This is a genomic window from Salipaludibacillus daqingensis (genome assembly GCF_029891575.1).
Classification (GTDB): Bacteria; Bacillota; Bacilli; order Bacillales; family Salisediminibacteriaceae; genus Salipaludibacillus; species Salipaludibacillus daqingensis.
In genome coordinates, this window is the sequence record NZ_JARZHF010000002.1 from 230,687 (window position 1) to 346,029 (window position 115,343).

The window sequence follows — 115,343 nt, forward strand, 5'->3', positions numbered from 1 at the left end:
TATACTCCTTGCTGGGGAATCCCAATGAATCAATTCTTGTTCTTTTTTAATATTCGGAGCAAATGTAACGAGATCTTGGTCTTGAGGAACGGCTTGCACCTTTTCTTCTTGAATCGTTGGAATCGTTTCTTGAAGAAGGTCCGCCCCTAGTCGACTTAATTTATCATGCATTGTCCCCGTTGTATCCTCATCTAATATTGGGATCGCCTTTTGAGATATGATATCTCCTGCATCTAATTTTTCGACCATATACATGATCGTTATGCCTGTCTCTTTCTCTCCATCAATGACGGACTGGTGAATTGGCGCTCCTCCACGGTATTTTGGTAACAGGGATGCATGGACATTGATACAACCTTTAGGTGGAATATCTAACAGTTCTTTTGGTAAGATTTGACCAAAAGCTGCAGTAACGATTAAATCTGGTGCTACTTCTTTTACCGTTTTCCACTCTTCTTCGTGCTTGATCTTTTCTGGTTGAAACACAGGAATGTTCAACTCTTCAGCAGCAACTTTCACTGGTGGTGGACTTAACAATTGCTTTCTTCCTTTTGGTCGATCTGGTTGCGTCACAACGAGTGCAATGTCATACCCATTCTCCACAAGCATATGTAATACAGGTACAGCGAAATCTGGTGTCCCCATAAATACTATTTTCATAAAACTTTATCCCCCTCTTTACTAACTCCACTAGTATCTTTTAGTCTCTGATAAATGCCAGTGTTGAAGTTGAAATCCGCGAGCGGTAATTTTCAACTTCAACATCCTACGAATATAGATCCTTTATTTAAAGCATCATATATGGATTTGTATCAATTGTAATCGCCAAACCCGTTCGAACCATCTCACCTTGATACGTTTTTATAATTTCTTGCAACGTCTCCGTTAGTTTCGGCTCAACTTTATATTTTACCATGCATTGGTAGCGATATCTATCCTTGATCCGCGGGATAGCAGAGGCAACAGGTCCGTATATCATCGTTTCTTCTGAAAGTTCTCTTCGCAAAAATGACGTGATTTTTTCTGTAACGGAAACGACACGATCCAATTCTTCATCGCTGACATGGATCAATACTAAAAAATAATATGGCGGATAACCACCATGTTTCCTTATTGCCATTTCTTTTTCAAAAAAAGATAGAAAATCATGTGACTTTACATCTAAAATACTATAATGATCCGGCGTATACGTCTGGACCATTACTTCACCAGTTTTCTCGTGTCTTCCTGCTCTCCCACTCACTTGTGTTAACAGTTGAAATGTTCTCTCAGCCGAACGAAAGTCTGGAAGATGCAACATGGAATCTGCCGCTAAAACACCTACGAGCGTAATATTCGGAAAATCTAGTCCTTTCGCAATCATCTGTGTCCCAAGCAAGATATCCCCTTTACCTTCACCGAACTGGTTAAGCAGTTTTTCATGAGATCCTTTTCGTCGAGTCGTATCCACATCCATTCTAATTACACGGATGTCAGGGAATATTTTTAATAATTCTTCTTCGACTTTTTGTGTACCGGTTCCAAAAAAACGAATGGAATCACTGCTACATTCTGGGCAAATGCTAGGAATCGTTTCGATATGCCCACAATAATGACATTGGAGTGATTGATTAGAACGATGATATGTTAAAGAAATATCACAATGCGGACATTGGGCTACATAACCACAGTCTCGACACATAATAAACGTTGAATACCCTCTTCGATTTAAAAACAACACGGTTTGTTCTTGTTTGTCTTTTCGAACTTGTATTGCTTCAAGAAGAGCATTGGAGAACATCGAACGATTTCCATTTCTTAACTCTTCTCTCATATCGATGAGAGACACTTCCGGCATTTGTACATGGTTCACTCGACTTTGCATCGTTAACAAATGATAGACGCCTTTTTTTGCTCTGGCATAACTTTCTAACGAAGGAGTTGCACTACCTAAAATGACTGGACACTGATAATTTTGCCCACGCTTGATCGCAACTTGTCTTGCATGATATCTCGGCAGTTCTTCTTGTTTATAGCTTGTTTCATGTTCTTCATCAATAATAAGAATACCTAAATTTTCAAATGGGGCAAAAATTGCAGACCTTGCCCCAACAGCAACATCCACTTTCCTTTCACGAATTTTCAACCACTCGTCATACTTTTCTCCTTTAGATAAGGCACTATGAAGAACAGCTACTCGAGAACCAAATCGTTCTTTAAATCGAGTAACCATTTGCGGAGTAAGTGATATTTCTGGAACAAGAACGATCGCTTCTCTCCCTTTTTGCAACGCCTTATCGATCGCTTGAAGGTAAACCTCTGTTTTTCCACTGCCGGTCACTCCTCGTAACAAAAACGTTTCATGACGGTCTTCTTGGATAGAAGAAACAATCGGATCTAACGCTTGTTGCTGCTCCTCCATTAACGGTAACGGTTCCGTAGATTGAAACTTGCGACCTTCGTATGGATCTCGTCCAACGACTACTTCCTCTTTCGTTAGCCATTTCTTTTTTACTAATTCTTGTAAGGTTGCCCTCGACACGTTCGCTTGTTCCATTAGTTGGATAAGCGGGATTTTTTCATCTTTCTTTACGTTTTCAATCATATAAAGAATCAGTTGTTTCTGCTTATCAGCTCTTGCCAGTTGTTCTAATGATTTTTTCAGTTCTTCTTTTGTAAATGGAGTAGAAATTACCATTTGTGTCTTCTGTTTATCATTTGTTTTCACGATTGGTGTGACGAGTAAAAGTTTATCCTTCACAGCTCTCATCATTTGTTTCTTTTCTTCCTCTGATGCTGTTTTACGCCATTCATCCCAATTTTCAATTTCCTTTTTATCTTTAAATAGATACTGCAATGTTATTGGGAGCTGATCAAACTCATCCACTGTTTTTAACGAGAGTTTTTTCTGATACTTTGCTCGCATTGCCGCAGGTAGCATAGATTTCAACACCGAAATATGAAACGACAATGTATCATCTTTTAACCACTTTGATAAATCAATCAGTTCCTTTGTTAAAGGTGGATATAAGTCTATTAATTCATCAAGTGGTTTTAATTTTTTTACGTCGTAGTCAGATTTTTCCTCTGTATTTAACACGAATCCTTGTACTTTACGTGGTCCAAACGAGACATTCACGCGAATTCCAGGAACAATCGTTTCTTCATATTCTGGTGGAACAAGGTAATCAAATACGCGGTCCGTTTGATTAACAGCCACATCCACGATTACTTTTGCGATCATTTATTTCCCCTCCAACAATGGGACTATCGCATCTAGGAGTTGGCTTGCCGCTAATTTTTTTGTCGTAAGTGAGATCTCTATTTCTTTTCCATCAGCAAAAAATAACGTTAACTCATTTGTGTCACCTTGAAATCCAGAACCTTCGTTATTGATAGAATTCGCAGCGATCATATCCAAATTTTTTGATTTGATTTTCTTTTTTGCATTCTCCTCAATGTTTTCTGATTCAGCGGCAAACCCGACTAAAACTTGGTTTTTCTTTTTCTCACCTAATGTTTTAAGAATGTCATCTGTCCGTTCCATTTCTACAGAAAGATCCCCCTCTGTTTTTTTCATCTTATTCGTGTGAAACGATTTCGGACGATAATCAGCTACGGCTGCTGCCTTGATGATGACATCCATCTGGTCAAAGTGAGAATGGACAGTCTTGTACATTTCTTCTGCTGATCTTACGGAAACGAGATTGACTCCATGAGGTGCTGATAAGGAACTTGGTCCACTAACAAGTGTCACATGAGCTCCTCTTGCCGCTGCCATTTCTGCAATCGCATATCCCATTTTTCCAGAAGAACGATTAGAAAAAAAACGGACCGGATCTATCTCTTCTTGGGTTGGGCCAGCAGTCACCAATACATTTTTGCCGTGCCAACGTTTGTTTTCTTTTCGTATAAAGTGATGATCAATCATCGCTAATATATCTTCCGGTTCTGCCATTCTGCCTTTTCCTTCGTATCCACATGCTAAATAGCCTTCATTTGGTTCAATATAATGATAGCCAAAGGTACGCAGTGTTTCCATATTTCTCTTCACTGCAGGATGGTCATACATATGAACGTTCATCGCTGGTGCGATCATAACAGGGGCTGTCGTTGCTAAGAGTGTCGTTGTAACCATGTCATCAGCAATGCCATTCGCTAGTTTGCCAATAATGTTTGCCGTGGCAGGCGCGATAACAACAAGATCTGCCCAGTCGGCAATGTCAATATGGGCTATTTTTTCTGGATTTGGTTCAATAAAAGTATCCATATACACATGATCTCTTGATAACGCTTGAAAAGTAAGTGGTGTCACGAATTCTCTTGCTGAATCAGTCATGACTACTTTCACTTTATATCCTTGTTGAATAAGTTTACTCGTTAAAGCTGCCGCTTTGAAAACAGCAATTCCACCTGTGACACATAATAAAATATGTTTTTCTTTGTTCATTTTCATCCGCCTCCGATTGCAATAATTCCTATTTTAAAATGAATTAAAAAAAATATGTCTATTACCGATGTTTATCCTGTTAAATGTTGCATCGCTCCATTTCACTGTTGTTTCTCTAAAGATGTTTCCCATCATCACCTAGAGACTTGGTAATTTTTATGATTCATCGTTTTGTTTGAGGTGGTGATGCTTTTCTATCTATACGATACCGAAAAAACGGCAGAAAAACAAAAGAAAAAACAACCTTTTGATCAGGTTGTTTCATCTTCGTCGCGAATTTCATATGTTAATTTTTCAGATTCAATTTCTTCAAGAGCCATACCGACGTAATTCACTGATTTAGATTTACTAGTTTTTTCAAATAAACTAGGGTTTTCTCGGAGTTGACGTGCTCTGTGGGCCGACACCGTTACTAATGTGTACTTAGAATTAATTTTAGTCATTAACGAATCAATAGATGGATCTAACATGCTATCACTCCTCCACAAGTTCTTTGTATAGATGAATTAATCTTTCCTTTTTGCAATTCTCGGCAGTAACAATGGATTTTATCCGTTCCACTGCATATTCCACTTGATCATTCTCTACGACGTAGTCGTATTTATCCATGAGATCAATTTCATCTTTAGCAATCGTCATTCTGCTATCGATTAAATCTTGAGATTCTGTTCCTCTTCCCTCAATTCGATTTCTAAGCTCTTTGATACTTGGAGGCATGAGAAATATAAATACGCCTTCCGGGAAGGATTCTTTCACTTGAAGAGCTCCTTGGACTTCAATTTCCAATATGACGTCATGGCCTTTTGCCAAGGTATCCTCTACATAATTTCTTGGTGTTCCATAATAGTTATCCACATATTTTGCATATTCTAACAGTTCATTTTCGCGAATCATTCGTTCAAACTCTTCTTTAGACTTAAAAAAATAACTTACTCCGTCTTCTTCCCCTTGACGTGGTTTGCGTGTCGTTGCAGAAACAGAGTACTGAATATGAGTATCATGTTTTCTTAATGCTCCACAAACTGTTCCTTTTCCTACTCCAGAAGGACCTGAGAGAACAATTAGTAGACCTTTTTCTCTTCTCATATAAACCTCCAGCATTCATTGATCAATATAGTTTATCACGTTTTTTATTCGTATGGTAGGTCTAGTCCACTCACTTTAATGTTTTATTATGTAGACCAAAATACTTTTTAAAAAAAAGTAGCTTTTGTTAGTGCCTTCATATCATAATGGTTTATAACAAAAAATACAACTTAGAAACAAATATAAATGCAAGCGGAAAGCCATCGGAAACCCGATGGCAAGAGGTTGGTGTTATTCTTCCGTTGCGTCTTCTTTGCTAGTAATTACTCTTTGGGCGACCGTTTCAGGCTGCACCGCCGACAAAATTACATGATCACTGTCAGCTATAATCACTGCACGTGTACGACGACCATATGTCGCATCTACCAACATGTTTCTTTCTCTTGCATCAGAAATAATTCGTTTTATAGGAGCAGACTCTGGACTTACGATCGAGATGATACGATTTGCTGATACAATGTTACCAAATCCAATGTTAATTAGCTTAATATCCAAGTTTCATTCTCCTATCTGTTTTTACGAGTTTTTGTTTAAAATATGTTTTTGTTGCTATGGTGCTTCACAGGGTCAATAAAATAAATTCTTTACATCATAGTGTACGATATAACGAAATGATCACTCTAGATAACTAGTGGATAAAATCGTTATTCAACATTTTGTATTTGCTCGCGGATTTTTTCTAACTCCGCTTTGATGTTCACAACTATTTGGCTGACCTCTAAATGATTGGCTTTGGAGCCAATCGTATTTGTTTCTCTATTTAATTCTTGGACGAGAAAATCTAATTTTCGCCCGACCACATTTGCCTCATGTAAAACTTCTAAAAATTGCTTGATATGACTGTCAATCCTAGTTAACTCTTCATCGATATTTGACTTATCTGCAAATACAGCTACTTCGGTTAGAACACGTGATTCATCTAATTCTGTATTCTCTTTCGTAAAAGCTTCTACTTTTTTTAACAAACGATCTTGATATTCCTCTTGTACATTAGGAGCTATCTCTCGAAGTTTTTCTACCGATTCACTTACATTGTTAAGTTTTTGCTTCATATCGTTATGAAGTTCTTTCCCTTCACGGTCTCTCATTTCCATTAGTTGAACCGTTGCATCTTCCACAGCAGCTTGTACCATTATTTCTAGATCCTTTGAAATCTCATCTGATTCTTTTATCGTTGCGATTTCATCATGCAAAAGCAATTGATCTATTGGTAAAGTTGTCGAAGAGTTTGTTGATTCTGCCATTTTTTCATAGATTTGTTGATATTGATCAAAGAGGTCCCAATCGATAGATAGTGACCTTTTTACAATGCCTTCCCCGTGTAAATTCAAGAATACATCGATTTTTCCACGTTTGACATAACGTGAAATGACTTTCTTCATACGGTCTTCCAAAAAGAATAATTGTCTAGGCATTCGAATATTAATTTCGCAAAAACGGTGATTTACCGCCTTCATTTCTACTGTCACCTGACAATTGTCATTTTCCTTAGCGGATCGCCCGTATCCTGTCATACTCATTATCATTTCTATCACATCCACAATCTATATTCTAAACAATTTTTGTCCAGACAACAAGGGGTGAGCTTGATTTATCGTCTATTTGTTCAATAAATCACTTGTTTGTAGGCTAAGATACGTGTTTTTATTTGTTCCTATGATAGTTTTTGCTATAATAACAAGGGCAAGCTTAAGAAATTTAAAAGGAGGTGTCCCGATGTCTTTTGATGGCATTGTTACACGAGCGGTCACCGATGATTTAAAAAAGACAATCGTTAGCGGCAGAATCGCAAAAATTCACCAACCATTTCCGACGGATTTAATGTTAACAGTTCGAGCGAACGGGAAAAATCATTCATTATTTCTTTCCGTTAATCCTTCTTTTTCACGTTTCCATTTAACAAATATAAAATTCGATAACCCACAAGAACCTCCAATGTTTTGTATGGTACTAAGAAAACATTTAGAAGGTAGTATTCTTGAAAGTATTAAACAAGATGGACTTGAAAGAGTTATCACTTTCTCATTCAAAGGTCGAAATGAATTAGGTGACGTATCTTACAAAAAATTAATTGTTGAATTGATGGGAAGGCACAGTAATATTATTTTTATGGATAAAGAAAATGATGTCATTTTAGATAGCATCAAACACATCTCACCATCTTTATCTCAATACCGAACAGTGTTACCTGGACAACAGTATAAAGAACCACCTCATATGGATAAATTAAATCCGTTAGATATGGATGAAGACTCTTTATTAAAAAAATTAGACTTTAATAAAGGGAAAATGGATCAGCAACTAAGGGATACGTTTAGTGGACTCTCTCCACAAGTGATTAAAGAAATTCTTCATAGAGCTAAATTCACGAACCGTGACACGTTACCACCAGCATTTATCAATGTTCTAAAACCAGTTCAGAATAACGATTACTCACCTTTTGTCATTACTGATGCTGCAAAGGATGCCTTTTCCGTTATTCCACTTGACCATTTAGACGGTGAACGAACATATTTCGATAATGTTCATGACATGTTGGACCGCTATTTTGTCGACAAAGCAGAACGAGATCGCGTAAAACAGCGGGCACATGATTTAGAACGATTTTTAAGAAATGAATACCAAAAGAATAAGAAGAAAATCACAAAATTAGAAAAAACATTAAAGGATGCAGACAAGGCACAAAAACAGCAAAAGTATGGAGAATTACTTACTGCGCATATGCATCTCGTTTCAACTGGTCAAAAAGAGCTGGTTGTTGTTGACTACTATGATCCGGAACAAAATGAGTTGACGATTCCTTTAAACCCTCATAAATCAGCTTCGGATAACGCTCAACAATTTTTTAAAAAATATCATAAACTCAAAAATTCTATTGCCTTCGTTAAAGAACAGCTAGCATCTGCAGAAAGCGAAATGTTTTATCTCGATACATTGATCCAACAAGTTGAAATTGCAACTACTAGAGACCTTGATGATATTCGTGAAGAGTTAGAAAACGGCGGCTATTTAAAAAAGAAAGTCCAGAAAAAAAAGAAAAAGAAACCAGGTAAACCATCTGTGGAACGTTATGTATCCTCTGAAGGCATTGACCTTTACGTCGGAAAAAACAACAAACAAAATGAGTATTTAACTACTCGTTTAGCGAGACAAGATGATACGTGGCTTCATACGAAAGACATCCCTGGCTCTCATGTCATTATTCGTCATCAAGATTTCAGTGAACAAACATTATTGGAAGCTGCAAACTTAGCTGCTTACTTTAGTAAAAGTCGGATGTCAGGTCAAGTTCCTGTTGACTACACGTTGATTCGACACGTGAAAAAACCGAATGGTGCGAAACCAGGATATGTGACATATGATAATCAAACGACACTATTTGTTAATCCAGACCAAGACCTTGTTCGCCAATTGGCTAATAATGCTCAACAATAATCTTACGTAGTGAAAAGGCAGCACCTTGTTTAAAGGTGCTGCCTTTGTTTTAACTCGTTTTCAAAACTTTGAATTGTGATTTGACGAGATTAAAGTATTCTCCTTTTTGATCCATTAATTCTTGATGATCACCTTGTTCTAAAATATTTCCTTGCTCTAATACAATAATATTATCTGCTTCACGTATCGTAGAAAGACGGTGAGCAATCATAATTGCAGTTCTACCATGAAGTAGCTTTTTCAGCGCACGTTGGATTAATTGTTCTGTTTCTGTATCAATAGATGCTGTAGCTTCATCTAAAATTAATATTTTAGGATCTGCTAATAAAGCTCTAGCAAAGGAAATAAGCTGTCTTTCCCCAACAGATAAAACATTTCCTCGCTCTTCTACTTCCGTCTCGTACCCATTGTTTAGCTGTGAAATAAACTTATCCGCGCCAACCGTTTTCGCTGCTTCAATAATTTCTTCCTCACTAGCATCTGGTCGACCAAATCGAATATTATCCATGATTGTACCTGAAAAAATAAATGTATCTTGAAGAACAATGCTTACTTTTTCTCTTAAGCTGTCTAAACGAATGTCTCTTAAATCGTTCCCATCAAGAAGTACCCTGCCTTTTGTTGGATCGTAAAAGCGACTAATCAAATTGACAATCGTCGTTTTACCACTTCCTGTGTGCCCAACGAGGGCTACAGTTTGACCTGCTTTCATTTCCAAATCAATTTGATTTAAGGCTTTTCTGTCACTATCGTACGCAAATTCGACATTTTCAAATTGAATATGGCCATATACCTCGTCAAGTTTCTTAGCTCCTTGTTTTTCAGGTACCGATGGTTGTTCGTCAAGAAATTCAAAAATTCGTTCCGACGAAGCCATCCCTACTAATAGTTGGTTATAAACTTGACCTAAACGAGAAATTGGTTCCCAAAACATTCCAATATATAATGAGAATGCGAAGAAATTACCTATGGAAAGCGCATCTACTTGAATTAAATAAACACCATACCAAAGAAGAATCGCTGTTCCAATAGCACCACTCATTTCAACTAGAGGTCGGAACATTGCGCTTTTCTGCGTTGCATTTCTCCAAGATTCAAAATTCATTTCATTCATTTGATTAAAAAACCCAATATTCTCTTTTTCTTGCGTATAAGACTGCGTAACACGAATTCCTTGAATGCTTTCGTTTAAATGAGAGTTTATCATTGATTGTTTAATACGAACATCTTGCCATGAGCGACGAATGTTTCTTCGAAGTTTTGTTGAGATAAAAAACATCAACGGAAGTACAATCATAATTGCCAACGTCAGTTCAGGGCTGATGAAAAACAACAGCACAATGATTCCGACAAGCATGATGACGTCCATTAATAAATTGATGACACCATTTGTAAACAAATCTTGTAAACTATTAACGTCATTAGTGATTCTGACGAGGATCGAACCAGCTGATCGTTGATCAAAAAATCGATGGGAAAGACGTTGGATATGATTAAACAACCCTTTCCGTAAATCGAAAATAACGAGCTGACCTAGTTTATTCATAAACCTTATTCGGAGCGTGTTTCCTATCCAAGAAACGACGTAAAGTCCTGTAATAATAAGAACCATCATCATTAGAAAACTGAATTCCCCTGTTTCAATAATATGATCTAATGCATAACTACCAATTAAAATAGGTACGAGTAACCTTACTGCCGTTGATAATAACATTCCGAGAATAGCAATCGGCAAAATATTTTTTGCGTATGGTTTCATATATCTAAATAATCGAGTCATCTGCATCCAATTAAATGGCTTCTCAATTGCTTGATCCATAGAATAGTGGAACCGTTTTAATGTTCTCGATTTTGTTTGCTCTTCTTCATTCATTCCTTGTTTTTCCATCGGTTCCACCTCCTATTTCGCTTCTTCTAGAAATTGGTTTCGATCTTTAAATTGAAGTTCATAGATTCTGCGATATTGCCCCTCATTGTTTTGAAGAAGTTCGTCATGTGTTCCTTGCTCCACAATTTCTCCTTCACTCATAACGATAATCTCATCAGCATGCATTAACGACGAAATACGATGAGCAATAATAAATGTCGTACGACCTTTCATCACTTCTCTAAAAGCGGCTTGTATTTTCGCTTCCGTTTCCATATCAACCGCACTTGTAGCATCATCAAGAATGAGAATACTCGGGTCGATACAAATCGCTCTCGCAATCGCAATCCTTTGTTTTTGTCCACCAGAAAGACCACCACCACGCTCCCCTAAAACTGTATCGTACCCATTCGGTAAATCCATAATAAATGAATGTGCATCGGCGCGCTTAGCAGCGTCAATGATTTGCTCCATCGTTGCTTCAGGAGCACCGTAAGAAATATTATCTTTTACCGAAGAGGAGAAAAGAAATGATTCTTGCAAAACGACGCCCGTATTTTTTCGAATTGTTTTCAACGTATAATCCGTGATAGATTTTCCGTCAATGGTTATTCTCCCTCGCTCTGGTTCATAAAAACGAGAAATCAACTGAGTAATGGACGTTTTTCCAGATCCAGTAGCGCCAATTAATCCTATTGTTTTCCCTGGTTTTGCTTCAAACGAAATATTTTTAAGTGCTAAATCTTCCTCTTCATCGTAACTATGGCTGACATTTTCAAACACGACGTGTCCTTCTAAATGATCTTTCTCTAGAGATCCTGGTTCGTCAAAAATATCTTCACGTTCATCGAGTACTTGCAAAATTCTTTCCCCTGATGCTTTCGACTGTGAAAAAGTATTAACGATAAAACCAAGGTTCATTAATGGATTAATAATAAACCAAATCAAACTGAAAAAAGCTACTAATACCCCCGGTTGAATGGAGTCATTGATCACTAACCAACCACCGTATCCTAAAAGGACAACGACACAAATATGGCCTATCAATTCCATAAATGGAAAATATCGTGACCAGATGTTAGAAGTGTGAATGAACTTATCTTTGTAATCGGTGTTTTTAGCATCGAATCGGCCCATTTCAAAGCCTTCTTTTGATAACGATTTTACGGTTGTCATACCACTAATATTCTCTTGCACTTTTGTCGTCATCCCTGCAAACGACTTTCGAATACTTGTAAAAGCTGGGTGTACCTTTTTATCAAATTGATAAACAGTAACAATTAAAAAGGGCATTGCTGCAAGAGTAACAACGGCTAAAGAAGGACTGTAATAAAACATAATTCCCATGCTTAATCCAATTAACATCGTCAAGTTAATTAATTGCGCGAAACCGAACGATAAGAAAAAGCGGAATCCTTCTACATCAGCTGTAAGTCTCGACATAAGATCTCCAGTTCTTGCATTATCATAATATCGAAATGGCAAAAATTGCAGTTTCTGGTACAATGCATTTCGAAGCTCATAGACCGATTGGATTCCAAATAAATCCCCTAAATATTGATGGAAATAGACAGCTACAGCTTTAAATAACGTAATGAGTAAAAAACCAATCGCTACGTATGGGACAAGATTGAAATTCTCTCCCAACACAACATGGTCAATCGTTATTTGTAAAATTACTGGATAAGCTACTGTAAACCCTGTTACAGCTAATAAAAATATAATGGACAAAAAGAAATACCTTTTATAAGGCCAATAAAACATTTTTAGACGTTTAAAAGTGTCCACATTTCCACCTCCTCTAATTCATGCAGTGAATGAAAAAACAAACTTTCTGACAATTCATCCTCATTTTTCAAAGCAATAGATCTAATATATCGGTTTCCGAAATAAATTTCTATTTCTTCTCGTAGTCAAATATGTGCAAATTTGCTGAATATTCATGTTTTCCGAAACCTTACTTGAAGTTTAGTTACAATTACATGATTTTGCGTCTGATTCCTCGAAATACAAGAAATATGTAAAATAAAGTAATTTAAATTCAAATGATTTTTTGGAAGGTGTATAAACACTAACGAGGAAAGAACAATTAGATTCCTAATGAAACGGTTCTCAAAAAAGGGGATGAAGAAAAGAAAAACTCCAGCCACATTTCACGTAGGTCGCTGGAGTGAGAAGTCGATACGTACATTCTAATCTAACTCCATTCAATAGTAAATCAACAAGGTTTTTCATTTACATAATTGATTTTTTATTCTTTAGTAAAATTAATCGTACTTCTAACGGTATCAATTGGTCGCACCATTTCTTCAATCTGTTCTCTTTTAGGTTCTAAAAATGGAGGCAATGAAAGCTTTTCCCCTAGCGTTTCATAAGGTTCATCCCCCATAAAACCTGGACCATCAGTTGCAAATTCAAATAAAATTTGAGGGGCAACTCTCGCATACAACGATTTAAAGAAAAAACGATCTACGAAACCGGACGTTTGGAAACCAAACCCTCGTAAACGATCATCCCATGCGTCTAATTCAGCACGATCATTAATACGGAAGGCCACATGGTGCACTGTACCAAAACCTTGTTGTGAGGGGGGAAGAACCACATTATGCTCTACGACCACCTGTGCGCCGTTCCCACCTTCACCAGTTTCAAATAAATGATAAGATCCATCGTTATCGATTTCATTAAATAATAACACTTTTTCTAACACTTCTTTGAAATGTTTGAATTCAGAAATTCTTATAAATATTGGACCTAATCCAGTAATCGCATATTTTAGAGGGACAGGCCCATCTTGCCAAGGAACTCCAGACTCTACCCCTTCGTTATATTCATCAGAAATAAGTTGATATTGTTGATCATCAAAATCGACAAATGGGAGTGTATTTTTCCCAAACTGTTCGTTTATTCCATCATGTTTAATATTTAGTCGGTCAAACCTTCTTACCCAATAATCTAACGCTTCATCATTTGGGACACGAAACGATGTTTTGGAAATTTCATTCGTTCCATGGTTCCCTTTAGGAATACCAGGAAAGTCAAAAAAAGTCATGTCTGTCCCTGCATTTCCTTTGTCATCTGCAAAAAATAAGTGGTACGTTTGAATGTCATCTTGGTTCACTGTTTTTTTGACTAAACGCATACCTAGAACGTATGTGAAAAATTCATAGTTTTTTTCTGCACTACTTGTAATCGCTGTTACGTGGTGAATCCCTTTTAATTCATTCATTGTTTATTCCTCCATATGAGCATCGACATGCTCGTTTATTTTATTTATTATCTTGAAGTCGTTTATTATTAATTCGAGATATTAATTATAATTTTACAATTCTTGAGCATAATATCCTAGTTTTTTTAATTGATGGATCATAAAATCTTTTTCACTGGCATCTAATCCTGCAAAAATTTCATTAATTGCTTGTTTATGTTCAGGGAAAATATCTGCCATTAATTCCGATCCTTTCGTTGTAATATAAGCATGAGTAATCCGACGATCTTTTGGACAAGGTTTTCTCTTTAATAATTCTTTCTTTTCTAACTTGTCAACCACATACGTAATGCTGCTACTTGCAATCAACACTTGATCTCCTATTTTTTGTATCGGTTGCTCTCCTTTGCTATAAATTAATTCAAGCACCGCAAATTCTGTAGGGTTTAGGCCATACCTTTTTATATCTTCCTCTACACGTTTTTTTATTGATTGCAAAGCGCGAGACATAACAACAAATAATTTTAACGAAAGTTCTTCATTTTCCTTGCTATTTTCTTCATTAGCCATTTTTATCATTCCTTTAGAAAATATATCTCGAATTCGAGATAATTGTATACTAAGTTGTTTTGCATTGTCAACCCCAGATACTTTCAATTATTACCTTTTTCTGAAAACACCTCCTTTGTGTGATCACTAGCTCATTCATACTAAACGATACATTTTGTTTTACAAGCATATTGCTTTGCGTTAATTTCTCTTCGTATTCGCGTTCCAACTTCACGGATACCAGAAGGGAATTTACCAAACTTCCATGATTACTAGGCGAGATTCCCTTTCAACAAAAAAGGTTAAAGGAGACAATGTAACCACGTCTTCTCTAACCTTTTGTCTATCGTAATAAATTCTAAACGTGAGCTATTTTTCTCTTTAATTAGCAGCACCTTATATTTAAGAAAGCCATCCTGCTGGATTCATACGCCATTTTTGTAAAAGAGACAAGTCACTATGTTCAATCACCTTTTGCTCTACTGCACGGTCTAACAAGATAGAATACGTTGTTAAAGATTTTAATGGATAACCTACCGAACGCTCTGCTTCGTCTGCTAACGGTAATTCATAAGTAAAAATCGAACAAATTCCAATCACATTTCCTCCAGATGCCTCAACTGCTTTTCCGGCTTCGATCGAAGAACCTCCAGTAGAAATAAGATCTTCTATAACAAGTACCTTTTTTCCTTCTTCAAGCAAACCTTCTATTTTGTTTTGCTTGCCATGGTCTTTAGAAGAAGATCGAACATAAATCATCGGTAATTCCATATGGTCGGCAATCCATGCTGCATGGGGAATTCCAGCTGTTGCCGTCCCGGCTAAAACGTCAACATCTGGGAAATGTTCTTTTATGTACTGTACAAAATAATTGATAAATTTTCGACGTTGCTCTGGGAAAGACATGATCAAACGATTATCACAATAAATGGGTGATTTGATTCCTGAACTCCATGTAAACGGCTTATCGGGGCTTAATGTCACTGCCTCAATCGATAATAACAAATCTGCTACTTCTTTTTGCATCACGTATTCCTCCACTCTTTTACGTATTGTTCATAAGCGTATATCGGTTCAGTTGCTCTTGTGATTCCTCTTCCTACAACGATTGCTGTACTTCCTAATTCTTTTGCCTTTCCAGGGGTGACCACTCGTGATTGGTCATTTGCTGCATCTTCAAGACGCCGAATACCTGGCGTCACGGTTAAAAATGAAGATGAGAATGAGTCCTGAATTTTTGGAACTTCCAATGCAGAACAAACAACGCCTGCCAAGTCAGCTTTTTTAACTTGGTCACACAAGTGAATCACATGGTCATCCAACGAAGCTGGAATAGCTAATTCGTTTGCTAACATTTCAGAGCTCGTGCTTGTTAATTGGGTTACCGCAATGCATGATGGAGCTTTTTTCCCCATTGCCGTTCCTAAATCAAGCCCTTCCTTGGCCGCCTTCATCATGTCCACACCACCTAATGCATGGACATTAACCAAGTCGACTTCTAAGTTAGCTAACTGCTTCATTGCCCGCTTAACAGTCGTTGGGATGTCGTGAAGTTTTAAATCTAGAAAGATATCATGACCTTGTTCTTTCAGTTCATAAACAAAACGAGGTCCTTCTCGGTAAAATAATTCCATACCAACTTTTACAAATAACTTTTCGTTTCGGAATGCTGAAAGAAAAGTGATCACTTCTTGCTTTGTTGCAAAATCTAACGCGACGATGAGAGGACGTCGTTGCATTTCCCCCAGCTCCTTCCAACGATGTCATTGATGTCTTCGATTCCTAACTCATTCATTCTTACTTCCAGGTCGCTTATCAAATTAGGACAAGCAAAAGGATCAACAAAGTTTGCTGTTCCAACCGCAACTGCTGAGGCTCCTGCCATAAAAAATTCGAGAATATCGTCTGCTGTATGAATGCCACCCATACCGATAATTGGAATCTTCACCGCTTGGCTCACATCATGAATCATCCGGATTGCCACTGGTTTAATCGCAGGTCCTGATAAGCCTCCTGTTTTATTAGCAATGACTGGTTTCCCAGTTTTAACATCAATCTTCATGCCAACTAACGTGTTGATCATACTTAACCCGTCTGCTCCCGCTGATTCAACGGCTTTTGCCATATCAACAATGTTCGTGACATTTGGAGATAGTTTCACATAGACCGGGACAGTCGCGACTTCTTTGACTCTTCTAGTTAGTTCTGCCGCTACTTCTGGATCACTTCCAAACTGAATTCCACCAACTTTGACATTAGGGCAAGAAATATTTAATTCAATCGCTGACACATTCTTCACTTTCGACAGGTGTTTTGAAACGTGAATATAGTCTTCCATTACGAAACCTGCAACGTTAACCATCACAGGTATATCATATTTTTCTAACCAAGGAAGCTCATGCTGAGTGACATGTTCTAATCCTGGATTTTGTAGCCCAATTGCATTGAGCATACCTCCATCTACTTCTGCCACTCGTGGTGTGGGGTTTCCTGGACGCTCTTCTGTCGTTACCGCTTTGACGGTGATTCCTCCAAGTTGATTTAAATCATAAAACCGACCGTATTCCTGCCCGAATCCAAAACAACCTGAGGCAGGCATGACCGGATTTTTCATAGATAATCCTGGTAATTCTACTCGTAATTGACTCATATCAATACCTCCCCTGCACGAAACACCGGACCGTCGCTACATGCTTTTCGGTACTTTCTTCCGTCAGCGATATACTCTTCTGCCACGTCGCAAACACAAGCTAAACAAGCTCCAACGCCGCATCCCATCCGTTCTTCTAAAGAAACAAACCCGTCTGATTTTGCCGTTTGTTGCACCGCACGAAGCATCGGTGTCGGTCCACAAGTAAAATACGATTGATAAACTTCCTCTATTTGCATTATCGCATCGGTAACATAACCTTTTATGCCTTTTGAACCGTCTTCTGTTGTGACTGTCACGTCTGCTATTTCATTAAATTCTTCTTCTAAAAAAACGTCATTCGCTGTTCGAAAACCAAGTATCACTTTCAAACGGACACCTTTTTCAACAAGTTTTTTCGCTAAATAATAAAGTGGCGGAACGCCGACGCCTCCACCAACTAAAAGCGCTACGTCACCTTCATGTAAATGATCCGTTGGAAAGCCATTTCCTAAAGGCCCTAGAACATTGATAGTTTCTTTGTCGTTTCGTTCTGATAATATTTTTGTTCCTTTTCCTTCTACGCGATAAATAATCGTTAACTCTTTTGCATTTAAATCAACATCACAAATACTAATCGGACGGCGTAACAGAGGATCAATGCCATTGGAAACTTTCATATGAACAAACTGACCAGGATCGGTCATCTCAGCGACCGAATCTCCTGTTAGTTTCATTTTGAAAACGTTAGAAGTTAACTGCTCTTGAGCTGTCACAGTCAAATTTTCTACGATCATACGAACACTTCCTTTTTTGGTTTCCCTGCTTGTCCCATCGGTTCCGATGAAAATGTAAATAGTTCTAAGACTTTTAACAATGCTTCTGCTGTATCCATCGATGTCAAACAAACAATTCCATGTTCCACCGCTTCTCTTCGAATTCGGAATCCATCACGCGCTGGTTGCTTCCCTTTGGTTAATGTGTTCACAATAAACTGAGCTTTTCCTTCTTTGATCACATCCAGCATATCTGGAGAATCGCCACCAATTTTTGAGATGACTGTGACAGGGATGCCCTCTTCTCTTATTCTGTCTGCCGTTCCTTCTGTAGCTAATAAATGATACCCAATTCGATGGAAACGTCTCGCAAGCACCATCGCTTCTTCTTTATCTTTATCTGCTAGCGTAAATAAAACAGAGCCATGGGTTGGAATCTTCATGCCTGAAGCAATCAAACCTTTGTAAAGTGCTTTTTCCAACGAATAATCTCTTCCCATTACTTCGCCTGTTGATTTCATTTCGGGTCCTAACGTAATATCGACACTTCTTAGTTTTGCAAACGAGAACACAGGAACCTTTACGGAGACAAGGTCTGGTTCTGGCAAACAACCGGTTTTAAATCCTTGTGATTCAAGGGAAGTACCTAAAATTGCTTTCGTTGCAATATTGGCCATGTTTACTTCCGTAATTTTACTTAAAAATGGTACAGTTCTGCTTGAACGTGGGTTGACTTCAATGACGTATACTTCGTCTTTATGAATGACAAACTGAATATTCATTAAGCCTTTAATATGAAATCCTTTCGCCAAACGGACCGTAAAGTCAATGATTTGTTGCTTTAATTGTGCTGAAATATTTTGCGTAGGATAAACTGCAATCGAATCTCCTGAGTGAACTCCGGCTCGCTCGATATGCTCCATAATCCCTGGAATGACGACTGTTTCTCCATCAGAGATCGCATCTACTTCAATCTCTTTTCCAGTTAAATAACGGTCGATGAGTACTGGATGTTTTTCGTTCACTTTTACTGCTCGTTCCATATATCTTAGTAAATCTTCTTTATTATACGTAATTTCCATTGCTCGTCCACCTAACACATACGATGGTCTCACGAGTACTGGAAAACCTATTCTCTCTGCAATGACTAATGCTTCGTCAACGGACGTCGCTGTTTTTCCTAGTGGTTGACGGATATCTAAGGCCATCATTTTTTGTTCGAATTTATCGCGATTTTCCGCAGCATCCATTTCTTCTAAACTTGTACCAAGGATTTTCACTCCACGATTTGCTAAATCTCCTGCTAAGTTCAATGCTGTCTGTCCACCAAATTGCACGATAACTCCTTCTGGTTTTTCATGATCAACGACATGCATCACGTCTTCAACCGTTAAAGGTTCGAAATAAAGCTTATCGGATATTTCGTAATCGGTAGACACGGTTTCCGGATTGTTATTAATAATAATCGCTTCATACCCTGTTTCTTGGATCGCCTTGACTGTATGGACCGTCGCATAATCAAACTCAATCCCTTGACCGATTCGAATCGGTCCTGATCCTAAAACGAGAACCGACGGCTTCGGTGTGATAATGGACTCTTCCTCTTCTTCATAAGTTCCATAATAATAGGGTGTCTCAGACGCAAACTCGGCTGCACACGTATCAACCATTTTGAAAACTGGCGTGATCTTTTGTTCTTTTAAGAATACCTCTATATCCATCAAAGTAACGTTGCAAAGTTCGGCTAATGTCTCGTTGGAGAACCCCATTCGCTTCGCTTGGTACATTGTATCGTAATCGAGGCCACTTTCTTTTAAGACACTTTCAAACTGAATCACTTTTTCGATATGGTACAAGAAATACGCATCAATTTGGGTTAATGCATGAAGTTCTTCGATTGAAAAACCAAGTCGAAACGCTTCAGCGACATAAAGGATTCGCTCATCATCAGCATATTCCATATGTTTTTGTAATTCTTCCTTAGAGAAACCTGACTTGTTCGGATGCTGAAGATGGGATAAATCTACTTCTGTTGAACGAATCGCTTTCAACAATGATTCTGGGAACGTCCTTCCGATTGCCATGACTTCCCCTGTTGCTTTCATTTGTGTTCCTAATTTTCGATTGGCTGCATCAAATTTATCAAATGGCCAACGAGGAATCTTTGTCACAATATAATCTAACGCTGGTTCAAAACTAGCGTACGTTGTTTTTGTCACGGGATTGATACACTCATCTAAGTGGTATCCAACGGCAATTTTTGCTGATAGTTTTGCAATGGGATATCCTGTTGCTTTAGAAGCTAGCGCAGAAGAACGACTCACGCGTGGATTAACTTCGATAATGAAATACTGCTCACTATGAGGATCCAATGCACACTGTACGTTACAGCCACCTTCTATTTGCAACGCTCGAATAATTTTTAAAGAAGAGTTTCTTAGTATTTGATATTCCCGATCTGATAACGTTTGACTAGGCGCAACAACAATCGAGTCCCCCGTATGAATACCTACTGGGTCCACATTTTCCATGTTACAAACAACTATAGCTTGGTCGTTCCCATCACGCATGACTTCATATTCCACTTCTTTAAATCCAGCTATACTCTTTTCAATGAGGCACTGGTGAACAGGACTTGCCTCAAGTCCACCTGCGACGATCTCATGTAGTTCTTTGTCATTTTCTACAATCCCGCCTCCGGTCCCACCAAGTGTATATGCAGGTCGAACAATGACAGGGTAATCAATCCTTTTTACAAAAGCTTCCGCTTCTTCGATAGAATGAATGATATCACTTTCTGGAACTGGTTCATTTAATTGATTCATTAATGTACGGAACTTTTCTCTATCCTCTGCCTTTTGAATCGCTTCAAGACTCGTTCCTAACAACTCCACATTGTATTCTTCGAGAATACCACTCTCAGAAAGTTCAACTGCCATATTTAATCCTGTTTGGCCACCTAAGGTTGCTAAAATGCCGTCCGGACATTCTTGACGAATAATTCGACTAACAAACTCTAATGTCAGAGGTTCAATATATACGCGATCTGCTGTTGTTTCATCCGTCATGATCGTAGCAGGATTGGAGTTAACTAAAATAACTTCATACCCTTCTTCTCTTAAAGTTTGGCATGCTTGCGTTCCCGCGTAATCAAATTCTGCCGCTTGTCCAATGATAATTGGGCCTGATCCGATGACAAGAATTTTTTCGATATCATTTCGTTTAGGCATGTGTTTTCCCTCCTGTTGCTAGTTGGTTGTTCTCTACAATTGATTTGAATTCTTTAAATAATCCTTTTGCATCTTCAGGTCCTGGCGATGCTTCTGGATGGTACTGAACACTAAAAGCCGAATATTCCAAATGTTTCACGCCTTCTACAGACTGATCATTTACATTAATATGGGTCATTTTAAGCTTTGTACCTTGAAGCGACTCAGCGTCGACTGTGTATCCATGATTTTGTGATGTAATGGAAATTTGTCCTGTCTGTAAGTCTTTTACTGGATGGTTGCTTCCACGATGACCAAACGGCATCTTTCTTGTTGTTGCTCCGCAAGCGAGTGCTAGTAACTGATGTCCTAAACATATTCCAAAAATCGGTGTTTTTCCGAGCAAACCTTTTACTGTTTCAACAGAATGAGGAATAGACGTTGGATCACCTGGTCCGTTACTAAGCACCACACCATCTGGTTGCAACATAAGGATTTCTTCTGCCGTCATAGAGTAAGGAACGACAACAACCTCATAACCTTCTGTAACAAGGTCTTTGACGATACCTTTCTTTACTCCATAATCAACGAGGACGATTCGTTCTTTTACGCCTGGGTTCATATATCGATTTTTCGTTGAAACTCGGGAAACTTGATCGGTTGGAGAATTAGAAGCTTGTAATTCTTTCACAACCGCTTCCACATCCACGTCCATCGAACAAATTTTCCCTTTCATTGTTCCTGTTTCTCGGATAATCCTTGTAAGTTTTCGCGTATCAATTCCTTGTATACCAGGAATATTTTCTTTTTTTAACCATTCATTTATCGAAAGTTGAGAACGAAAATGAGATGGATAATCAGCTGCTTCTCTCACAATTAAACCATGAATGCTTGGATCAACACTTTCAAAATCGTCACGGTTGATCCCGTAGTTCCCGATGAGAGGGTATGTCATTGTAACAATTTGTCCGCAGTATGAAGGGTCGGAAAGAATTTCTTGATAACCTGTCATTCCTGTATTAAAAACGACTTCGCCTGCTTTTTCTTCTTCACTACCTATCGCTTGTCCAATAAGTCTATCCCCATTTTCTAGAATCAGTTGTCGTTTCATTTTGCTGCCCCCTCTGTTGATTCTTGCCATGCTACTTTTCCGTTATAAACTGTCATTGTCGGCCAAGCTTGAAGGGATACATCTGTAAATGGTGTATTTTTCCCTTTCGAGTAAAACGAAGCTGGATTAACCTTCGCTGTTTTTGAACGATCGATAATGGTAAATTCCGCCGCTCCCCCTTTTTTCAACTCGCCATAAGGTAAGTTAAATGCTTGTGCAGGTTTGACCGTAAGCCAATCGATTAATTGTTTTTCTGTCATAATATTTTCTTTTACTAATTTTGTATAAAGCAATGGATAAGCAATTTCCAATCCAACAATACCGTATGGTGCATTGATCATGGACTGCTGCTTTTCTTCTGCTGTATGTGGGGCATGATCCGTCGCAATAAAATCCAACGTTCCATCTAATAATCCTTCGATTAGTGCTTGACGATCATCTTCCCCTCTTAAAGGAGGATTCATTTTATAATTACTATCATCGGACGGAATATCGTCTTCTGATAAAATTAAATGATGCGGTGTCACTTCTGCGGTAACGTGGATACCTGCTTTTTTCGCATCTCGAATCACTCGAACGGATTCTTTCGTACTAACGTGACACACATGGTAGTGAGCTCCGGTAGCTTCAGCTAATAGCACGTCTCTTGCAATATGAACAGATTCACTTACTGATAAGATCCCAGGAATATTACTTTTCTCAGAAAAAACTCCTTTATGTACAGCTCCACCAAATAAAAGGGAGTTGTCTTCACAGTGAGCCACAACAGGTAGGCCTACTTCAGAAGCTAGTTTCATTGCTTCATACATTTTCCCAGCTTGTTGGACACCTACACCGTCATCCGTAAAGGCAAAAGCGCCATGCTTAGCCAAATCTGTCATGTCTGTGATCGTTTCGCCTAACTGTCTTATGGTAATGGATGCATAAGGTAAAACGCGAACGTGTCCTTTTTCAGTCATTTTCTCTTTTATCATCGTAAAGTTTTCTACTGTATCAGGTACGGGTCGAGTATTCGGCATCGCAGCAACGGTAGTAAAGCCGCCTCTTGCAGCAGCCATCGTTCCAGTTTCAATCGTTTCCTTTTTCTCCCCACCCGGTTCTCGAAGGTGAATGTGTAAATCTACCATTCCTGGAATGACAAGTTGGTTGTTCAGGTCAATCACTTCATCTGCACCTTTTTCATTTATATAACTAGGTGAAATGTCCAAAACCTTCCCCTTGTCTGAATCGATTAATAGGTTTCTCGTTTCTAACTGATCTCCGTCCACATACATACTCGCATTTTTATAAAACGTAATCATATTTTTTTTCCCCCTTGAAATTTAAGATGTGAGCTAGTACAGCTTTTCTTACATGCACACCATTTGTCATTTGCTTAAAAATTCGTGACCGTTCGCATTCAACTAAAGCATCTGCTAGTTCTACGTCTCTGTTCACAGGAGCAGGGTGCATAATAATGCTATGTTGTTTCATATTTTTTTCTCGTTCTATCGTCAATCCATATTGGTTGTGATACGTTTCTTTCGTATATCCTCCACCACCATCGTGTCGTTCCGTTTGAATTCTAAGAAGCATCAAAACGTCTGCTTGTTCCACTGCTTCATCCATCGTGACGTATTCATATTCTTTCAGATCAGGATCCATCCATTCCAAAGGCCCAGAATACGACACCTTTGCTCCTAATTTTTCTAAAATTTTTGCATTTGTGTGTGCGACACGACTGTGGCGAATATCCCCACAAATGACAACGTGTAAAGATTCAAATCGCTGAAACTCTTGTTTAATCGTTAGTAAATCTAATAATGATTGTGTTGGATGATCACCGTTTCCATCCCCTGCGTTGATGACAGGAATCGTTAATCCACTAAGTTCATCATAATATTTCGTATCAGGGTGACGGATTACCAATGCTTGACAGCCAATCGCCTCCAACGTTTTTGCTGTATCGTAGAGGCTTTCTCCTTTTTGAACACTCGAATGAGAAACATCAAAAGATATTGTTTCAATCCCCAACTGCTTTTCAGCCATTTCGAAACTACATTTTGTTCTAGTACTCGGTTCAAAAAACAAATTCGCTACGATCGGCTGACCTGGTAACTTCTCAAATGTTTCTTTGCTGTCTAATTCTGCCTCGTTAAGTAACATCTGAATCTCTTCCATGCTTAAATCATTCAACGTTCTTAGCTGTCTCATTACATCCACTCCTTCAAACGAATTAGTAAGGGTGATTTTTGTATTTACAAAAAATGGCACCCTTGAATAGTCAAGGGTGCCAGAAAAGAGAATGATCAAACCCCTCTTTTCATAAGCCACCCTTTGAAGTCTCACAGGACTTCGTTAAAGGATGTTACTATGCTGCATTTCCGTCATTCTTTTTCGAACTCATATCTTCAAACATTTCCTCACTCGTTTTTACATGGTCACGGCCAGGTAAAATCAAGTTTAATAAAATACCGATGATTGTCGCTAATGCCATGCCGGCGATTTCAATTACATCTGTTACTTGGATAAACGCTCCGCCTATCCCGACAACGAGGATGACTGAGGATATAATCAAGTTTCGCTTCTTACCAATATCAACTTGGTTATCAATTAACATGCGTAATCCATTGGAAGCAATGATACCGAAGAGTAGAATGGATACACCACCCATCACTGCTGTAGGAATTGTTGTAATCAAAGCTGATACTTTCCCTATAAATCCAAACATAACTGCTAAGGTGGCTGCTCCACCGATAACAAACACGCTGAAGACCCTAGTTAGTGCAACAACCCCGATGTTTTCACCGTAAGTTGTGTTAGGTGGACCACCTAACAGTGAGCTAAGAACCGTTGCCAAGCCATCTCCAAACAAAGAACGATGCAACCCTGGTTTTGTAATAAAATTCTTCTCTGCTACTTTACTAAGGACCATCTGATCGCCGATATGCTCAGAAAGCGTTACGAAAGCAATTGGTACGATGATAAAAAATATTTCCCATGAAAAACTTGGTGAATACGTCACATAAGGAATAAGAAATTCTGGCGCTTGAATCCAATTGGCTTCTCTCACTGCTGTGAAATCAACAAGTCCTTGGTATGCCGCAAAACTATATCCGCCTACGATTCCGATAAGAATAGGAATCAGACCGAAGAATCCTCGGAAAAAGATAGATGCAATAATTGTTAATATTAGTGTAAACATCGCTACAGAGAGATGGATTCCACTGTAAGCCTCTGTAGCTGGGTCATTCATCGCCATATCAATGGCTACTCCAGCTAAACCGAGACCAATAACCATAATAACCGGTCCAACAACGATCGGTGGTAATAACTTCATGAGCCATTGCACACCGGTAAACTTAATAATCATAGCAACAATTCCGTATAGTAACCCGGCAAAAAAGCTCCCTATCATTGCACCTTCAGGACCTCCGATTGTTATAGCTGCTATGATTGGCATAATAAAAGCGAAAGAAGAACCTAAGTATGCTGGAATTTGTCCTTTCGTTACAACGATGTATGCTAGTGTCCCTAGTCCGCTTGATACGAGTGCTACCGCTGGACTTAAACCAGTTAGTAAAGGGACTAAAATTGTTGCGCCAAACATAGCGAATAAATGCTGAATACTTAACACAAGCCATTTGTCTAATCTAGGTATTTCCTGAATGCCTACTGTTTCTTGTTTCATTTCATATTCCTCCTAAAGTAATTTACTCAAACAAAAAACCTCTTTCCAGGCGAAAGAGGTTATTCGTCTCTCTATAACTAGGCTTTTGCCGTTGTGTTATAAAGGAGGAATATACCCCTTTTCAGCCTCACGGGACTGGGTTAAAGGGAGGTTTTTTGTGTTATAATAACTTCTTCTACTCCGTCCACTTCTGCCAATTTAGCCTCAACGACTTCTGATTTGGAAGTGGGGACATTTTTACCGATAAAATCTGGCCGGATTGGTAACTCTCTGTGGCCTCTATCTATCAACACGGCAAGTTGAATTTGCGCTGGTCTTCCAAGATCAATGATTGCATCCAATGCAGCACGGACCGTTCTTCCTGTGTATAAAACATCATCAACTAAAATCACTTTCTTATCGGCAATGTCCACACTAATATTCGTCCCTTTTAACTCAGGTTGCTCATCCTCCGTTTTGTGAGTGAGGTCATCCCGGTAAAGAGTAATATCAACCTCTCCAGTCTTCACTCTTTCCCCTTCAATTTCTTCAATTCTCTCTGCAAGGCGTTGAGCAATATATACACCCCTCGTTTTAATTCCTACGAGAATACAATCTGAGATGCCTTTGTTCCGTTCAATAATCTCGTGTGCAATTCTCGTCAGTGCTCGACGAATCGCTTGTTCATCTAAAATTGTTTTTGACATCTCACTCACCAGCTTTCTATTCATTCAGATACTAATGTGAAACACAGAAAACCCTCACGCAGTTTTCCGTGAGGGAAGTGGTTTCATTTCATCATCATTAACAGACTCCGCATAGACGTCGCCTATCTCAATGTTTTAACCCTTCTCAGCCTCACGGGACTGCGTTTAAAGGTGCTTTATTCATCTCAAGTTAGTATGTCATGCAATCATGTCCATGTCAATAGCTATTTCTTTTTTGCTGTCTTCAAACATTCTTTTAAATCTTCTGGTAAAGGCGCTCTAAATACCAATTCTTTTTCTGTACTCGGGTGAACAAACCCCAAAAGCTCTGCATGCAATGCTTGACCCTCGATTGGAAAAGTGTGTTTTTTTCGTGGTCCGTACTTAGGGTCTCCAACAATTGGAAAACCAATATATTTCATATGTGCACGAATTTGATGTGTTCTACCTGTTTCAAGTTCACAAGCAACATGGGTATGATTATCAAATCGTTCAATAACTTGAAAATGTGTCACAGCATCTCTTGAGTGATGTTCTGTCACCGTCATTTTTTGGCGATCGTCTGCGTCTCGCCCTATCGGTGCATCAATCGTCCCTTTATCATGTGGGATAACACCTAATACAAGTGCTTCATAGCGACGCTTTGTCGTTTTGTTTCTTAACTGATCAACAAGCGACTCATGAGCTTTATCATTTTTAGCAACCATTAGTAATCCAGACGTATCTTTATCGATACGGTGGACAATTCCTGGACGGATGACACCATTAATACCTGATAAATCATCACAATGATACATTAATCCGTTAACCAGTGTGCCGGACGGATGACCAGGTGCCGGGTGAACGACCATTCCTCTTGGTTTATTCACAACAAGAACATCTGCATCTTCATATACAATATCTAAGTTTAAGTCTTCTGCTTCCACTTCGAGCTCTTGAGCTTCTGGTTCGTCTATGATTACTTCATCATCTACTTTGACTTTATAATTACTTTTAGTTACTTCGCCATTTACTGTTACATGGCCTCCTTGAATCCATTGTTGAACATGGCTTCTAGACCAATCTTTTTCTTGGTCAGCAATCCATTTATCAATACGTATTCCTTGTTCATCTGATACAAATTTGTGTATGTTCATTTTATGACTTCCCTTGTTTTTTATCTTCTTTAAATACATGAATCATTAGTATACCAACACCTACAACGAGAGCAGAATCTGCCACGTTAAAAATCGGGAAATTATAGGAAAATATATATACATCAACAAAGTCAACGACAGCACCTTCTAATAGTCGATCGATAAAATTTCCGATAGCACCACCCAATACTAACCCTAATGAAACACCAAACCAAGGCTGATCTTTTGTATACTTCTGAATATAATACGTAACAACACCTATCACAACAACAGTAGCAATAAAAAACAACCACAATTGTCCTTGTAATATTCCAAAAGCCGCACCAGCATTTCGATGGGATGTTAAGTATAGAAAGTTCTCAATGAGTGGAATACTTTCTCTAATTTCCATATGTTGAACGACCAACCATTTTGTCCATTGGTCCAAAATAATAACGGCAAGAGCTATCAAATAATATACCAAAGCAACCTTCCTCCATTCAACCTGTTTGCGTTTACGTACCCTTATGCATTTTAGCACAGCCACGGTCATCAAACAATTGAAAAATGATCTAATCATTTCCATACGGTTGCAATATTATTCTAAAATGGAGAAATACTAAGTTTTTTATTAGCTGAAATAATTGGTTTATTTTAAAAGTGATACTAATTATTCTGCGTTCAGAAGATGACTTTGATACTTAGTTGATTCGATGAGCGCTTTCTTTTGGAGTGTCTCCATTCGCTTTGATCGAGACACATGGTGTGACCTCTACCGAAAGGGAACTATACCTGCTTCCTAATCCCTTTTACTTCGTCTCGCTCGGCTGATAGCCGCTGAAAGGTACTATCTACCTCTTCTACGTCCTACCGCTTACGTAATGCTCTCCGGAAGCATCAATACCTCTTTCTTCCTTCCACCACAAAAGTAAAATCGGTACCTTTCCCATAATAGGAAAGGCACCGACAACCGACCATCGACAACAACTACATTTTAGTTTTAGTAATGATTTACAATTGTATCTGTGCAGTCTGGACACAAACCAGGATGATCTGCGTTTGTTCCTAGTTCTTTAGAAACTATCCAGCAACGCTCACACGTTTCGCCTTCTGCGCGACTAATCGCCACAGCTAGGGAATCATAAGTCTTTGCTTCACTAGATGCTTCCGCAAGACTTCCAGCAATCGTTGCACCAGAAGTAATGAATAACTTATTCAAGTCTTCAATGGACTCAAGCAACTTTCGATCTTCTCCATCTGCGTATACTGTTACATTTGCATGGAGAGTTTTCTTAATACCCTGATCATTTCGTGCATCCTCTAAACCTTTTAACACGTCATCACGCAACACCATGAATCGGTCCCACTTCTCACAAAGTTCCGATACATCCTCATAAACATGAGTTTTAGGCATATCTGTTAATTGCACACTGTCTTCTGTCACTGCTGGAATGTGCTTCCACACTTCATCAGCTGTATGAGAAAGAATTGGTGAAACAAGTTTCACTAGTGCCGATAACGTTTCATACATCACTGTTTGAATGCGGCGACGGCCAAGATGATCAGCATGTTTAATATAAAGCGTATCTTTAGCAATATCCATATAAAAGGAACTTAATTCTACCGTGCAGAAATTATGAACCTTGTTATAAACGGCTGCAAATTGATACTCTTCATACCCTTTTTTCACATCACGAACTAATTCGTTTAGTTTTACCATCATATACTGATCTACCTCTGAAAGGTTATCAAATGACACGGCATTCGCTTTCGGATCGAAATCGTGCAAATTTCCAAGCAGGAAACGGAACGTGTTACGAATCTTTCGGTACACTTCTGCTACTTGTTTTAAAATATCATCGGAAACACGCACATCTGCTTGATAATCCACAGAAGAAACCCAAAGGCGTAATATATCTGCTCCAAGTTGCTTCATCACTTTATTCGGAATAACGACATTTCCTACCGACTTACTCATTTTTTTACCTTTCCCATCAAGAGTAAACCCGTGACTAATCACTGATTTGAAAGGAGCTTTTCCTGTCACAGCGACAGATGTAGATAATGATGAGTTAAACCAACCACGATACTGGTCAGAACCTTCTAGATAAACGTCAGCTGGTCGAACGAGATCATCCCGCTCTTCTAGAACAGCTTGGTGAGACGAACCAGAATCGAACCAAACGTCCATGATGTCTGTTTCTTTTGTAAACGTTCCATTTGGACTTTGCTCAGAAGTGAATCCTTCAGGAAGCAAATCTTTCGCATCCCATTCGAACCAGATGTTTGAGCCATGTTCACGGAACAAGTTCGACACGTGAGTGATCGTTTCATCGGTGATGATCGGTTGCTCATCCTCTCCATAAAAAACTGGAATTGGAACTCCCCAAGCTCGCTGACGGGATATACACCAGTCACCACGATCACGAACCATATTAAACAATCTCGTTTCGCCCCACTTTGGTAACCATTCCACTTCTTGAACTTCTTTCAATAAATCTTCCCGGAAATCTTTGATCGACGCAAACCATTGTGCTGTTGCTCGGAAAATAACTGGTTTTTTTGTGCGCCAATCATGTGGGTACGAGTGAGTGAAGAAGTTTAGTTTTAACAATGATCCAACTTCTTCTAACTTTTCCGTGATTGGCTTATTAGCAGCATCATAGAAAAGACCTTCAAACATCGGTGCTTCTTCTGTGAAAACACCTTTATCATTTACTGGACATAATACATCTAAACCGTACTTTTGACCGACGATGTAGTCGTCTTCCCCGTGTCCTGGTGCCGTATGAACACAACCTGTACCTGCTTCTGTTGTCACATGGTCTCCAAGAATAACTAGCGATTCTCTATCGTACAGAGGATGTTTTGCTTTCGTTTTTTCTAACTCTGACCCTTTAAATGTTTTTTCGATTTCATAACTTTCCCATTCCAATTCTTTCTCTAACTCTTCAACGAGATCTTTTGCGACAATTAGTTTACTGCCATTCACATTAACTACCACATATGTTAACTCTGGGTGCAATGCAATCGCTAGGTTAGCTGGAATCGTCCAAGGAGTTGTTGTCCAAATGACATATTTTTCATCGCCTGCTAATACACCATTGCCATCTGTTACATCAAACGCTACATAAATTGATGCAGAACGTTTATCATGATATTCGATTTCTGCTTCTGCCAAGGCAGACTCAGAAGAAGGTGACCAATATACTGGTTTTTTCCCTTTGTAGATGTAACCCTTTTTAGCCATATCTCCAAAAACTTTAATTTGCTGCGCTTCATATCCGTGAGTTAATGTCACATAAGGATTATCCCAGTCCCCACGAACGCCAAGTCGTTTAAACTGTTCACGTTGGCTGTCGATTTGTTCTAATGCATACTCTTCACACTTTTGACGGAATTCTGCGATCGATAACTTCTTCCGATCCACTTTTCCTTTTTTCGTAAGAGCTGTCTCGATTGGAAGCCCGTGTGTATCCCAACCTGGAACGTAAGGAGCATGGAAACCGCTCATTGATTTATATCGAACAATAAAATCCTTCAACACTTTGTTTAACGCGTGTCCCATATGAATGTCACCATTAGCATAAGGAGGGCCGTCGTGTAAAACAAACATCGGTCTACCTTTTGTTCGCTCTTGTACTTTTTCATAAATTCCAATATCATTCCACTGCGACTGCATGTCTGGTTCTCGATTGGGAAGATTCCCGCGCATCGGAAAATCTGTTTTTGGCATTAACAATGTTTCTTTATAATCCATGTTGATTCCTCCTGATTTTTGTAAAATAAAGTTAAATTAAATCTATATAATAAAACCCATATAACCACGTTAAAAACAAAAAAACCTCCTCATCCACATAGGGACGAGAAGGAATACCCGCGTTACCACCCTTATAAGTATCGTTTTCTAATGAAAACAACCACTCACTCAGCATGATTTATCGGTCATGAACCGGCATAGTTTACTAAAAAGAACCTCTTTTTTTCAATATGCAGCTCCAGGGGGATATTCAAAATAGTTGGACATCGATCTCTCACCATCATCGATTCGCTTTGGTCACCATTCTATTTTTACTGACCCTTTCAACGCCTTTATATAGATTATCGTCCATATGATCGGAAATTAGTCCTATCATTTTGTTTTTTAAGTATATGATAAGTTCAATTTCTACGTCAAGAACCTGTTAAATATTTTCGTAGGATTCCTCTTCTTCTCGCTCTTCAGCTGTTTGACTTAAGTCATCCCAATCATCGTTATTTAACATTTCCAACTGGGCTTCAAGAAGCATGCGGAAACGCGTACGATAAACGGAAGCTTGTTTTTTCAGCTCTTCAATTTCAAGTGAAACTTTTCTCGATTTAGCAAGAGCTTCATTGATAATTCGATCGGCATTTTTTTCAGACTCTTTAATAATAAGTTTTGCTTCTTTGTCTGCATTTCGTTTAACATCCTCAGCCGTTTCTTGCGCGACTAAAATGGATTTGTTTAATGTCGTTTCAATATTAGAGAAGTGAGTTAGCTTATCTTCTAATTCTTGCACACGGTCATAAAGTTCTTTCTTTTCACGAATAACCATTTCATAGTCTTTAATAATTTGATCTAAAAATTCATTTACTTCATCTTCATCATAGCCGCGAAAACCTCTAGTAAACTCCTTGTTATGAATATCTAATGGAGTTAATGGCATATGGAAAAACACCTCCGAATGTTTAATGGTATGTACATGGTTTCGACATATTTAGGGAATATCCCTTCATACGACACAAAATTATTTTGGAAAACCTAATACAAGTCTCTGTTTATCTTTTTTCGTCTTGCCTTCCATTTCGATGATTTCACATCTGCCGTGACCTCTCATAGAAAGGACATCGCCTTGTGTTAGTGAGAAGGAAGGGTCATCAACAAGTTTCCAATTCACTTTCACACTTCCATTAACAATGGCAGGTTTAACTTTAGATCTGGATAAATGAAAAGCTTCTGAAATAACAGTGTCCAATCGCATAGATGACACTGTAACAAACGTTTCTTCTAAATTTTTTACTTGTTTGATTACATTTTCTTCAGATAAAGCCTTTAGTTCTACTTTTGCTTTTCCGACGGATTGAAAATTGACGAGCACGTAATCAGCCACTTCTTGTGACAACACCATTTGAAATCGGTCATCACTTGATAGGATGTCTCCAAACTTATCACGCTTCATTCCGATACTCATTAATGAACCTAAAATTTGAGGGTGATCAATCGATACAAACTTGCTAGGGTAACGTAATTCAAATGCCGCAACTTGAAAATCTTCTTTTTCAGGACTCATATAGTCAGGATATAGCAGTGCTCTTTTTCTTTCTACTCCATCCTGACCACCCCAAAACTGAACGTTAACGTCATCATGATTGCCAATTAATTGTTGAACAATTTTTTGCTGCCTAGGATCTAAAAAGTCGGTTAACTTCCAACGATACTCTTCTTCAACAATGGACTTCCAGTCCAACACTTGATCAACAAAAGAGTGTTCCTCTTTACGAAAATGTTCATAGATAGACATAAACAACACTTCCTATTTATAAGAAAAGACTAAATAAATACCTTACCCCATCCATTGCAAAACGAAGAGCAAACAACGCTACAATTGGTGAAATATCAATCATTCCTAATGGAGGAATGATTTGCCTAAACGGAGCAAAAAACGGTTCTACGATTTTACTAATTGTTTGTCCGAATGATGACTCTCTAGCATTTGGAATCCATGACATAAAGATGTATATAATACATACAAACCAATAAATTTGCATAGCTTGTAAAATAACATTTGCAACTACTCCCACTATTTTTCACCTTCCTTTATTGCTGTGATTCTTGAAACATTTCTGAAATCGATCCTGTCACGTCCACGTTATCCGGCGTGCAAAGAAAGATATTGTTACCAAGCTTTTGAATATCCCCTCCAATAGCGTATACTGTTCCGCTAAGAAAATCCACAATTCTTTTTGCTTGGTCCCTTGAAATTCTTTGAACATTAATAACAACGGCTTTGCGATTTTTTAACTGATCCGCAATTTCTTGCACTTCATCATAACTATGAGGTTCTAGCAGGATCACTTTCGCCTGACTTTGAACACTACTTAAACTCACAATATTTCCTTTATCTTTTCTTTGTGAATTCTCTGAAGGAGAGATTTCTCTATCTTGCAACTCATGCTCTACTTCTTGTTCATCTTCATTATACTCATCATCCAGTTCAAAAAAACGTTTAAATTTTCTTTTCAAGGTCATGACATCACCCCGCTTTTTATTTGTCCTTACCTACTAGCAATGAACCAATTCGAATAAATGTTGCTCCTTCTTCTACTGCTATTTCATAATCATTCGACATACCCATCGATAACTCATGACAAGGAGCGTGTAGCCATTGTTTTTGTTCTACCGTTTCTTTTAACTCTCGCAAGTGTCTAAAAGCCGGTCGAAGACTTTCGGTATTTTCTACATAAGGGGCCATTGTCATCAAACCAACAACCTCAACAGCAGGGTATTTTTTAAGCTCCTCAATAAAAGAAACGACTTCTTGAGGTTCAATTCCTGATTTTGATTCTTCGCCAGTAACATTCACTTGAACAAAGCACTTTATTTTTCTCTCTTCATCTAATCGTTTATTCAACTCTTTTGCTAATGAAAGACGATCTAATGAATGTATATAATCAAATGCATGAATCATATTTTTAACTTTCCTAGATTGAAGATTTCCGATGAAATGCCAGGAAACATCATCACCTATCGCTTCCCACTTTTCCAATCCTTCTTCCGTTCGATTTTCTCCAAGGTGAACGATCCCTGCTTGCACTGCTTCTTTCGCTTTATCAATCGTCACATATTTTGTCACTGCTACGATATGTATATCTTCAGGCCTTCTATTGGCACGATTACATGCTGCTTCAATCGATGCTTGTACTTCTTGAAAATTATGTTTAACTGACAATCGACAAACTCCTTTCGAAAAAATGATCGAGATCCTTTTGTTTGATTTTGTAAATTCTTTATTCTAAAGCTATCGAGCACGTTTGAATGCACGTTAGACTCTCTTAAAGTATAAAGAAAGTTTCTCCATCAAGCAATGATTTCCATGAAGGATCTCGATTATGTTTGAAATCTTGTAGAGTTTGTCCTACTCTATCTCTATATTATGCCATTATTTTTGGAAATCGCCAATATTTGGGTCTGATACGACACCTTTTTTATCTAAGCGCACAAGAATAACATCAGACCCAATTTTCACAATATTTTTCCAAGGTACAATTGTCTCTTCATCTTTATGGAATAAGCTTTTCATACGTCCCCCACCTATAACAATCGCATCTACTCGCCCATACTCTAGGTTAATATCAATATCTGTTAAATGACCTAATAGCGTTCCATCAGCTAAATTTACAATATCTTTAGACTGAAGTTCTGACATGTTTAACATTATTTTATCCCCTTTCATCACGTTCGTTCTACCTTCATCTTATGCTTCGTAAAGGTCAGATATAATCATAAAGTTAGTCAATCTATCAAGTGAAATTCATTTAAAATATGACCCTTCTTTTTACCATCAAGAAAACGATCTTCCTATGAGTACAAGACGCACGCTTTTTTAACCCCCCTCAGCTTGGCCTCTCACAAGATTTATGACCCTCCCATTAACAAATTTGTATGCTAAGCTAACTAGATCATCATCTACTCTCTCATCAAACCTACGATCTATACAAAAAAATAACCTGTGATATCACAGGTTATTCTCCAGCATATTTATTCATTTGTGAAATCGCTGCTTTTTCTAGACGAGACACTTGGGCTTGTGAAATACCAATTTCATCAGCCACTTCCATCTGTGTTTTCCCTTGAAAAAAGCGCATATCTAATATCGTTTTTTCTCGACTATTAAGCCGAACCATTGCTTCTTTTAAAGCAATCTCTTCAATCCAATTTACATCTTTTAGTTTATCATCACTTATTTGATCCATCACATAAATAGGATCTCCACCATCATTATAGATTGGTTCAAATAATGATACTGGGTCTTGAATGGCATCTAAAGCAAACACTACTTCTTCTTTTGGTACCCCTAACACTTTCGCAATTTCTTGTACCGTTGGCTCTCCTTCTCTCTTCTTTTCACTCATCAAATTATCTCTTACTTGCAAAGCTTTGTAAGCAATGTCGCGTAACGACCTAGAGACTCGAATCGGATTATTATCCCTTAAGTAGCGTCTAATTTCACCAATAATCATCGGTACTGCATAAGTTGAAAATTTGACATTTTGTCCAAGATCAAAATTATCAATTGATTTCATTAACCCAATACAACCAACTTGGAAAAGGTCATCAACATACTCACCCCTGTTATTAAATCGTTGGATCACACTTAGTACAAGGCGTAAGTTTCCATTGACTAATACCTCTCTTGCCTCTGGATCACCTTCTTGCATTTGCTTAAAAAGGATACGCATTTCTTTGTTTTTTAAGACAGGTAGCTTGGACGTGTCAACACCGCAAATTTCTACTTTATTTCGTGACAATGGTTTCCCTCCCATCAGGAGATAAGTTACAAATTCAGTATCTCCTCAGGAGGGAAATTTATGCAGGTTCACTTGGATGAACTTAGTCGAAAAAGTGTGCTAAGCTATGTGGGAGAATGGCTCACTCAAGCTAAATCATTTTATTAAATTCTTTTTGAAGACGTCTAATAATTCTTTTTTCTAATCTGGAAATATAAGACTGTGATATACCTAACATATCAGCGACATCTTTTTGAGTTTTTTCTTCTTCACCAGCAAGACCAAATCGGAGTTCCATAATTTGTTTTTCACGATCATTTAATGACAGCAAAGCTTTAACTAATAATCTTCTGTCTACTTTTTCTTCCATGCCTCTCGTAATAATATCTTCTTCTGTACCTAATACGTCTGATAAAAGAAGCTCATTGCCATCCCAATCAATATTCAATGGTTCATCAAAAGAAACTTCTGAACGTAACTTATTATTCCTCCTTAAATACATCAAAATTTCATTTTCAATACACCTTGATGCGTAAGTAGCTAGCTTAATTTTTTTCTCAGGATTAAATGTGTTTACTGCTTTGATCAGTCCTATGGTTCCTATACTAATAAGATCTTCGATATTAATACCTGTGTTTTCAAATTTTCTTGCAATATACACTACAAGCCGTAAATTGCGTTCAATCAAAACTGCACGGACTGATTCATCTCCATCAGGCAATTTACCTAATAAATAAGCTTCCTCGTCTTTTGATAAAGGCGGAGGAAGTGCTTCACTTCCTCCTATGTAAAATACTTCTTTTGGTTTTAAACCCAATTTGATTTTTATTTGGTACCACCAAAGTTTTATACGAATCGTATATTTTTTCATTACTTCTCCTCCTTAAGCATGTTTTCGTTTTTGCATCATCTTTGGATGAAGGAGACATTCATGTTCTCCGTCTTCACCAAGAGAAATCGTACTTAATCCAACGAGAGTTTTTGAGCAATCAAACCCTTCTCCACTGTCATATACAATTATTTTATCGGGTCTGATTGTCCACAAAAACTGTTGCTCTTTTCCGATCGTTCGATATGGAACGAGTGAAATTCGACCAGCATAGTGATCCGGAATATCTGTTAAATTTTCAGGTTTTCGCTTTGAAAGTTGAACGAAATCTTCTGGTAAACGGGTCGATAATTTTGTCATATCAAGAATCATGATCGGTTTTTGTGAGAACGGGTCTGTTAGTTGATTTCCACTATCAATAAACCCTTTAAATTCATAGATTTCCTCATCAATTTCTAAATGAACATCCATTGTTTCATCGTAGCGAATTTTCACTGACTCTAAAGCATCAAATCTATTTTTAGCATAGAAAATCATTAGAGGAAAACCTACTACAACAAACAACCAGCTAATTGGGCTCCCAAATTGATTACCTCTGGTCGCAAAAGTTCCTTGAATGAATGACTGATCAACTTGAAGAAAAAAATGAAGTCCAATAAGGCCTCCTCCAACAGCAAAATTCACAAAATAAAACATCAATAACGCTTGGACAAATGATTGAATGTGTTGAAAACGAAACGCAATTAAAATAATAAAAATCGAGTATATTCCTTTCATTATCGGATGAGTCATGAATTCTCCACCGGGATAAAATAAAAAGAAAATATACATTGAGGCAAACAAAGCACCTAGGACCAACCTTTTTTTCGTCGTTCTCTTTTTTAAAACGAAAGAGGTTAACATGAGCAGAAGCAAATCGATTAAAAAATTTAGTAACCAAATGATATCTAAATAAATTGTCATCATTGCCACCGTCCACCTCTGAATTTACAGATAAGTATAGCTCACAAAAACAACTAAGTCTGTCACTTTTTGACATGATAAACAAACTTATTTTCTGTTTTTTTAGATGTTTTTGTCACTCTTTTTAGTCTCTTCAAATCTAACAACTAAAAGCATAAAATATCCATTTTTCCCCATTGAAAATAATAGACGATTAACTTATAACTAATGTTTATCTATTAGATTCAAATCTGTCTTACCACAACTTTCCTATAGCAACTCGAATGTAGACATAAAAAAATAAGGTGTATGACCTTGTTGCTTGGTCATACACCTTATAAGTGATACAAATAGATAGTTAACGATTTCTTCTATTTCTCAAGAACGTAGGAATATCTAACGTATCCATTTCTTCTTCTGAGGAAGGAGAGTGATTAGCAGAAGACTTCTGTGGCTCTTGAGTGGAAGCCGCTTCATTTCTCGAGGGAGAATTTGGCTGACTCGGCTTCGGTTGTTGAGATAAAGAAGGTCGAGATGAAGCAACTGGCTTTTCTTGTTGCTGCATTTCAAAACCTGTAGCTATTACCGTTACGACAATCTCATCTTTTAAATTTTCATTGATAACGGAACCAAAAATCATGTTTACTTCACTATCTGAAGCGGAAGAGACGATTTCAGCTGCCTCATGAACTTCAAATAAGCTTAAGTTGGTTCCTCCCGTAATATTCATTAGAACACCTTGAGCGCCATCTACACTCGTTTCTAATAACGGTGAGGATATGGCCTTTTTCGCAGCTTCTGCCGCTCGACTTTCTCCTGTTGCTACACCAATCCCCATGAGAGCAGATCCTTTTTCACTCATAATCGTTTTCACATCTGCAAAGTCTAAGTTAATTAGACCAGGCACTGCAATCAAGTCTGAGATACCTTGAACACCTTGGCGTAAAACATTATCCGCTTCCCTAAAAGCTTCAAGCATCGGCGTGTTTTTATCAACAATTTCTAACAATCGATCGTTAGGAATAACAATCAACGTATCTACTTTTTCTTTTAAAGCAGCAATTCCATTTGCAGCTTGTTGCATACGTTTTCTACCTTCAAACGTAAACGGCCGAGTAACAACACCTACAGTTAGTGCTCCTGCTTCTTTTGCAATTTCTGCAATAACAGGTGCAGCACCTGTTCCTGTGCCTCCACCCATTCCTGCTGTGATAAATACCATGTCTGCGCCAGTTAGCTGTTCTTCCAACTGATCTCGACTTTCCTCTGCTGCTTTCTTACCAATGTCTGGATTCGCACCTGCTCCTAAACCACGAGTAAGTTTTCCACCTAATTGGAGCTTATGATCCGCTTTTGATAGATGAAGAGCTTGAGCATCAGTGTTAACTGCTATAAAGTCTACACCTTGTAATCCATTTTCGATCATGCGATTTACGGCATTGCTACCGCCACCACCTACACCGATTACTTTAATTGTAGCTAATTGTTCCATATCCATTTCAAATTCTAACATTTTCGATCCCCCAATCCGAGTTCGTTCCACATCTCAATGATGCTGATTTTACTCAAAAAACATTTTAAACATATTCGATACTTTCTTTTTTACTCCAGGACTGTTTTTAGACTCTTTTTGCTGTTTTGGTTTTTCTTTACGACGTGGTTCGGCTTTTGCCTTACCTTCTTGGATTGGTTCCAACCCTGTTTTAATTTCTTTTCCTTGAATGCGAACATTTCGATGCGCAAACGTAATCAGACCAACCCCATTTGTAAATTGAGGTTCTCTTACACCAATATAATCAGGAATGGCTACCCGAACATTTTTCTGAGCAACATCTCTTGCAAGTTCAAGAACACCTGGCATTTTTGCCGTTCCACCTGTCAAGACTAAGCCTCCAGATAAATCTTGATATCCTAAACGATGAATCTCTTTTAAAACAAGCTGGAACATTTCATCTAAACGAGGTTCTATAATGTTCGCTAGCTGCCATTGTGAAAATTCCTGCTTTTGATCACTACCTATCTCCGAAACTTCAAACGTTTCATCATCGGAGGCATCACTTATAAAAGCATGTCCAAAAGAAGTTTTAACTTCTTCTGCTTCCTCTGTAGATGTGCGAAAACCAACAGATATATCATTCGTTATGTGATCGCCACCAACAGTTATTTGGCTCGTACCTTGTAGGACTCCACCTTCAAAAACCGATATAGTAGTAGATCCACCACCTAAATCGACTAGCGCGACTCCTAAACTTCTCTCATCCTTAGATAAGGCAACAGAACCTGCTGCTAATGGTTGCAATACAATGTCGGCAACTTGCAGACCTGCTTTTTCCACACATCGAAGTAAATTATGTAGCATCGTCTTTGAACCGGTAATAATCGTACCTTCCATTTCAAGACGAACACCGATCATCCCTCTTGGATCGTTAATTTCATCCAACCCATCCACAATAAATTGCCGAGGAATAACATCAATGATCTCACGCTCTGGAGGAATGGAAATGACCTGAGCAGCATCTATTACTCTCGTAATATCTTCATCTCCTATTTCCCTATCTTCACTTGAAACAGCTACTACACCGTGACAGCGTTGAAGCTGAATATGATTGCCATTCACACCAACAATCACGTGCTTTATACTCATACCAATCATTCTTTCCGCTTTTTCTACAGCTTTGCGGATCGACTGAACTGTTTCATCAATATCAACGATTGATCCCTTTTTAATTCCTTCAGAACTTGATTCGCCTACCCCAATAATATTTAATGAGCCATTGGTCATTTCTCCAATGATGACTCTTACGGAAGATGTTCCGATATCTAATGTTACATATGTATCATGATTGTTCATTGGCTGGCACCTCCTTCAAAACATACGATTGAATTGTTAAAAATAATTACTTATTTACTTCATTAAGAAATGTATTCAACAAATATTGTTCATTTCCTCTTTTTTCTTCATTTTAAATGAAGAAATCATTTGATTTCCCGCTCATAACTCATTCATTTTCTTTCTTATTCGACCAATTTTTCAACAACATTCGTCGAATGAGCGCGATATTGTGAAAAATTCTAACTCCAAATGCAAAAACTGCCGCTAAATACAAGTCTACACCAAGATGAACACCGAGAAAAGCTAAAGTAATCGCAAGGATGAGATTTGTGAAAAAACCAGTGATAAATATCTTCTCATCAAATTCATTATCAAACTGTGCTCGTGCTCCCCCTAAAAGCGTAGAGAAAGCAGCCAAAAAGCCCATTCCCAAGTAAATCGAGTACTGTTCAGGAATATTTACATTTGTAAAAAAGCCTAGTAAAAGTCCAAGCAATAGTCCTATTAAAGGTAACCACATACTAGGAATCCTCCTGAACAGGTTCCATAAACCGAACTCGATAATTTTTATCAAATGAAGGTAACGTCAAATTATCAATTGGGGTAGACGAAAATCGAAAATTATCATAATTAAAAAGATCACTAGCTTGAGAAGACATCATCGCATGATGGATAGACTCAGGATCATCTGCAATGACTTTAATCTCAATTGGAAATTGGCTTAACCAATTACCATTCACTAATGTACGTCCATTAGCTTCACGAATAGCTGTTGTTGAAACAATTCGTTGATTTCCAATTGCAATATGTTGTGCACCTTGTATATTTAATTCATTTATGAGTAAGCGAAGTAAATAAGGGGGCACTGACTTAATTCCTCCACCTGTGTAGTTCTCATCAAAAACAATGTCTATTTCAATAAGTAATCCAGATCCTGTTACTTCTGTCAACCCTGCTTGTTCTTGCAAATCTTCCATCACATCCCCCATGACCAACTCAACGTCCTCTGTTTGTTCCAATTGATACAAAATTTCCATCTGACGATTTAACTCTTCATTTAACGTTTGTTGGGTTTCTCTTTCTGAAATTAACGCTTGGCGGAGTTCTCCAATATTTCTCGTATCACGAGAATCTGGCTCACTGTTCGATTGAAACAGAACCGCTATTAATAACCCAATCATTGTCGTAAGAAACGTATATAATATCATTCGAATCTTCATGACTCTTCGCCGCTTTCAGAAAAACGAGGACTTAATACGATTTCATTTTGTTTCTGGATCCGCACTTGAACATTTTCATTCACAAGTTGGTCTTTTACTCCACCCATAAGGTTTAACGATTCGTCTAATGTATCCTTTTCACCAATAGCAGTAATTTCAAACGGGGCAAAAGAAATTTCTCCATCTATTTCAATGACAGGTCCAATGCATTGAATATAAGATTGATGGTTAATTCGCTGTCCATTTATTGCTACAGCTTCTGCACCAGCAACTAGCAATTCATCCACAACAAGCTGAATATGCTGTTCATGGACTATATAATTATTTGGGTTCTCTTCGCCATGGACGTAGTCAGCATCTGCTAGCGTGACATTAATCCCTTCTCCTTTAACCCCCACTTGTCCAGTAACCATTCTTAAACGGTCAATATCTTCCACGATATTAAAGAATATTCGTTCTTGATTAGAAATCTCATCTTCAATCAATTTAATTTGACCTTGTACTTCTCTTAAATTTTCTGTAAGTTCACGATTCAACTGCTGTTCCTCAAGAATTTCTTCTCTCAGTTCTTCTTCTGCAGCCCATTGAGAATCAGATAAGTGAACACTATTTCCTGTTTCATTTACAAACTGAAAACTTAATATGATCAAAAATCCTAAAACGAAAAGAACAAAAGAGAAAATAGCGTAACTACCCTTCACTCTCAAAACCTTCTTCCTCCTCTTCCTCTTCCTCTTCTGTCTCAAAACGTTCAAAATAAGGGTTTATACGCATATGAACAATTCCTGCTACGTCAGGATCCAACTGCTCTACAACAGATGGATAAGATACTATTCGTTCAGCAAAGTTGTTAGCTGTAGAGCTTACAACAAAGCCATCATTCATGAAAATTGTCAATCGATAAGGGTCATTTTCTACGGGCGCCAAAAAAATATCAGATATTCGATTCCGCATTCCTGTCGATGTTTCCGTTAACTGACTCACCATTGTTTTTCTTGCTTCTTCATTTTCAAAATCATGAAGAATTGGTGCATCATGCGGTGTTACCTTCGACTCTTGATTACTATCAAATATTTCTCCTGATTCTAGCACTGGTAAATAGGATTGATCGTCCCGAATGTAGGCAATGCTTTCAAACTCGTTTACCCTTAATACGACTGTATTTAACCACTCTCTAGAAATCGACACCTCATTTATTGCATCGTGCTCTGAAATTCGCTTCGAGATGTCACTCTCATTTATATTCCACATACTTACTTCTTCAAGTAATTGTGATTGTGTCTCAATCCATTCATCAGAAGCAAAAACGTTCCCCTCAATTTTCAGGTGCTGAATTTGACTAAATGAACTTTGAAAATAGACAATCATCAACATTAAGAAGAAAAAAATCGACACATAAAAAATCAATCGTCTGTTTGTTCTCTGTTTTCTTCGTTCTTTAAGCTTAGGTATTCTTTCTTCAATTTCAACTACTTTTTTTTCTTTCATAAGTCTTTCCTCCATTGTATAGCAAGCAATCAAACGAGAAAACAGACATTGTCCCTATAACTAAAGGGAATTCTTTTCACAAGTTCTATCTATTAAGAACGAACCGCTAAGTTTTAACTTACGTTTACATAATTTGCTCCACTTCTGTCTCCATTTGAACACCATAATGCTTCCATGCTAGTTGTTTTATTTCTTCAATCAGGTTTATTACATCTTTAGCAGTTGCTTCTCCAGTGTTTACAATGAAGTTCCCATGCAACTCAGACACTTTCGCCCCTCCAATGGAATACCCTTTCAACCCTAATTCTTCAATTATTTTACCAGCATGCATAGGTAATGGATTTCTGAATACACTTCCACAACACGGATCTTTCCATGGTTGTGTATTTTTGCGATACGCTTTGTTCTTCTGTAACCTTTCGCGAATCTCCTGCAAATCTCCTTTAATCAATTGCAATTGAGCTGCGATACAAATCCCTCCATTTTCTTGAAGGATAGACGTTCGATACTCAAACCCTAATTCATCTCGAGACATCCACTTGAATTCACCATTCGGCATTAATATCAAAGCTTTTGTGAGAATATCTGACATCTCTGTTTGATGAGCCCCTGCATTCATAAACACAGCACCACCTACAGAGCCTGGAATACCTCCGGCAAACTCTAATCCTGAATAACCTTTTTTACTCATGATCGTCGCCAATTTAATCAAAGAATGCCCTGCTTCTACTGTCACTATTGACTCTTCTTGATGTAGGTTAGCAAGATTATCTCCTAATTTAATAACAACCGCATCAATTCCTTTATCTGAAATGAGAATATTTGAGCCTCTTCCTAAAGCAAACCAACGTAAGGAGTAAGCTGAAATTAATTTCAATCCTTCTTGAAGTCCTTCTAATGAATCAGGTTCAAAAAAAACTCTTGCTGGCCCACCTATTTTCCAAGTTGTATGATGTTTTAATGGTTCATTTAGTTTAATGGAACCTAATTTCTGTTGTTCCAACTTCTTACTAAGCTCATTTATTTTTCTTTCATTCATTTCTTTCCACCCTTTATCGCGTCATAAATAAGTCTTTCCAAATTTTCAGATGCATCTGGTTTTCCTAAACGAAGGGCGCCTTTTTTCATAGAGAGCCACGTTTGCTCGTTATTTAATATAAGATCTATTTCTTCCATTAACTTTTCTGGTGAAGATTCTTTTTCTAGTATAACCTTTGCTGCAGACTCTTTTTCTAATGAGCGCGCGTTTTTTTCTTGGTGATTATTTGTAACATAAGGACTCGGAATTAATATGGATGGTAAACCTAATGCCGTAATTTCCGCCAACGTTGTCGCACCTGCTCTGGCAACAATTAAATCAACTTCATTTAATACAGCGGGCATATCGTGAATATAGGGCACATAAACAAGGTTTTTAACGTCATTTTCTTGAAGATCGAACTGCTCTTTCACTTTTTCATAATGAGCGTCTCCAGTTACGTAGAGACACTGGTAATCCTTATCCTTCCACTGATCATGCGTACTCATGATTGCATCATTGATCGGCTTTGCCCCACGACTACCACCAACGACTAAAACTGTTTTCTTAGTTGGGTCTAATCCAAGTTCAATAAGTCTATTTTTATTTTTTGAATAGTCACCTTTCACTACTTCACTTGCCCTCGGATTACCAGTCATTACAACCTTCTCTTTCGGGAAAAATGAGGCAGCGTCAGGAAAAGAAATAGCAACCTTTGTCACATACTTTGCTAAAAATTTATTGGTAAGCCCTGGCACACTATTTTGTTCATGAATAATCGTTGGAATATTTTGCTTAGCTGCTGCGTAAACAACTGGTCCACATACATAACCGCCTGTTCCAATAACAACATCTGGTTGAAACTCTTTAATATACTTCTTTGATTTACTGACGGCATTGAAAAAACGAAATACCGTTTTTACGTTTTCTATTGATACCTTTCGTTTAAACCCTGATATTTTGACCGTTTTCAACGGGATTCCTTCTTTTGGAACAATATCCGACTCGAGGCCGTTCTCTGTTCCAATATACAAACACTCTACTGATTCATCTTGATTTATTAGATGGCGAATGAGCGCGATGGCTGGATAAATATGGCCACCTGTGCCTCCACCAGATACTAGTATTTTCATATGATCCTCCTACATAATCCATTAATATTTCATTTCAGTTATTATTTTCATTTGGTGAACAATCATACGGTTCTCACAACTTTCAAAGAAGCCCGTATCTTTACGTAATGATTTGGAAGACTTATTATATATTATGCACTCATACAATTTATGATCGTTTTCAAAATCACACGGTAATAATGCCAGATTTAACACCGTACAATTAAAAGTATAACCATTCTTATTCTAACCGAAGACCAAGGGAAATTTAAGCTAATTCTGTAGTTTTTTTGATTTAATTTCCAAACAATCCATTTTATTAACGTAACTTCAACAATTTATTAAAAATACGCTTTAAAAGAGACTGCTTTTTAGCCATTACGCATTCAGAAAAACGAGCCAGGATATATCCACCTGACTCGTTTTTTATACCATCTCGATATACGTGATCAGCTACTCAAAAGAGCAACAGGCGGCCACTTTCACAGAAAAGAAACGGATTTCGAACCTAGTTATATAAAAGCATGTTCAACATAAATACTTTTTGACAGCCTGTTAAGAAAAGGCACTTCCATTTTTTACCGAATATGTCGACTTATATTTAACAAGATACCAATCGTCGTCAACATAAGTGTTAACGATGAACCACCGTAACTAAGAAGAGGTAATGTGATCCCTGTTACTGGCATTAAACCAATAACTACACCAATATTTATCATCACTTGAATCGCAATCATACTGATGATTCCAGTCGCAAATAGTGTTCCATATAAATCAGGGGCATGAATGGCAATTCTCAATCCTCGCCATAATAAAATGGCAAAACATACAAGTACAAAACTTCCACCTAAAAAACCTAGTTCTTCTGCCAAAATCGCAAAAATGAAATCCGTTTGTGGTTCCGGTAAGTAGAAATATTTTTGCCTACTATGTCCTAGACCTAAACCTAACACTCCACCAGGGCCAATAGCAAATAACGATTGAATGATTTGAAAGCCACTCCCCAGCGGGTCTTGCCAAGGGTTTAAAAAAGATGTGATTCTTTCTAATCGATAAGGTGCTGAAATAATCAATGCTACCAGTCCTGCTAAACCAATCGCTCCTAAAAAGTAAAAATGGGATAGTTTTGCCCCTGCGACAAAAATTAATATCACGCAAGTTAAAACCATTACAGCACCTGTACCTAAATCTGGTTGAAGCATAATCAGACCAAACGCTAAGAAAATTAATGAAAAAATTGGAATTAATCCTCTTCGCCACGTTGTGATATATTTTTGATTTTTAGCAATATACTTGGCCAAAAAGAGTATCATCGCGAGCTTCATAAACTCCGAAGGTTGAATCGAAAATGCGCCCACTCCAAGCCAACTTTGTGCACCACCTCGAACCAAACCTACACCAGGAATTAACACTACAATTAGTAAGATAAAGCAAATAATTAGTACGCTATTGGAAACTTTTTTCAACCGCCAATAGTCTACTTGCATCATAAAAAACATCGAAATAAACCCAATTACAACAAAAAATAATTGACGCTTTAAAAAGAAATAAGGGTCTTCAAATCGATACTCACCCCATGCTGCACTGGCACTATAAACCATAACACTTCCAATAATTACTAGAACAAACGTCACAACAGTCAAAACAAAGTCTGGAGTCGTTCGTACTTTAGGCAATAGGAATCCACCTCGATTCATCATCACCCCGATAGAGGGTTTCTATTACCTATTCGTATGATTAACTTGGACAAACATGACTGCTATTTTCCACTTTTCATGTTATGAAACGTTGTTGTGAACATGTTACCTCTTTCTTCAAACGTTTTAAATTGATCCCATGACGCACAAGCAGGAGATAATAAAATAACATCGTTCGGTTTTGAGTGAGCGTATGCTTTCTTCGTAGCATCTTCAAGTGAATCAACCATCATCACCTCTGATACACCTGCTCGCTTCGCCACATCCGATAATTTATCTTTCGTTTCACCGTATGTAATCATTGACGTTACATGTTCAGATAAAAGTGGTATTAACCCATCAAACGACAGGCCACGGTCCAATCCCCCTGCAATTAGTACAACAGGATCTTTAAATGCTTTCAATGCAGTAATAGTGGCTGGGACATTCGTTGCTTTGGAGTTATTATAAAACTTCCGGTTATTCAGTTCTCCAATATATTGTAATCGATGCTGAACCCCTGCAAATGTTCTCAACACATGGCGAATCTGATCAATCTTTCCTCCTGCTAATAGCGCTGCTGCTGCTGCTGCTAAACCGTTAGCGATATTATGTTCTCCTGGTAAGGACATTTCCTTTGCAGGAATAAGCTGTTTATTAAACACAGTCAGCCAACCGTCGATGATACATGCTCCATCTGGCATCATTTGCTCTGTTGAAAAAGGAATCTTTTGAGCTTGTCCACTCTTAACAACTTCTGCAACAATCGGATCATCAGCGTTGTATATTAGATAATCATCGTTTGATTGGTTCTTAAATATATTCTTTTTTGCCTCTATATAAGCATCCATAGACCCATGATAATCAAGGTGGGCTTCGACAAAGTTTAATAACACAGCAACCTTTGGTGAAAAAGTTTCCACCCCCATTAATTGGAAACTAGATAACTCCATGACCATTTCATTTTCAACAGTAGCTTGTTGAGCAACCCCACATGCTACTTCGCCAATATTCCCGGCAAGAAGAGGAGCTTTATCGCCACCTTCTAACATCTGACCAATATACGTCGTGGTTGTCGTTTTACCATTGGATCCTGTAATTCCAATCATTTCTGCTTCCGATATAAGAAATGCTAGTTCTACTTCCGTTAAAACAGGTATGTTTTTTTCTATCGCTTTTTTTACTAACGGATGATCATATCGAATCCCTGGATTTTTAATTAAATAATCTAATGTATCGTCTACGAGTAGATCAGGATGTGAACCGCAAATAACAGTCACACCTATTTTTTCTACTTCTTGTGCTTGAATATTTTCTTCATAAGGTTTTTGGTCATTTACTGTTACATTTGCCTCTAACTTATGCAATAGTTTTGCAGATTCTGTGCCACTTTTTGCTAAACCTAATACAAGGACATTTTTATTTTGAAATTTATTAATCATTTTCATGAAATCCACACCTCTAAATAAACACCTGTAATTGCAAAAATTATACCTATCAACCAAAACGTCACTACAACTCGCCACTCGCTCCATCCAGAAAGTTCATAATGATGATGAAGAGGACTCATCTTAAATACCCGCTTTCCTCGTGTTTTAAACGAGATGACTTGGATGATAACCGATAGTGTTTCAATAACAAAAACCCCACCGATAACAACGAGTAATAATTCCATTTTTGTTAAAATAGCAATCATCGCCAGCGCGCCACCTAAAGCTAGTGACCCTGTATCTCCCATAAAAACTTTAGCAGGGTGAGCGTTGAATACTAGAAACCCTAATACAGATCCCACAACGGCTATAGAAAACAATGACACTGTCAGCATATCTGTAGAATAAGCGATAATAGCAAACGAACCGAAGGCAACCGCAGCAGTTCCAGCTACTAATCCATCAAGTCCATCTGTTAAATTCACTGCATTACTTGCACCTACAAGCATAACAATAATAAGCGGCAGATAAAGCCACCCAAAGTCAACAGCAAAGTTTGTTCCAGGCAAGTGAACTTCTGTAGATAAACCTGTTTGCTGCAGAACAACATAAACAATGACTGAAATGGCTACTTGCCCTAAAAATTTCTGCTTTGATGTTAATCCTAAGTTTCTTTTTTTCACTACTTTAATATAATCGTCTAAAAAACCTAACAATCCAAATCCAACAGTAACTAAAAGCAATAGCCAAACTTCAACACCAATGTTCTGGAATTGTCCTGCCATAACCAATGAAGATAAAACGATGGAAAGAATAATGACAAGCCCCCCCATCGTTGGGGTACCCGTTTTTTTCTGGTGAGATTTTGGCCCTTCTTCTCGAATACTTTGACCAAATTTCAGCTTTCTTAAAAACGGAATAAAAATCGGTGACAAAAACACCGTTAATAAAAATGATAATAATAATGTAAATAACAACCCTTGTTCCAACATGAAAGGAACTCCTTTCTACCGCCTGTTCAACTCGTTAATTATTTGTTCTAACAACTCTCTATTCGCACCTCTATATAGTATCAAGCTAGATGATTCCAGCAATTCTTTAAATGTATCAATTGCTTCCGCGTGATTATTAAAGTGCTTGTTATTAAGTTTATCGTCTCCGACTCTTTTTAATGCCTCTGTAACCCAAAAAGCTTTTTCACCTATCGTAATAACATCTGTTATAGGAGGAGACATGTGCATAGCAAATGTCTCATGAAGAGTTTTATCTAATGGATTTGCTTGAAATCCTTCGTCAACGATAACAACTCGTCTATCAAAATCATGAAGATGTTTTACCATTCCTAACGAATATTCCACGTCACTTTCTTCGACGTTTCCATGATCAAATAAAACAACCGACTTTTCCGCCATACCAATGTGATCAAGAGAAAGGTCTTCTAGCGTCAAACTTTTCAGTGCCGAGTAGATTTTGTCTGCCCCTAGTCCTAAATGAATCGCCATACCAATTACTCCAGCAACTGGTTTAATATGACGACTTAATAAAACAGGAAGCTCAAAATCCATAAATAATACACCTGCTATTTGAAAAGTAACAACTTCTTCCTTTCTCTCCACCTTATGCACTTTAAAAATGTTATCTTCCGCATAACCAAACTTCATCACATCTGCCGTCCAATCATACTGATCAACATCGAAATCACCATCAATGAATAACGTTCCACTTCGCTTCATACCATCTTCAATATGAGTAGATGTTCGGTTCATTTCGTCCATTTCAGTAATAATCGCAAAGCTAGGTTGCAAGAGTTTACTTACATAGCTTAGTTTCTCTTTTGAAGAAGGAACTTCATAAATAAGAGCGTCTGTCTCATTAGGCATCGATAAGATTGTTTCAATCACATATAATTGATTTCCAGAGCCTTCTGTTGTGTCATGAATGGTATACGATTTTCCTAATACTCGTTTCATCACTGCTTTTGTCGAAAACCTTGAATAATCACCGGTTATAGCAATTCTAACGGGATCCACTTCAAACAAGTACCTATCTGCCATTTTTTCAACAGCTTCTAATGGATCATCCACAAAAAATATAGGGAAATTGTTTGGTAATGTAGGTGGTAAGTCATGATCTTTTTTCCAAAAAGTAGCAACTGCCCCGTTCTCAATTGCTGTTTCAATGAATTGATGCCCATCGTATCGTTGGTCATTCATTGGCACAAAGATTTCTCCTTCTTTTAAACGGTTCATATCAAAGCAAACGCCTTTTGCCATAAATGTAATCGTAAACGTTCCTTCTATTTCGCTACATACGGACTTGATAAGTTGACTATCGATATGTCCATTCATGTCAATTCCGCCCCTTTATTGCTTTTAATGCTTCCACTTTATCATCAAAATCAAATGTCTTATCTCCAATAATTTGATATGTTTCGTGGCCTTTCCCGGCAATTAAAATGATTTCATCTTGTTCCGCTCGTTCTACAGCTTGGTTAATCGCGTCTTTTCGACTTTCTACTACTAAGTAATCTTTCTCAACCATGCCTTTTTCCATTTCACGGATAATTTGTCTCGGATCTTCAGAACGAGGATTATCAGAAGTTAGGTAGACAAAATCAGCAAGTTCTTCAGCGATAGCTGCCATTTGCGGGCGTTTTGATCGATCACGATCTCCTCCACAACCAACAATAACTGAGATTTTTCCTTTAGCAATCTCTTTTATCGTCTCCAATACATTCCTTAGACTATCAGGTGTATGTGCGTAATCAACAATGACATGAAAAGGAGCCTCTGCATCTACCTTTTCAAAACGACCTGCAACACCAGAAATTTTTGCTAAGCTATGTTGTATCGATTCTAGTTGTACCCCTGAAGCATAAGTCGCTGCTGCTGCTGCAAGAGCATTATATACGGAGAATTTACCTGGAAGTTGTAACGTAATAGCATACTCTTTACTCCCAACAACAAGCTTAAAGTTTGCTCCTGATTCATGAATATTCACATCGACTGCTCGGAAATCTGCTTGCTCATCCATTCCGTAAGTAATGATAGGTGCTGCGGTCATTTTTTCTAATTGAGGAAAAAAGTCGTCATCCATATTTAGAATAGCGATGTTCTGTCCAGTCTTCTGATAACGACTACCTAGTTGAGAAAAAAGCAACCCTTTCGCTTGTCCATACTTTTCCATTGTCTCATGATAGTCTAAATGGTCTTGCGACAAATTTGTAAAAACACCAACATTAAATTCAGTACCGTGAACTCTTCCTAATTCTAGTGCATGAGAAGAGACCTCCATCGTCACTGTTTTTACTCCTTCTTCAACCATTTGTGCAAATTCTTTTTGAAGGACAAGTGATTCTGGAGTTGTATTTTTCACTTCTATTTCTTTACCTTTATATTTCATATACATTGTTCCAATAATGCCAGTTTCCATATCGTGATCCGTTAAAATGGAATGAATAAGATGTGTCGTCGATGTTTTCCCATTCGTGCCCGTCACACCAATCATATGCATTTTAGAACTCGGCAACTGATAAAAATGGGCAGATAATATGGCCATCGTCCGTTTCACATCTCTTACTTTGATCATCGGTACATCTACTTGTATTTCTTTTTCAACAACGAGGGCGACAGCCCCCATTTTAATCGCTTGCTCGGCAAAATCGTGTCCATCCACAGTAAAACCTGGAACACAAAAGAATAAACTTCCTGCTTCGATTTTACGTGAATCCATTTCTAAGCTTTGAATAGAAGGATTATCTTCTCCTATATATTTACAAGCTGGTAATAAATTTGCCAATTCTTTTAATTGCATCATATCAAAAATCCCTCTTTCATCAGCTTCTTTCTATGTTTGAAAAGTAATCATCGAATGATTCTCAGTTCCATTTTACTGTTCCTCAGTTGTTTTGTCACCCATATAAACACGAATTGTCGAACCTGCTTCAATTCGTACTCCAGGTTCAGGTGATTGTAAAACAACCTCATCTCCGTCTCCATCCACTTCTAGTTTTAAATCATAATAAGATTCATGAATATCTCGGACTGTTCTTCCTATAAGATCAGGCACTTCGACAATCGGTGTATCTGTCCACGTTGTTTCTTTTTCAATTTGATCTGATCTCTTCGGAACGCCCATGGCAATAAGCGCATCCTCTATAATGTTCCCAACAATTGGAGCAGCAACCACCCCTCCAAATTGCACTGTTTCTTTCGGGTTGTCAATCGCGACGTAAACAACAATTTCTGGTTCGTCTGCTGGAGCAAAACCTATAAATGAAACGATATGATTGTTTTCCAAATATTTCCCATCTTTTGCTTTTTGAGCCGTTCCTGTTTTTCCACCAATGCGATAACCATCCACAAATGCACCGCGACCTGTCCCTTTTGCTACCACATGCTCAAGGGCATGTCGAATCTCATCTGATGTCTCTTGAGAGATTACATTTCTTTTCATCAAAGAATCATTTTTAATGGTTATTTCATTTGTTAAAGGGTCTATAAATTCTTTCGCTAAATAAGGTTGATAAAGGTTCCCACCATTAATCGCTGCGGCAACTGCTGCCACTTGTTGAATTGGCGTTACAGAAACTCCCTGCCCAAAAGCTGTCGTTGCTAATTCTAACGGCCCTATTGCTTCAGGTTTAAATAATATACCCGTTCCTTCTCCTTGTAAATCGATACCAGTTTCTTGACCAAATCCGAAATTAGTAATATATTCAAATAATTTTTTTTCCCCCAACCTTTCTCCCAAGACGACAAAACCTGGGTTGCACGAATTTTGTACAACTTCTAAAAAGGTTTGAGAACCGTGGCCACCTTTCTTCCAACATTTAAGTTTTTGACCTGAAACCTCAATATATCCTGGATCATAAAAATTATCTTTTTCTAAATCAACGAGTTGTTCTTCAAGTGCCGCAGCAAGTGTAATGATTTTAAATGTAGATCCAGGTTCATAAGTGCTCCAAATCGGTTTATTTTGGTTATATATTTCTGCTGGAACGTCTTGAAATTTCTCTGGGTCATAATCTGGTCTTGAAGACATTCCTAAAATTTCTCCATTATTAGGATCCATCGCTATCGCTATCGCACCATCGGGGTTATATACTGCTTCCGCTTCATCTAATTCTCTTTCTAATATTGTTTGTACTTTAGCATCCACTGTTAGTTTCATATGTTGTCCATCCGTTGGAGGAGTGTAACGATCGGCTAAATCGGGCATTCTTCTGCCTTTCGCATCAGAATAAAAAGACACATGTCCAGATTCCCCTTTTAGTAGCTCATCATAATACAACTCTAAACCTGTTAACCCTTGATTATCAATTCCAGCAAAACCTAATACATGCGATAAGTAATTACCTCTCGGGTAGTGTCTTCTGTAATCTTCTGCCACATAGATACCTTCTAACTGTAGCGATCGAACCTCATTTGCTATTTCGTTGGTTACTTTTCTGCCCTCAGGATTAATTCGAACAATCGATTCGTTTTTTGTCAGTTTTTCATAAGCTTTTTCTGTTGTTATAGATAATACACTTGCTAATTTTTCAGAGTCAGCAACTGGATCTTTAATTTGCCTTGGCGCAACTAAAATTGACGGTGCTGTCACGTTCGTGGCTAAAATATCACCATTACGATCCAGTATCTCACCTCTTTGTGCTTCAAATGGAATATTTCTGCCCCATGATTCTTCTGCTTTCTCAGATATATCATCACCCATAACGACTTGGACGTACCATAACCGACCGATCATAATTAAAAATAAACAAACACCAGTAATTAATGTAAATACAAGTCTTTTTCTAACCGTCACATATGAAACTCTTTTCATTATGAACCTCCCCAACAAGACAATTTGGCTTGGTTCACATATATGAAAAAAAAGGACAGGTTAGAACCTGCCCAATTAGGAAAGAGAAAGAACACGATCAATATTAATCATTGGAGCTTATAACCACCCCTAATCCATGAAAAAATCTTCATCGTTCTCTTCACTATCGTTTCCATCTTCCATACCATCTTCATCGGGTAATTCGACTTCATCCATCGACAGTTCAATAATCATTCGGCTGAGATCAGTCATTTCACTACCAGCACTTGGCTTTTGTACTTGAACAAAACCTTCTCCGCTTACATCCATATCAATTCCGGTTACTTCACCAAGCAAATAAACACTTCGTGATGACCAGTTAGTAACGTCGGGAACAAGCGGATTATCATCATTGGTTAATAATATAACTCTTTCACCATGGATTAGTTCAGAGCCTTCTGAATGGGACTGTCGGACAATCTCACTTCCGTTTCCAATTGTCGTCACTTCTAGCCCGTAATCGGTTAATTGTTCTTTCACATCATCCGTTGATTCTCCTTCGTAATTTCCCAATATAATTTCCTCTTGAACAGAATGTACATCGTCTTCATCTGATGGCGCAATATTTAAATATTGAAGGCTTTGTTCCATTACTTGTCGAAAGATCATCGAAACAGGCTCAGATCCAACTTGAGATGGCTCTAAATCAGGTCGATCTACAGCTACATAGACAATGACTTCAGGATCGGAGGAAGGTGCCATACCTAAAAAGGAATAAATATTTTCTCCAGATAAATATCCACCTGTTTCACCAGCAATTTGTGCAGTCCCTGTTTTTCCAGCGACGTCAAATCCGTCAATGGCAAAAGGTCGTCCTGTTCCAACGTCAGATGTAACAACTGTTTCCATCAAACCTAGAACTTCTTTAGCCGTTTCTTCTGAAATAGGTTCTCCTTTAATTTCTGATTCTCCTTGATATTCAATGTCTCCTGAACTAGCATCTTGTATCCGGTCAATGACATACGGTTTCATCATTTTACCGCCATTTGCTATCGCTGTTGCAGCTTGAATTTGTTGAATTGGCGTAATCGCTGACCCTTGTCCAAAAGATGTGGTTGCCGCATCGATCCGATATTGATCTGCAATAAGCCCTGTCGCTTCGTTTGGTAAATCTATGCCTGTCATATCACGAAAACCAAAAGCATTCACATACTCATATAGACGTTCTGGACCAAGTAATTCTAACGCAATTTTAGAAAAGGCAACATTAGATGATCGTTGAAACCCTTCTTCATAAGTGATCTCACCCCAACCTCTACCTTGGTTATGATCCCTAACAGTACGATCAATAATTTCATAAGAACCAGACTCAAACGTATTATCTCCTTGAAATACCCCTTCTTCTATTGCAGCAGCAAGAGTAAAAATTTTCATCGTTGAGCCAGGCTCAAACCTAGAGGATATATTGAAATTCGTATAGTTTTCAATCGATTCGTATTGATTAGGATTAAAGCTTGGACGGTTACTCATTCCTAGAATTTCTCCTGTTTTAGCATTTGCGACTACAGCCATCATTCTTTCAGGACTATATTCTTCATCCACTTGACTCATCGTTTGTTCAATGGACATTTGAATTCTAGAATCAATTGTTAGAAAAACATCATCTCCGTTTTTAGGTTCTTCAATAATCTCTTCTGCGTTGACAAGACGTCTATTTCGTCCATCTTTCTTGTATGTGATTTCTCCGTTTGTTTGCTTCAAATGTTCATCTAAACTACTTTCAAGTCCCATTCTAGCAACGGACATATCCCGTTCAGTATACCCAATAATATGGGACGCAAATGTTTGGTTAGGGTAATAGCGACGTGGATCTTCTCGAAATATAATTCCGTCTATTTCAAGTTCTTCAACTTTCTTCTTTTTTTCAAAGCTAATATTTTTAGCTTGTGCACCTAATTCGACTTGAACTGCATCTCTTGTCAATTGGTTTTCAATCATTTCTTCTTCGATTTCCAATACAGAGCTTAACTTTTGAGCAGCATCTCTTGGATCAGTTATATGATTTTCAAATCGATCATCAAGAACAGCAATAATCGTATAAGATGTGATTTCTTCTGCTAACACGTCTCCATTTCGATCGTGAATGGAACCGCGATGACCTTCAATTATTCGAGATTCAGACCAGCGTCTTTCTAAAAGCTCTTCTAAATTAGTTCCTTGCACTTCTTTCGCTGCTTGTATGTAAATAAAACGGGAAAAAAGGAGAACAATGATCGCTAAAAAGATAAACAAAAAAATTAACGCTCTTGTTGTCACCCGCTTATTTCTCACTTCTTCCATCGCTTCTCCCTCCTTTCATCATACTTAAAAAGGAGTCACTAATCATTTCCGTGAATAACTTTAACACTTTTATCATTTAGTTCCATACCTAAATCATTTTGTGCAATATCTAGAATTCTATCAGGATCTGATAGTTCTTTTACTTGCAATGTCAATCCGCCATTAACTTCTTGTTGTTGTGTAATTTCAGTTTCTGTTTGTTGTATTTGATGATTCAATGAATACATTGTTGCATAGTTTGAAAGAATGAGATAGAGCACAAATATCACTGCAATAAGCGCCATAGAATAAATCAATTTTTCCCCCTTCGTTATTCCGCCCTTAAACACACGTTCTTTCACTGTTCTCGTCTGACGATCATGCTGTGGTAACGAACTTTCTTGCAACCGCTTTTCCACGAGTGGACTCATATTCATTCCTCCTTATTGGTTTTTTTCGGCTATTCTTAATTTCGCCGAATGGGCTCGGTTGTTCACCGCTAATTCTTGTTCATTTGCAAGGATAGGTTTGCGAGTAACCAATGTTAATTCCGGTTCAAACCCCTTAGGGATAACCGGTAATCCTTTAGGTAATTCTGGATAACTGCTTTTCTTTTTAAACACTTGTTTACATATACGGTCTTCCAATGAATGGAAGGTAATAACAGCAATTCTTCCTCCTGGTTTCGTGAAATCAATCGCGTCAGATATTGCTTTTTCAAAAACATTCAGTTCATCGTTAACTGCAATACGTATGGCTTGAAAAGTCCGCTTCGCCGGATGTCCACCTTTTCTTCTTGCCGGTGCAGGAATGGCGTCCTTAATAATCTCTACTAGTTGAAATGTCGTTTCAATCGGAGCTGTTTCACGGAATTTTTCGATTTTTCTAGCAATTTGTTTAGAAAATTTCTCCTCACCGTACTTTGATATAATTCCCATTAGCTCATGGAAAGTCCAGTTATTAACCACTTCATAAGCAGTTAATTGTTGGGTTTGATCCATTCGCATATCAAGTGGGGCATCATAACGATAACTGAACCCTCTTTCCGGTTCATCAAACTGAGGAGAAGAAACGCCTAAATCAAAAATAAAACCATCAACTTCCATAATTTGTCTAGCCTCTAATTCTTCTTTTAAATTTAAAAAATTATTATGTACAAATTGAATATTGCTGGAAAAAGGTGCAAGCCTTTCTTTTGCAAAAGCTAATGCTTTATCATCTTGATCAAAAGCAATTAACTTCCCTTGTGGAGAAAGCTCTTGTAAAAGCCGTTCACTGTGACCTCCACCACCAAGAGTACAATCAACGTAAGTTCCATTAGGGTCCACTTGCAACCCATTAATTGTTTCCTCTTTTAAAACTGTTTCATGTTCAAACAAATGATTTGTCCTCCTTCCCCACTTTCTTTTTTTATAAAGCATCTATTTCCTTGGCAATAAGTATTTTCGTTTTGTAGCGACACTATGCAATTTCAAGGTGATTATCCTCAAAAATATGATGTTATAGTTCAAAATCGACGATTCCTTCGGCAATTTCAGCAAATGATTCCTCAGACTCAGCGAAATACTCTTCCCAAATAGCTTTACTCCATATCTCTACACGGTTTGAAACACCGATAATGACACATTCTTTTTCTAATTTAGCGTAACTGCGCAATGTTGAAGCTATATTTACTCTCCCTTGCTTATCAAGTTCACACTCAGCAGCTCCTGAAAAGAAAAATCTTGTGAAAGCTCTAGCATCTTTTTTTGTGAACGGAAGAGACTTTAATTTTTGTTCTAATTGTTTCCATTCTTCTTCAGGATAAACAAATAAACACTTATCCATCCCCCTAGTGACTACGAAGGTGGAACCTAGTTCTTCACGGAATTTGGCAGGAACTATCATACGGCCTTTGTCATCAATATTATGATGATGCTCTCCCATGAACATGCGGTCCCAACTCCTCTCCACTTTCTAACACTAATTTACCACATCCCCCCACTTTAAACCACTTAGTTTTCAAAATAAATACGAAAATTTCATTTTTTACTTATATTAAATGTTGCCATAAGCGTTATATAGCATGATTTTTCTTTCCGTTTAAAATTATGTAATTTTTATATCATCACCTATTTGACTAAGTAGCTAAAATTTACATGTCTTTTTTTATCCTGAACCTGTGACATTCATTTGCGTTTTTATACAAAGAAGGAACCGCTGCGAAATCGCAGCGGTTCTAAAGGTAAGCTATGTTAAAGATTAATATTCATTTCAGAATTCGAGAGACAACCTCTGGAAAATTTATAAATAAATATAGAGATGGCTTCCAGCAATATTACTTACTGATGATTCTTCTAAGCTCGATAACGTTCTTTTCACTAAATCATCTCCGTAAAGATTGAGATAAGGATAAATATTTAAATACCTTTCCTGCCAATTTCCATGTGGTTTGATTTCCATTTCCAGATCATTTAATCTACTAATATGTGTTTCATTTTTCACTAATAAATATTGCTTCACTTTTTTTTCATAGGTGTGGAACTCTGCCTTCATCTTAGATTGAAAAAGATGATTAAGTGGGGCAACCCCTTTACCTAGGGGGGCAACGTTATCTTGAACTTTACTTAACCATTTTTGTAATTCTTGTTCTGCCTCGTGTAAAACTTGCTCTTCATCTACTGCTTTGTCTTCGTTAATGAGACATTGCTGAACTTTCTTCACGCCACCCATTGTCACATCCACAGGATTCATTTCATACTTCATTAAGTTTTTCTCTGACTTTCTTGACACAAGGGTCAAATGAAGTCGCGGTCGAACGACGGGCATATGACGGTCGAACTGGTGAAAAGCTTGTTTCAGAGCAGCCCAGTATTTTAACTCTCCTGGCCCGGCTATAAACGTATGTACAGGTAAGAGGAAATCTTGCATAATTGGTCGAGTAACAACGTTATTACTTAACTGTAGTGTTCCATCTTTTACTTGTTCAAGTAATTCAGCTTCTGTCCATTCCCTCACACCTTGTTTTTCTCGAAAACCAACATCCGTCCGTTCTAATAAGAAACGTTGATTCCCTTCATGAAAAAACAAGTGGGCATTTTCCTCTTCTAAAGAAATCGGTTCACCTAATCCTTGCTCTTTTATTAAATGGCCTTGTTCAAGAAAAGCTTCTCTTAAAGCATCATTCTTTTCAACCATTTGCTCAAAATATGGTTGTTCTATTTTTCTAATGAGGGGATCAGCAGCATCCATTAATACGAGGTCTGTATCTCGAAATAAACGATGTAATATTTTTGCACACCAATCTGTATACGTTAATTCTTCGGACAAATCTAAAAGTAATTCATTGTAAAGTTTTTTTGTATAGGAAGTTTCATGTAAAAAGAGAAAAGCTTCTTCCAATTCTTTTTTAGCCTCATCAACATTGATATAACGATCGGACATGGAACTTTTTATATCGTTCCTTTCAGCAATACGAATTTTCCTTGAATTTTCTCCATCAAAAAAATATGTATGATTCACTTCATCAATATCATGATCTTCTCCTGCAATCCAAAAAATGGGGATAACAGGCGCAGACAACTTTTCCTCTAAATTTTTCGCCTCTAGTAAAATAGAAATAATCTTATTAACCGTATATAGCGGTCCTGTTAGCATGCCGGCTTGCTGTCCTCCGACAACAACGACACTTTTAGGATCTCTCAGTCGTTCAACTTGCTGCAGAGCGCGAGGGCTAGGGTGGTATTTTTCATTATATTTTTTCAAAGCATGGACTAAATTTTCTCGTTGAAATGTTTTCTCGATTAGTTCATTGTAGCGAGATTGACTATCCGATTCAGACAAATTGTAATCGAAAAAAGAATGTATTTCTGAATTTTGTTGAGTATATTTATGTATAAAAGAATCGTTCTCTATCGTATTTTCAATCATCACCTGCATACTAGTTCAACCTTCCTTTAAATAACGCTCTTTCTGAAATGAAATCCTGCTTTATTATAACAGATTCTTATTTACCTACCAATCAAGAAGACTTCCCAAAAAATCACGTGTAGATACGAAAAATAAGTCCATATATGAGAAGGACGATATAAAGGGTTGAGAATACAACGAATTGGAACCTCCAAACTCCTTTCAAAACTTTTCTCATATCAATGTCCTCATGTTTTTTCCAATGAAAGAACGTGAAAAAAACTGCAGATAACAAAACAAACAATGCAAAGAACCAGCCGGCTTGTATATTCCAAATTTCTAGAAATAAGTAATAGACAGATATGATGAATAATAATGCCGTGCTATCAACAGCGACTTTGAAAGAAAGCTGCTTATTTTTCGTTGTTTTAACGAATAGCAAATAAATGATATATAAACCAAGAATCGGAACGGTTACAAACGTAGCAATGATGATAGCTGTTATTTCATACATCTTGACCTTTCCTTTCTAAACGTTTTATTTCATTATGAATCTGTTGAATGTTAACACTAGATTGATTATTCTTGCTCGCGATTTTTAACAAATATCCTGTGATTGCATCTATCTCAGTGTTTCTGCCTAATTTGATGTCAACACTCATCGATGAATAATTATTTTTAGTCCTTCGAATGACATCCTCCACTTCACTCCACATTTCCTTTGGAAACTCTAATATCTTTCTTGCCTCATCAAAAATGGTATAAGCTTGCTTATGTAATATTTCATCCGTTAATAATGCTCCATTTTTCACTTGGTGAATGGCCGTAATAGGATTCACAACGACGTTAACGAGTAACTTCTTCTTCATCGCTTCTTCGATATTATCAGACCAATAAATTGGAAACCGATCGGTAGTAGACCACAACGATGCAAATATATGCTTTTTCGTTCCATCTCCACCAACTTGAATATTGCCTACGCCAGTATGAACCACTTCATTCCAGCCTTTTTTTATGGCTCCGTGAGTAACAACAGCTGAAAATATCGGATGATTTAATATATCTTTCGCCTTCTCAATATGACCCATTCCATTTTGCATGAATAAAATTGGAATATTTCCTTCCATTCTATGATTCACCCAGTCTATAAAAGAATTAAGGTGCGATTGCTTCATTGTCGCAATGATAACGTCTTCTTTACCCGGTCTATAAGCTTCAAAACTTATTGCAAGAATGCTTTTATTAATTTCCTCTCCTTCATAAAAGCGCGTTATCCCATGTAAATGGATAAAAGCTGCTTGTTCATTTGTTCGTGTTACTACTTTCACTGAGTGACCACATTCTTGTAAATAAGTGGACGTTAACAGTCCGATAGCACCAGCACCAACTATCGTAATTTTCATTTATCCCCCCCCCCTTTTCCAGGACGTTTAATGTCAATATTTTAGCATACTATCTATTCATTCTAACAAATTCTCAAAAGAATACGTTTTCATTTTTGATTTTTTTCAATTATAATAATGTATAGAACATTCTATTATTTACTTGTGAAGCAATGATCCATGAACAAAAGATTATTTTTTATGACTCAGGAGGGGAATTATCATGAACAATCATGAAGTCGTGCGTTTAAAAGTAAACTTTAAAACATTAGAAGAATTTGAGAACTTCAGGGAGTATGGACAGCAAGAGCTGTCTATGAAAGAAGATTTGGAAGAGAATATCGTTGAAAATGATAGCAACTCTCCGTTCTATGGGGTTTATTTCGGTAAAAAACTTGCCGGAAGAATGAGTTTATATAGAATTGACGAGAAGTTTGATCGTTATTTCGATCCACCACAAGATTATTTAGAACTTTGGAAATTAGAAGTTCTCCCAGGTTATCAAGGAAAAGGGATAGGAAAACAACTCGTAGACTATGCAAAAACCCACGGATTGCCTGTGAAAACAAATGCTAGGCAACGTTCGGATGACTTTTGGTTAAAACAAGGATTTGAACCATTAACGTATCAAACAGAAAGAGATAAAGGGGAAAATCCTTATGTATGGTTTCCTAAAGGTGTATCTGAACAAAAAGATAGCTAATCATCCTGCTAACGTCTCTCGATCACGCATAACGAACCCCTGCGCATATTTTGCCGCGGGGGTTCGTTATGCTTTAATCATATTTGGTTATTTAATGACTACTGCCCCATTTTCTCTTTTTTGGTCGCACGTTGCAAAGCATGAATCATCACTTGATAATCTTCTCTTACATCTTGATATGCTTCATTTAAACTTGATAGTTCTTCTCTCAGCCTTTCATTTTCTTTTTTAACTTCCATGAGAGAATGATCTACCAATTGATTTTCTTCAAGTGACTTTTCTTTTTGTTTCCTTAAAAATGAAATCATTTGATCGAACCAAACATGTTCTTCAGACTCGGCTGTGGAACCTTGTTTTAATAAGTTAACTTCATTAGACAAGTTTCCTATCTTGTCTTGTTTATTCACCTGTATTTTCTTTGCCTCTTTTCGAGCCTTTTTCGCTAAATGAATAGCGGATTGATATTTTTTTCGGACAGATGAATTCCACCTAAAACCACACGCAGCAGAAGTTCGAGATAACTTCTCTGCGACTTCTTCAAAGGCCGCTAATTGCGTACCGCCCTCTCTAATATGTCTTAACACTGTTTCTGCTAAAAGCAAATCCTCATCTTGATTCCATGCATCCTGCCTTATCAAACCAAAGACTCCCCCCTTTCCACTTAGCTAGTTGCCCTCTTTTTCAAATCTCATTTTATATGTATGCAACTAATAGAGGAGATAGACTTAGAAAAAAGTAGATCGTCTTCGATTCCAAGGCAATTATTGTTTTTTCGACGATTGAAACAACTTGACAGCTTCGTGATGAGCATCCGATTCCCAAAGTTCCGCACATCGTTCAGCTTCTTGATGCATATTTGCATATAAGCGCTGTTTTTCGTCTTCAGGAAAAAGATTTCTTTTATATGTTTTTAACAACTGATGATGTTTTAGCCACTCATTTGCCCAATCCAACACTTCTTGATCATTTTGTGCAATTCCGTGAATAAATTTTAGTTCTATTAGTTCATCCAGATGGAATACCTTTGCAGAAGTAAGCATTTTTAATGCATCGTGGTATCCAACTCTCTTTTGTAAAAGAGATGCGCCTCCCCATCCAGTGCTGATCGATAGTTTCGCTTGTACAAATCCTACTTTCACCGTGTCACGTGCCAATGAATAATCAGTTGCGCTTGCTAATTCAGCACCACCACCAATAGCAGGACCATCTAAATATGAAATCGTTACAGCTTTTAAACCAACGATTTTTTTCAAAACATTACACATCGGAAACAGCATTTCTTTTGCTTGAGCTGACGTTATTAATTCATGAAATTCATCAAGATCTCCTCCACTACAAAAAGCCCCACCCGTTCCTTGAATAATGATAAGAGACACATCTTTATTTACTGCTAATTCATCTAGTTTTGTATCTAACTGCTTAATCACATCAAAGTCGACTGCATTTTTGCATTGCGGTCGATTCAACACAATTTTTGCTATATGTTTATCTATATACTCTAAGCGAACTTTCATGGAACCACTCCTCAAACGCAATTGAAATAGCGACATTTATAAACGAAAAAAACAGGAAGGTTGTCCTTCCTGCTTCACAATTATTTACTTGCTACGTCTCGCCCTTTATAAGATCCGCACGCTTTACACACGCGGTGTGAAAGTTTCATTTCACCACATTCAGGACATTCAACCATTCCTGGTACACGCAACTTAATGTGTGCACGACGTTGATTCTTCTTTGTTTTACTCGTTTTTCTAAATGGTACTGCCATGAGTCCCACCTCCTTGATGATCATTCAATCAGTAACGAATTCGTCACTATTTTTTGTCAAAAAACTTTTCCAGCTCTTTCAAACGAGGATCAATTTTTTGCTGCTGTTCTTCATCCGGGTTAGTTAATTGCCAACCTTCACCGGATTCAGGAGCTGGTCCCTCTTTCAATTCACTGAACACTCGCATAGGCTTTTCAAGCAATACACGTTCTTGAAGATAAGGCATTAAATCAACCGTGTCATCCTCTAATTCGTGAACATCTTCGTCATTATCGAAGGTGGCCCATTCATCCAGCTGAAAAATTTCAGTGGCATTGATGGAAAAAGGATACTCCACATCGTTCAACGTCCTAGCACAAGGTAATGTCATTGATCCACTTAATTCAAGTTGAAATGTCACTGCATCTCTCGTGAAAAAAGCATCACCTTTCACTTTTACAGGATTAATCTCACGAACTTCACGGTCTATTTCTTTAATTTTGCTCATGTCGACCGATTCGTCAATGTGCAAACCATTCTTCTTAAAGGCAAGCAACTGTTGTACCGACCATTTCATTTCAATTCACCTCAAGACAACAAATGTTATTATATCTTTCAAAAAAACGTTTGTCAAGATAATCTCTTTACATTTTAATTTATCTAGCGACCTGTTGAGAAGATAGTGACTTCTCTATAATACACTAACACAAAATCACTTGGGAAGCGAAAGATGAAAAGCGATTGGAACTCTGTTATTTTTTCCTATATGATCTAATCAGAAGGAAGGTGGTTAAGATGAAAGTACTCGGGTTAATTGTGGAGTATAATCCGTTTCACCATGGTCATTTATATCATTTACAACAATCAGTAAAAAAAACCGGAGCAGATGTTGTTGTTGCTGTGATGAGTGGATCTTTTTTGCAACGGGGAGAACCAGCCCTCGTAAATAAATGGTCACGAACCAAAATGGCTCTCCAAGGAGGCGTGGATGTCGTTGTTGAATTGCCTTATATTCATGCTACCCAAAAAGCTGAGATCTTTGCTGACGGAGCCGTGGCACTCTTACAAGCCCTATCTGTCACCGACTTATGCTTCGGAAGTGAGAATGGGGAGATTGAACCGTTTAAAAAATCAGTTCAATGGCTCAGCGATCATCAAGAACTAGTAAACGAACGAATTAAAATTGAGCTAGAAAAGGGGAAAAGTTACCCAAGAGCGTTTTCTGATGCTTACCTCTCAATTAATGAAACAGATGAACTACTCGATTTAAGCCAACCTAATAATATCTTAGGTTTTCATTATGTACAGTCTGTGATAAAACGACATTCATCGATGCGTTTACATACGATTACAAGAACAGGCTCTCATTATCATGATCAACAAATGACAGATAATCATATTGCTAGCGCTACTGCCATTAGGAATAACCTATTGACAGGAACTACACCCTTGTCAACTATTCAGCCATTCGTGCCAGAATATACGTTTAAAGAATTAGAAAATTATTTAGCAACCAAAGGATCTTTTCACAATTGGGAAGACTATTTCATTTTTTTACGCTATAAATTAATTTCTGAAAGTGCTGAAAATCTTAAATTGATATATGAGTGTGAAGAAGGGTTAGAGCACAGACTAAAACGTGAAATCATTAAAGCTAACTCTTTTGAAGATTTCATTCAAAAATTGAAAACAAAACGTTATACAAGAACGAGATTGCAAAGACTACTTGTTCACCTTTACTTAAATACATCAAAGGAGTTTATGGAGGATTCACTGCGTCCTCAAAACCCACCATATATTCGCATATTAGGCATGTCCCAAAATGGGAGAAAATATCTCTCTCAAACTAAAAAAGAACGATCCACTCCGCTTTTTTCTAAAGCGAGTGAATCGAACGATCCGATTTTTCAAAAAGATGTTGTAGCTAGTCGATTGCATGGCGTTATTCATCCTAACAGCTCATTTATGGATGAATTTCAAGAGATTCCAATCATGTATAACGAAGATTTGAAGCAGTTTCTCTCATAAAAACCACACTACAATTAAAAAGGATACTTTTGATAGGAGTGTTTGAAATCGAGAAGGTATTAAAAGATCATCATCCCCCTTATCATTTCAATTTAATAAAAATGACATCTCCTATTAGAAAAAACGAGTTAGGACGTTCATCCCGACTCGTTTTTCTATATTATAAATTGTTGCTTTTTATGGCTCAATAGAATCTAAATAATCTAACGCATCTTCAAATGTATTTATAGGGACGATATCCATATCTGTACCGATCGCCTCTGCTGTTGATAACGCGTCTTGATAATTAGAACCAGCTGCGCCTTCTTCGTCAGGAGCAAAGAAGATATCCGCACCAACTTCATCTGCGGCATATATTTTTTGCTTCACTCCTCCAATACGGCCAACATTTCCTTGTTCATCAATCGACCCTGTTCCGGCGATATGATAACCTTTCGTAATATCTTCCTCTAATAGTTGATTATATATTTCTAACGTGAACATCAATCCAGCTGATGGACCTCCAATTTGATCCGTATCAATTTCTACATCTGGATCATATATGAGTTCCCTATCTGTCACTGGATTAGCAATTCCAATTCCGCCACGCTCACCATCGGGATCGATTTCTTCTGGGAATGGTTGAACAGAAACGGTTGTTTCTTCGGTTTCTCCGTCCCGCTCAAATATGATATGGGCATCTTCTCCAATTTCATACTCACCTAATACAGAAAACAACGTTTCTACCTCCAAAACTTCTGTCCCATCAATTTCAACAATTCGATCACCTATTTCTAATTTCCCTTCTGCATCCATATCAGGAATTATCGTTGTAACTAAGACACCATAGTTTTCAAAAAAAGCTTCTTTACCAGCATATTCGTAAGCCACAAGCACTGCCAATTCTTGAGAACCTGTCATCATCATCATTTGTCGGTGATTATATTGTTCGTCTGTTTCACCTTCCGGACGTATTTGTTCTTCAGGTATTAATTCTCTTCTGTCACTTAATAAAGACCACACATAGTTCACTGAATTGGCTTTCCCCATTCTAATCGTTGTTAACATAAGTGACCCTTCAAAGTCATGTCTATCTTCTACTTCAATCACTTCACTTAAAACTTTTGCGTCTCCTGGAACAGTAAAATAATAAGGCAATTGAATAAAGTTAATTGCTATTAGTATAGAAAATAAAACAACCCATTTAATTATTGATTTATTTGAACGTCTCGCTGCTTCCCTCATTGTTTGACCCCTTCCAGTCGTCGATTAATTTTAAAATCATCGGCACGGCTTTTTCAGCCTCTTGTTTTCCTCGTTCTATAATTTCTCTAGCTTCTGTAAATTGGGTTGCATTGTATTGGTTTAACATTGGTCTAATCATGTAATCCAAATGTTTTTGACGATGAGTCATCATTTCTTTTTCCATAATGTCCATACTCTGCATAATGACATCATATATAGATGTAATCTCTGGAGTGGAATTAAAGTACGACACATCTGCAGCTATAACGATATCCGCACCCATTTGTTTTACAACGGAAACTGGAACTCTGTCAATCACTCCTCCATCGACAAATAGCTTTCCATCTATTTTTTCAGGCATAAATATCCCTGGGATAGCTATGCTTGCTCTAACTGCTTGGGCAATGTCTCCTTTAGTGAAAACGAAACGTTCCCCTTTTAATAAATCTGTTGCAATCACATGAACAGGCGGAGAAAGATCTTCTAACAATTTATCATTCACGAGTATTTTCACAAATTGTTTTGCTTTTTCACCTTTTATAAAACCCATTTTTGGAACAGTAAAATCAAAAATATATTTCCTTCGAAAGTGAATGGCTAACTTTTCGAGTAGTTCTGGGGAATATCCACTCCCATATAATACACCTATTAAAGCCCCCATGCTACTCCCCGAAATATAATCGATGGGGATTTTTGCATCTGCTAATACTCTTAATATTCCAATATGTGCATAACCTCTTGAACCTCCCGAACCTAAAGCTAAACCAATTTTTGGTCTCACTTCATCCCCTCCACTTATTCCAAATAAATATTTTTCAGGTCTAAATTCGGTCCATTTCGTATAGTTATTTATGGACAAGACTTAAACGTTAAGTAAGTGATGTGGGTTCAACTAATCGCCCATCTTTCATATAAAGGAGTCTTCCCATGTCCCGAATTGACCTAATTAAAACATTCGTTTACGCCGTTTCGGCTACTATGTTAGCTTTATGTTTTATGCTCTTTCCTAAAGAAGCTTATGAAGCTTCTGTTCGAGGGATGACAGTTTGGTGGGAAGTGGTCTTTCCATCTTTATTACCTTTTTTTATTTTATCAGACTTTCTCATTCGTTTTGGCGTTGTCTCTTTTATCGGTGCATTATTTGAGCCATTTATGCGTCCGTTGTTTAGAGTACCTGGTTCAGGCGGGTTTGTTTGGGCGATGGGACTTGCCTCAGGTTTTCCATCGGGTGCAAAATTCACTAGTCGACTTTGGGAGGAAGGTCACCTAACCCGATTTGAAGGAGAACGTCTCGTTTCCTTTAGCAATGCGTCAAACCCATTATTTATTTTTGGTGCTATCGCTGTCGGCTTTTTCCAAAATGCCGCCCTTGGCCTTTTATTAGCTACCTCTCATTATTGTGGAAATTTAATTGTTGGTTTTGTCATGCGTTTCCACGGTTCTAAACAAGAAAAATATGATTCCAAACACACCAAACCTTTATCTATAAATAAAGCTGTACAGAAGATGCATCAAGATCGCATGAACCAACATGAACCTTTTGGAAAAATGATGGGGGATGCGGTTCATTCCTCCATTCAAACCTTATTAATGATTGGCGGTTTTATGATTTTTTTCTCTGTCCTAAGTCAAATATTAGAACTTATTCATTTTTCCATGATATTTCGTTTTTTCATCTCCATTATACTTAATTGGGCGGAGATGCCCAAAGAATTAAGCCCTGGAATTATCGCTGGTTTGTTTGAAATTACAATTGGTAGTCAACGAATAAGTGATGTAACGAACGCATCTTTATTAGAACAAACTGTCATAACGAGTTTTATTTTAGCATTTAACGGTTTTAGTGTGCAGGCTCAAGTTGCCAGTATTCTTGCTAAAACAGAAATACGATTTTTCCCTTTTTTTATCGCACGTTGTTTACACGGAACATTTTCTGCCATTCTGACTTTTATGTTATTCAAACCGTTATACGAGGATAGAATAGATCAACAAACATTGCCAACAAGCAATCAACTAACTGCTGAACCAACAATGCAAATTTTTTTCGTTCATATGTATGAGTGGTTTACGATGTATGGAAGTTATATAACAATCATTTGCTTATCAGGATGGATCATTCTGTCAATAAACAGAAAAGATGAGAGCATCTAAGAATGCCCTCATCAAGTCTATCTAAAAAACTAGCTAAATTTTTTCTTCAATGCTTTTTCAACGATCGGAGGTACTAAATCGTCGATTGGAGCACCATATTTCGCCACTTCTTTCACAATACTTGAACTTAAGTATGAATATTTATTATTGGTCATCATAAAAAATGTTTCTACATTATCATCAAGTTTTCGATTAATAGCAGCCATCTGTAGCTCATACTCAAAGTCAGATACTGCACGAAGTCCTTTGATTATCGTATTAGCCCCCTTCTCCCTTACGTAATCAATTAATAGCCCGTTAAAGCTGTCTACTTCTACATTTTGTAATGATTTGGTCGATTCTCTTAATAAAGTCATTCGCTCATCTATCGTAAATAATGGTTGTTTTTTCTGATTGTTCAGTACAGATACGATGACATGGTCAAACACTTTTGCACCTCTAGAAATGATGTCCACATGACCTAAGGTTACTGGATCAAAACTCCCTGGTATTACAGCAATAGTCGTCATTCATAATCCTCCTCTTCGGCGTTTGAAAAAATTGTCACTGTCGTATCACCATATGTTTCTTGACGAATCACTTTGAACACAATTTGTTCATCTTCTATGGAAACTTTAGACGAGTGTTCTGCAACAATGTACCCACCATTTTTTAAAATATCATGCTCTCCAATAAACAATAATTCTAAAATTAGATTCTCTTTCGCATATGGTGGATCTAAAAAGATGAAATCAAACGAGCGTTCTTTCTTTTTAATCGCCTTTAGTGCTCGATTAGAATCCGTTCTAAATACTTCTGCTTTGTCTATAAGCTTTGCTTTATTCAAATTCGTATAAATCGTTTCCACCGCTTTTTTTTCACGATCAACAAAAACTACTTTGTCCATCCCACGACTGATCGCTTCTATGCCAATTGCACCGCTTCCAGCATATAAATCGAGCATGATGCCACCTTGGAAATAAGGGCCAATCATGTTAAAAATTGACTCTTTCACTTTATCTGCCGTTGGTCTGGTTGTATTTCCAGGAACACTTTTCAATGGCAAACCTTTTTTCTCTCCACTTATTATTCTCATCCATTCTCACCTATTTAAATTTTAATTATGTATACCTATCCTATCATAATCGATTCAATCAAAAAAATAAAAGAAAAAACTAGCTGCCCTGTTTCGCACTCTCTATCTAAAAACTATAAAGATACAAGTATAATCATATAAAATTTGTTCATAATAACAGTAGCAGCATGAATGACCATGTTGCGGACAACCGCGGAGAAGGCTTACGTTTCCCCATAAGCTCTTCCTCCGGTTTCTCCTCTCCCATTGCTTTGGCAGATAAGACGTTTAGCTATCGCCTTTCTGCTATAAGGCAGCCTGTAGCATTATGCTACAGGTTTTTTTTAGATAGAAGATTGATTAGAAAAACGAGGCTTGAGTGATTTTTATCAAGCCTCGTTTCCCTAATTATTACCTATTTTTATTGTATTGCGTGGCATGGCGTCTTTCACCGCAGGGTTTTCTACTGAAAGACTCTATCTCTTCTACATAGTGCCTTTCACAATCTACTTTTCCCGCCTAAAGGCTCTATCTCCTTCGCTGCTATTAGCGATATTACCGACACCAAATCTACGTTACTAATTAAAATAAAAAAACCTTCAGTTATCTGAAGGTTAAATTCCCATTTTATAGTCATCCTTTTTCGCTTTATCTGGAACAGAGTTTTGATATTCGGTCTTAATCCAAGGTCTCATTGACATAGAAACCTTTTTGACAAAATGAAAAGATTGTACTTTATTCATCGTTTCTTCCACTCGTTCTTCATCACAATACAAAATGACATATTTCATTTTTTTGGATACATAGTGGATATTTCCGAACCGTTTTAATTGTTTAACTTGTTTTAGAGATTGCACCCAAATAGCTAAACCAACACGACTGGTGACCATAAAAATTTCTCCTTTTCTTTTGACTCAAAATAAATTTCTTTACCTTCTGTCAGTGTTAACCACAACCACAGCTTCCACCTGAACCACAGCCTCCGGCGCAACTAGATGATTGATCGAAGAATGGGTTACCTGAAGGAACTTTAATTTGCGGTGAAACAGCGTGAGCAATAATTTGACACACTTCATTCAACAAATCTTCTAGTTCTTTCTCTTTAGCTTTAAACTCTGCAATTAATGGATGAGTATCAAGTTTTCGCTTGTACTCTCTAACTTCAGCAGTAATTTTATGAAAGTCTGGATGATACTTACCAAACCGTTGTACTTCTTCATATTGATCTTTTAACCCTTGAAAATGTAATAGCATGTCTTGAGCTTCAGAGCTACGTTGAACTTTCTTTTTTACTACTATATATTCATTGAAAACATCCGAAGAAAGGATGGTTTCACTAAAATCATGAGACTCCTGGAGAATATTGACATCTGTCATTGTTGTCGTCATCTTTTAGCACCTCCGTTTTACGATTATATCATGAATAAACTATGAGCGAAACTGCTGTATGTATACAAAGTCCAGCTCTACCTTAACTAGCTCATTCCATTACGTCAATGGCTTTTGACAAACTGTAATCTGCTAAATCAAGTTCCATTTGCTCTCCTAGTGCTAGCATGGCCAACTGCTGACCAAGATATGGCCCTGCTGTTAAGCCAGAAGCACCTAGTCCGTTAGCAATAAGTAACCCACTATACGGTGGCCACTCTCCCATTACTGGTATCGAGTCAGGTGTAATCGGACGAAAACCAACCCTCGTCTCTATAAATGTACTTTCAGTTAATCCCGGTGCCGTTTCTAACATTTTTTCGATGACTTCTTGGACCCCACCTGCAGTAACTCGATAGTCGAAACCGGCATGATCTTCATGAGTCGCACCAGCCACGATTCTTCCATCTTTAAAAGACAGCAAGTAATGATTTCCTGGTGGGATCACAACTGGCCATTTGTCTGTCACTGCACCTCGTAAATCAACATGTACAATTTGAGCCTTTTGTGGTCTGAGGTTAAAGTTCAAATGAAGAGGAGCAAGGATTTCTTTGGCCCAAGCTCCAGCCGTCACAATCACTTTGTCAGAGTAAAATTTACCCTCAGTCGTCTGAACCCCTTTAACGACTTGCCCCTCTTCTATAAGTGACGCGTTTCCACTAATGTACGTAGCTCCATATCCTTTTGCAGCTCGAATAAGCGATTGGCACAACAATTGACCGTTCACTCTCGCAGCACCACCAATGTGAATGGCACCATATGATAGGCTCAAAGGGGGAAACAACTCGCGCGCTTCCATTGGAGAAAGTTTACTTATCTCTCCCATTTCTGGAGCCGTTTCTTTTCTTTTATTCGCAATAGCTAAAACTTGATTTAATTTTTCTTCATTTTCATGTAAACGAATGGCACCAACTTGAGCATAACCCGTGTCCTTTTCTCCTAAAGACTTTAGTTCATTAACCAACGAAGGATAGTATGTTGCCCCTCTTTTCACAAGGTTATACCAAGATTTATTTCGTCTCCTCGTTAACCATGGACAAATAATTCCAGCTGCTGCTGCAGTTGCTTGACCAGAGTCATCCCGGTCAATGATCGTTACTTTGACTCCTGTTTTAGCTAAATGGTACGCCGTAGAAGCTCCTAAAATACCTGCTCCAACTACAATATATGATTTCACTGACAACACAACACCTTTTTACATTTTATTGGTTTGATCAAAGTTCCTTATTGCTTTTATGAAAATATAACTATTACTGTTTGTCCAAAATAGTAACGGAAAAAACGAACCATACGAGCCTCAAAATAGCGAAGAGGTTGCTCGGTGGTTCGTCAGCAGAAAATCTGGAACCTTTCATAATGGCTGTTTTCTATAGTAGTTTTAGTCCACGCCATTTACGTTGATTGATAAATTCATATCATCAACCTATACCTTATACTAGCTTTCATCAATGTATTAGAGCTAAGATTCATTCATTTGTCGCATCATTTCAATTACCATCATCGCCATATTCATATTATTATGAATTTGGTCAATTCTTTGCGTGAAGGTTTTTCCAAAATAAACTTTAGATTCCTGGATCATTTTTTCTAACAATTCTGGTTCTCTCCCTAACTTTCGATACCAAATAGGATTCATCCGTAAATAATGGTGAAGTTCAGGGCTTGATCGAATCCAATCATACACTTCTTTTCTCATTTCCCCTCCTCCTTCAACCCAAATCAGTCTTCACGAAAAGAAAAGGGCGGTGGCTGTTCTTGTTGTTGCTCTGGTCCTGGTTGGTGAGAAGGTGTCTGCTGTTTGAATTGACTAACAAGCTCTTGGATAGAACCCACGACGGTACTAAATTGCGCCAAGTGATGCTGGACATCATTTAAATTCATTTTCTTCAACATATTTAATAGTTCCATTTCCGTACTCGAATCCTCATCGTTTTCCTTGTTTTCACGACTTTCTTCAGCATCTTGATCGATGTCTTGAGACAAGTAAGAATCCCAGATTTCATCATCTTCTCCAAATAACATCCATTCCTCAAATAAATCTTGCAGCGACTTTTCACCAGAATGAACGTCTCTTAACACGTGAGGATTTCCCTTGACGAAAATTTTAAATTTTTTTACATCTGGATGCAAGGATTCATTCACTTCCTCCACCTCTCTCATATTCAAATCAATATACTACATTATAATGAAAGAGTGTAGATGACGTGCGCCTAATTTCATCAAGGCGAAATAAAATTTTGCGTATAGTAATCTTCATATACACCAACTCCTAAATGAGTCAAGTCATCATTTAACAGATTAACACGATGCCCTTCACTATTAAGCCAACCTTCTACCGCAGCAATACCGTCTACATATTTTGCTGCTATGTTTTCTGCTGCCATTCGATATGATACGTCCTGCTTAATTAAACGATCCGACAATTCCCCTTCATTTTCAGAAGTATGAGAGAAATAGTTAAGTTCGTACATTTCTTCACTGTGCAAAAATGCTGTTTGAGCAGCGCCATCATGCCATGCTAACGAACTCAAATCGTGCTTTCTTCGAATTCCATTTGTCAGCTCCAAGATTTGTTTTGCTTGCCCATATTGCCAAGATTCTATTTTTTCACCCTCTAAACTTTCTTTTTCAGGAAGGTCCCCATTATAAGAAAGTGAATAGGGACGTTGGACTAGAAGGGTATTTTCGTCTAGATAGCGAACAGATGATAATTCACCAGTGAATTTATCAAAATAAAACTGGGCCCAAACCCCTTCATCCGTTTGAGCTAGAGGTCTCTCAACTAACTCTTCTTCTTTTAATTCAAAAGTGTATGAAGCAAGTGTTTTGGAGATGGTATTTTCTTGATTAAATTCGTAAATAGAAGAAACAATGTCGTAATGATCTCTCACTTCAAACTCACCTAGAAATACATTTTCACTATTTGTATATGCACTAACGACTTGATTATCTTTGTCTACACCAAACTGTTTGTGGTTCTCTTTTGAATAATATACATACCACTCGTATCCATAAGGCGTGGCATCTCGACGATCTGGCTCTCCAAAAACGTCTATGAGGTCATCTCTTTTTAGACCAATCCAATCATACAATGGTTGTCTTTCGTCGTTTTCACTTTCTACATCTCCTTCTGAAGAAAGCCTATTTCCAGACTCATTTTCTTCATCTGTCGTTTCTTCATCATTTCCAAGTATTTTATCTATTTGAACCATTTCCACTTCTTCTGAATCCATCGAATTCTGTGAAGTAATATCATCTAATAAGTTAACCCCTATAAAAGCGATCCCTATAATTAGTAATAATCCTATGGTAAATACAAATAATGACTTCAATCCATTCACCTCATTAACACGTTTCTTTTATAAATATTCAATCTTCATCTATCATCTAAATCCTACCACAAAAAAAGAGAAGGTATTCAAGATTTGCACTTGAATACTTTCTCTTTATATACAGATACATGTTCCACACCTTCTCAAATGTCCTCTTTAGAGGTGTGTTTACCCTTTAGACTAGATTATCACTCTCAATCCTAATACCTTGAAGAAAGATGTCTTCACCTTTCATTCTCAGATCCATTTATCAAATGCGTTTTCTAATGGTGATATTGAGGTTGTTCAGAGATCTCAGATAAAGCGATCGCTGCCTCATGTTCTGTACTTGTGTGAACAGCTAAGTCACCTAAAGATACAATCCCTACTAAATTTTCTCCTTCAACAATTGGTAATCGTCGGATTTGATTTTCAGCCATTAACTTTGCAGCTTCCCCTATTTCCATATCTTGAGGAGCAGTATAAAGATGTTCACTCATCACCTCTTGTAAAGATGAAGAATTTGGTCGTTTTTCGGCAACACCTCTTACGACTATATCTCTGTCTGTAATCATACCTATTAATTTAGATCCTTCACAAATAGGTATTGCACCTACATGATCGTTTTTCATTTTTAGCGCCGCTTCAAAAACATTATCTTCTGGTGTACACGTATCAACACTTCCAGTCATAATTTCTTTTAACGTTGTCATTTTTATTCCTCCTCATTTTTAGATTCAATTAATAGCCTATCCACTTTTCAAGAAAATATTTTTCCATGTTTTAACGTGGTATCGTTGCAACGAAAGTGAATTCGTAATATTATAAGGTAGAGTGAAGAAAGACTGATTTCAGGGAGGTAACAAAATGAAATTTGAGGAAACAGGACTTGAAGGCATTATAATTGAATTCCAAGCTTTAGAAGAAATCATGGAAGCTGCAGGATTTGATAACCAGTTTGATTATGAGCGGATAACTTTTGATTATAAAATGATTGATCAAGTTTATGATCATATTTACTATTTGCGAGTACCAGCTCATGTTGAAGACGGCGAATTACCATCTCCATATAGCACTGTTAAAATGATGGTTCCATATGTAGGTAAGCACTACTATCCACACGGTGTTGAATATGATGAGGAATTCCCAAAACACATTGTAGACAAATGCACGAAAAGACTTGAAAATTTGTTTGAAAAAGTAAAAAAAGAAGCTCTCTAAATATCTTTTCCTTACATAGAAATACGTTAGAAATAGAACCAGTGTCAATGACGGCTACTATTTCTTGAGGATTTTTAATTTGATATGAACATTCATCATATTAATTAGTGAGTTATTAAGAAGCCAATGGGTCCCTTATTCAGAAAAATATCGTCCCGTATGATATATATATGTTGTGACTTTGTTCTGGATAAGGTATCCCTTCGGTCAGTCTAAATCATTATGTTGACTAGTTTATCATTTGCTTTCGATTCATTGAAATTAGGCCTCTTCTTACCTAATGTTATTTGCATCGAAAGCTTTTTACAATTATATGAGAAAGAGGTTGTATATAATTTTTGTGTTTTCTTGCGGTACCGGTTAGCAGCAATAACATTATTTACAGTTTGATATCCATTCCATTATTGAACGAGAAAGGGGCATTCCTTTGACATCTCAGACAAAAAGAAAATATATCTACATAGCTGTTGGGATTTTAATTGCAGCCCTGATCATTTATTTCATTTTACCTGTGTCTGTTCCTATTATCTTTGCATTAATTACGGCTTTATTTTTAGCTCCTGCCGTAAACGGACTTGTTACTAAAGCTAAGCTCTCCCGTAATTTAGCTGTGTTTATTATATTCATTACGTTTTTACTCGTAATAAGCATTATCGGGTACTTCACATTAACAAGAGCATTAACACAAATAAATCAATTTGTAGAAAACCTTCCGATGACGATTAATGAAGTGAATATCGCATGGATGACGTTTTTGGAGAATTTAAGACTTCAATTCGATCATTACTCTCAAGACGTTGTTAATGAAATTGATAACGCTGTTACAAACCAACTATTGCAAATTAGAGATAGATTAGCTGAAATCAATATAATCGAGATGGCAACCAATGTTCTAGTTAGAGTTCCTTCTTACATTGTATCTTTACTTGTATATCTGATTGCGCTATACTTATTCTTATTAGATCTTCCAAGGTTAAAAACAAAGATTTTTTCTTATATGTCTGAAGAAACAGCTAAAAAAGTTAGCTTTATGGCGGCTAGATTATCGTATGTGATTTTCGGTTTTTTCAAGGCACAATTTCTTGTCAGTATCATCATTTTCATTGTGACATTCATTGGTTTGCTCATTATTGCACCAGAAGTCGCGTTGATTATGTCCATTATCATTTGGTTGATTGATTTTATTCCAATCATCGGTTCCATCGCTGTTTTAGCACCATGGGCTGGCTATTACTTAATAGCTGGGAATACAGCGGTGGCGGTTCAATTATTGGTCCTTGCAGGTATATTATTAACCATACGTCGAACAGTCGAACCTAAAGTAATGGGACACCACATTGGCTTATCACCATTAGCAACCCTGATCTCTTTATATATTGGATTAATGCTATTAGGTGCTGTTGGTTTTATTGTAGGGCCACTTGCCGTTATTTTATTTATGAGCGCTAAAGAAGCTGGAATTATTAAAATGAACTTTAAGATCTAACTAAAAAGTAGTTGTTGAGTAACTATGATTTCCTGAAGAAGACGTTGCTGTTATATGATTCTTCAACACTTTAAGCAAGGGTTTAAATATAAAACGGCTGTCAGCGAATGAAAATTCATCCTGACAGCCGTTTTATATTTTTTGAGGGCTATATTTCCTTAGTAGAAATTCATTTCGTATAGGGTAATTCCCTTACGTTTCACACTATACTCTTAAGCTAATGGTTTTTGAATATAGAAAACGTTAGCCAAATACATAAGCTAACGTTCAAAACTGACGTTAATTCTTTTCTATACGACACCTAAAATAGCTCGAAATATGTTTGTTGTTTCTCCAGGCGTGTAAATAATGTAAAGCAAAAAGTAGACAGCAATACCTGTTGTTGCTGAGATGAACCATATGATTGATGTAAATGGCCCAAGCTTTCGATGAAGTTTTAAATTATTTTTATATCCTGACACTAGTTGAACGATACCTAAACCTGCAGCAATAGTAGCCATTGTAATATGAAATAATAAAAAGATACGGTAATATGTTTCAACCCCTTCAGGTCCACCAAAAGCCGTACTACCAATAAAAAAAGTCTTCGACAAATATGTAGCAAAAAACACACTAGCTAATATAGCCGCCCAAAACATTGCTTTTTTATGAGCTTCCACTTTCCTATTTGCAATTAAATACCACCCGACAGCTACAAAAATGGCACTTAAGGCAATGAAAATCGTACTTATAAATGGCAAAAAAGTCGCCATAATTTCCCCCCTCACTCTCTGTTCAATCGTTATTAATACAAAGTTATTCTACCATATTTTTTTAAAATCGACGAAATAAACCTCTTCAATATAGTGACAAATGGAAAAGAGTACTTCCAATTAGGAAGTACTCTCTCCATAAGTCTAGTATTTCACTACTCCAATTAACAACATGAGGGCAGCAACAGTTAGTACAGCTATAAATAACCCTGACCATATCATGATGTTGACCCATGCTGTTCCCTTCTCATTCATATGCATGAAAAAGTAAAGCTGAAGAGTAACCTGAATAGCAGCTAATAATAGAATAAACGGGATTGCAAATCCACTAGGAATGGCATCACTTGCGATGGATAAAAAGGCCATCGACGTAATGAAAATCATTAATACAAAAGAAACAAGCTGCGTACGCATCTCTTTTTTAAGTTTTCGTTGTGTGTTCTTTGTTGGTTCTCCTTGTAAAGGAGCACTAGGATCTACATGTGAACTCATTTGCTCAACCTCCTATTCCTAATAAATATACAACAGTGAAGATAAACACCCAAACAACGTCAATAAAGTGCCAATACAATACCGCTGTATAAAACTTAGGAGCATTGGTTAATGTCAAACCAGATTTTCTGTAACGAATTAGTAATGTAGTAATCCACAGAACACCGAATAATACGTGAGCCCCGTGTGTTCCTACTAACGTGTAGAAAGCCGAAGCAAAGGCACTCGTAGAGAAACCTAAGCCTTGATGGTAATACTCATAAAACTCATAGATTTCAAATACTAGAAACGCAACGCCTAAAGCGACCGTTGCCCACATCCAAATAAGTAAACCTTTGTAATTACCACGCTTCATGTTAATAACAGCAAACACACTCGTTAAACTACTTGTTAATAAAATCATTGTCATAATAAATACAAGGTCTAAGTGGAATAAATCAGCTGGACCTGGTCCATCAAGGACCCCACTTCGTAAACCTAAATATGTTCCAAATAAGCTTCCAAATAAAACCGTTTCTCCACCTAAGAAAAACCAAAAACCTAAATACTTATTTCTACCTTCCAGTGTCGCCTTCTCCGGATTAGGAGGAAGGGTCTGCTGTTGTTCCATTGCTTCGTTTTCAGCCATGATTAACCCTCCTCCTTATCACGTTTAATTTCTTCAACTGGAATATGGTATCCATGGTCTTCTTTGATTGACCGAACAAACATGGATCCAAATGTAACACCTAAACCAGCGATGATCAATGGGATAACCATGTAGATAAACCCAAAACTAGCGATAATTAACCCTAGAGAAATTAATACTGGAAGGATCGTTCCATTTGGCATATGAATGTCACCTAACGGTTCTGCTGCTTTCATTTTACCGTCACCTTCATATTTTTCATACCAATAAGCATCTAAATCTCGCACAAGCGGTGTCTGCGCAAAGTTATACTCAGGTACTGGTGATGGCGTCGTCCACTCAAGTGTACGCCCATCCCATGGATCTGCTGCATTTTCTTTATTATTTGTTGAAACGAAGATATTAATTAAGAACAAGATGAACGCAATCGTCATTAAGAATGCACCCATTGTACTAATAAAGTTCATACTCTCTAGCCCTTGACCGCCTAAGTAAGAAGCAACACGTCGCTGCATACCCATTAGTCCTAAGAAATGCTGGACAAAGAAAGTAAGGTGGAACCCTGTTAAGAATAACCAGAAGAACCATTTTCCTAATGTTTCATTTAGACGATATCCGAACATCTTCGGCCACCAGTAGAATGCTCCACCGAACAAGCCTAGGACAACCCCACCGATAATAACGTAGTGAAAGTGGGCGACTACGAAATACGTATCATGAAACTGATAGTTCGCAGCACTTGTTGCTAACATAACACCTGTGACCCCACCCATAACAAAGGATGGAATAAAACCTAAAGCAAATAAATTTGCCGTTGTGAACTGAATACGCCCTCCCCAAAGGGTTAGTAGCCAGTTGAATATCTTGATCCCTGTCGGAACAGCAATGGCCATTGTAGCTACTGCAAATATTGCATTGGCAACTGGTCCCATTCCTACTGTAAACATGTGGTGAGCCCAAACCATGAATCCAAGGAAACCAATGATTAATGTTGCAAAAACCATTGCAGAATATCCAAACAATCGTTTTTTCGCAAATGTTGGAAGAATTTCTGAAAATATACCAAATGCTGGTAAAATTAAAATGTAAACTTCCGGGTGACCAAAAATCCAGAACAAATGTTGCCAAATAATAACGTTACCACCGAAGTCAACAGCGAAAAACGTTCCTCCAAATAATCGTTCAAGCATTAATAATAATAAACCAATTGTTAACGCTGGAAATGCAAACAGAATTAACATAGAAGCTACAAATGAACTCCAAGTAAATAATGGCATTCTCATCATGCTCATTCCTGGAGCACGCATATTAATAATTGTTACAAGGAAGTTAATACCACCAATTAGTGTCCCTAAACCACCTACTTGTAAACCTAGTACATAATAGTCAAGCCCATGACCAGGTGATTCACTAGATAATGGCACATAAGCGGTCCACCCTGCATCAGGTGCTCCACCAACAAACCAACTGACGTTTAATAATAATCCACCAAATAAAAACAGCCAAAAACCTAAAGCGTTTAAAAATGGAAACGCAACGTCACGAGCGCCTATTTGTAGTGGAATAATAAAGTTCATAAAACCAAATAACAGAGGCATGGCCGCCAAAAATATCATGGTTGTTCCATGCATCGTTAATAATTCATTAAATGTCTGTGCCTGAACAAATGAAAATTCAGGAAACATAAGCTGAATACGCATCAAAATTGCTTCTAAACCACCTAAGGCAAAGAAAAATGCGCCCCCGGCCAAATACATAATACCAATTTTTTTATGATCGACCGTTGTCAGCCAGTCCCAAATTACATTTTTAGACTGAGCCTTTTCATAAGACACGTTGTTATACCCCCTTTTACAACCTATTAATCTTCTAGTATTTTTAATTCATTGAGATATGCAATGAGTGCTTCCATTTCTTCGTCATTAATTGCATCATGGTTGAAATTAGGCATCTCATTTCCTGGCTTGTATTCTTGTGTATCTCTGAGCCAAGCTTCTAAATTTTCATCGGTAGGGTCCAAATACCCTGCTAAAGCTTCTCGTTCACCATAGTTTGTTAAGTTAGGCCCAGTATTTCCACCTTCATCACCAACTGCGTGACAACTAATACAGCTTTGCTCGAATACTCCGCGACCATCAACAGCAACTTCCCCTTCTGGGTCTGTTACTTGTTCAGGTGGTTCTGCCATATTTGTCGCCCAAGTATCAAAAGTATCTGGGTCTACTGCAATGACTTTGAAATCCATTTGCCAATGAGATGGGCCACAAAGTTCTGTACATTTACCCATGTAAACACCCTCTTCTGGTGCTTCAAACCACATGTCATTTTCAATTCCAGGCACATTATCTTGTTTACCTGCTAAAGCCGGCACCCAAAATGAATGAATGACATCCGAAGACTGAAGATTAATAATGATTCTTGTGTCTGTTGGAATGTACATCTCTTGGCCTGAAGTAATTTCATATTCAGGATAGTCGAATTCCCACCAAAATTGGTGAGCTGTAACATCAATTGTTATATGATCTATTTCTTCTCCTTCTCCCGCTTCTTCATCAGTAACTCCAACGTCTGCTAACGTGAACGTATCCATCACGTTCGGAATAGCTAGCATTAAGAGTAATAGAATCGGAATTGTTGTCCAGATTATTTCTAGCGTACGATTTCCGTGTACTTGCTTAGGAATATGAGTATCTCCTGGCTTTTCTCGGAAACGGTAAATAACAAAAATGTAAATAGAAAACACAATGACCATGACAAATATCATAATATACAAGCTAAGCTGGATTAAGGAATACTGCATTTCTGCAACAGGTCCTTGCGGATCAAGAGCTGATAAATTTTCAACTCCGCAACCAGTCATCAGCAAGATGAAAGATATCGGAAGTAGTCGCCATATATACTTCATCTCGTCTCAAACCCCTCTTTCTGTAGTGAATATTTTTTTAAAACATGTGAACAATAACCATCAGGACAAACATAATTGTTAAATAATTCAACGAGTAAATAAACATTTGATTTGCCCATTTTAAGTCATCTTTCATCTTTAAGCCCGCTAATCCTAAAACTAGCCAACCTCCCCCTAATACTACTGCTGCAACAGTATAAACTACCCCGAAGTCAGCTATAAACAGTGATACAGGAATCAATGCCGCTACATACCAAATAATCTGCCGCTTCGTAAAAGCAAATCCAGCTACAACAGGTAACATCGGTATCCCAGCTGCTTTATACTCATCGGATCGTTTCATTGCAAGAGCTAAAAAGTGTGGTGGTTGCCATACAAACATGATTAAAAACATCGCCCATGCGTAAGGATGTAATCCCGGATCAATCGCTGCCCATCCAATAAGTGGAGGCACAGCACCTGCAAAACTACCGACAATAGTGTTCAATGTTGTTGTTCTTTTCGTCCACATGGAGTAAAGAACAACATAAGTAATTAAACCAGCCACACCTATGACGGCTGCTGAAAAAGTCGTCATTGCGAGAAAAGCTGTTCCCCCTATTGAAAGAGCGAGACCATACGTCAATGTTTGTTTTCCTGTTAACTGTCCGTTCACAGTTGGACGAGCTTTCGTACGTTCCATTAAATGATCTATATCTCGGTCAATATAATTATTAAGTGCACAACCACCGGCTATTATTAATGCTGCTCCCAATAATGCTAGTAACGCATTTAAAGGATCATTCCCCAAAGTTGTACCTGTATAATAAGCTGCTAAGTAAAGACCCGCAAATGTTGTAATCAGATTAGACATCACAATCCCAGTTTTTGAGATAGCCAAATATTCTCTCCAACCAGCCTGTTTTACTTGTTCATTATTTTGAACGTGGCTGATTGTTTGCGCTGAAGATATCGTGGTCATTTTACTCAATTCATTCACCCCCCCATATTATTCTTCTTCTCATAATCAAACCATGTTTCCTTATTCAAGTCTAACAATTTGCTTTGATAAATCTAATTAAATAGCGAGCAAATTATTATTCTCTAAAAACTTAAATAATATAGCGAAACGTTTATCGGTTTAAAAATTCACCATCCATTCACATTATAAAGGAAGATTCAGTGATTTTCATCACATTTTTTTCGCAACTTGTTCTAACCTCTCTTTTTCTTACTAAGTTTACACAATAAACCACGTTATTACTATGGTTATATTATATAGCATTTACTGAAATGATGGAAAGAAATATTTTTGGAAGTTTATATATGATCTGTAAGTGAAGTTTCGTTGACTTTTCAGTAAAGAATTCATAAAATGAAGAACGAGCTGTTATTTTTAGAAAGAAAAATTCAGATGATTTTTTAAAATAATTTTTATACTTTTTACTTTTAAAAGTATTTAAATAATAGAAAGACGGTGGGAAGATGCATCGGTTTTTACAAATATTCGGTATCATTACTACCTTTGGTATGCTTGTTGTGATTATCCAAGGTGCTTTAGTAACACAAACAGGTTCAGGGGATGCCTGTGGAGCTGAGTGGCCCCTATGCTACGGGCAATTAATTCCAGAAGACCCTACAATCGCAACTTTAATTGAGTACACACATAGGCTCGTTTCAGCCATCTTAGGATTGATGGTCATAACCCACTCTATCTGGAGCTGGAAAGCCCTTCGTAACATGAAAGAAACGAAACTTTTTGCCATTTTAGCCGTAGTTTTTATTATTTTTCAAGGTTTACTAGGTGCTGGAGCAGTCGTTTGGGGACAATCTAATGCCATTATGGCCTTACATTTTGGTTTTTCTCTCATATCATTTACTAGTGTTTTATTACTGACGATTCTCGCATTTGAAAAAGGTAAAGATAGACTTCATTTAGCTCCGAAAATATCGGATCGCTTGCGGAAATATATTTACTTTTCTTTAGTTTATATTTATATTGTTGTTTACACTGGTGCTTACGTGAAACATACCGACTCGGGTGCTGCTTGCACGGGATGGCCCCTTTGTAACGGAGAGATTATCCCAGTTTTAGAAGGAAGAACAGCTATACAATTTGGACATCGAGTAGCCGCAGGATTACTATTTATTGTTATTCTTATTACTTTTATTGTTGCTTTGAAACATTATCGCCATGAAAAACCATTTTTTTATTCAGCTTTCATCAGCTTTATTTTTATTACAATGCAAGTGATTAGTGGAGCGATTGTTATTTTTACCGGCTTCACACTAAACGCAACTTTGTTTCACGCATTTATGGTAAGTATATTGTTTGGAGCTGTTAGTTATACTGCATTACTAGCATACCGATCTAAAATCTAGGCTATGTTAAACGCAAAAAAACTCCCGCATGTAGCGGGAGTCTTTTTTAACTTTCTATTCCATCTCTAACATGAGATCCCCTGCTTGTATTGCTTCTGCATTCTCCACGTGTATTTGTTCAATGACACCATCAAAAGGGGCTTGGACGGTCGTTTCCATCTTCATTGCTTCTGTAATAATGAGGTGATCTCCTCGCTTCACTTTATCTCCCTTTTCAACTAATACTTTTACAACGGTTCCTGGCATAGAAGCACCGATTTGCTTATCATCCGCTTTATCTGCCTTTTTCTTCACTGTTACTAAAGATTCTACATTTTCATCCTGAACAACGATATCTCTAGGTTGTCCATTCAATTCAAAATAAATGATACGAGTCGCATCTTTTTGAGCTTCACCAATAGAAATCAACTTAATGATTAATGTTTTACCTTGTTCAATTTCAATTTCAACTTCTTCTCCGAGCCTCAATCCATAAAAGAACGTAGCTGTGTCTAAAACAGATACATCTCCAAATTGATCAGTAAAAGCTTGGTAATCCAAGAAAACTTGTGGATATAGAGCATACGAGATCACGTCATGACTAGTAATTTGTCGACCTAACTTATGGTACAACTCTTCTTTTAATGCTTCCAAATCAACTGGTTCCATATTTTCTCCAGGTCGATGATCAATCGCTGTTTTGCCCTTCAATACGATTTTTTGTAACTTCTCTGGAAACCCTTGGTAAGGTTGACCGAGTAACCCTTGGAATAATTCAATAACAGAATCTGGGAAGTCTATCTGATCGCCTTTTTCATAAACAAGCTCTGGTGTTAGATCGTTTTGCACCATAAACAATGCCATATCACCTACAACTTTTGATGATGGAGTCACTTTCACAATATCCCCGAACATATCATTTACCGTGCGATACATCGTCTTCACGTCATCCCATCGATCACCTAATCCTACACCTTTCGCCTGTTGCTGTAAGTTACTATACTGTCCTCCAGGCATTTCATGGTGATAGATTTCAGAATGAGGTGCCATCATTCCACTTTCAAAGTCTTGATAATATTTCCTCGTATCTTCCCAGAAGTGGTTTAATTCTTCCGCTTTAATAATATTAATGTTAGGTTGTCGCTCATGACCACTCAAAGCATGGCACAACGAATTCATACTCGGTTGACTCGTTAAACCTGACATCGAACCAATTGCTGTATCAATAATATCAACACCCGCATCAATTGCTCGAGCATACGTGAACAGACCGTTACCACTCGTATCATGCGTATGAAGATGAATTGGAATAGTCACTTCTGCTTTTAATGCAGAAACCAATTCATACGCTGCTTGCGGTTTCAGTAATCCAGCCATATCTTTAATTCCTAAAATATGTGCCCCGGCCTGCTCCAGTTCCTTCGCTAATTTCACATAATAAGCTAAATCATATTTCGTTCGGGTTGGATCAAGAATATCTCCTGTATAACACATGCTAGCTTCAGCGATTTTACCTGATTTTCTTACTGCTTCAATGGCTGGACGCATTCCCTCTAACCAATTTAAACTGTCAAAAATACGGAATACATCAATGCCAGCTTCTGCCGACTTTTCAACAAACTCGTCAATTAAGTTATCTGGATAGTTTTTGTACCCTACCGCATTAGAAGCCCTTAATAACATTTGAAATAATACATTCGGAGCTTTTTTCCGTAAAACCAACAATCTTTCCCATGGATCTTCATGAAGGAAACGCATCGAAACATCAAAGGTTGCCCCACCCCACATCTCTAAAGAAAATAAATTCGGCAACAATTGGGCTGTAGGCTCTGCAATATGTTTCAAATCATTCGTTCTCATTCTAGTCGCAAGTAAAGATTGATGAGCATCGCGGAACGTTGTATCTGTTAGCAACACTTCTTTTTGAGATTTTACCCAATCAGCTAAACCTTCTGGACCTAATCGGTCAAGAAGTTGCTTTGTTCCTTCAGGTGAAGGTTGCTGCATCGATAGTTTCGGGGTTCTCCGATTTTCAAAAACAGGTTTTTTCTTTTTTCCAATACTAGGATAGCCATTAACAGTTGTTCGTCCAATAAATGACAACATTTTTGTTCCACGGTCTTTTCGTTTCGGAAAAACAAAAAGTTCCGGTGATTCATCAATAAATGATGTATTGTATGTTCCATTTAGAAATCGCTCGTGCATGACCACATTTTCTAAAAAAGCAATATTCGTTTTAATCCCTCTAATCCGAAATTCTTTTAAATTTCGGACCATTTTATGTGCTGCTTTATCAAATGACAATGCCCATGTAGATACTTTAACTAACAAAGAATCATAGTGCGGTGAAATAACAGCCCCTTGAAATCCATTTCCAGCATCTAAACGAACACCAAAACCGCCACCTGTTCGATAAGCCATAATTCTCCCTGTATCAGGCATGAAGTCATTTTGAGGATCTTCCGTTGTTACACGGGATTGAATTGCATACCCATGAGTGAAAATATCTTTCTGCTGCGGAATAGCAATATCGTCTCCGTGTAAATTTTTTCCATCAGCAATCATCAACTGAGAATGAACAATATCGATACCAGTAATCATTTCTGTAATCGTGTGTTCAACTTGAATTCGAGGGTTCACCTCAATGAAAAAGAATTCTTCTTCGTCTGTTACAAGAAATTCAACTGTTCCTGCGTTGATGTATCCAATATTATTCATTAAGTGTAACGCGGAGTTACATATGTCCTCTCTTGCTTTTTCAGATAGTGATACGCTAGGCGCTACTTCGACAACTTTTTGATGTCTTCTCTGTACGGAGCAGTCACGCTCATATAAATGAACGAGATTCCCGTGATGGTCGCCAAGGACCTGCACTTCAATATGTTTAGGGTTTTCTACAAATTTTTCCACATATACTTCGTCATTCCCAAAGGCTGACTTCGCTTCCGAGCGAGCTCGATCAAATGCTTCGCTCAAATCCTCTCTCGAACGAACGATTCGCATTCCACGACCTCCACCACCTAAGGAAGCTTTTATAATTATTGGAAACCCATGCTCATCTGAAAACTCAATGACTTCCTCTTCACTAGTTACTGGTCCGTCCGTTCCTGGAATAACAGGAATATTAGATTCAATTGCCGTTGTTCTCGCTTTCACTTTATCGCCAAACATGTTTAAGTGTTCAATCGATGGACCGATAAAAATAATCCCTTCTTCATCGCATCTGCGAGCGAACTCAATGTTCTCTGATAAAAATCCGTATCCTGGATGAATAGCATCGACGCCGTTTCGTTTTGCTACTTCAATAATGCTTTCAATATCCAAATAAGCATCAATTGGCTTTTTTCCTTCCCCAACTAAATAAGCTTCATCCGCTTTGTATCTGTGAAATGCACCTGTATCTTCTTTCGAATAAATGGCTACCGTACGAATATTTAACTCTGTGCATGCTCGAAAAATCCGAATCGCAATTTCACCACGATTTGCAACTAATACTTTACTTAATTTGTCTAAACGGTTCACTATACTTCCTCCTCATAACATCATGTTACTTACATTTGAAGATGAAAAATGAATGTTGTTCTCGTCGTTATGTAGGTGATCTCAGCAATCTTAATTCGTAATGTATATTCATCAGTCGCACTAGATCCCTTTATTTTTCTGATAATTGAAAGAACTTATTCATTATCTTATCACTTCCACTTTTCCTTTTCACCTTTTTTAAAAGGATGCAACGAGTAGAAAAGTCATACAAGATGTTTTTAAGGCTGATATATCAAAGGTTAAGTCTATTTGTGAAATATTTAACAAGTTTTTATTTAATGATGCATTATTAATTTATCAGCTGACTTTCAAATACTTCCCGAAAAAAATATGCACAAAAAGGATGCTAATTCGCGCCTTTGGAGAGTTGATTTTTTGAAAAAAAAGGTTACTAGTCACGTCCATTAGCAAACTGACCTCGCCCTTCATCTTTTCAATTATCTTGTCATTTAACCTGTCGCTATAACATACTAACTAAATAAAAACCAAGTGCACAGACTTCTGTGCACTTGGTTTTTATTTGTTATTTTCTATCCATTGATGCTTCATGGAGAGAAGAAAGTTCTTTTTCTAATTGACCTAACAATTTCTTTCCGTCTTCTTCATTTACAAGGTTTAATCGAATAGCAAAGTCAATTTCTCTTGATAAACCGAACATTTGTGTATCTAAAACCTCTTCATAAAGTGGACATTGAGGCATGGTTAGATTCGTCATCTGAACGTCGATAAGCTTCAAAATCTTTTCTGCATCTTCTTTAAGAAGGGCATATGCTTTTTCACTCTGTCCGGATAGGGTTTCAATTGACATGCGAATCCCTCCTGTTCATCTATAAATCATCCAGTAATTTGAAACATTCATTCCTTCTTTATATATTATCTGTTCTGCAGAAAAAATGCAACAGCTCCAGCTTGTTTACCCATCAAAAGATATTAAGGTCATATCTATGTGATAATGATTCAAGTAACTTCATTCCCGCTATGCTGTTTCCTTTCTCATCTAGAGAAGGACCATAAATTCCTATTCCTGGTCCATGAGGAACAGAAGCCATAATTGCTCCAGATACACCACTTTTAGAAGGAATCCCTACTTTAATAGCAAACTCCCCTGATGCGTTGTACATCCCACACGTCGTCATAAATGTTTTCATAATACGAGCAATATGCAGTGGGATAATTGATCGACCTGTCTCCACATGCCTACCTTCATTTCCTATTACATATGCTATTTTCGCTAAATCTTCACAGTTAACTTCGATTGCACACTGTTTTGTATACAGTTCCAGAAGTCGTTCAATATTTCCTGTCACAACATCATGCTGTTTTAAAAAATATGCAAGAGATCGGTTTAAATCAGCGGTGTTATATTCAGATATGGCAACTTGTTCATTAAAAGTAATGGATGAATTTCCAGTTAATTCATGAATAAAAGATAACAATCTTCCTAATTTTTCATCTACTGAATTGCCTTCAATCATATTAGTAACAGCTAATGCCCCTGCATTTATCATTGGGTTTAAAGGTTTAGAAGGACTGTGTGTCTCTAGTTTTATAATGGAGTTAAACGGGTCGCCAGTCGGTTCCATTCCAACTCTAGAAAATACACCATCCTCCCCTTTGTCCATTAATGCTAAAGCCAATGCTAATACTTTAGAAATACTTTGAAGTGTAAACGTCTTGAAAGTATCCCCTGCTGAAGCAACTGTGGACTCACCTTCATAGATTGAAAGTGATAATAAATCTCTATTAGCTGTACTCAAAGCTGGGATATAATTAGCTACTTTCCCATGTTTTGTATATTGAAGTGCTTCTTCTACCATTAAGTTTAGTGCTTCATAATCTCCACAAATATTCATAGGTAACCTCCGATAAGAAATGATCAATTGAAAGATGACAAACGCTTATTTCCCCTCTATACTGTAAGGGAAAGGAGCGTGAATGTAAACGATGTCATCTATGATTATTTCCATAAAAGGTCTTGTTAAACACACGATCACGTTAGACCCAGGCGCTTGGCTATTTGATGAACGTATTGTAGATTTAAATACATACTTTCTTGAAGAAAAAGAAAAAGGGTACGATCCTACATTAGAGCAGATGGGACGAGCTTGGGACAACCAACGACAAGTAAAAGCTAAAGTTCAAAAAAATGATAATGAAATCAAAGTGAGTAAAAAAGACTTAACCGAAAAATCACTTGGAATTTCATTTGAACCTTTTTTAACAAATGCCACCCCTTTACCTGAAGCCAAAACAGTAAGATTTATCCGAAGTGGGGAAGAAGATTTTGAATGTTCTCTAGAAGAGGCGAATAAAGCGATTATTGGATTCTCCTATAAAGGGAAAGCTTTAAAAGATACTGGTCCAATTCATTTTTATTACGCTGACGGTTCAAATCAACATCATCCAATCACTCACATCCATTCAATTATCGTAAGCTGATCATGACTCATTCGTATGAATAAATAGTGTTCGATTCATTTGTTATTGATTACCTTCCTAAGCATGTACAAAGATGCACCTACGTTTTACTTGAACGTAGGTGCTGTTTTTTCACAAGGCTCTGTTACCATAGTTGATTTTATAATGCCTCTCCTTCTAAAAATGAAGAGGAGAATATTAGAACTCTCTTGGTTTTATTGATATTGCTTATTACAATAAATCTGCTGCTAATTGAGCTAATCCAGAACGTTCCCCTTTTTCTAATTTAATATGTCCCGCCTCACTCAAATGCTTGAACCTCTCTGTTACATAAGTCAGTCCATTTGTATATTCGTCCAAATATGGGTGGTCGATTTGTTTTGGATCTCCCATAAGTACGATTTTACTCCCTTCCCCTACTCTAGTTAAAATTGTCTTCACTTCATGCTTCGTCAAATTTTGAGCTTCATCAATAATAATAAACTGATCTGGGATACTGCGACCTCTAATATACGTTAAAGCTTCTACTTGGATCGACGACATCCCTGCTAAAATTTGCTCTAACTCTCCTGATTTATTCGTATTAAATAAGAATTCTAAATTATCATAAATCGGTTGCATCCATGGGCGAAGTTTTTCATCCTTTTCGCCAGGTAAATAGCCAATATCTTTCCCCATTGGTACGACCGGACGGGCAACTAGCAGTTTTTTGTACCGATTTAAGTCTTCTGTTTGGTATAAGCCTGCTGCTAAAGATAGCAAAGTCTTCCCGGTCCCAGCTTTGCCTGCTAATGTGACTAGAGGAATATCTTCACGAGTCAATAATTCCAAGGCCATTTTTTGTTGCACGTTTCTAGGTTTAATCCCCCAAACAACATCATAATTGTTTAAAAATATTTGGAGATGTGTTTTTCTACTATTCATAAAGGCTAAAGCCGACCTTGTTCCGTTTGCACTATCTTTAAAAATGTAAAAGTGATTTGGAAAGCTGTGTTTAAGATCCACTTCTTCGGCCAAAAGATGTTTCTCGGAAAAAAGTTTATCCATTTTGTCAGGGTCAAGCCAAGTTTCTTCATACCCTTGATACATTCGGTCAAACTGTACAATTCGATCAGACAAAAAATCTTCTGAACGTAACCCTAAAGCATCAGCTTTTACTCGTAACAACGCATCCTTACTAACTAACACCACATCTTCGGCGCGTGGCTTTTCCAAACTTAAATTTAATGCAACGGATAAAATCCGATTGTCGTTTGTTGGTTCCATGAAATGTTTCTTCATTTGTTCAAATGAGCGATGATTCAACTCAACAACTAAACTCCCACCGTTTGGTAACTCCACCCCTTCATGGAGTCTCCCTTTACCTCTTAATTCATCCAATAAACGTGCAACTTCCCGGGCATTTCTCCCTATCTCGTCCATATATCGTTTTTTTGAATCAATTTCTTCTAAAACAACTGCCGGAATAATCACATTATTATCATCAAAAGAGTAAATTGCCAATGGGTCTTGTAATAATACATTTGTATCGAGAATGTAGGTTTTAGCCAAGTGATTCCCTCCCATTAATAGATATATTCCAACGACAACAAAAGGATGATAATATTTTATTCAACTTCGTATAATTGTGATTCTTGGACAAGAATATTGGATAGCTATCTTGATAACAAGGAATCGATCTTTTAACTATAAATCGTATATATAAGAACATTAGTTTAAAAAAACGATGCCAACATGAAATGTACATGCGGCATCGTATCGTTATTTTTTCATTGCATTCATTACTTGGGCATCTAATTTTTCTGCCGCTTCTTTGTCATATGTTTTTTCATACTTAGGTTCTGTTGTTATTCTTGCCCCATAAAACATCACATCTCGGACTTCCGTAACATTAATCTCTACTAAAGCTAATTTCAAAGGTACATCTTCGATTTTTTCTTCAAGTACTTTCGCTTCCCCAACAATCGCATAAGTGGACCCTGCTCCAATAACTGTTAGTGTTACAAGAGGTTGCTTTTTTAAATTTTCCACGATACGCGACCGGTTATCAACGGAAAATCTCACATGAGACTCATCAGTTGCGAAGACCCAAGAAATAGCATTCACATTCGTTCCACCTGTTTCATGGTCGACAGTTGCAATCGATACATAGCGTTCTTCTCTTAATAGTGGCAGGAGCTCTTCTGTTAATTCTGATTCAACTCGATTAGCCATGGTTACATTCGCCTCCTTTAACTTCCTTACAATCTTACTATACCTATATTTCGTGTATCTTAAAACCATTCTAACAAATTTTTATAGAAATAGTTACCACTTCGTCCTGGCTAAGATAAAATCGTTTCTTACGGTTGATATTTCCGTATATTATTGAAATCTTTCCCTAGAGCTTAAAATAATTTGAGTTGTCATGTTATACTATTTTTAGAACAAGGATAAATCCTTTTCAAAAAGAGAAAAACTTCTAATCGCATTCGGTTATGTAACGATAAAATGAATGCAAGTTAATATTTGAATCCGCTATGTAATGATTGATTAATTTAACTATCATATTAGAGAGGTGCGCTATGAGAGTAAAATGTGTCATCTGCGACGTTGTAGAATCTATAGATAACAATCTACCTCTCGCAAAAAAACTTCGAAACAGGCCAATTCACACGTATATGTGTCAAACATGTCATGAACGAATTGAAGAAAGAACAATGGAAAGAAAAAAAACTGGATTATTTACAGAAAATAAACCACAGGAAGAAACAGATGAATATATTTAATTTTTCGAACGACATTAGATAAACATAATCATTTCGTTAGCGTCTAAAAAACCCGTCCTTATCGCGATAAGGACGGGTTTTTTCACTTGTTATATTAGTCGTTATTGTTTACGTTTAAAGAGGGACTATCTTCTGAAGCTTGTTCTTGTTTGTGACGTCGCAACTGCAATTTATATACGCCTAAAACAAGTGCAGCAATAAACAAAGATTCTATAATTGGTAATGTTAAAGCCAATAACGTGATAAACATATTTCCGAAAAACATAACCCCATAAATGACGACGTTTTTTAAAATGGGAAGTTTTCTAGCAAACCCTAAATTAAATACTAAAATACTCAAAGCATTGATAATGATATACATAATCCAAAACGCAACGACAAAATTACTAGGGTCTTGCGCTCCTAGCCATTGAGCAATCGGGGCCATATTAGGTGAAGGCGTTCCAGTGGTAGCGGATAAAATCATAGTTGTCACTCCTAAAGTTTCTTAAATAAGATGGTTTCTTCTTTTTAATCGTATACTCGCATTGATTATAGCACACGATAAGGTTTATGTTAAAATAGAACTCAAGGATGACGTTATTTTCATTAACACGTTCCTAAACACTAGTCAGCAAGGAGGATTATGATATATGAGATCGTTTGATATTCAACTTTTCATTTTTGCTATTCTTGGTACGATCGGTATGATCGGTATTGGAATTTCCTTTGCACAAACAAGCCTAATCATGTTCTTAGGGTTTCTTACCTTAAGTCTTGGTTCCGTCGCTGCAGGATTTAATCGCAAAAAGCAGCAGCAACAAGTTAATTAACTAGAGTAAGGATTAACGACATTTTATTTAAAAATCAAAGAGATTCCAAGACACTAACTTGGAATCTCTTTTTATTATTTTTTAATCCTCATTACTTTTCACCGTGAATAACCTCAATTACCTCATCATAAACACCTGGGTTAGCTGCTATTAATGTATCTTTCTCTAGAAAGTTTAAAGGGTCTCCGTTATAATTCGTTGCCGTCCCTCCAACCTCTTGGAGCAATGCAAATCCTCCTGCAATGTCCCAAGGAGCGAGATTAAAGCTTATATAAGCATCTAATCGACCGCAAGCGACATACGCCATCTCCAATGCTGCTACGCCGTAGGAACGGACTCCTCGTGAAGATTCCACGAGTTTTTCTAATCGTCTATCTTTAAGCATCCAACCTGCGTTAAAACTTAATATTGCTTCGTTAAGAGAATTTCTTGCTAACTTTGGTAATCGTTGCCCATTTACCATTGCTCCCTGTCCTTTTATTGAAGAAAATAATTCATCGCCCATCACATCAAAAACGATACCAATAATCGGCTCTCCCTCAAGATAAATACCGATGGAAATAGCAAAATTACTTTCTTGATGAACAAAATTTACTGTTCCATCAATTGGGTCCAATATCCACACAATCCCTTCAAGATCATTAATTAATTCAAATGATCCCTCTTCTCCCATCAGTCTGTGCGTTGGATAAGTTTCAGCAACTTTATCAAGAAAAAACTTTTCGACGTTTTTATCCACATCTGTCACTAAATCGTGTTGATGCGCCTTTGTAGAAATGGAAAAGGAACTTTCCATCATTTTTTTTATGTATTGACCAGCTTCACGAGTCCATTCTTCTGCCTGACCTTTTATTTGTTCGAAGTTAAGTTCTTGAGAATTTAGCATTTTGTCATCTCCTCAGTTCAGCGATAAACGTAATCTAAGATATACCATAAATACGTACTCGCCTGCAAATATGACCAATTGAATAATTAGTAATTATATTTTGGCTGTTTTCTAGAAAATTGTTTCTAAAAAAAAATGTCCTAACATGAATCAGTTAAATGGACCACTTTCCACTTGGTCTCAGTCTCGAGAAACCATCCCTTAAAAATCTTCAGTCGTAGCTTTTCCCTAAGTCGCCGCCTTTCACACCTTCGAGAAATATCATTCTATACGAATACAGCTACTATTTTTTACATCCTAAAGAAAATATATATTTAAAATCGTTTAAAAACTATTAAAAGCAAAAAAAGTGAACCCTATGGCAAAGGTTCACTAAAATAATTTATGCTTCTAATCGAAGCCACTCGCTTCTTAATATATCTAGTTTTGCTTTGCAGTCCATAATTTGTTCTTGTTCATTGGCTTCAATTGCATCGAATAAGGTTTGAAGTTCGTAGTCAATCTCCAGTTTTAAGACTGGGATACGCTTCTCTCCATCTCTTCTTTTCAGTGTTTGAATAACTTTCTCCATTAATCGCACCCCTCTTCTTTGGTTTCAAACAAATTTTCCTGAGCTGACCAACAAACTTCTTTGTGTTTAAATTAATGTTAACACTACATTATGATATTTATCGGAATTTTGCAACTATTTTGTGTTGGTAATTTTATAATTCCACAATTCTCATATTTTCAAACCTAATTGAGAAAATAAATTCATATTTCTTTTTTTAATATAAATGGTTTGATAAAATAGGAAAGAGAACAGAAGGGAGTGCGTACACGTATGAGTTTTACAGGTTTCACTTCAAAGGATTTTGATGTATTTGACGTTGATGGATTAGATGAGCGAATGGAGGTTTTAAAAAAAACTGTTCGTCCTAAGTTAGAATCTTTAGGAGAACATTTCTCTAATTATTTATCAGAAAAAACAGGGGAAGAGATGTATTATCATGTCGCAAAACACGCTCGTCGCAAAGTAAACCCTCCGGATGATACTTGGGTGGCATTTGCAAACAGTAAACGCGGATATAAAAAATTACCCCATTTTCAAATCGGTCTTTGGGGAAGTCATGTTTTCGTATGGTTTGCTGTTATTTATGAATCACCAGTGAAAGAAGATTTAGGACAAGTCTTTTTGGAACAAATCGACGATATTCAAAAACAAGTACCACCTTCTTTTTATTGGTCTGTCGATCATACTAAACCAGAATCAATTCCACATAATAATATTTCTAAAGAAAAGTTAGAAGAAATGTTTCAACGATTATCTTCTATTAAAAAGGCAGAATTACTTTGTGGAATACGTTTAGAACCAGAAGATGAAGCTGTAAAAAATGGAGATATATTTGTTAAAAAAGTGGAACAAGCTTTTGATACGTTAATGCCAATGTATCGTTCTTCCATGAACATATATGAACAAAAAGTGTAACGGAAAACGTATTTTTAATATTAAAATAAAGAAGTAGCACCTATAAAAAAGGCGCTACTTCTTTTGTTACATTTTAATAATTATTCCAGTATCAGATTCTCTCGCTTTTTTAACGACATGATAAGGAGATTGATCTGTTTGACTTTGATAATCTTTAAAATGCTGTTTTTCTTCTGATTTGGAAGGTACCACTTTTTTAAATTTTTGATAGATTGACAGTAATTTATCTCGGTCTACCCCTTTTCCATAAGTTTGATCAATTGCTTCATAAAAATGAACAACATCAATAATCTCATCTTTCGACCAGTCAATCGACATTGGAATCGTAACATCATTTTTCATTTTTAGTTAACCCCCTTACACTATAATTTCTTTCTTTGGTCGCCCCTTTCTGTTATACTACATTTTGTTTATTATGTGAAATCAACATGAAACAAATATCGTTAATTTATTATTTGAGGTGAATGTATTGTCATATAAAGAACGCCAAATGAGAACCCCGTTATTTAACGGGCTGCTTAAACATACTCAATCATCCCCTGTTCAATTTCATATCCCAGGACATAAACATGGAGAAGGTATGGATCCTGAGTTCAAACAATTCATAGGCCCTAACGCTTTATCCATTGACTTAATCAATATTGCTCCTCTCGATGATTTACATCATCCACATGGAATGATTAAAGAAGCGCAAGATTTAGCGGCAGAAGCATTTGGTGCTGACCACACATTTTTTTCTGTTCAAGGAACTAGTGGAGCGATCATGACAATGATTATGTCTGTGTGTGGACCTGGTGAAAAGATTCTTGTTCCGAGAAACGTTCATAAATCAATTATGTCTGCGATTATTTTTGCAGGTGCAACACCTATTTTTATCCATCCAGAGTTAGATGAAGAATTAGGTATTTCACATGGAATCACTACAGATTCTGTAGAGAGAGCGTTGAGAACACACCCAGACGCAAAAGGTCTAGTCGTTATCAATCCTACTTACTTCGGTATTTCAGCTAACTTGGAAGATATCGTGCGCATCTCACATTCCTATGATATACCTGTGCTCGTTGATGAGGCACACGGTGTTCATATACATTTTAACGAAAATTTACCCCCTTCAGCCATGCAAGCTGGTGCTGATATGGCTGCTACAAGCGTGCATAAGCTCGGTGGATCATTAACACAAAGTTCTGTCCTAAATTTACAAGGTGATCGTGTTTCTTATTTAAGGGTCCAAAGCATCATTAGTATGTTAACGACTACATCTACATCATACATCTTATTAGCTTCTCTTGATACCGCCAGACGTCATTTAGCCATGGAAGGTCATGATCAACTCGAAGACGTCATAAAGCTTGCTGATGATACGAGAAAGAAAATAAACAGCATTCCAGGAATTACATGTCCCGGTAAGGAAATACTAGATGAGAAAGCTATATTTGATTTAGATCCAACGAAATTAATTATCTCGATAAAAGAACTGAATATTTCTGGTTATGAAGTAGAAAAATGGCTAAGAAACCATGCAAATATTGAGGTAGAACTGTCTGATTTATACAATATTCTCTGCATAGTAACTATGGGTGATTCGAGAGAGACGATGGATAAGCTAATTAAAGGGTTATCCGATTTATCTGAAGTGTTTTATTATTTACGAGAGGAACAGTTATCAACGATTCGTGTACAAGTTCCAAACATTCCCATTTTAGCAATGTCTCCTAGAGAAGCTTTCTATGCTGAGACGGAAGTGATTAAACTTGACCAATCAGCTGGAAGAATCAGCGCAGAGTTTATTATGATTTATCCTCCAGGAATCCCTATCTTTATTCCTGGTGAAATCATTGAGCAAGAAAACTTAGATTATATTTTTAAAAACATGGCAGCAGGTCTTCCTGTTCAAGGTCCAGAAGATCATACTCTAACTCGTATTCGAGTTATTCGAGAAAGAAAAGCCATCATTTAACTTTGTTTTTTTAAAGTAGCTTCCATCAACAATCACTATCACAAATAAAAAAGCGCTACTCCATAGAGAAAATCATGGGTTAGCGCTTTTTTATAGGTTTCTCGCATGACGGCAAGCATTCTTCGACTTTTTGTGTACCTGTAATCAATATGTCGATCTTCTATGTCTTATCTAAGGTGAAATCCATTTTAATATTGGTTCTCTAACATCGTTGTTGGTAATGCTGATTTAAAAAACTCTGACAAAGCATCTGCATCTTTGTCAATTTTTACATTGAATAACTTCCTTAAATAATCTGTGTCATCCAAATCTTCTCTACTCAATAAAAGAGACCTTCCCGACTGCATACATGTAATAAGCGGCTTCCCAAAAAACAAGTTCGTGTAAACGATCCCGAAATCATACCTTGAATGTTCCGTTGTTATTCCAATAAACTGCACATTCACACGTTCTGTCTCATCATAAAGTCTCTCATACAGCTCCATCAGCATAACCTCCTTTCGATCATTAGTTAATTATACAAAAATTCTGTCAATTTAGCAAGCTCTAATTAGAGCTTGCTAGAATGCTGATCTTTTTGTCTCAATAAAATGAACAAGCTCTTCTGCAAAAATCATGTCTTGTTTCGTAAACTGATAATCACTATCTATAAGACGTAAACTAATGATATAAACAAGCGATTTATTTTCATATACAGGTAAGAATAACACTTGATTTTGCTCTTTCCTTACATAACTAATGGAGCGTAAGCGATTAGCAAAAAGAAATCCTAATCCAAACTGTTCTTGTTCTTTGGTTAACCCTCTGATACCTAAAGCGTACTTCAAAGTATATTTCCCATGAAGATAAGAGTGTATTGTTAACGATACTTTCTTTTTACTGATTGCATGTATAGTTTTTAGCACTCGAACGATAAAGTCATCCCTATTTTCGGCATAATCGTAAGCCAATCCTACCTCTAATCTAAGCTCATCAAGAAAATCAGATTTTTTCATTTCTACACCACCATATCTAAGATGTCTCTGCCCTTTTTTACTTATTTGAGTCATTCTATCATATATTTTAAGAAAAAAATGTCGTGTTTTGTCTAATCCATTAAATTTTCATCAATCTGTTAAAATGACAATGCTCTCGTTCATAAAATATCCAAAATCTGCTTTCTATCTAATCAAATGAGGATGATTGCCTTTATTAGATGCCGCAATACACCAAATAAACGCAGAAAAAATAACTTCTGCGTTTACTCAAGGATCGACATATAGCATTACTTCTACAATAACTGGTTAAGACCTTTTGTTATTACTTTATAACATACAAAATTACTTAATCAAATTAGGATCGACGATTTCATAGCCTTTTTCCCGCAGTCCTTCAACAATTCCCTCAAGTGCATCTTTTGTAAATTCTCTATCATGCATTAAAAGATTCGCACCATTTCCTAAAGCTGGCGCCTCAACCATGATTTCTTCTAATGCTTCTTTTTCCATATAACCGGCTTCCCAATCATATCCATAACTCCAGTTCATCCATTGCATGCCTTCATCTTCCATAAGCTCCTTCGAATAGTCTGTATTGACACCAAACGGGGCTCGAAAAAATCGTGGCCTCTCTCCTATAATTTCTTCTATAAGATCGTTTAAATGAACAATTTCTTCATATTGCTCTTCTTCACTTATGTTTGAAAGATTTGGATGTGTCATCGTATGATTCCCAATTTCAAAACCTAGCTCATGAATTTCTTTCAACTGCTCTTGTCCTTCTTCTGACTGAATAAAGTGACCATTAACAAAAAAGATAGCACCCGCATCTAAGTCTTTTAAAATTTGCGCCATTTCTGGGCCATAATTATCAGGTGCATCATCAATCGTCAGAAGAACAATCTCTTCATCTGCATCATCAATTGGTCTAATTGCAATATTGCTATCGATCTCATAAAGAGGTTCTTGATCTTCTAATGCTGTCTCCTCATTTTCCATGTTGCTATTTTCATTATTCTCATTAATAGATTCGTTGTTTTGATTTTCTTGATTGTTATCATTAGTCTCGTTTATGTCCTCATTTAGATTTTCATTAGAGTTTAAATTGTTCTCTTCATTCTCATCTGTTAATTCTTCGTTCATCTCTGGTTCATTTCCATTTTCAATAGTGTTATCCTCGTCGTTACCACACCCACTTAAAAAAATGGTTAACGCTAAAGGTACACTGAAGTATTTTGCTATTCTCATGCCTATCCCTCTTTCACTGATCAATTTATTCACCTTCAAACTTTACCATATATGAGGAAAAATTTATATCATTCTTCTAGCCCACTTGTTGATTAAAAATCAGACTAAAGACCTTATATTTTTTATTGGTCTCCATATTTAGTATGATAGTTACCTATCTTTCTTAACAAATATCGTGTATTTACGACATTTTTCGGGGATTATATACATGTTCTCCTATAGAATACTTGACCTTATGATATTTTTAGGTAAAATAAACAATGTTGCTCATTTTTGTTCGGCGTATTACTGACGAGTAGTTAACCATCTAATTTTGTAATTTTTAACGCATTTTATTTTCTACTACTTAATCTGGGATGAGAATACCCAACGCCTAATTATAAAAATTATAATTTATTTCCATTCGAAAGGTGGATGATCATGTGAAAAAACTCACGCCTGTTTTTATGATTTCATTAGTCATTGCATTAGCTTTTATTATTTGGGGAGTGATCGCTCCCAATAATTTAGAATCTGTCACTGGATCCATTCAAGGCCTTATTACAGATCAGTTTGGTTGGTTCTATCTGTTAGCTGCAACTGGATTTTTGTCATTCGCGATATACCTTATTTTTAGTCCATTAGGACGTATTAAATTAGGGGAAGATGACGAAGAGCCTGAATATAACTACTTAACGTGGTTTTCTTTCTTATTTACAGCTGGAATGGGAATTGGTTTAGTTTTCTGGGGTGTTGCTGAACCAATGTATCATTTTTTCGATCCTTCTCCTGCAGCAAATGTTGAAGGTGGGTCTATAGAGGCTGCTGGAGCTGCCTTAAGATATTCCTTCTTTCACTGGGGACTTCATCCATGGGCTATTTATTCTGTTGTAGCTCTGACGTTAGCTTATTTTAAATTTAGAAAAGGTTCTCCTGGTGTCGTTAGCGCCGCATTTGAACCATTACTTGGTGATAGAGTAAACGGTGGAGTCGGAACAGCAATCAACGTCATCGTTGTGTTCGCAACCATTTTTGGTGTAGCGACTTCCCTTGGTTTTGGTACTGCGCAAATCGGAGGCGGCTTATCTGACGTTTTCGGTGTAGCAAATACACCAACGCTACAAATCATTATCATTTTAGTCGTTACCGTTTTGTATATGATTTCTTCTCAAACAGGACTAAACGTTGGGATTCGAATTTTAAGTAAAGTGAATATATACCTAGCAGTTATTTTAATGTTATTTTTACTATTTTCCGGTCCAACAAACTTTATTATGAACTCATTTACACAAACGTTTGGAAGTTACGCTCAAAACTTAGTATCTATGAGTTTTCAGCTTGATACTTTCAATTTAGAGTCAAATTGGGTTGAAGATTGGACAATCTTTTATTGGGCTTGGTGGCTTGCATGGGCGCCATTTGTAGGTACATTTATTGCGCGTGTTTCAAGGGGACGAACAATCCGCGAATTTATCATCGGTGTCATTGCCGTACCAACAATATTTGGAGCTTTATGGTTTTCCGTATTCGGTGGTACCGCAATTAATTTACAATATATTCAGAATGTCGATGTTATTGGCGTCATGGATTCAGAAGGGATGGAAACAGCCTTATTCTTTGTTTTACAGCAATTTAATTTCGGTTGGATCATGTCGATCATTGCGATTCTTTTGATTGCATCATTCTTCATCACATCAGCAGACTCCGCTACATTCGTTTTAGGAATGCAAACGACAAATGGCAGTCTTAACCCTCCAAATAACGTTAAGTTTATCTGGGGGATCATACAATCCGCTACAGCGGCAGTTCTTCTCTGGTCAGGTGGATTAGAAGCACTGCAAACAGCAGCGATCATCGCTGCATTTCCATTTGTGATCATTATGATTTTCATGATTATTAGTCTAATGATATCTCTTAAAAAAGAAAAAATACCGCCAAGAAAATAATATAACAAAAACTCCTCCATAAATTTTATATGGAGGAGTTTTTATTTGCCTTTTAATTAACCAATTATTATTACCACTCTTATTACAGACTAGTTCCTGTTTGCTTATCTAACTTTTTTGATAACCTCTGATAATATTTTCATAAATTTGTTAAATTGTGAAACTTTTCTGTCTTTCCCTTCGTCTAATAGTAATAGAGAGGTTAAATCATTATCCCTCGAAAGTTATCATTTTTTTCAACTTTGTATTATTACATAAACCTTTCCATCTTTCACAGTAGTTATCAATTAGGTAACAGTTTGATTACGAGTCTCTTTTAATCATGAAGTGATGGTACGATAAGATTATTGATATGAATTAGAGAAGATTTTGGTCATAGAAGGGAGTGAGCATGAATGAATCGTATATGTATTCTTATATTTATGTCTTCATGCCTCTATTTAACAAGTTGTGACTCACAAGCAATCATAGGTAGTTATCCATTTTTAGAGGAAAGTGAGAGCGAAAAATCCATCGTTACAATTCTGTTTTCGGACGAGCATAATCATAGACAAGAACATAATTATTACGATGCTTTAATTGAAGCGCAGCAAACCCATCCAAATAAGCTTTCCAATGTAAATATTGTATCCGCATCAGAAACAGAACTTATAGATTATTATGAAGTAGAGGATTTTCCAACATTACTTTTGGTAGAAGACTTAGATGTCAAACTCCGTATTGAAGGAGTTCAAGATCTTTCTTTTATTTCTAGTAAGTTAGAAATTGCTTTAGAGGAGAAGTTTGACGCTGCTTCATAGCTAAGGTTTATTAAGAAAACCTTGCTTATTGCCAAGTCCTGACGAAAGCCTTCGTATTTTTTCCTTTAGTTTATTGACAGAGTTAGACTTTCTTCATTATAAAAAGAAACCCTTTTTTGTACTTTATATACTATTCTAACTTAAAAAGACTGTTGAGATTTTTCTCAACAGTCTTTTATAATTTAGAGTCGAAGTTGCTGTTTGTAACCTATTTTCTATATGCAAAGCTTCAACCCTCTTTTTTACACTGAAATACTTGTTTTTTTCGTTTATTCAACCTCAATCTAATATACTATACTCCCTGCCATAAGTAACTGAAAGTCACTATCTATCTCGCTCACTGCCTTTCACCGTCGACGCTCTCTCGCTTCGGTCACTATACGCACCTTTTACTTCCCGATAACGCGACTGGGAGCTGCTGAAAGTCGCTATCTATCTCGCTTACTTCCTTTCATCGTCGATCCTCTCTCGCTTCGGTCACTATAACTACCCTTTACTTCCCGAAAACGAGGCTACATGCAACTAAAAGGCCTATACAACTCGCTCACTGCCTTTCACCGTCGATCCTCTCTCGCTTCGGTCACTATAACTACCCTTTACTTCCCGAAAACGCGGCTACATGCAACTAAAAGGCACTTTGCAACTCGCTTACTTCCTATCATCAACGTGCATCTCCCAAAAGCCAGCAACATGATCCTATATGATTTTCTTAATCACACCACCATTTTTACCCACTTATGACACCTCTCCTACGATCATCATAACCAATCTTATCTACAACTCAAAAATCTATATTTTTCCAAAATTACATAAAAAACTCGTAACAGCGTGCTGTTACGAGTTTAGTCCATTATTTTACAACATGTATTGGCATGCCTAGCGCAAGTTCAGCTGTTTCCATTGTAATTTCACCTAATGATGGGTGAGCATGGATTGTTAAAGCAAGATCTTCTGCAGTCATACCAGCTTCAATCGCTACACAAGCTTCAGAAATCATATCAGAAGCATTATGTCCTGCGATTTGAACACCTAAGACTAGTCCATCTTCTTTGCGTGTAATCATTTTCAAGAATCCTTCAGACTCATTTAATGACAATGCACGTCCATTAGCTTGGAATGGGAACTTGGATGCAACATAATCCAAACCTTCCTCTTTCGCTTGCTTCTCGTTAAGACCAACACTTGCTAGTTCAGGACCTGAAAATACTACTTCAGGAATTGCTGTGTAGTCAATTTCTGATGCTTCTCCTGAAATAGCTTCCGCTGCTACTTTGGCTTCATAAGAAGCTTTATGAGCAAGGGCAGGACCTGCTACGATGTCTCCAATAGCATAAATATTACCTGCTGATGTACGACACTGTTTATCAATCTTAACAAGCCCTTTATCATCAAGCTCAATACCAGCTTGTTCTAAACCTAACTCATCTGTGTTTGGTCGACGTCCAACAGTGACGAGAAGAACATTTCCTTCAAATTCTTCTTCTTTTCCTTTTACTTCGGCTTTAACTTTCACACCATTTTTTGTTTCTTCCATTTCTTGTGCAAAAGCTTCTGTTTTAATCGTTACACCCGCTTTTTTCAAGCGTTTAGAAACAAGCTGACTCATTTGTTTTTCAAATCCAGGAAGGATCGTTTTCGTACCTTCTAGTATCGTAACTTCTGAACCTAAATTCGCATAAGCCGAACCTAATTCAACACCGATGTAACCTCCACCGATCACAACCATTTTTTCGGGTACTTCTTTAAGAGAAAGTGCCCCTGTAGATGACATTACTTTGTCACTCCATTTGAATTTAGGCAATTCAATTGGGGAAGATCCAGTTGCTACGATACAGTTATCAAATTTATACGTTTGTGACGTTTTTTCATCCATGATTTTTACAGTAGAATCATCAACGAAATACGCTTCTCCTTTAACGATATTTACTTCGTTACCTTTGAGAAGTCCTTCCACACCACCCGTTAACTTATCTACAACCGATGCTTTCCATTCTTGAACTTTAGAAAAATCAAGTTTAACTTCTCCGACAGAAATACCAATATCTTCGGAATTTCCAGCATTATGATAACGATGACCTGCTTCAATTAACGCTTTTGATGGGATACACCCTACGTTTAAACAAACGCCTCCCATATTTTCTTTTTCAACAATTGTTACTTTTTGTCCTAGTTGTGCTGCTCTAATTGCAGCAACATACCCTCCTGGACCTGAACCAATAACTAACGTACCTACTTCTTCTGGAAAATCTCCTACTACCATTATTTATCCCTCCATTACGAGTAATTGCGGATCGTTCAATAGACGTTTAATATGATTTAGCGCATGCTGAGCCGTTGCACCATCAATGATACGATGATCAAAGCTTAATGACAAGGCTAATACTGGAGCTACAACCACTTCTCCATCTTTTACAACTGCTTTTTCTGCAATACGACCAAGACCTAAAATCGCAACTTCTGGATGGTTTATAACTGGTGTAAACCATTGTCCTCCTGCTGAACCAATATTTGTAATTGTTGTGGAAGCACCTTTCATCTCGTCCGACGAAAGAGAACCTTCACGTGCTTTTGTTGCCAACTGATTAATTTCGTCAGAAATACTGAAAATTGATTTACGGTCTGTATCTTTAACAACAGGAACCATCAATCCTTTTTCCGTATCAGCTGCAATTCCGATGTTATAGTAGTGTTTATGAACAATCTCTTCTGTTGAATCATCAAGAGAAGTATTTAAAATTGGATATTCACGAATAGCAGATGTTAAAGCTTTAACAACGTAAGGTAAGAAAGTAAGTTTCACACCTTTTTCTTCTGCAACTGGCTTAAATTGTTTTCTGTGAGCAACAAGGTCAGTCACTTCAATTTCATCCATTAACGTCACGTGAGGAGCTGTATGTTTAGAGTTAACCATTGCTTTAGAGATTGCTTTACGGATACCTGACATTTTTTCACGTGTTTCTAATTCTTCATTTGCAGGTTTATAAGCAGCAACAGATTTTTTCTCTTGTTTTGGTGCTGCTTCTTCTGGTGAATCAGCATCCGTTTGAGTAGAATCTCCCGCTTGACTATCACCTGAAAGGTAAGCATCCACGTCTTCTTTTAATACTCGACCGTTTTTGCCTGTGCCTTTTACTTTGCGAATGTTTACATCTTTTTCTCGTGAATATTTTCTTACAGACGGCATTGCTATGACACGACTGCTTTCATCCACTTCTTCTTCAGCTGCAGGCTCGCCTGATTTAGATTCCTCTTTTGTCGAAGATTCTTCTGCTTTTTCTTCTGTTTCTTCTTCCTCTTCATCGCTTCCGTGAGCTTCAGCAGGTTGTTCAGCATCCGTCTCAAACGAAATGATTACTGTTCCAACTTCTGTTACGACGCCTTCTTCAACGTGTAGTTTTTCGACTTTACCATCAACAGGAGAAGGAATTTCTACTACTGCTTTGTCGTTTTGAACTTCACATAAAACGTCATCTTCTTTTACTTCGTCGCCTTCTTTCACTTCCCACTTAACGATTTCACCTTCGTGAATTCCTTCACCTATATCAGGAAGTTTAAACTCATATGCCATGTTAAATGCCTCCAATTCTATATATCTTGTTTAAAAGAGGATCAAGGAGTAATGATAATGTCATTCTCCTTGATCTCTCATTTGTCTATGATTAAAATTCAATTACTTGTTTTGCCTTCGCAACAACATCTTTGTGATTTGGAAGCCATACATCTTCAGCAGATGCAAATGGGAAAACCGTATCAGGTGCTGTTACTCGAAGTACTGGTGCTTCTAAGCTAAGAATCGCACGCTCATTAATTTCGGCAACAACGCTAGCAGCAATCCCTGCTTGCTTTTGAGCTTCTTGAACTACGATCGCACGATTCGTTTTTTCTACCGACTGAATAATTGTTTCAATGTCTATAGGACTTACAGTACGTAAATCAATAACTTCAGCAGAAATGCCATCTTTCTCCAATGCCTCTGCTGCTTTTAAAGAAGCATGAACCATCGCACCATAAGTAACAATTGTAATATCCGAACCTTCGCGCTTCACTTCTGCTTTACCTAACGGCAATGTGTACTCTTCTTCCGGTACTTCTTCACGGAAAGATCGATACAATTTCATGTGTTCTAAAAATACAACTGGGTCATTATCACGAATAGCAGAAATTAAAAGTCCTTTTGCATCATAAGGTGAAGATGGGATAACAACTTTCAATCCTGGTGATTGTGCCATTAATCCTTCTAAACTATCTGCATGTAATTCAGGCGTTTTAACCCCTCCACCAAAAGGAGAACGAATCGTTACAGGAGCGTTGTAAACACCACCTGAGCGATAACGAATACGAGCCATCTGTGCAGCAATCGCATCAAATGTTTCAAAAACGAAACCAAAGAATTGAATTTCCATTACAGAGCGAAATCCAGTCACACTTAATCCGGAAGCTAAACCTCCAATTCCAGATTCAGCTAATGGCGTATCAAATACTCGATCTTCACCAAATTCTTTTTGTAATCCCTCTGTCGCACGGAACACACCGCCATTTTGGCCAACATCTTCCCCGAATACAAGAACTTTTTCATCATTTTTTAGTTCGTTTCGCATTGCATCTGTTATTGCTTGAATCATTGTCATTTGCGCCATAGCTTACTTCGACTCCTTTTCTTTATAATATTCCAATTGCTCCTTCAAGTTGGCAGGTAGGTCTTCGCCCATGTTTCCAATAAGGTCTGTTACTTTTTGTTTAGGAGCTCCATCCGCTTTTTTGATAGCGGCTTTAATATCTTCTTTTGCTTGTTCTACAATCTTTTCTTCTTCTTCTTCCGTCCAAAGATCTTTGCTTTCTAGGAACTTTCGGAATCGAACGAGTGGATCTTTCTTCTCCCATGCATCATCTTCATCAGAAGTTCGGTATCTCGTAGGGTCATCTCCAGCCATTGTATGAGGACCGTAACGATAAGTAAGTGTTTCTATTAATGTAGGTCCATTGTCTTCAAGACCGCGCTTTCGAGCTTCTTTTGTTGCTGCGTAAACAGCTAAAATATCCATTCCGTCTACTTGTACTCCATGAATACCAGCGGCTACAGCTTTCTGAGCAATTGTTCTTGCTGCAGATTGCTTTTCTACAGGAACAGAGATAGCAAAACGGTTGTTTTGCACAACAAAAATAGCTGGCGAATTAAATGCTCCAGCAAAGTTCATTCCTTCATAGAAATCACCTTGAGAAGCGCCACCGTCACCAGTATAAGTAATTGCTACAGCGTCTTCTTTATTCTTTTTAAGTCCCATAGCTACTCCAGCTGTTTGTGTAATTTGTGCACCGATAATAATTTGTGGCATCATAACACGAACACCTTCTGGCATTTGTCCACCCATGAAGTGTCCTCGCGACCATAAGAAAGCTTGATCAAGCGGTACTCCATGATAATGAATTTGAGGGATATCACGATATCCAGGTAGAATCCAGTCTTGTGTTTCAAGCGCAAATTGAGAACCGATCATTGAGGCCTCTTGACCTGCTACAGGAGCATAGAATCCAAGTCTACCTTGTCGATTTAATGAGATAGCTCTTTGATCCCAAATGCGTGTATAAACCATCCGCGTCATTAATTCTTTCATCTCTTCGTCAGATAACTCAGGCATCGCTTCTTCGTTGACGATTTTCCCTTCTTCATCGAGAATTTGGAACGTTTGGAACTGATCTTCAATTTGTTGCAATTCTTTAGTCTTTTCCATGAATCTGTTCACCTCATCCTTTCGTATCAGCCAAGTCAATATTTTTACTCATCATCGTCTAAATCACTATTAATTAAAGTACCCAAATTGAGCATTATACATGTGATTCGACACGTTCGTTTCATACCACAGTGATTGTATTCCCTTTTGTTATAAAAATAATCATATCACATTTCAGTCTCGCACTGTAGTAGTTTATTTTTATTTAAAGTGATACACCTCACTGTTTACGATTCTTAGTTTACACGAATCACTTATCGTTCGTCAACGCTTTTGCTCTTGTTTTAATAGTTTTCTCATCCATCTATGTTGTTAATTAATTCACAAACTTACAGCAAACTGTTACATGATGTTTTTCACACTGTTATATTTTATAGATGTATATATTCGTTTGCAACGTGAACCTTAGATCAATGATCTGTATCGACAAAAAAGGAAAGAAAGACATTTTGTCTCCTTTCCTTTACACTTTTAGATTATTCAAAAACGACATTTAATTCTGCTGTTTCATAGAAATTAATTTTTGCGTCATTATAATCATTTGTTAATTGATTAAATTGTTGATTTAATTCTGTGATTCGGTTATATCCTTCATTTACTTTTTCATGTTGCTCTTGAAGAACTTCTACTTCAATTTCTTCGTCTTTCGCCATTTCATAAAGAAGAATATCTTCATCAATGGACTGCATATATTCCTCGTACAAGTCTTGATAAACACTATATCTTTCATTCATTGTGTCTACCACTTTCGTTGCAGCTTCTTGAACATCTTCTTCATCAATATCGTCTATTTGTTGCTCTGCTTCTTGAAAAATGGAGTAGGAGTCTTCAATTAGTTCTTTTTCTTCTTCCATGATTTCTCTTCTTTCCTCAGCTGAGTCAATTGCTTCATCAGCTAGAGGTTCAATTTCTTCGACAGAAGAAAGAGTGAGCATCTCCTCATATAAATCAACTTCTTTTTGTTCCGCATTTGTTAACGGTTCTTGCTTCTCTTCTACTTCTTTTTCTATTTGAACGGATTCTTCTAAATGATCATACATTATTTCAGCTGGCTGTTCTCCGAAACATGCTGTAGAAATGATCATCGTAGTTGCAAATAGAACAAACAGATTTAACTTTTTCAAAAAAGCCCCTCCTAATAATTCACTCACAAAAATATCATACATTTAACAAATTACCTTATTTTATAAGTTATTACAAGTTATTTATAAGTTCTTGAATAAAATTTTCTTCTTGAAAATTTCAAATAAATAGGTATTTATCCATTCCATCTTTAACATCTTGCATAGCATAATATTACGCCGCACAGTTGAGGCGTGCGAATGATAAAAAGGAGGCATTATTATGTATGGATACGACGCTGGACATTGCCACGACCCCTGCGGTTACGGTTACGGATACCCTTCTCAAGTAGCAGGTGTTGCAACTCCTCATCACGGAGCAGGGAAAGGATTTGCATTAATTGTGGTACTTTTCATCCTACTCATTATTGTAGGTGCATCAAAATACCACTGCTAATCCTCGCCTAAAAAATAAGAGGGAGTGAATCCATTGTGATTCACTCCCTCTTTTCTTTCTTCAAAAAACTGTTTAGAATAAATAAAGGTAAACAATTATCTTTGTTTAAAAATTATGAGTATAATTGTTAACAATATGAGAGGAGATAAATCATGCTTACAATGAATGATGTTATCCGCGAAGGTCACCCAACCTTACGTAAAAAAGCGAAAGAAGTAGACATCCCTCCAACGAAAGAGGATCATCAACTTCTTAAAAAGATGATGGAGTTCCTTGTACATAGCCAAGATCCTGAATTGGCAGAGAAATACGAACTTCGCCCAGGAGTTGGACTCGCAGCTCCGCAAATCGATGTCAGTAAAAGAATGCTTGTCATTCGAACGACTGATCACCGAGACGAGTTAGTAGAATTAGCACTTTTAAATCCGAAGATTGTTAGTCACTCAGCAGAGACTACGCATTTAGAAGGGGGCGAAGGTTGTTTATCTGTTGACCGAGAAGTAACTGGCATTGTGCCACGATATGCCAGAATCAAAATAGAAGCATATGATCTTGATGGAAAGAAAGTCACAAAACGTCTTCGCGGATTTTTAGCAATTGTGTTCCAACACGAAATGGATCACTTAAATGGAATTATGTTTTATGACCGGATCGACGAAGACGATCCCTTTAAAAAACAACTTCCTCCTCATGAAGTAATTAAACGCAATGAACAAAACGAACCCTTCTCCTAGTTATGGAGTAGGGTTATTTATTGTTTTTAGTTTTAAATCACTATACTATTATTGTTCCATATTGAAATTTTTCTATTATCCACTTCTTTTCGTTCTAAATAAGAGGCTTGAATTAAAAGGAAGGAAGGTTTAAAATATTGAAAAGGTGGAGAGAACGAATATTAATAAGTAAGAGATTTTACTTCCTAAAAATTTATATGTATAATTCACTTATCCTTCTTTCTAGAAATGAAGCTGAAAGAAGGATTTCAGTTTGTACAATTACTTATTATTATCATTAGTGATTAGCCGCTTTCAAGGCTTAATACATAGGATCAATGTCTTTAGGTTCAACTGTCGGATACCAAAAAGAGTCCTATATAAAATTAAAATTTATATAAAAGGAGAGGTTCACATGATTTTTAAAGTATTTTATCAAGAAACATTAACAGAAACCCCTGTAAGAGAACGTACAAAGTCTTTGTATATTGACGCAAAAACAGAAGAGGAAGTTCGAAAAAAATTATCAGACCGTCGATATAACATTGAATTCGTGACCCCATTGTCTGAAGAGGCATTAGCTTACGAAGAAGAAAACAACGAAGATTTCCGATTGGAGAATGCCTAAACTATGAAAGCAAAAAATCATCAAGTTGCTATATTTGCCCTTGGGGGTCTGGGCGAAATCGGGAAAAATATGTATGCAGTTCAATTTCAAGATGAGATCATCATCATTGACTCAGGTATTAAATTCCCAGAAGATGAACTCCTCGGAATCGACTATGTTATACCTGACTACACCTATCTAGTTAAAAACGCTGATAAAATAAAAGGATTATTTATCACTCATGGTCACGAAGACCATATTGGTGGTGTGCCATATCTGTTAAAAGAAATTAATGTTCCAATTTACGGCGGCAAACTCGCCTTAGCATTAATTAAAAACAAATTGGAAGAACACGGTTTGCTTCGAACGGCTGAGCTTCACGAAGTAAACGAAGATACAATCGTCAAATTTCAAAAAACGTCAGTATCATTTTTCAGAACAACACACAGTATCCCTGATTCTTTCGGTATTGTAGTGAAAACACCATCAGGGAACATTGTTCAAACAGGAGATTTCAAATTTGATTTCACACCTGTAGGTGAGCCTGCAAATTTATCCAAAATGGCAAAAATCGGTGAAGAGGGTGTCCTTTGTCTGTTATCCGACAGCACGAACAGCGAAGTACCTGGTTTCACCATGTCAGAAAGAAAAGTCGGCGAAAGCATCGATTCCATTTTCAGAAAAGTGGATGGAAGAATTATTTTTGCAACGTTTGCATCAAATATTTATCGTTTGCAACAAGCAGTAGAATCTGCAGTCAAATATGATCGTAAGGTTGCTGTATTTGGACGAAGCATGGAATCTGCTATTCGAATTGGTAGAGAGCTTGGTTACATTAAAGCACCTGATAGCACTTTTATAGAGTCATCACAGTTAAATAAAATTCCTGCTGATCAATTATTAATTCTTTGTACAGGCAGTCAAGGTGAGCCAATGGCTGCATTATCTCGTATTGCTCATGGTACTCACCGACAAATTCAAATTTTCCCTGGAGACACAGTTGTTTTCTCATCTTCCCCTATTCCAGGTAACACACTAAGTGTTAGTAAAATCATTAATCAGTTATTCCGCGCTGGTGCCGAAGTTATTCATGGGTCACTTAACGATATTCATACTTCTGGTCATGGTGGACAAGAAGAACAGAAACTTATGCTTCGTCTTATGAAGCCAAAGTATTTCTTACCTATACACGGAGAATATCGCATGCTGAAAATGCATACTCAACATGCTCAAGATTGTGGCGTACCAGAAGAGAATTGCTTTATCATGGATATTGGTGAAGTCCTTGCTTTGGATAAAAACGAAGCTAGCTTAGCTGGCAAAGTTCCTTCTGGATCTATCTATGTAGACGGAAATGGTATTGGTGATATTGGTAATATCGTCTTACGCGATCGTCGTATTTTGTCAGAAGAAGGACTCGTCGTCGTTGTTGTTAGTCTTAATATGAAAGAGTTTAAAGTAGCATCAGGACCTGACATTATTTCTAGAGGTTTTGTTTACATGCGTGAATCTGGCGATTTGATTCATGAAGCACAAAAGAAACTGGCCATTCACTTAAAAGGCTTAATGGAAAACGAAACCACACAATGGTCAGAAATCAAAAATCAAGTTACTGATACACTTGGACCTTTCTTATACGAAAAAACGAAACGTAAACCAATGATTTTACCAATTATCATGGAAGTATAATACAATATGATTGAAACGAAACGAGCAGAGATTACTTCTGCTCGTTTTTTTGTTAAGAATATGCTATATCTTCTATTTAGTGACGATCGCACCTTCGCGGATTACTATCAAGACCTAATTATTGTAATTTTTTTGTAACTTATTCGGTTAATACTCGTCAAAGAAACAAAGAAGAAAGGAGACCTTAATGATGATAAATAGAAAACGAACCTCGTTTTTAATACCTTTTGTATTATTACTATTCGTCTTTTTTCTACCTGCTTGTAGTAACAACGAAGCTAATCATGACGAAGCAAGTGACTATGATATGGCGACTGATAATTCGGATGATGGGTTTGTGGTAACTGAAGAGGAAGAAACTATCTCAGATGAACCTGAAGAGGCAAGCGATATTGAACGAATGGAAACAAAATCGAATGAACAAATGGTCATTTACAATGGCTACATTTCTATAGAGGTAAATGATTTTAATGATGCCCAACATCACATTCAAGATGAAGTCGAAAAAATAAATGGTTTTGTTGTTGAATCAACGGTTTACCAGCGAGGCGAAGATGAAGAACTAGGTGGGAAC

At 37.2% G+C, this 115,343-nt stretch carries 111 protein-coding genes and 1 other annotated feature (2 of these 112 running past the window's edge); of the genes, 19 read left to right on the plus strand and 92 right to left on the minus strand.

Going from position 1 to position 115,343, the window contains the following annotated elements:
* The 7 genes from fmt to QDN89_RS05260 all read right to left on the minus strand — a co-directional run.
* On the minus strand, positions 1–660 hold the 5' portion of the coding sequence (fmt, locus tag QDN89_RS05230) for a methionyl-tRNA formyltransferase (RefSeq protein ID WP_280769040.1). It extends 294 nt beyond the left edge of the window; 660 of the gene's 954 nt are visible here — the first part of the coding sequence; the start codon lies at positions 658–660; its stop codon lies off the left edge, out of view.
* A 127-nt stretch (positions 661–787) separates the two neighbouring features.
* Entirely contained in the window at positions 788–3,223 is a 2,436-nt protein-coding gene (gene priA / locus QDN89_RS05235) for a primosomal protein N' (RefSeq protein ID WP_280769041.1), read from the minus strand.
* Positions 3,224–4,429 (minus strand): bifunctional phosphopantothenoylcysteine decarboxylase/phosphopantothenate--cysteine ligase CoaBC, encoded by a 1,206-nt coding sequence (coaBC, locus tag QDN89_RS05240; protein ID WP_280769042.1) that lies wholly within the window; start codon positions 4,427–4,429, stop codon positions 3,224–3,226.
* Positions 4,430–4,680: 251 nt separating this feature from the next.
* On the minus strand, positions 4,681–4,899 hold the full coding sequence (rpoZ, locus tag QDN89_RS05245; protein ID WP_280769043.1) for a DNA-directed RNA polymerase subunit omega: 219 nt from the start codon (positions 4,897–4,899) through the stop codon (positions 4,681–4,683).
* 4 nt (positions 4,900–4,903) lie between these two features.
* Complete coding sequence (gmk, locus tag QDN89_RS05250; protein WP_280769044.1) at positions 4,904–5,515, minus strand: guanylate kinase; 612 nt, start codon at positions 5,513–5,515, stop codon at positions 4,904–4,906.
* 231 nt (positions 5,516–5,746) lie between these two features.
* Positions 5,747–6,010, minus strand: coding sequence for an extracellular matrix/biofilm regulator RemA (gene remA, locus QDN89_RS05255; RefSeq protein ID WP_168004695.1), 264 nt, complete (start codon positions 6,008–6,010; stop codon positions 5,747–5,749).
* Positions 6,011–6,159: 149 nt separating this feature from the next.
* A complete protein-coding gene (locus tag QDN89_RS05260) occupies positions 6,160–7,041 on the minus strand; it encodes a YicC/YloC family endoribonuclease (protein WP_280769045.1) in 882 nt (293 codons plus the stop codon).
* Between the two features lie 190 nt (positions 7,042–7,231).
* Between QDN89_RS05260 and QDN89_RS05265 the strand changes: the two genes are divergently transcribed.
* The gene (locus QDN89_RS05265; protein WP_280769046.1) at positions 7,232–8,950 is read left to right on the plus strand and encodes an Rqc2 family fibronectin-binding protein; all 1,719 of its coding nucleotides are present in this window, start codon (positions 7,232–7,234) and stop codon (positions 8,948–8,950) included.
* A 49-nt stretch (positions 8,951–8,999) separates the two neighbouring features.
* On the opposite strand, the gene QDN89_RS05270 is transcribed toward QDN89_RS05265, so the two are convergent.
* The 47 genes from QDN89_RS05270 to QDN89_RS05500 all read right to left on the minus strand — a co-directional run bounded on the left by QDN89_RS05270 (position 9,000) and on the right by QDN89_RS05500 (position 62,262).
* Positions 9,000–10,838 (minus strand): ABC transporter ATP-binding protein, encoded by a 1,839-nt coding sequence (locus QDN89_RS05270; RefSeq protein ID WP_280769047.1) that lies wholly within the window; start codon positions 10,836–10,838, stop codon positions 9,000–9,002.
* A gap of 12 nt (positions 10,839–10,850) precedes the next feature.
* On the minus strand, positions 10,851–12,605 hold the full coding sequence (locus tag QDN89_RS05275) for an ABC transporter ATP-binding protein (protein WP_280769048.1): 1,755 nt from the start codon (positions 12,603–12,605) through the stop codon (positions 10,851–10,853).
* Between the two features lie 463 nt (positions 12,606–13,068).
* Positions 13,069–14,046 carry a ring-cleaving dioxygenase gene (locus QDN89_RS05280; RefSeq protein ID WP_280769049.1) on the minus strand — a complete coding sequence of 326 codons (978 nt, stop codon included), beginning with the start codon at positions 14,044–14,046 and terminating at the stop codon, positions 13,069–13,071.
* 93 nt (positions 14,047–14,139) lie between these two features.
* A complete protein-coding gene (locus QDN89_RS05285) occupies positions 14,140–14,595 on the minus strand; it encodes a MarR family winged helix-turn-helix transcriptional regulator (RefSeq protein ID WP_280769050.1) in 456 nt (151 codons plus the stop codon).
* Between the two features lie 381 nt (positions 14,596–14,976).
* A complete protein-coding gene (pyrE, locus tag QDN89_RS05290) occupies positions 14,977–15,600 on the minus strand; it encodes an orotate phosphoribosyltransferase (RefSeq protein WP_280769051.1) in 624 nt (207 codons plus the stop codon).
* Positions 15,600–16,313, minus strand: coding sequence for an orotidine-5'-phosphate decarboxylase (gene pyrF / locus QDN89_RS05295; RefSeq protein WP_280769052.1), 714 nt, complete (start codon positions 16,311–16,313; stop codon positions 15,600–15,602). Before pyrF ends, pyrE begins: the two co-directional genes overlap by 1 nt.
* Positions 16,283–17,224 (minus strand): dihydroorotate dehydrogenase, encoded by a 942-nt coding sequence (locus QDN89_RS05300; RefSeq protein ID WP_280769053.1) that lies wholly within the window; start codon positions 17,222–17,224, stop codon positions 16,283–16,285. The genes pyrF and QDN89_RS05300 overlap by 31 nt, the downstream gene beginning before the upstream one ends.
* Positions 17,221–18,000, minus strand: coding sequence for a dihydroorotate dehydrogenase electron transfer subunit (locus QDN89_RS05305; RefSeq protein ID WP_280769054.1), 780 nt, complete (start codon positions 17,998–18,000; stop codon positions 17,221–17,223). The genes QDN89_RS05300 and QDN89_RS05305 overlap by 4 nt, the downstream gene beginning before the upstream one ends.
* Complete coding sequence (gene carB, locus QDN89_RS05310) at positions 17,997–21,209, minus strand: carbamoyl-phosphate synthase large subunit (protein WP_280769055.1); 3,213 nt, start codon at positions 21,207–21,209, stop codon at positions 17,997–17,999. The genes QDN89_RS05305 and carB overlap by 4 nt, the downstream gene beginning before the upstream one ends.
* Positions 21,202–22,299, minus strand: a complete 1,098-nt coding sequence (gene carA / locus QDN89_RS05315; RefSeq protein WP_280769056.1) for a glutamine-hydrolyzing carbamoyl-phosphate synthase small subunit — start codon at positions 22,297–22,299, stop codon at positions 21,202–21,204. The genes carB and carA overlap by 8 nt, the downstream gene beginning before the upstream one ends.
* Positions 22,296–23,600: a dihydroorotase gene (locus QDN89_RS05320; protein WP_280769057.1), complete on the minus strand. Its 1,305-nt coding sequence runs from the start codon at positions 23,598–23,600 to the stop codon at positions 22,296–22,298. The genes carA and QDN89_RS05320 overlap by 4 nt, the downstream gene beginning before the upstream one ends.
* Positions 23,584–24,492 (minus strand): aspartate carbamoyltransferase catalytic subunit, encoded by a 909-nt coding sequence (locus QDN89_RS05325; protein WP_280769058.1) that lies wholly within the window; start codon positions 24,490–24,492, stop codon positions 23,584–23,586. Before QDN89_RS05325 ends, QDN89_RS05320 begins: the two co-directional genes overlap by 17 nt.
* A gap of 157 nt (positions 24,493–24,649) precedes the next feature.
* Positions 24,650–25,969, minus strand: a complete 1,320-nt coding sequence (locus tag QDN89_RS05330) for a solute carrier family 23 protein (RefSeq protein ID WP_280769059.1) — start codon at positions 25,967–25,969, stop codon at positions 24,650–24,652.
* A 140-nt stretch (positions 25,970–26,109) separates the two neighbouring features.
* Entirely contained in the window at positions 26,110–26,655 is a 546-nt protein-coding gene (gene pyrR / locus QDN89_RS05335) for a bifunctional pyr operon transcriptional regulator/uracil phosphoribosyltransferase PyrR (RefSeq protein ID WP_280769060.1), read from the minus strand.
* 224 nt (positions 26,656–26,879) lie between these two features.
* Positions 26,880–27,791 carry an RluA family pseudouridine synthase gene (locus tag QDN89_RS05340; RefSeq protein ID WP_280769061.1) on the minus strand — a complete coding sequence of 304 codons (912 nt, stop codon included), beginning with the start codon at positions 27,789–27,791 and terminating at the stop codon, positions 26,880–26,882.
* Between the two features lies 1 nt (position 27,792).
* Positions 27,793–28,254 carry a signal peptidase II gene (lspA, locus tag QDN89_RS05345; RefSeq protein WP_280769062.1) on the minus strand — a complete coding sequence of 154 codons (462 nt, stop codon included), beginning with the start codon at positions 28,252–28,254 and terminating at the stop codon, positions 27,793–27,795.
* Between the two features lie 516 nt (positions 28,255–28,770).
* Positions 28,771–31,530 carry an isoleucine--tRNA ligase gene (gene ileS, locus QDN89_RS05350; RefSeq protein WP_280769063.1) on the minus strand — a complete coding sequence of 920 codons (2,760 nt, stop codon included), beginning with the start codon at positions 31,528–31,530 and terminating at the stop codon, positions 28,771–28,773.
* A gap of 96 nt (positions 31,531–31,626) precedes the next feature.
* Positions 31,627–31,866, minus strand: a binding site (T-box leader).
* A gap of 88 nt (positions 31,867–31,954) precedes the next feature.
* Positions 31,955–32,458 (minus strand): DivIVA domain-containing protein, encoded by a 504-nt coding sequence (locus QDN89_RS05355; protein ID WP_280769064.1) that lies wholly within the window; start codon positions 32,456–32,458, stop codon positions 31,955–31,957.
* Between the two features lie 81 nt (positions 32,459–32,539).
* Entirely contained in the window at positions 32,540–33,313 is a 774-nt protein-coding gene (locus tag QDN89_RS05360; protein ID WP_280769065.1) for a YlmH family RNA-binding protein, read from the minus strand.
* A 16-nt stretch (positions 33,314–33,329) separates the two neighbouring features.
* A complete protein-coding gene (locus tag QDN89_RS05365) occupies positions 33,330–33,593 on the minus strand; it encodes a YggT family protein (RefSeq protein WP_280769066.1) in 264 nt (87 codons plus the stop codon).
* Between the two features lie 16 nt (positions 33,594–33,609).
* On the minus strand, positions 33,610–34,041 hold the full coding sequence (locus tag QDN89_RS05370) for a cell division protein SepF (protein ID WP_280769067.1): 432 nt from the start codon (positions 34,039–34,041) through the stop codon (positions 33,610–33,612).
* 16 nt (positions 34,042–34,057) lie between these two features.
* A complete protein-coding gene (locus QDN89_RS05375; RefSeq protein WP_280769068.1) occupies positions 34,058–34,741 on the minus strand; it encodes a YggS family pyridoxal phosphate-dependent enzyme in 684 nt (227 codons plus the stop codon).
* A 210-nt stretch (positions 34,742–34,951) separates the two neighbouring features.
* Entirely contained in the window at positions 34,952–35,227 is a 276-nt protein-coding gene (locus QDN89_RS05380) for a YlmC/YmxH family sporulation protein (RefSeq protein ID WP_280769069.1), read from the minus strand.
* Between the two features lie 307 nt (positions 35,228–35,534).
* On the minus strand, positions 35,535–36,320 hold the full coding sequence (gene sigG, locus QDN89_RS05385) for an RNA polymerase sporulation sigma factor SigG (RefSeq protein ID WP_280769070.1): 786 nt from the start codon (positions 36,318–36,320) through the stop codon (positions 35,535–35,537).
* 130 nt (positions 36,321–36,450) lie between these two features.
* Positions 36,451–37,170 carry an RNA polymerase sporulation sigma factor SigE gene (gene sigE / locus QDN89_RS05390; RefSeq protein ID WP_280769071.1) on the minus strand — a complete coding sequence of 240 codons (720 nt, stop codon included), beginning with the start codon at positions 37,168–37,170 and terminating at the stop codon, positions 36,451–36,453.
* A gap of 12 nt (positions 37,171–37,182) precedes the next feature.
* Entirely contained in the window at positions 37,183–38,094 is a 912-nt protein-coding gene (spoIIGA, locus tag QDN89_RS05395; protein ID WP_280769072.1) for a sigma-E processing peptidase SpoIIGA, read from the minus strand.
* A 334-nt stretch (positions 38,095–38,428) separates the two neighbouring features.
* Entirely contained in the window at positions 38,429–39,583 is a 1,155-nt protein-coding gene (gene ftsZ / locus QDN89_RS05400; protein WP_280769073.1) for a cell division protein FtsZ, read from the minus strand.
* Positions 39,584–39,631: 48 nt separating this feature from the next.
* Complete coding sequence (gene ftsA / locus QDN89_RS05405) at positions 39,632–40,921, minus strand: cell division protein FtsA (RefSeq protein ID WP_280769074.1); 1,290 nt, start codon at positions 40,919–40,921, stop codon at positions 39,632–39,634.
* 148 nt (positions 40,922–41,069) lie between these two features.
* Positions 41,070–41,423, minus strand: a complete 354-nt coding sequence (locus QDN89_RS05410) for a small basic family protein (protein WP_280769075.1) — start codon at positions 41,421–41,423, stop codon at positions 41,070–41,072.
* Between the two features lies 1 nt (position 41,424).
* Positions 41,425–42,123: a DUF881 domain-containing protein gene (locus QDN89_RS05415; RefSeq protein WP_280769076.1), complete on the minus strand. Its 699-nt coding sequence runs from the start codon at positions 42,121–42,123 to the stop codon at positions 41,425–41,427.
* The gene (locus QDN89_RS05420; protein ID WP_280769369.1) at positions 42,120–42,824 is read right to left on the minus strand and encodes a DUF881 domain-containing protein; all 705 of its coding nucleotides are present in this window, start codon (positions 42,822–42,824) and stop codon (positions 42,120–42,122) included. The genes QDN89_RS05415 and QDN89_RS05420 overlap by 4 nt, the downstream gene beginning before the upstream one ends.
* Positions 42,814–43,611, minus strand: a complete 798-nt coding sequence (locus QDN89_RS05425; RefSeq protein ID WP_280769077.1) for a cell division protein FtsQ/DivIB — start codon at positions 43,609–43,611, stop codon at positions 42,814–42,816. The genes QDN89_RS05420 and QDN89_RS05425 overlap by 11 nt, the downstream gene beginning before the upstream one ends.
* 124 nt (positions 43,612–43,735) lie before the next feature.
* Positions 43,736–44,635, minus strand: a complete 900-nt coding sequence (murB, locus tag QDN89_RS05430; RefSeq protein ID WP_425335377.1) for a UDP-N-acetylmuramate dehydrogenase — start codon at positions 44,633–44,635, stop codon at positions 43,736–43,738.
* A gap of 11 nt (positions 44,636–44,646) precedes the next feature.
* Entirely contained in the window at positions 44,647–45,762 is a 1,116-nt protein-coding gene (gene murG, locus QDN89_RS05435) for an undecaprenyldiphospho-muramoylpentapeptide beta-N-acetylglucosaminyltransferase (protein ID WP_280769079.1), read from the minus strand.
* A gap of 557 nt (positions 45,763–46,319) precedes the next feature.
* Positions 46,320–47,417 carry a stage V sporulation protein E gene (gene spoVE / locus QDN89_RS05440; RefSeq protein ID WP_280769080.1) on the minus strand — a complete coding sequence of 366 codons (1,098 nt, stop codon included), beginning with the start codon at positions 47,415–47,417 and terminating at the stop codon, positions 46,320–46,322.
* A gap of 83 nt (positions 47,418–47,500) precedes the next feature.
* Positions 47,501–48,865: a UDP-N-acetylmuramoyl-L-alanine--D-glutamate ligase gene (gene murD / locus QDN89_RS05445; protein WP_280769081.1), complete on the minus strand. Its 1,365-nt coding sequence runs from the start codon at positions 48,863–48,865 to the stop codon at positions 47,501–47,503.
* A complete protein-coding gene (gene mraY / locus QDN89_RS05450; protein WP_280769082.1) occupies positions 48,862–49,839 on the minus strand; it encodes a phospho-N-acetylmuramoyl-pentapeptide-transferase in 978 nt (325 codons plus the stop codon). Before mraY ends, murD begins: the two co-directional genes overlap by 4 nt.
* A gap of 15 nt (positions 49,840–49,854) precedes the next feature.
* The gene (locus tag QDN89_RS05455; RefSeq protein WP_280769083.1) at positions 49,855–51,195 is read right to left on the minus strand and encodes a UDP-N-acetylmuramoyl-tripeptide--D-alanyl-D-alanine ligase; all 1,341 of its coding nucleotides are present in this window, start codon (positions 51,193–51,195) and stop codon (positions 49,855–49,857) included.
* Position 51,196: 1 nt separating this feature from the next.
* Positions 51,197–52,660, minus strand: a complete 1,464-nt coding sequence (locus QDN89_RS05460; RefSeq protein ID WP_425335378.1) for a UDP-N-acetylmuramoyl-L-alanyl-D-glutamate--2,6-diaminopimelate ligase — start codon at positions 52,658–52,660, stop codon at positions 51,197–51,199.
* A 75-nt stretch (positions 52,661–52,735) separates the two neighbouring features.
* Positions 52,736–54,673, minus strand: coding sequence for a stage V sporulation protein D (locus QDN89_RS05465; RefSeq protein ID WP_280769085.1), 1,938 nt, complete (start codon positions 54,671–54,673; stop codon positions 52,736–52,738).
* A gap of 129 nt (positions 54,674–54,802) precedes the next feature.
* Positions 54,803–56,992 (minus strand): penicillin-binding protein, encoded by a 2,190-nt coding sequence (locus tag QDN89_RS05470; protein WP_280769086.1) that lies wholly within the window; start codon positions 56,990–56,992, stop codon positions 54,803–54,805.
* A gap of 38 nt (positions 56,993–57,030) precedes the next feature.
* Complete coding sequence (ftsL, locus tag QDN89_RS05475; RefSeq protein ID WP_280769087.1) at positions 57,031–57,402, minus strand: cell division protein FtsL; 372 nt, start codon at positions 57,400–57,402, stop codon at positions 57,031–57,033.
* Positions 57,403–57,414: 12 nt separating this feature from the next.
* Positions 57,415–58,350 carry a 16S rRNA (cytosine(1402)-N(4))-methyltransferase RsmH gene (rsmH, locus tag QDN89_RS05480; RefSeq protein ID WP_280769088.1) on the minus strand — a complete coding sequence of 312 codons (936 nt, stop codon included), beginning with the start codon at positions 58,348–58,350 and terminating at the stop codon, positions 57,415–57,417.
* Between the two features lie 121 nt (positions 58,351–58,471).
* The gene (mraZ, locus tag QDN89_RS05485; RefSeq protein ID WP_280769089.1) at positions 58,472–58,903 is read right to left on the minus strand and encodes a division/cell wall cluster transcriptional repressor MraZ; all 432 of its coding nucleotides are present in this window, start codon (positions 58,901–58,903) and stop codon (positions 58,472–58,474) included.
* A 351-nt stretch (positions 58,904–59,254) separates the two neighbouring features.
* Positions 59,255–60,889, minus strand: a complete 1,635-nt coding sequence (gene bshC, locus QDN89_RS05490) for a bacillithiol biosynthesis cysteine-adding enzyme BshC (protein ID WP_280769090.1) — start codon at positions 60,887–60,889, stop codon at positions 59,255–59,257.
* A 103-nt stretch (positions 60,890–60,992) separates the two neighbouring features.
* Positions 60,993–61,373 carry a DUF3397 domain-containing protein gene (locus QDN89_RS05495; protein WP_280769091.1) on the minus strand — a complete coding sequence of 127 codons (381 nt, stop codon included), beginning with the start codon at positions 61,371–61,373 and terminating at the stop codon, positions 60,993–60,995.
* A complete protein-coding gene (locus QDN89_RS05500) occupies positions 61,366–62,262 on the minus strand; it encodes a 2-dehydropantoate 2-reductase (RefSeq protein WP_280769092.1) in 897 nt (298 codons plus the stop codon). The genes QDN89_RS05495 and QDN89_RS05500 overlap by 8 nt, the downstream gene beginning before the upstream one ends.
* A 202-nt stretch (positions 62,263–62,464) precedes the next feature.
* Between QDN89_RS05500 and QDN89_RS05505 the strand changes: the two genes are divergently transcribed.
* The gene (locus QDN89_RS05505; RefSeq protein ID WP_280769093.1) at positions 62,465–62,944 is read left to right on the plus strand and encodes an N-acetyltransferase; all 480 of its coding nucleotides are present in this window, start codon (positions 62,465–62,467) and stop codon (positions 62,942–62,944) included.
* A 98-nt stretch (positions 62,945–63,042) separates the two neighbouring features.
* On the opposite strand, the gene QDN89_RS05510 is transcribed toward QDN89_RS05505, so the two are convergent.
* From QDN89_RS05510 to QDN89_RS05525, 4 genes are all read right to left on the minus strand, one after another.
* Positions 63,043–63,582 (minus strand): RsfA family transcriptional regulator, encoded by a 540-nt coding sequence (locus QDN89_RS05510; RefSeq protein WP_280769094.1) that lies wholly within the window; start codon positions 63,580–63,582, stop codon positions 63,043–63,045.
* A 123-nt stretch (positions 63,583–63,705) separates the two neighbouring features.
* Complete coding sequence (locus QDN89_RS05515; protein ID WP_280769095.1) at positions 63,706–64,458, minus strand: enoyl-CoA hydratase/isomerase family protein; 753 nt, start codon at positions 64,456–64,458, stop codon at positions 63,706–63,708.
* 80 nt (positions 64,459–64,538) lie between these two features.
* Entirely contained in the window at positions 64,539–64,712 is a 174-nt protein-coding gene (gene rpmF, locus QDN89_RS05520; protein WP_110609286.1) for a 50S ribosomal protein L32, read from the minus strand.
* A 46-nt stretch (positions 64,713–64,758) separates the two neighbouring features.
* Entirely contained in the window at positions 64,759–65,268 is a 510-nt protein-coding gene (locus tag QDN89_RS05525) for a YceD family protein (RefSeq protein WP_280769096.1), read from the minus strand.
* Positions 65,269–65,486: 218 nt separating this feature from the next.
* Here QDN89_RS05525 and QDN89_RS05530 point away from each other — a divergent pair, with 218 nt between their 5' ends.
* Positions 65,487–66,719, plus strand: coding sequence for a nucleotidyltransferase (locus QDN89_RS05530; protein WP_280769097.1), 1,233 nt, complete (start codon positions 65,487–65,489; stop codon positions 66,717–66,719).
* Positions 66,720–66,896: 177 nt separating this feature from the next.
* On the opposite strand, the gene QDN89_RS05535 is transcribed toward QDN89_RS05530, so the two are convergent.
* Complete coding sequence (locus QDN89_RS05535) at positions 66,897–67,943, minus strand: SepM family pheromone-processing serine protease (RefSeq protein WP_280769098.1); 1,047 nt, start codon at positions 67,941–67,943, stop codon at positions 66,897–66,899.
* Complete coding sequence (locus QDN89_RS05540; RefSeq protein ID WP_280769099.1) at positions 67,915–68,724, minus strand: patatin-like phospholipase family protein; 810 nt, start codon at positions 68,722–68,724, stop codon at positions 67,915–67,917. Before QDN89_RS05540 ends, QDN89_RS05535 begins: the two co-directional genes overlap by 29 nt.
* 146 nt (positions 68,725–68,870) lie before the next feature.
* On the opposite strand from QDN89_RS05540, the gene ylbJ reads away from it, so the two are divergent.
* Positions 68,871–70,094, plus strand: coding sequence for a sporulation integral membrane protein YlbJ (ylbJ, locus tag QDN89_RS05545; protein ID WP_280769100.1), 1,224 nt, complete (start codon positions 68,871–68,873; stop codon positions 70,092–70,094).
* A 29-nt stretch (positions 70,095–70,123) separates the two neighbouring features.
* Here ylbJ and coaD read toward each other — a convergent pair whose 3' ends face one another.
* From coaD to QDN89_RS05590, 9 genes are all read right to left on the minus strand, one after another.
* Positions 70,124–70,603, minus strand: coding sequence for a pantetheine-phosphate adenylyltransferase (gene coaD / locus QDN89_RS05550; RefSeq protein WP_280769102.1), 480 nt, complete (start codon positions 70,601–70,603; stop codon positions 70,124–70,126).
* A complete protein-coding gene (gene rsmD, locus QDN89_RS05555; RefSeq protein WP_280769103.1) occupies positions 70,600–71,169 on the minus strand; it encodes a 16S rRNA (guanine(966)-N(2))-methyltransferase RsmD in 570 nt (189 codons plus the stop codon). The genes coaD and rsmD overlap by 4 nt, the downstream gene beginning before the upstream one ends.
* A gap of 593 nt (positions 71,170–71,762) precedes the next feature.
* The gene (locus QDN89_RS05560; RefSeq protein ID WP_280769104.1) at positions 71,763–72,038 is read right to left on the minus strand and encodes a YlbG family protein; all 276 of its coding nucleotides are present in this window, start codon (positions 72,036–72,038) and stop codon (positions 71,763–71,765) included.
* A 55-nt stretch (positions 72,039–72,093) separates the two neighbouring features.
* Entirely contained in the window at positions 72,094–72,537 is a 444-nt protein-coding gene (locus QDN89_RS05565; RefSeq protein WP_280769105.1) for a YlbF/YmcA family competence regulator, read from the minus strand.
* Positions 72,538–72,628: 91 nt separating this feature from the next.
* Positions 72,629–73,753 (minus strand): NAD(P)/FAD-dependent oxidoreductase, encoded by a 1,125-nt coding sequence (locus QDN89_RS05570; protein WP_280769106.1) that lies wholly within the window; start codon positions 73,751–73,753, stop codon positions 72,629–72,631.
* Positions 73,754–74,035: 282 nt separating this feature from the next.
* Positions 74,036–74,272, minus strand: a complete 237-nt coding sequence (locus QDN89_RS05575; RefSeq protein WP_280769107.1) for a YlbE-like family protein — start codon at positions 74,270–74,272, stop codon at positions 74,036–74,038.
* A gap of 23 nt (positions 74,273–74,295) precedes the next feature.
* Positions 74,296–74,718, minus strand: a complete 423-nt coding sequence (locus tag QDN89_RS05580) for a YlbD family protein (RefSeq protein WP_280769108.1) — start codon at positions 74,716–74,718, stop codon at positions 74,296–74,298.
* Between the two features lie 77 nt (positions 74,719–74,795).
* Entirely contained in the window at positions 74,796–75,908 is a 1,113-nt protein-coding gene (locus QDN89_RS05585; protein ID WP_280769109.1) for a CAP domain-containing protein, read from the minus strand.
* Positions 75,909–76,171: 263 nt separating this feature from the next.
* Positions 76,172–76,600, minus strand: coding sequence for a CBS domain-containing protein (locus tag QDN89_RS05590; RefSeq protein ID WP_280769110.1), 429 nt, complete (start codon positions 76,598–76,600; stop codon positions 76,172–76,174).
* A gap of 154 nt (positions 76,601–76,754) precedes the next feature.
* Here QDN89_RS05590 and QDN89_RS05595 point away from each other — a divergent pair, with 154 nt between their 5' ends.
* On the plus strand, positions 76,755–77,108 hold the full coding sequence (locus tag QDN89_RS05595) for a YugN family protein (protein ID WP_280769111.1): 354 nt from the start codon (positions 76,755–76,757) through the stop codon (positions 77,106–77,108).
* Positions 77,109–77,535: 427 nt separating this feature from the next.
* Entirely contained in the window at positions 77,536–78,594 is a 1,059-nt protein-coding gene (ytvI, locus tag QDN89_RS05600; RefSeq protein ID WP_280769112.1) for a sporulation integral membrane protein YtvI, read from the plus strand.
* Positions 78,595–78,884: 290 nt separating this feature from the next.
* Here ytvI and QDN89_RS05605 read toward each other — a convergent pair whose 3' ends face one another.
* From QDN89_RS05605 to cyoE, 6 genes are all read right to left on the minus strand, one after another.
* A complete protein-coding gene (locus QDN89_RS05605; protein ID WP_280769113.1) occupies positions 78,885–79,346 on the minus strand; it encodes a DUF420 domain-containing protein in 462 nt (153 codons plus the stop codon).
* A 144-nt stretch (positions 79,347–79,490) separates the two neighbouring features.
* Positions 79,491–79,838, minus strand: a complete 348-nt coding sequence (locus QDN89_RS05610) for a cytochrome C oxidase subunit IV family protein (protein ID WP_280769114.1) — start codon at positions 79,836–79,838, stop codon at positions 79,491–79,493.
* A gap of 4 nt (positions 79,839–79,842) precedes the next feature.
* Complete coding sequence (locus tag QDN89_RS05615; protein WP_280769115.1) at positions 79,843–80,466, minus strand: cytochrome (ubi)quinol oxidase subunit III; 624 nt, start codon at positions 80,464–80,466, stop codon at positions 79,843–79,845.
* A gap of 2 nt (positions 80,467–80,468) precedes the next feature.
* Entirely contained in the window at positions 80,469–82,223 is a 1,755-nt protein-coding gene (locus tag QDN89_RS05620) for a cbb3-type cytochrome c oxidase subunit I (protein WP_425335379.1), read from the minus strand.
* 104 nt (positions 82,224–82,327) lie between these two features.
* Positions 82,328–83,371, minus strand: a complete 1,044-nt coding sequence (coxB, locus tag QDN89_RS05625) for a cytochrome c oxidase subunit II (protein WP_280769117.1) — start codon at positions 83,369–83,371, stop codon at positions 82,328–82,330.
* 37 nt (positions 83,372–83,408) lie between these two features.
* On the minus strand, positions 83,409–84,332 hold the full coding sequence (gene cyoE / locus QDN89_RS05630) for a heme o synthase (RefSeq protein WP_280769370.1): 924 nt from the start codon (positions 84,330–84,332) through the stop codon (positions 83,409–83,411).
* Between the two features lie 503 nt (positions 84,333–84,835).
* On the opposite strand from cyoE, the gene QDN89_RS05635 reads away from it, so the two are divergent.
* Positions 84,836–85,732, plus strand: coding sequence for a COX15/CtaA family protein (locus tag QDN89_RS05635; RefSeq protein WP_280769118.1), 897 nt, complete (start codon positions 84,836–84,838; stop codon positions 85,730–85,732).
* A gap of 54 nt (positions 85,733–85,786) precedes the next feature.
* Here QDN89_RS05635 and pyc read toward each other — a convergent pair whose 3' ends face one another.
* From pyc to glsA, 3 genes are all read right to left on the minus strand, one after another.
* Positions 85,787–89,233 carry a pyruvate carboxylase gene (pyc, locus tag QDN89_RS05640; RefSeq protein WP_280769119.1) on the minus strand — a complete coding sequence of 1,149 codons (3,447 nt, stop codon included), beginning with the start codon at positions 89,231–89,233 and terminating at the stop codon, positions 85,787–85,789.
* Between the two features lie 544 nt (positions 89,234–89,777).
* Positions 89,778–90,062, minus strand: coding sequence for an Fpa/YlaN family protein (locus QDN89_RS05645; protein WP_280769120.1), 285 nt, complete (start codon positions 90,060–90,062; stop codon positions 89,778–89,780).
* 112 nt (positions 90,063–90,174) lie between these two features.
* Positions 90,175–91,107 carry a glutaminase A gene (gene glsA, locus QDN89_RS05650; RefSeq protein ID WP_280769121.1) on the minus strand — a complete coding sequence of 311 codons (933 nt, stop codon included), beginning with the start codon at positions 91,105–91,107 and terminating at the stop codon, positions 90,175–90,177.
* A gap of 91 nt (positions 91,108–91,198) precedes the next feature.
* On the opposite strand from glsA, the gene QDN89_RS05655 reads away from it, so the two are divergent.
* Positions 91,199–91,693 (plus strand): peptidyl-prolyl cis-trans isomerase, encoded by a 495-nt coding sequence (locus QDN89_RS05655; protein WP_280769122.1) that lies wholly within the window; start codon positions 91,199–91,201, stop codon positions 91,691–91,693.
* A 210-nt stretch (positions 91,694–91,903) separates the two neighbouring features.
* Here the strand turns inward: QDN89_RS05655 and QDN89_RS05660 are convergent, their stop codons facing one another.
* Both QDN89_RS05660 and QDN89_RS05665 read right to left on the minus strand, forming a co-directional pair.
* Positions 91,904–93,238, minus strand: coding sequence for a PhoH family protein (locus QDN89_RS05660; protein ID WP_280769123.1), 1,335 nt, complete (start codon positions 93,236–93,238; stop codon positions 91,904–91,906).
* Positions 93,239–93,433: 195 nt separating this feature from the next.
* Positions 93,434–93,886, minus strand: a complete 453-nt coding sequence (locus tag QDN89_RS05665; RefSeq protein ID WP_280769124.1) for a pyridoxamine 5'-phosphate oxidase family protein — start codon at positions 93,884–93,886, stop codon at positions 93,434–93,436.
* Positions 93,887–94,236: 350 nt separating this feature from the next.
* Between QDN89_RS05665 and QDN89_RS05670 the strand changes: the two genes are divergently transcribed.
* Complete coding sequence (locus tag QDN89_RS05670) at positions 94,237–94,440, plus strand: YlaI family protein (protein ID WP_280769125.1); 204 nt, start codon at positions 94,237–94,239, stop codon at positions 94,438–94,440.
* Between the two features lie 94 nt (positions 94,441–94,534).
* On the opposite strand, the gene QDN89_RS05675 is transcribed toward QDN89_RS05670, so the two are convergent.
* Positions 94,535–94,906: a YlaH-like family protein gene (locus QDN89_RS05675; RefSeq protein ID WP_280769126.1), complete on the minus strand. Its 372-nt coding sequence runs from the start codon at positions 94,904–94,906 to the stop codon at positions 94,535–94,537.
* Positions 94,907–95,072: 166 nt separating this feature from the next.
* On the opposite strand from QDN89_RS05675, the gene QDN89_RS05680 reads away from it, so the two are divergent.
* A complete protein-coding gene (locus tag QDN89_RS05680; protein ID WP_280769127.1) occupies positions 95,073–95,252 on the plus strand; it encodes a DUF5325 family protein in 180 nt (59 codons plus the stop codon).
* A 91-nt stretch (positions 95,253–95,343) separates the two neighbouring features.
* On the opposite strand, the gene QDN89_RS05685 is transcribed toward QDN89_RS05680, so the two are convergent.
* A complete protein-coding gene (locus QDN89_RS05685; protein ID WP_280769128.1) occupies positions 95,344–96,138 on the minus strand; it encodes an inositol monophosphatase family protein in 795 nt (264 codons plus the stop codon).
* 382 nt (positions 96,139–96,520) lie between these two features.
* Positions 96,521–96,709, minus strand: a complete 189-nt coding sequence (locus QDN89_RS05690; protein ID WP_280769129.1) for a hypothetical protein — start codon at positions 96,707–96,709, stop codon at positions 96,521–96,523.
* A gap of 252 nt (positions 96,710–96,961) precedes the next feature.
* Between QDN89_RS05690 and QDN89_RS05695 the strand changes: the two genes are divergently transcribed.
* Positions 96,962–97,606: a YktB family protein gene (locus tag QDN89_RS05695; RefSeq protein WP_280769130.1), complete on the plus strand. Its 645-nt coding sequence runs from the start codon at positions 96,962–96,964 to the stop codon at positions 97,604–97,606.
* 66 nt (positions 97,607–97,672) lie between these two features.
* Here the strand turns inward: QDN89_RS05695 and QDN89_RS05700 are convergent, their stop codons facing one another.
* A complete protein-coding gene (locus QDN89_RS05700; protein ID WP_280769131.1) occupies positions 97,673–97,948 on the minus strand; it encodes a UPF0223 family protein in 276 nt (91 codons plus the stop codon).
* 148 nt (positions 97,949–98,096) lie between these two features.
* Here QDN89_RS05700 and QDN89_RS05705 point away from each other — a divergent pair, with 148 nt between their 5' ends.
* Positions 98,097–99,563, plus strand: a complete 1,467-nt coding sequence (locus tag QDN89_RS05705; protein ID WP_280769371.1) for an aminotransferase class I/II-fold pyridoxal phosphate-dependent enzyme — start codon at positions 98,097–98,099, stop codon at positions 99,561–99,563.
* Between the two features lie 188 nt (positions 99,564–99,751).
* Here QDN89_RS05705 and QDN89_RS05710 read toward each other — a convergent pair whose 3' ends face one another.
* The 3 genes from QDN89_RS05710 to QDN89_RS05720 form a co-directional block, all read right to left on the minus strand.
* Positions 99,752–100,048 (minus strand): DUF3055 domain-containing protein, encoded by a 297-nt coding sequence (locus QDN89_RS05710; protein WP_280769132.1) that lies wholly within the window; start codon positions 100,046–100,048, stop codon positions 99,752–99,754.
* A gap of 75 nt (positions 100,049–100,123) precedes the next feature.
* Complete coding sequence (locus QDN89_RS05715) at positions 100,124–100,558, minus strand: hypothetical protein (protein WP_280769133.1); 435 nt, start codon at positions 100,556–100,558, stop codon at positions 100,124–100,126.
* A gap of 324 nt (positions 100,559–100,882) precedes the next feature.
* Positions 100,883–101,788, minus strand: coding sequence for a polysaccharide deacetylase family protein (locus QDN89_RS05720; protein WP_280769134.1), 906 nt, complete (start codon positions 101,786–101,788; stop codon positions 100,883–100,885).
* 422 nt (positions 101,789–102,210) lie between these two features.
* Between QDN89_RS05720 and QDN89_RS05725 the strand changes: the two genes are divergently transcribed.
* A complete protein-coding gene (locus tag QDN89_RS05725; RefSeq protein ID WP_280769135.1) occupies positions 102,211–103,713 on the plus strand; it encodes a glycine betaine uptake BCCT transporter in 1,503 nt (500 codons plus the stop codon).
* Between the two features lie 395 nt (positions 103,714–104,108).
* Positions 104,109–104,513, plus strand: coding sequence for a hypothetical protein (locus QDN89_RS05730; protein WP_280769136.1), 405 nt, complete (start codon positions 104,109–104,111; stop codon positions 104,511–104,513).
* Positions 104,514–105,363: 850 nt separating this feature from the next.
* Here the strand turns inward: QDN89_RS05730 and lpdA are convergent.
* From lpdA to QDN89_RS05755, 5 genes are all read right to left on the minus strand, one after another.
* On the minus strand, positions 105,364–106,773 hold the full coding sequence (gene lpdA, locus QDN89_RS05735; RefSeq protein WP_280769137.1) for a dihydrolipoyl dehydrogenase: 1,410 nt from the start codon (positions 106,771–106,773) through the stop codon (positions 105,364–105,366).
* 3 nt (positions 106,774–106,776) lie between these two features.
* On the minus strand, positions 106,777–108,081 hold the full coding sequence (locus QDN89_RS05740) for a dihydrolipoamide acetyltransferase family protein (RefSeq protein WP_280769138.1): 1,305 nt from the start codon (positions 108,079–108,081) through the stop codon (positions 106,777–106,779).
* Between the two features lie 91 nt (positions 108,082–108,172).
* Positions 108,173–109,150: an alpha-ketoacid dehydrogenase subunit beta gene (locus tag QDN89_RS05745; protein WP_280769139.1), complete on the minus strand. Its 978-nt coding sequence runs from the start codon at positions 109,148–109,150 to the stop codon at positions 108,173–108,175.
* 3 nt (positions 109,151–109,153) lie between these two features.
* The gene (gene pdhA / locus QDN89_RS05750; protein WP_280769140.1) at positions 109,154–110,242 is read right to left on the minus strand and encodes a pyruvate dehydrogenase (acetyl-transferring) E1 component subunit alpha; all 1,089 of its coding nucleotides are present in this window, start codon (positions 110,240–110,242) and stop codon (positions 109,154–109,156) included.
* A 476-nt stretch (positions 110,243–110,718) separates the two neighbouring features.
* Entirely contained in the window at positions 110,719–111,366 is a 648-nt protein-coding gene (locus QDN89_RS05755; protein ID WP_280769141.1) for a YkyA family protein, read from the minus strand.
* 220 nt (positions 111,367–111,586) lie between these two features.
* On the opposite strand from QDN89_RS05755, the gene QDN89_RS05760 reads away from it, so the two are divergent.
* The 5 genes from QDN89_RS05760 to QDN89_RS05780 all read left to right on the plus strand — a co-directional run.
* Positions 111,587–111,760 carry a YjcZ family sporulation protein gene (locus QDN89_RS05760; RefSeq protein ID WP_280769142.1) on the plus strand — a complete coding sequence of 58 codons (174 nt, stop codon included), beginning with the start codon at positions 111,587–111,589 and terminating at the stop codon, positions 111,758–111,760.
* Positions 111,761–111,912: 152 nt separating this feature from the next.
* The gene (gene def, locus QDN89_RS05765; protein WP_280769143.1) at positions 111,913–112,494 is read left to right on the plus strand and encodes a peptide deformylase; all 582 of its coding nucleotides are present in this window, start codon (positions 111,913–111,915) and stop codon (positions 112,492–112,494) included.
* A 394-nt stretch (positions 112,495–112,888) separates the two neighbouring features.
* On the plus strand, positions 112,889–113,101 hold the full coding sequence (locus tag QDN89_RS05770) for a DNA-dependent RNA polymerase subunit epsilon (protein ID WP_280769144.1): 213 nt from the start codon (positions 112,889–112,891) through the stop codon (positions 113,099–113,101).
* A gap of 3 nt (positions 113,102–113,104) precedes the next feature.
* A complete protein-coding gene (gene rnjA / locus QDN89_RS05775; RefSeq protein ID WP_280769145.1) occupies positions 113,105–114,769 on the plus strand; it encodes a ribonuclease J1 in 1,665 nt (554 codons plus the stop codon).
* A 190-nt stretch (positions 114,770–114,959) separates the two neighbouring features.
* On the plus strand, positions 114,960–115,343 hold the beginning of the coding sequence (locus QDN89_RS05780) for a DUF4349 domain-containing protein (protein ID WP_280769146.1). Its footprint extends 546 nt past the window's final position; only the first 384 of its 930 coding nucleotides appear in the window; its start codon is at positions 114,960–114,962; its stop codon lies off the right edge, out of view.

What these genes read in the sequence shown, in the direction of transcription:
- rsmD (WP_280769103.1), bottom strand. Translation starts at nt 71,169, where the DNA reads ATGAGAATAATAAGTGGAGAGAAAAAAGGTTTGCCATTGAAAAGTGTT.
- QDN89_RS05300 (WP_280769053.1), bottom strand. Translation starts at nt 17,224, where the DNA reads ATGAGTCAATTACGAGTAGAATTACCAGGATTATCTATGAAAAATCCG.
- QDN89_RS05680 (WP_280769127.1), top strand. Translation starts at nt 95,073, where the DNA reads ATGAGATCGTTTGATATTCAACTTTTCATTTTTGCTATTCTTGGTACG.
- carA (WP_280769056.1), bottom strand. Translation starts at nt 22,299, where the DNA reads ATGAAACGACAACTGATTCTAGAAAATGGGGATAGACTTATTGGACAA.
- QDN89_RS05670 (WP_280769125.1), top strand. Translation starts at nt 94,237, where the DNA reads ATGAGAGTAAAATGTGTCATCTGCGACGTTGTAGAATCTATAGATAAC.
- QDN89_RS05415 (WP_280769076.1), bottom strand. Translation starts at nt 42,123, where the DNA reads ATGAAGATTCGAATGATATTATATACGTTTCTTACGACAATGATTGGG.
- QDN89_RS05325 (WP_280769058.1), bottom strand. Translation starts at nt 24,492, where the DNA reads ATGAGACAGCTAAGAACGTTGAATGATTTAAGCATGGAAGAGATTCAG.
- cyoE (WP_280769370.1), bottom strand. Translation starts at nt 84,332, where the DNA reads ATGACCACGATATCTTCAGCGCAAACAATCAGCCACGTTCAAAATAAT.
- glsA (WP_280769121.1), bottom strand. Translation starts at nt 91,107, where the DNA reads ATGAATATTTGTGGAGATTATGAAGCACTAAACTTAATGGTAGAAGAA.
- ftsZ (WP_280769073.1), bottom strand. Translation starts at nt 39,583, where the DNA reads ATGTTAGAATTTGAAATGGATATGGAACAATTAGCTACAATTAAAGTA.
- priA (WP_280769041.1), bottom strand. Translation starts at nt 3,223, where the DNA reads ATGATCGCAAAAGTAATCGTGGATGTGGCTGTTAATCAAACGGACCGC.
- QDN89_RS05595 (WP_280769111.1), top strand. Translation starts at nt 76,755, where the DNA reads ATGAAATTTGAGGAAACAGGACTTGAAGGCATTATAATTGAATTCCAA.
- lpdA (WP_280769137.1), bottom strand. Translation starts at nt 106,773, where the DNA reads ATGGTAGTAGGAGATTTTCCAGAAGAAGTAGGTACGTTAGTTATTGGT.
- murD (WP_280769081.1), bottom strand. Translation starts at nt 48,865, where the DNA reads ATGAAAATGATTAATAAATTTCAAAATAAAAATGTCCTTGTATTAGGT.
- pyrR (WP_280769060.1), bottom strand. Translation starts at nt 26,655, where the DNA reads ATGTCAAAAACAATTTTAGATGAACAAGCGATTCGTCGAGCACTGACG.
- QDN89_RS05560 (WP_280769104.1), bottom strand. Translation starts at nt 72,038, where the DNA reads ATGGTCACCAGTCGTGTTGGTTTAGCTATTTGGGTGCAATCTCTAAAA.
- QDN89_RS05720 (WP_280769134.1), bottom strand. Translation starts at nt 101,788, where the DNA reads ATGAGAATAGCAAAATACTTCAGTGTACCTTTAGCGTTAACCATTTTT.
- pdhA (WP_280769140.1), bottom strand. Translation starts at nt 110,242, where the DNA reads ATGGAAAAGACTAAAGAATTGCAACAAATTGAAGATCAGTTCCAAACG.
- QDN89_RS05695 (WP_280769130.1), top strand. Translation starts at nt 96,962, where the DNA reads ATGAGTTTTACAGGTTTCACTTCAAAGGATTTTGATGTATTTGACGTT.
- QDN89_RS05380 (WP_280769069.1), bottom strand. Translation starts at nt 35,227, where the DNA reads ATGTTAAACATGTCAGAACTTCAGTCTAAAGATATTGTAAATTTAGCT.
- QDN89_RS05665 (WP_280769124.1), bottom strand. Translation starts at nt 93,886, where the DNA reads ATGGCTAATCGAGTTGAATCAGAATTAACAGAAGAGCTCCTGCCACTA.
- QDN89_RS05770 (WP_280769144.1), top strand. Translation starts at nt 112,889, where the DNA reads ATGATTTTTAAAGTATTTTATCAAGAAACATTAACAGAAACCCCTGTA.
- QDN89_RS05730 (WP_280769136.1), top strand. Translation starts at nt 104,109, where the DNA reads ATGAATCGTATATGTATTCTTATATTTATGTCTTCATGCCTCTATTTA.
- QDN89_RS05690 (WP_280769129.1), bottom strand. Translation starts at nt 96,709, where the DNA reads ATGGAGAAAGTTATTCAAACACTGAAAAGAAGAGATGGAGAGAAGCGT.
- rpoZ (WP_280769043.1), bottom strand. Translation starts at nt 4,899, where the DNA reads ATGTTAGATCCATCTATTGATTCGTTAATGACTAAAATTAATTCTAAG.
- QDN89_RS05285 (WP_280769050.1), bottom strand. Translation starts at nt 14,595, where the DNA reads ATGGCTAATGAAGAAAATAGCAAGGAAAATGAAGAACTTTCGTTAAAA.
- QDN89_RS05515 (WP_280769095.1), bottom strand. Translation starts at nt 64,458, where the DNA reads ATGAAAGTTCGCTTAGAGTATATAGATAAACATATAGCAAAAATTGTG.
- QDN89_RS05360 (WP_280769065.1), bottom strand. Translation starts at nt 33,313, where the DNA reads ATGTCTATCTATGAACATTTTCGTAAAGAGGAACACTCTTTTGTTGAT.
- coxB (WP_280769117.1), bottom strand. Translation starts at nt 83,371, where the DNA reads ATGAAGTATATATGGCGACTACTTCCGATATCTTTCATCTTGCTGATG.
- QDN89_RS05675 (WP_280769126.1), bottom strand. Translation starts at nt 94,906, where the DNA reads ATGATTTTATCCGCTACCACTGGAACGCCTTCACCTAATATGGCCCCG.
- QDN89_RS05260 (WP_280769045.1), bottom strand. Translation starts at nt 7,041, where the DNA reads ATGATAATGAGTATGACAGGATACGGGCGATCCGCTAAGGAAAATGAC.
- murG (WP_280769079.1), bottom strand. Translation starts at nt 45,762, where the DNA reads ATGAAAATACTAGTATCTGGTGGAGGCACAGGTGGCCATATTTATCCA.
- bshC (WP_280769090.1), bottom strand. Translation starts at nt 60,889, where the DNA reads ATGCAGGTGATGATTGAAAATACGATAGAGAACGATTCTTTTATACAT.
- QDN89_RS05660 (WP_280769123.1), bottom strand. Translation starts at nt 93,238, where the DNA reads ATGGGAGGGAATCACTTGGCTAAAACCTACATTCTCGATACAAATGTA.
- QDN89_RS05505 (WP_280769093.1), top strand. Translation starts at nt 62,465, where the DNA reads ATGAACAATCATGAAGTCGTGCGTTTAAAAGTAAACTTTAAAACATTA.
- pyrF (WP_280769052.1), bottom strand. Translation starts at nt 16,313, where the DNA reads ATGCAACGACGTCCTCTCATCGTCGCGTTAGATTTTGCAACAAAGCAA.
- def (WP_280769143.1), top strand. Translation starts at nt 111,913, where the DNA reads ATGCTTACAATGAATGATGTTATCCGCGAAGGTCACCCAACCTTACGT.
- QDN89_RS05410 (WP_280769075.1), bottom strand. Translation starts at nt 41,423, where the DNA reads ATGTGGTTACCTTTAATAGGACTATTGCTTGGACTTTTACTAGGCTTT.
- QDN89_RS05705 (WP_280769371.1), top strand. Translation starts at nt 98,097, where the DNA reads ATGAGAACCCCGTTATTTAACGGGCTGCTTAAACATACTCAATCATCC.
- mraZ (WP_280769089.1), bottom strand. Translation starts at nt 58,903, where the DNA reads ATGTTCATGGGAGAGCATCATCATAATATTGATGACAAAGGCCGTATG.
- QDN89_RS05465 (WP_280769085.1), bottom strand. Translation starts at nt 54,673, where the DNA reads ATGAAAAGAGTTTCATATGTGACGGTTAGAAAAAGACTTGTATTTACA.
- QDN89_RS05525 (WP_280769096.1), bottom strand. Translation starts at nt 65,268, where the DNA reads ATGAAATGGTCGGTACAACAGTTGCTTGCCTTTAAGAAGAATGGTTTG.
- QDN89_RS05535 (WP_280769098.1), bottom strand. Translation starts at nt 67,943, where the DNA reads ATGAGGGAAGCAGCGAGACGTTCAAATAAATCAATAATTAAATGGGTT.
- rnjA (WP_280769145.1), top strand. Translation starts at nt 113,105, where the DNA reads ATGAAAGCAAAAAATCATCAAGTTGCTATATTTGCCCTTGGGGGTCTG.
- coaD (WP_280769102.1), bottom strand. Translation starts at nt 70,603, where the DNA reads ATGACGACTATTGCTGTAATACCAGGGAGTTTTGATCCAGTAACCTTA.
- QDN89_RS05635 (WP_280769118.1), top strand. Translation starts at nt 84,836, where the DNA reads ATGCATCGGTTTTTACAAATATTCGGTATCATTACTACCTTTGGTATG.
- QDN89_RS05470 (WP_280769086.1), bottom strand. Translation starts at nt 56,992, where the DNA reads ATGGAAGAAGTGAGAAATAAGCGGGTGACAACAAGAGCGTTAATTTTT.
- rpmF (WP_110609286.1), bottom strand. Translation starts at nt 64,712, where the DNA reads ATGGCAGTACCATTTAGAAAAACGAGTAAAACAAAGAAGAATCAACGT.
- QDN89_RS05610 (WP_280769114.1), bottom strand. Translation starts at nt 79,838, where the DNA reads ATGAGTTCACATGTAGATCCTAGTGCTCCTTTACAAGGAGAACCAACA.
- QDN89_RS05620 (WP_425335379.1), bottom strand. Translation starts at nt 82,223, where the DNA reads ATGTATTTGGCCGGGGGCGCATTTTTCTTTGCCTTAGGTGGTTTAGAA.
- ileS (WP_280769063.1), bottom strand. Translation starts at nt 31,530, where the DNA reads ATGGATTATAAAGAAACATTGTTAATGCCAAAAACAGATTTTCCGATG.
- QDN89_RS05590 (WP_280769110.1), bottom strand. Translation starts at nt 76,600, where the DNA reads ATGACAACGTTAAAAGAAATTATGACTGGAAGTGTTGATACGTGTACA.
- QDN89_RS05615 (WP_280769115.1), bottom strand. Translation starts at nt 80,466, where the DNA reads ATGGCTGAAAACGAAGCAATGGAACAACAGCAGACCCTTCCTCCTAAT.
- ftsA (WP_280769074.1), bottom strand. Translation starts at nt 40,921, where the DNA reads ATGAACAATCATGATACATATGTAACATTAGATATCGGAACATCTTCC.
- QDN89_RS05605 (WP_280769113.1), bottom strand. Translation starts at nt 79,346, where the DNA reads ATGGCGACTTTTTTGCCATTTATAAGTACGATTTTCATTGCCTTAAGT.
- QDN89_RS05425 (WP_280769077.1), bottom strand. Translation starts at nt 43,611, where the DNA reads ATGAAAGAAAAAAAAGTAGTTGAAATTGAAGAAAGAATACCTAAGCTT.
- sigE (WP_280769071.1), bottom strand. Translation starts at nt 37,170, where the DNA reads ATGAAAAAATATACGATTCGTATAAAACTTTGGTGGTACCAAATAAAA.
- QDN89_RS05655 (WP_280769122.1), top strand. Translation starts at nt 91,199, where the DNA reads ATGTCATCTATGATTATTTCCATAAAAGGTCTTGTTAAACACACGATC.
- pyrE (WP_280769051.1), bottom strand. Translation starts at nt 15,600, where the DNA reads ATGCAAAAAGAAGTAGCAGATTTGTTATTATCGATTGAGGCAGTGACA.
- QDN89_RS05760 (WP_280769142.1), top strand. Translation starts at nt 111,587, where the DNA reads ATGTATGGATACGACGCTGGACATTGCCACGACCCCTGCGGTTACGGT.
- QDN89_RS05455 (WP_280769083.1), bottom strand. Translation starts at nt 51,195, where the DNA reads ATGAATGGACATATCGATAGTCAACTTATCAAGTCCGTATGTAGCGAA.
- QDN89_RS05340 (WP_280769061.1), bottom strand. Translation starts at nt 27,791, where the DNA reads ATGAACATACACAAATTTGTATCAGATGAACAAGGAATACGTATTGAT.
- carB (WP_280769055.1), bottom strand. Translation starts at nt 21,209, where the DNA reads ATGCCTAAACGAAATGATATCGAAAAAATTCTTGTCATCGGATCAGGC.
- QDN89_RS05685 (WP_280769128.1), bottom strand. Translation starts at nt 96,138, where the DNA reads ATGCTAAATTCTCAAGAACTTAACTTCGAACAAATAAAAGGTCAGGCA.
- QDN89_RS05330 (WP_280769059.1), bottom strand. Translation starts at nt 25,969, where the DNA reads ATGAAACAAGAAACAGTAGGCATTCAGGAAATACCTAGATTAGACAAA.
- ftsL (WP_280769087.1), bottom strand. Translation starts at nt 57,402, where the DNA reads ATGAGTCCACTCGTGGAAAAGCGGTTGCAAGAAAGTTCGTTACCACAG.
- QDN89_RS05710 (WP_280769132.1), bottom strand. Translation starts at nt 100,048, where the DNA reads ATGGAGCTGTATGAGAGACTTTATGATGAGACAGAACGTGTGAATGTG.
- QDN89_RS05645 (WP_280769120.1), bottom strand. Translation starts at nt 90,062, where the DNA reads ATGTCAATTGAAACCCTATCCGGACAGAGTGAAAAAGCATATGCCCTT.
- ylbJ (WP_280769100.1), top strand. Translation starts at nt 68,871, where the DNA reads ATGTCCCGAATTGACCTAATTAAAACATTCGTTTACGCCGTTTCGGCT.
- QDN89_RS05355 (WP_280769064.1), bottom strand. Translation starts at nt 32,458, where the DNA reads ATGCCATTAACTCCATTAGATATTCATAACAAGGAGTTTACTAGAGGT.
- QDN89_RS05700 (WP_280769131.1), bottom strand. Translation starts at nt 97,948, where the DNA reads ATGAAAAATGATGTTACGATTCCAATGTCGATTGACTGGTCGAAAGAT.
- spoIIGA (WP_280769072.1), bottom strand. Translation starts at nt 38,094, where the DNA reads ATGATGACAATTTATTTAGATATCATTTGGTTACTAAATTTTTTAATC.
- QDN89_RS05495 (WP_280769091.1), bottom strand. Translation starts at nt 61,373, where the DNA reads ATGTATGAAATAACAGCTATCATCATTGCTACGTTTGTAACCGTTCCG.
- gmk (WP_280769044.1), bottom strand. Translation starts at nt 5,515, where the DNA reads ATGAGAAGAGAAAAAGGTCTACTAATTGTTCTCTCAGGTCCTTCTGGA.
- QDN89_RS05370 (WP_280769067.1), bottom strand. Translation starts at nt 34,041, where the DNA reads ATGACCTTGAAAAGAAAATTTAAACGTTTTTTTGAACTGGATGATGAG.
- QDN89_RS05740 (WP_280769138.1), bottom strand. Translation starts at nt 108,081, where the DNA reads ATGGCATATGAGTTTAAACTTCCTGATATAGGTGAAGGAATTCACGAA.
- QDN89_RS05745 (WP_280769139.1), bottom strand. Translation starts at nt 109,150, where the DNA reads ATGGCGCAAATGACAATGATTCAAGCAATAACAGATGCAATGCGAAAC.
- QDN89_RS05270 (WP_280769047.1), bottom strand. Translation starts at nt 10,838, where the DNA reads ATGGAAAAACAAGGAATGAATGAAGAAGAGCAAACAAAATCGAGAACA.
- QDN89_RS05265 (WP_280769046.1), top strand. Translation starts at nt 7,232, where the DNA reads ATGTCTTTTGATGGCATTGTTACACGAGCGGTCACCGATGATTTAAAA.
- QDN89_RS05280 (WP_280769049.1), bottom strand. Translation starts at nt 14,046, where the DNA reads ATGAATGAATTAAAAGGGATTCACCACGTAACAGCGATTACAAGTAGT.
- QDN89_RS05575 (WP_280769107.1), bottom strand. Translation starts at nt 74,272, where the DNA reads ATGAGAAAAGAAGTGTATGATTGGATTCGATCAAGCCCTGAACTTCAC.
- QDN89_RS05565 (WP_280769105.1), bottom strand. Translation starts at nt 72,537, where the DNA reads ATGACGACAACAATGACAGATGTCAATATTCTCCAGGAGTCTCATGAT.
- QDN89_RS05500 (WP_280769092.1), bottom strand. Translation starts at nt 62,262, where the DNA reads ATGAAAATTACGATAGTTGGTGCTGGTGCTATCGGACTGTTAACGTCC.
- coaBC (WP_280769042.1), bottom strand. Translation starts at nt 4,429, where the DNA reads ATGAACAAAGAAAAACATATTTTATTATGTGTCACAGGTGGAATTGCT.
- QDN89_RS05530 (WP_280769097.1), top strand. Translation starts at nt 65,487, where the DNA reads ATGAAAGTACTCGGGTTAATTGTGGAGTATAATCCGTTTCACCATGGT.
- QDN89_RS05305 (WP_280769054.1), bottom strand. Translation starts at nt 18,000, where the DNA reads ATGATCGTAGAAAATTTGACTGTGACAGCTCAAGAGCAGTTAACTTCT.
- QDN89_RS05460 (WP_425335378.1), bottom strand. Translation starts at nt 52,660, where the DNA reads ATGCAATTAAAAGAATTGGCAAATTTATTACCAGCTTGTAAATATATA.
- mraY (WP_280769082.1), bottom strand. Translation starts at nt 49,839, where the DNA reads ATGTTGGAACAAGGGTTGTTATTTACATTATTATTATCATTTTTATTA.
- QDN89_RS05320 (WP_280769057.1), bottom strand. Translation starts at nt 23,600, where the DNA reads ATGATTACGTTTTATAAAAATGCGAGTATGTATGTGGACGGAGATCAG.
- QDN89_RS05715 (WP_280769133.1), bottom strand. Translation starts at nt 100,558, where the DNA reads ATGAAAAAATCTGATTTTCTTGATGAGCTTAGATTAGAGGTAGGATTG.